Source organism: Reyranella sp. (genome assembly GCF_004297405.1).
In the GTDB taxonomy this organism is placed as follows: domain Bacteria; phylum Pseudomonadota; class Alphaproteobacteria; order Reyranellales; family Reyranellaceae; genus Reyranella.
In genome coordinates, this window is the sequence record NZ_SCVC01000042.1 from 226,248 (window position 1) to 338,475 (window position 112,228).

107 protein-coding genes and 3 tRNA genes (1 of these 110 running past the window's edge) are annotated in these 112,228 nt (G+C 63.8%); 60 read left to right on the top strand and 50 right to left on the bottom strand.

Annotated features, from left to right (window positions below; translation table 11 throughout):
- Positions 1–214, top strand: the end of a protein-coding gene (locus EPO50_RS27245; protein ID WP_296349471.1) for a translocation/assembly module TamB domain-containing protein. The gene continues 4,001 nt to the left of window position 1, outside the view; 214 of the gene's 4,215 nt are visible here — the last part of the coding sequence; its start codon lies off the left edge, out of view; its stop codon occupies positions 212–214.
- Between the two features lie 201 nt (positions 215–415).
- On the top strand, positions 416–754 hold the full coding sequence (locus EPO50_RS27250; RefSeq protein WP_296349473.1) for a hypothetical protein: 339 nt from the start codon (positions 416–418) through the stop codon (positions 752–754).
- On the opposite strand, the gene EPO50_RS27255 is transcribed toward EPO50_RS27250, so the two are convergent.
- The 4 genes from EPO50_RS27255 to EPO50_RS27270 all read right to left on the bottom strand — a co-directional run bounded on the left by EPO50_RS27255 (position 751) and on the right by EPO50_RS27270 (position 5,048).
- Positions 751–1,728, bottom strand: a complete 978-nt coding sequence (locus EPO50_RS27255) for an MBL fold metallo-hydrolase (protein WP_296349475.1) — start codon at positions 1,726–1,728, stop codon at positions 751–753. The two genes, EPO50_RS27250 and EPO50_RS27255, sit on opposite strands and share 4 nt — an antisense overlap.
- A gap of 12 nt (positions 1,729–1,740) precedes the next feature.
- Positions 1,741–1,998, bottom strand: coding sequence for a hypothetical protein (locus EPO50_RS27260; RefSeq protein WP_296349477.1), 258 nt, complete (start codon positions 1,996–1,998; stop codon positions 1,741–1,743).
- A 4-nt stretch (positions 1,999–2,002) separates the two neighbouring features.
- Entirely contained in the window at positions 2,003–4,345 is a 2,343-nt protein-coding gene (locus EPO50_RS27265; protein ID WP_296349478.1) for a xanthine dehydrogenase family protein molybdopterin-binding subunit, read from the bottom strand.
- A 109-nt stretch (positions 4,346–4,454) separates the two neighbouring features.
- Positions 4,455–5,048 carry a hypothetical protein gene (locus tag EPO50_RS27270; protein WP_296349480.1) on the bottom strand — a complete coding sequence of 198 codons (594 nt, stop codon included), beginning with the start codon at positions 5,046–5,048 and terminating at the stop codon, positions 4,455–4,457.
- Positions 5,049–5,130: 82 nt separating this feature from the next.
- Here EPO50_RS27270 and EPO50_RS27275 point away from each other — a divergent pair, with 82 nt between their 5' ends.
- Together EPO50_RS27275 and EPO50_RS27280 are read left to right on the top strand one after the other, a co-directional pair.
- The gene (locus tag EPO50_RS27275; RefSeq protein ID WP_296349481.1) at positions 5,131–6,492 is read left to right on the top strand and encodes a tetratricopeptide repeat protein; all 1,362 of its coding nucleotides are present in this window, start codon (positions 5,131–5,133) and stop codon (positions 6,490–6,492) included.
- Complete coding sequence (locus EPO50_RS27280; protein ID WP_296349484.1) at positions 6,489–7,400, top strand: SAM-dependent methyltransferase; 912 nt, start codon at positions 6,489–6,491, stop codon at positions 7,398–7,400. Before EPO50_RS27275 ends, EPO50_RS27280 begins: the two co-directional genes overlap by 4 nt.
- On the opposite strand, the gene EPO50_RS27285 is transcribed toward EPO50_RS27280, so the two are convergent.
- Entirely contained in the window at positions 7,395–8,318 is a 924-nt protein-coding gene (locus EPO50_RS27285; protein WP_296349486.1) for a LysR substrate-binding domain-containing protein, read from the bottom strand. The genes EPO50_RS27280 and EPO50_RS27285 overlap by 6 nt on opposite strands.
- A gap of 109 nt (positions 8,319–8,427) precedes the next feature.
- On the opposite strand from EPO50_RS27285, the gene EPO50_RS27290 reads away from it, so the two are divergent.
- The 9 genes from EPO50_RS27290 (at position 8,428) to EPO50_RS27330 (ending at position 16,519) form a co-directional block, all read left to right on the top strand.
- Positions 8,428–9,465, top strand: coding sequence for an ABC transporter substrate-binding protein (locus EPO50_RS27290; RefSeq protein ID WP_296349488.1), 1,038 nt, complete (start codon positions 8,428–8,430; stop codon positions 9,463–9,465).
- A gap of 3 nt (positions 9,466–9,468) precedes the next feature.
- Positions 9,469–10,389: an ABC transporter ATP-binding protein gene (locus EPO50_RS27295; RefSeq protein WP_296349489.1), complete on the top strand. Its 921-nt coding sequence runs from the start codon at positions 9,469–9,471 to the stop codon at positions 10,387–10,389.
- Positions 10,386–11,237 carry an ABC transporter permease gene (locus EPO50_RS27300; protein WP_296349491.1) on the top strand — a complete coding sequence of 284 codons (852 nt, stop codon included), beginning with the start codon at positions 10,386–10,388 and terminating at the stop codon, positions 11,235–11,237. The genes EPO50_RS27295 and EPO50_RS27300 overlap by 4 nt, the downstream gene beginning before the upstream one ends.
- Positions 11,234–12,043: an ABC transporter permease gene (locus EPO50_RS27305; RefSeq protein ID WP_296349493.1), complete on the top strand. Its 810-nt coding sequence runs from the start codon at positions 11,234–11,236 to the stop codon at positions 12,041–12,043. Before EPO50_RS27300 ends, EPO50_RS27305 begins: the two co-directional genes overlap by 4 nt.
- Positions 12,033–13,169, top strand: coding sequence for an FAD-binding oxidoreductase (locus EPO50_RS27310; protein ID WP_296349495.1), 1,137 nt, complete (start codon positions 12,033–12,035; stop codon positions 13,167–13,169). The genes EPO50_RS27305 and EPO50_RS27310 overlap by 11 nt, the downstream gene beginning before the upstream one ends.
- Complete coding sequence (locus EPO50_RS27315) at positions 13,150–13,443, top strand: (2Fe-2S)-binding protein (RefSeq protein ID WP_296349497.1); 294 nt, start codon at positions 13,150–13,152, stop codon at positions 13,441–13,443. The genes EPO50_RS27310 and EPO50_RS27315 overlap by 20 nt, the downstream gene beginning before the upstream one ends.
- On the top strand, positions 13,440–14,849 hold the full coding sequence (locus tag EPO50_RS27320; protein WP_296349499.1) for an NAD(P)/FAD-dependent oxidoreductase: 1,410 nt from the start codon (positions 13,440–13,442) through the stop codon (positions 14,847–14,849). Before EPO50_RS27315 ends, EPO50_RS27320 begins: the two co-directional genes overlap by 4 nt.
- Position 14,850: 1 nt before the next feature.
- Positions 14,851–15,963 carry an FAD-binding oxidoreductase gene (locus EPO50_RS27325; protein WP_296349501.1) on the top strand — a complete coding sequence of 371 codons (1,113 nt, stop codon included), beginning with the start codon at positions 14,851–14,853 and terminating at the stop codon, positions 15,961–15,963.
- Between the two features lie 133 nt (positions 15,964–16,096).
- Positions 16,097–16,519, top strand: a complete 423-nt coding sequence (locus EPO50_RS27330; protein WP_296349503.1) for a GFA family protein — start codon at positions 16,097–16,099, stop codon at positions 16,517–16,519.
- Positions 16,520–16,538: 19 nt separating this feature from the next.
- Here EPO50_RS27330 and EPO50_RS27335 read toward each other — a convergent pair whose 3' ends face one another.
- The 3 genes from EPO50_RS27335 to EPO50_RS27345 are packed head-to-tail and all read right to left on the bottom strand — an operon-like array spanning position 16,539 to position 18,248.
- Complete coding sequence (locus tag EPO50_RS27335; RefSeq protein WP_296349505.1) at positions 16,539–17,462, bottom strand: glutathione S-transferase family protein; 924 nt, start codon at positions 17,460–17,462, stop codon at positions 16,539–16,541.
- Positions 17,459–17,797 (bottom strand): hypothetical protein, encoded by a 339-nt coding sequence (locus tag EPO50_RS27340; protein ID WP_296349507.1) that lies wholly within the window; start codon positions 17,795–17,797, stop codon positions 17,459–17,461. Before EPO50_RS27340 ends, EPO50_RS27335 begins: the two co-directional genes overlap by 4 nt.
- A gap of 4 nt (positions 17,798–17,801) precedes the next feature.
- Positions 17,802–18,248: a GNAT family N-acetyltransferase gene (locus tag EPO50_RS27345; RefSeq protein WP_296349509.1), complete on the bottom strand. Its 447-nt coding sequence runs from the start codon at positions 18,246–18,248 to the stop codon at positions 17,802–17,804.
- An 81-nt stretch (positions 18,249–18,329) separates the two neighbouring features.
- Here EPO50_RS27345 and EPO50_RS27350 point away from each other — a divergent pair, with 81 nt between their 5' ends.
- Both EPO50_RS27350 and EPO50_RS27355 read left to right on the top strand, forming a co-directional pair.
- On the top strand, positions 18,330–19,499 hold the full coding sequence (locus EPO50_RS27350; RefSeq protein ID WP_296349511.1) for an alpha-hydroxy acid oxidase: 1,170 nt from the start codon (positions 18,330–18,332) through the stop codon (positions 19,497–19,499).
- Between the two features lie 98 nt (positions 19,500–19,597).
- Positions 19,598–20,362, top strand: coding sequence for a ZIP family metal transporter (locus EPO50_RS27355; protein ID WP_296349679.1), 765 nt, complete (start codon positions 19,598–19,600; stop codon positions 20,360–20,362).
- A 58-nt stretch (positions 20,363–20,420) separates the two neighbouring features.
- On the opposite strand, the gene EPO50_RS27360 is transcribed toward EPO50_RS27355, so the two are convergent.
- Together EPO50_RS27360 and EPO50_RS27365 are read right to left on the bottom strand one after the other, a co-directional pair.
- The gene (locus EPO50_RS27360) at positions 20,421–21,611 is read right to left on the bottom strand and encodes an acetyl-CoA C-acyltransferase (protein ID WP_296349513.1); all 1,191 of its coding nucleotides are present in this window, start codon (positions 21,609–21,611) and stop codon (positions 20,421–20,423) included.
- Between the two features lie 25 nt (positions 21,612–21,636).
- Positions 21,637–23,733: a 3-hydroxyacyl-CoA dehydrogenase NAD-binding domain-containing protein gene (locus EPO50_RS27365; protein ID WP_296349515.1), complete on the bottom strand. Its 2,097-nt coding sequence runs from the start codon at positions 23,731–23,733 to the stop codon at positions 21,637–21,639.
- 177 nt (positions 23,734–23,910) lie between these two features.
- On the opposite strand from EPO50_RS27365, the gene EPO50_RS27370 reads away from it, so the two are divergent.
- Positions 23,911–24,906 carry a tripartite tricarboxylate transporter substrate binding protein gene (locus EPO50_RS27370; protein ID WP_296349517.1) on the top strand — a complete coding sequence of 332 codons (996 nt, stop codon included), beginning with the start codon at positions 23,911–23,913 and terminating at the stop codon, positions 24,904–24,906.
- On the opposite strand, the gene EPO50_RS27375 is transcribed toward EPO50_RS27370, so the two are convergent.
- Complete coding sequence (locus EPO50_RS27375) at positions 24,893–26,284, bottom strand: amidase (RefSeq protein WP_296349519.1); 1,392 nt, start codon at positions 26,282–26,284, stop codon at positions 24,893–24,895. The genes EPO50_RS27370 and EPO50_RS27375 overlap by 14 nt on opposite strands.
- A 96-nt stretch (positions 26,285–26,380) precedes the next feature.
- Here EPO50_RS27375 and EPO50_RS27380 point away from each other — a divergent pair, with 96 nt between their 5' ends.
- Positions 26,381–26,947: a dihydrofolate reductase gene (locus EPO50_RS27380; protein ID WP_296349520.1), complete on the top strand. Its 567-nt coding sequence runs from the start codon at positions 26,381–26,383 to the stop codon at positions 26,945–26,947.
- Here EPO50_RS27380 and EPO50_RS27385 read toward each other — a convergent pair.
- The 3 genes from EPO50_RS27385 to EPO50_RS27395 are packed head-to-tail and all read right to left on the bottom strand — an operon-like array spanning position 26,944 to position 29,323.
- On the bottom strand, positions 26,944–27,681 hold the full coding sequence (locus tag EPO50_RS27385; protein ID WP_296349522.1) for an MBL fold metallo-hydrolase: 738 nt from the start codon (positions 27,679–27,681) through the stop codon (positions 26,944–26,946). The two genes, EPO50_RS27380 and EPO50_RS27385, sit on opposite strands and share 4 nt — an antisense overlap.
- Before the next feature lie 22 nt (positions 27,682–27,703).
- Positions 27,704–28,594: a TauD/TfdA family dioxygenase gene (locus EPO50_RS27390; protein ID WP_296349523.1), complete on the bottom strand. Its 891-nt coding sequence runs from the start codon at positions 28,592–28,594 to the stop codon at positions 27,704–27,706.
- Between the two features lie 12 nt (positions 28,595–28,606).
- The gene (locus EPO50_RS27395) at positions 28,607–29,323 is read right to left on the bottom strand and encodes a YafY family protein (RefSeq protein WP_296349525.1); all 717 of its coding nucleotides are present in this window, start codon (positions 29,321–29,323) and stop codon (positions 28,607–28,609) included.
- A 96-nt stretch (positions 29,324–29,419) separates the two neighbouring features.
- On the opposite strand from EPO50_RS27395, the gene EPO50_RS27400 reads away from it, so the two are divergent.
- The 4 genes from EPO50_RS27400 to EPO50_RS27415 are packed head-to-tail and all read left to right on the top strand — an operon-like array spanning position 29,420 to position 31,717.
- Complete coding sequence (locus EPO50_RS27400; RefSeq protein WP_296349527.1) at positions 29,420–29,836, top strand: RidA family protein; 417 nt, start codon at positions 29,420–29,422, stop codon at positions 29,834–29,836.
- Positions 29,817–30,695, top strand: coding sequence for a DMT family transporter (locus tag EPO50_RS27405; RefSeq protein ID WP_296349528.1), 879 nt, complete (start codon positions 29,817–29,819; stop codon positions 30,693–30,695). The genes EPO50_RS27400 and EPO50_RS27405 overlap by 20 nt, the downstream gene beginning before the upstream one ends.
- 40 nt (positions 30,696–30,735) lie before the next feature.
- Positions 30,736–31,044 (top strand): helix-turn-helix transcriptional regulator, encoded by a 309-nt coding sequence (locus EPO50_RS27410; RefSeq protein ID WP_296349530.1) that lies wholly within the window; start codon positions 30,736–30,738, stop codon positions 31,042–31,044.
- A 16-nt stretch (positions 31,045–31,060) separates the two neighbouring features.
- Entirely contained in the window at positions 31,061–31,717 is a 657-nt protein-coding gene (locus tag EPO50_RS27415) for a cation transporter (RefSeq protein ID WP_296349533.1), read from the top strand.
- Here the strand turns inward: EPO50_RS27415 and EPO50_RS27420 are convergent.
- From EPO50_RS27420 to EPO50_RS27430, 3 genes are read right to left on the bottom strand one after another with little or no spacing between them, the layout of a single operon-like run.
- Positions 31,696–33,327 carry a long-chain-fatty-acid--CoA ligase gene (locus EPO50_RS27420; RefSeq protein ID WP_296349681.1) on the bottom strand — a complete coding sequence of 544 codons (1,632 nt, stop codon included), beginning with the start codon at positions 33,325–33,327 and terminating at the stop codon, positions 31,696–31,698. The genes EPO50_RS27415 and EPO50_RS27420 overlap by 22 nt on opposite strands.
- 13 nt (positions 33,328–33,340) lie before the next feature.
- The gene (locus EPO50_RS27425) at positions 33,341–34,489 is read right to left on the bottom strand and encodes a mandelate racemase/muconate lactonizing enzyme family protein (RefSeq protein ID WP_296349535.1); all 1,149 of its coding nucleotides are present in this window, start codon (positions 34,487–34,489) and stop codon (positions 33,341–33,343) included.
- Positions 34,490–34,519: 30 nt separating this feature from the next.
- Positions 34,520–35,503 (bottom strand): 2-oxoglutarate and iron-dependent oxygenase domain-containing protein, encoded by a 984-nt coding sequence (locus tag EPO50_RS27430; RefSeq protein ID WP_296349537.1) that lies wholly within the window; start codon positions 35,501–35,503, stop codon positions 34,520–34,522.
- An 82-nt stretch (positions 35,504–35,585) separates the two neighbouring features.
- Here EPO50_RS27430 and EPO50_RS27435 point away from each other — a divergent pair, with 82 nt between their 5' ends.
- Positions 35,586–36,029, top strand: a complete 444-nt coding sequence (locus tag EPO50_RS27435) for a DUF1772 domain-containing protein (protein ID WP_296349682.1) — start codon at positions 35,586–35,588, stop codon at positions 36,027–36,029.
- A gap of 22 nt (positions 36,030–36,051) precedes the next feature.
- Here EPO50_RS27435 and EPO50_RS27440 read toward each other — a convergent pair whose 3' ends face one another.
- Entirely contained in the window at positions 36,052–37,683 is a 1,632-nt protein-coding gene (locus EPO50_RS27440) for a 3-(methylthio)propionyl-CoA ligase (protein WP_296349539.1), read from the bottom strand.
- Positions 37,684–37,776: 93 nt separating this feature from the next.
- Between EPO50_RS27440 and EPO50_RS27445 the strand changes: the two genes are divergently transcribed.
- Genes EPO50_RS27445 through EPO50_RS27455 form a run of 3 tightly spaced genes read left to right on the top strand, consistent with a single transcriptional unit; the run spans position 37,777 to position 41,887 of the window.
- Positions 37,777–39,819, top strand: a complete 2,043-nt coding sequence (locus EPO50_RS27445) for a mechanosensitive ion channel domain-containing protein (RefSeq protein ID WP_296349541.1) — start codon at positions 37,777–37,779, stop codon at positions 39,817–39,819.
- 23 nt (positions 39,820–39,842) lie between these two features.
- The gene (locus EPO50_RS27450; protein ID WP_296349542.1) at positions 39,843–40,799 is read left to right on the top strand and encodes an aldo/keto reductase; all 957 of its coding nucleotides are present in this window, start codon (positions 39,843–39,845) and stop codon (positions 40,797–40,799) included.
- A gap of 14 nt (positions 40,800–40,813) precedes the next feature.
- On the top strand, positions 40,814–41,887 hold the full coding sequence (locus EPO50_RS27455; protein WP_296349544.1) for a rhodanese-like domain-containing protein: 1,074 nt from the start codon (positions 40,814–40,816) through the stop codon (positions 41,885–41,887).
- Between the two features lie 10 nt (positions 41,888–41,897).
- On the opposite strand, the gene EPO50_RS27460 is transcribed toward EPO50_RS27455, so the two are convergent.
- From EPO50_RS27460 to EPO50_RS27480, 5 genes are all read right to left on the bottom strand, one after another.
- Complete coding sequence (locus EPO50_RS27460; RefSeq protein ID WP_296349546.1) at positions 41,898–42,767, bottom strand: amidohydrolase; 870 nt, start codon at positions 42,765–42,767, stop codon at positions 41,898–41,900.
- A gap of 28 nt (positions 42,768–42,795) precedes the next feature.
- Positions 42,796–43,392 carry a DedA family protein gene (locus EPO50_RS27465; protein WP_296349548.1) on the bottom strand — a complete coding sequence of 199 codons (597 nt, stop codon included), beginning with the start codon at positions 43,390–43,392 and terminating at the stop codon, positions 42,796–42,798.
- Positions 43,393–43,419: 27 nt separating this feature from the next.
- Positions 43,420–47,877, bottom strand: coding sequence for a M10 family metallopeptidase C-terminal domain-containing protein (locus EPO50_RS27470; RefSeq protein WP_296349550.1), 4,458 nt, complete (start codon positions 47,875–47,877; stop codon positions 43,420–43,422).
- Between the two features lie 121 nt (positions 47,878–47,998).
- Positions 47,999–52,444, bottom strand: a complete 4,446-nt coding sequence (locus tag EPO50_RS27475; protein ID WP_296349553.1) for a M10 family metallopeptidase C-terminal domain-containing protein — start codon at positions 52,442–52,444, stop codon at positions 47,999–48,001.
- A 110-nt stretch (positions 52,445–52,554) separates the two neighbouring features.
- Positions 52,555–53,121, bottom strand: a complete 567-nt coding sequence (locus EPO50_RS27480; RefSeq protein ID WP_296349555.1) for a hypothetical protein — start codon at positions 53,119–53,121, stop codon at positions 52,555–52,557.
- Between the two features lie 179 nt (positions 53,122–53,300).
- On the opposite strand from EPO50_RS27480, the gene EPO50_RS27485 reads away from it, so the two are divergent.
- The 4 genes from EPO50_RS27485 to EPO50_RS27500 all read left to right on the top strand — a co-directional run bounded on the left by EPO50_RS27485 (position 53,301) and on the right by EPO50_RS27500 (position 56,308).
- Positions 53,301–54,071: an SDR family NAD(P)-dependent oxidoreductase gene (locus EPO50_RS27485; protein ID WP_296349557.1), complete on the top strand. Its 771-nt coding sequence runs from the start codon at positions 53,301–53,303 to the stop codon at positions 54,069–54,071.
- 67 nt (positions 54,072–54,138) lie between these two features.
- On the top strand, positions 54,139–55,107 hold the full coding sequence (locus EPO50_RS27490) for a tripartite tricarboxylate transporter substrate binding protein (protein WP_296349559.1): 969 nt from the start codon (positions 54,139–54,141) through the stop codon (positions 55,105–55,107).
- Positions 55,108–55,117: 10 nt separating this feature from the next.
- Positions 55,118–55,471 (top strand): hypothetical protein, encoded by a 354-nt coding sequence (locus EPO50_RS27495; protein ID WP_296349561.1) that lies wholly within the window; start codon positions 55,118–55,120, stop codon positions 55,469–55,471.
- Between the two features lie 12 nt (positions 55,472–55,483).
- Entirely contained in the window at positions 55,484–56,308 is an 825-nt protein-coding gene (locus tag EPO50_RS27500; RefSeq protein WP_296349562.1) for a hypothetical protein, read from the top strand.
- Between the two features lie 7 nt (positions 56,309–56,315).
- Here the strand turns inward: EPO50_RS27500 and EPO50_RS27505 are convergent, their stop codons facing one another.
- Positions 56,316–57,056 (bottom strand): 2OG-Fe dioxygenase family protein, encoded by a 741-nt coding sequence (locus EPO50_RS27505; RefSeq protein WP_296349564.1) that lies wholly within the window; start codon positions 57,054–57,056, stop codon positions 56,316–56,318.
- Positions 57,057–57,127: 71 nt separating this feature from the next.
- Here EPO50_RS27505 and EPO50_RS27510 point away from each other — a divergent pair, with 71 nt between their 5' ends.
- The gene (locus tag EPO50_RS27510; RefSeq protein ID WP_296349566.1) at positions 57,128–58,012 is read left to right on the top strand and encodes an alpha/beta hydrolase; all 885 of its coding nucleotides are present in this window, start codon (positions 57,128–57,130) and stop codon (positions 58,010–58,012) included.
- Here the strand turns inward: EPO50_RS27510 and EPO50_RS27515 are convergent.
- The gene (locus EPO50_RS27515) at positions 58,009–58,767 is read right to left on the bottom strand and encodes a glucose 1-dehydrogenase (protein WP_296349568.1); all 759 of its coding nucleotides are present in this window, start codon (positions 58,765–58,767) and stop codon (positions 58,009–58,011) included. The genes EPO50_RS27510 and EPO50_RS27515 overlap by 4 nt on opposite strands.
- Positions 58,754–59,548 carry an SDR family oxidoreductase gene (locus EPO50_RS27520; protein WP_296349570.1) on the bottom strand — a complete coding sequence of 265 codons (795 nt, stop codon included), beginning with the start codon at positions 59,546–59,548 and terminating at the stop codon, positions 58,754–58,756. Before EPO50_RS27520 ends, EPO50_RS27515 begins: the two co-directional genes overlap by 14 nt.
- Positions 59,549–59,609: 61 nt before the next feature.
- On the opposite strand from EPO50_RS27520, the gene EPO50_RS27525 reads away from it, so the two are divergent.
- Positions 59,610–59,930 carry a hypothetical protein gene (locus EPO50_RS27525; RefSeq protein ID WP_296349572.1) on the top strand — a complete coding sequence of 107 codons (321 nt, stop codon included), beginning with the start codon at positions 59,610–59,612 and terminating at the stop codon, positions 59,928–59,930.
- 75 nt (positions 59,931–60,005) lie between these two features.
- Here the strand turns inward: EPO50_RS27525 and EPO50_RS27530 are convergent, their stop codons facing one another.
- The 7 genes from EPO50_RS27530 to EPO50_RS27560 all read right to left on the bottom strand — a co-directional run bounded on the left by EPO50_RS27530 (position 60,006) and on the right by EPO50_RS27560 (position 68,089).
- A complete protein-coding gene (locus EPO50_RS27530) occupies positions 60,006–61,205 on the bottom strand; it encodes an ABC transporter substrate-binding protein (RefSeq protein WP_296349574.1) in 1,200 nt (399 codons plus the stop codon).
- Between the two features lie 194 nt (positions 61,206–61,399).
- Positions 61,400–62,602: an ABC transporter substrate-binding protein gene (locus EPO50_RS27535; protein WP_296349576.1), complete on the bottom strand. Its 1,203-nt coding sequence runs from the start codon at positions 62,600–62,602 to the stop codon at positions 61,400–61,402.
- A 42-nt stretch (positions 62,603–62,644) separates the two neighbouring features.
- Positions 62,645–64,489: a long-chain fatty acid--CoA ligase gene (locus EPO50_RS27540; RefSeq protein WP_296349578.1), complete on the bottom strand. Its 1,845-nt coding sequence runs from the start codon at positions 64,487–64,489 to the stop codon at positions 62,645–62,647.
- 16 nt (positions 64,490–64,505) lie between these two features.
- Positions 64,506–65,291 (bottom strand): ABC transporter ATP-binding protein, encoded by a 786-nt coding sequence (locus EPO50_RS27545; protein WP_296349581.1) that lies wholly within the window; start codon positions 65,289–65,291, stop codon positions 64,506–64,508.
- 12 nt (positions 65,292–65,303) lie between these two features.
- Positions 65,304–66,062, bottom strand: a complete 759-nt coding sequence (locus tag EPO50_RS27550; RefSeq protein ID WP_296349583.1) for an ABC transporter ATP-binding protein — start codon at positions 66,060–66,062, stop codon at positions 65,304–65,306.
- Positions 66,059–67,210, bottom strand: a complete 1,152-nt coding sequence (locus tag EPO50_RS27555; RefSeq protein ID WP_296349586.1) for a branched-chain amino acid ABC transporter permease — start codon at positions 67,208–67,210, stop codon at positions 66,059–66,061. Before EPO50_RS27555 ends, EPO50_RS27550 begins: the two co-directional genes overlap by 4 nt.
- A 3-nt stretch (positions 67,211–67,213) precedes the next feature.
- Positions 67,214–68,089 carry a branched-chain amino acid ABC transporter permease gene (locus EPO50_RS27560; RefSeq protein ID WP_296349588.1) on the bottom strand — a complete coding sequence of 292 codons (876 nt, stop codon included), beginning with the start codon at positions 68,087–68,089 and terminating at the stop codon, positions 67,214–67,216.
- A gap of 163 nt (positions 68,090–68,252) precedes the next feature.
- Here EPO50_RS27560 and EPO50_RS27565 point away from each other — a divergent pair, with 163 nt between their 5' ends.
- Genes EPO50_RS27565 through EPO50_RS27575 form a run of 3 tightly spaced genes read left to right on the top strand, consistent with a single transcriptional unit; the run spans position 68,253 to position 70,348 of the window.
- Positions 68,253–69,425, top strand: coding sequence for an acyl-CoA dehydrogenase family protein (locus tag EPO50_RS27565; protein ID WP_296349589.1), 1,173 nt, complete (start codon positions 68,253–68,255; stop codon positions 69,423–69,425).
- Positions 69,426–69,890, top strand: a complete 465-nt coding sequence (locus EPO50_RS27570; protein ID WP_296349590.1) for a PaaI family thioesterase — start codon at positions 69,426–69,428, stop codon at positions 69,888–69,890. It abuts the gene before it with no gap.
- A complete protein-coding gene (locus EPO50_RS27575; RefSeq protein WP_296349592.1) occupies positions 69,887–70,348 on the top strand; it encodes a PaaI family thioesterase in 462 nt (153 codons plus the stop codon). Before EPO50_RS27570 ends, EPO50_RS27575 begins: the two co-directional genes overlap by 4 nt.
- Before the next feature lie 3 nt (positions 70,349–70,351).
- Here the strand turns inward: EPO50_RS27575 and EPO50_RS27580 are convergent, their stop codons facing one another.
- Positions 70,352–70,849 (bottom strand): SRPBCC domain-containing protein, encoded by a 498-nt coding sequence (locus tag EPO50_RS27580; RefSeq protein WP_296349594.1) that lies wholly within the window; start codon positions 70,847–70,849, stop codon positions 70,352–70,354.
- A gap of 36 nt (positions 70,850–70,885) precedes the next feature.
- Between EPO50_RS27580 and EPO50_RS27585 the strand changes: the two genes are divergently transcribed.
- The 7 genes from EPO50_RS27585 (at position 70,886) to EPO50_RS27615 (ending at position 80,677) form a co-directional block, all read left to right on the top strand.
- The gene (locus EPO50_RS27585) at positions 70,886–71,614 is read left to right on the top strand and encodes a transglutaminase family protein (RefSeq protein ID WP_296349596.1); all 729 of its coding nucleotides are present in this window, start codon (positions 70,886–70,888) and stop codon (positions 71,612–71,614) included.
- Positions 71,615–71,621: 7 nt separating this feature from the next.
- Positions 71,622–72,836 carry a multidrug effflux MFS transporter gene (locus tag EPO50_RS27590; protein ID WP_296349598.1) on the top strand — a complete coding sequence of 405 codons (1,215 nt, stop codon included), beginning with the start codon at positions 71,622–71,624 and terminating at the stop codon, positions 72,834–72,836.
- A gap of 17 nt (positions 72,837–72,853) precedes the next feature.
- A complete protein-coding gene (locus EPO50_RS27595) occupies positions 72,854–73,771 on the top strand; it encodes an SDR family NAD(P)-dependent oxidoreductase (protein WP_296349599.1) in 918 nt (305 codons plus the stop codon).
- Positions 73,772–74,085: 314 nt separating this feature from the next.
- The gene (locus EPO50_RS27600) at positions 74,086–75,876 is read left to right on the top strand and encodes an adenylate/guanylate cyclase domain-containing protein (protein WP_296349601.1); all 1,791 of its coding nucleotides are present in this window, start codon (positions 74,086–74,088) and stop codon (positions 75,874–75,876) included.
- 186 nt (positions 75,877–76,062) lie between these two features.
- Positions 76,063–77,160, top strand: a complete 1,098-nt coding sequence (locus EPO50_RS27605; protein WP_296349602.1) for a phosphatase PAP2 family protein — start codon at positions 76,063–76,065, stop codon at positions 77,158–77,160.
- 33 nt (positions 77,161–77,193) lie between these two features.
- Positions 77,194–79,428 (top strand): S8 family serine peptidase, encoded by a 2,235-nt coding sequence (locus EPO50_RS27610; RefSeq protein ID WP_296349604.1) that lies wholly within the window; start codon positions 77,194–77,196, stop codon positions 79,426–79,428.
- A 103-nt stretch (positions 79,429–79,531) separates the two neighbouring features.
- Positions 79,532–80,677, top strand: coding sequence for a M20 family metallopeptidase (locus EPO50_RS27615; RefSeq protein WP_296349606.1), 1,146 nt, complete (start codon positions 79,532–79,534; stop codon positions 80,675–80,677).
- Positions 80,678–80,687: 10 nt separating this feature from the next.
- Here the strand turns inward: EPO50_RS27615 and EPO50_RS27620 are convergent, their stop codons facing one another.
- Complete coding sequence (locus EPO50_RS27620; RefSeq protein WP_296349608.1) at positions 80,688–81,302, bottom strand: NAD(P)-dependent oxidoreductase; 615 nt, start codon at positions 81,300–81,302, stop codon at positions 80,688–80,690.
- Positions 81,299–82,198: an alpha/beta hydrolase gene (locus EPO50_RS27625; RefSeq protein ID WP_296349609.1), complete on the bottom strand. Its 900-nt coding sequence runs from the start codon at positions 82,196–82,198 to the stop codon at positions 81,299–81,301. The genes EPO50_RS27620 and EPO50_RS27625 overlap by 4 nt, the downstream gene beginning before the upstream one ends.
- A 29-nt stretch (positions 82,199–82,227) precedes the next feature.
- On the opposite strand from EPO50_RS27625, the gene EPO50_RS27630 reads away from it, so the two are divergent.
- Positions 82,228–83,229, top strand: a complete 1,002-nt coding sequence (locus EPO50_RS27630; protein WP_296349611.1) for a fatty acid desaturase family protein — start codon at positions 82,228–82,230, stop codon at positions 83,227–83,229.
- 70 nt (positions 83,230–83,299) lie between these two features.
- Here EPO50_RS27630 and EPO50_RS27635 read toward each other — a convergent pair whose 3' ends face one another.
- From EPO50_RS27635 to EPO50_RS27645, 3 genes are all read right to left on the bottom strand, one after another.
- Positions 83,300–83,860, bottom strand: coding sequence for a hypothetical protein (locus tag EPO50_RS27635; RefSeq protein ID WP_296349613.1), 561 nt, complete (start codon positions 83,858–83,860; stop codon positions 83,300–83,302).
- Positions 83,861–83,972: 112 nt separating this feature from the next.
- Positions 83,973–85,274: an aspartate aminotransferase family protein gene (locus EPO50_RS27640; RefSeq protein WP_296349614.1), complete on the bottom strand. Its 1,302-nt coding sequence runs from the start codon at positions 85,272–85,274 to the stop codon at positions 83,973–83,975.
- Between the two features lie 10 nt (positions 85,275–85,284).
- Entirely contained in the window at positions 85,285–85,890 is a 606-nt protein-coding gene (locus tag EPO50_RS27645; RefSeq protein ID WP_296349616.1) for a 2-hydroxychromene-2-carboxylate isomerase, read from the bottom strand.
- Positions 85,891–85,952: 62 nt separating this feature from the next.
- Between EPO50_RS27645 and EPO50_RS27650 the strand changes: the two genes are divergently transcribed.
- Positions 85,953–86,690 (top strand): hypothetical protein, encoded by a 738-nt coding sequence (locus EPO50_RS27650; protein WP_296349618.1) that lies wholly within the window; start codon positions 85,953–85,955, stop codon positions 86,688–86,690.
- Between the two features lie 9 nt (positions 86,691–86,699).
- Here EPO50_RS27650 and EPO50_RS27655 read toward each other — a convergent pair whose 3' ends face one another.
- A complete protein-coding gene (locus EPO50_RS27655) occupies positions 86,700–87,374 on the bottom strand; it encodes a nitroreductase family protein (RefSeq protein ID WP_367268066.1) in 675 nt (224 codons plus the stop codon).
- 98 nt (positions 87,375–87,472) lie between these two features.
- Between EPO50_RS27655 and EPO50_RS27660 the strand changes: the two genes are divergently transcribed.
- From EPO50_RS27660 to EPO50_RS27675, 4 genes are all read left to right on the top strand, one after another.
- Complete coding sequence (locus EPO50_RS27660) at positions 87,473–88,435, top strand: SPFH domain-containing protein (protein ID WP_296349620.1); 963 nt, start codon at positions 87,473–87,475, stop codon at positions 88,433–88,435.
- Between the two features lie 3 nt (positions 88,436–88,438).
- The gene (locus EPO50_RS27665; protein ID WP_296349621.1) at positions 88,439–88,882 is read left to right on the top strand and encodes an NfeD family protein; all 444 of its coding nucleotides are present in this window, start codon (positions 88,439–88,441) and stop codon (positions 88,880–88,882) included.
- Positions 88,879–89,841, top strand: coding sequence for a tripartite tricarboxylate transporter substrate binding protein (locus tag EPO50_RS27670; protein WP_296349623.1), 963 nt, complete (start codon positions 88,879–88,881; stop codon positions 89,839–89,841). Before EPO50_RS27665 ends, EPO50_RS27670 begins: the two co-directional genes overlap by 4 nt.
- A gap of 93 nt (positions 89,842–89,934) precedes the next feature.
- Positions 89,935–91,143, top strand: a complete 1,209-nt coding sequence (locus EPO50_RS27675; protein WP_296349625.1) for an MFS transporter — start codon at positions 89,935–89,937, stop codon at positions 91,141–91,143.
- Positions 91,144–91,176: 33 nt separating this feature from the next.
- On the opposite strand, the gene EPO50_RS27680 is transcribed toward EPO50_RS27675, so the two are convergent.
- Positions 91,177–92,253 (bottom strand): PLP-dependent cysteine synthase family protein, encoded by a 1,077-nt coding sequence (locus tag EPO50_RS27680; protein WP_296349686.1) that lies wholly within the window; start codon positions 92,251–92,253, stop codon positions 91,177–91,179.
- Positions 92,254–92,284: 31 nt separating this feature from the next.
- Positions 92,285–93,223: an acetamidase/formamidase family protein gene (locus EPO50_RS27685; RefSeq protein WP_296349627.1), complete on the bottom strand. Its 939-nt coding sequence runs from the start codon at positions 93,221–93,223 to the stop codon at positions 92,285–92,287.
- Between the two features lie 65 nt (positions 93,224–93,288).
- On the opposite strand from EPO50_RS27685, the gene EPO50_RS27690 reads away from it, so the two are divergent.
- Positions 93,289–94,161: a 23S rRNA (adenine(2030)-N(6))-methyltransferase RlmJ gene (locus tag EPO50_RS27690; protein WP_296349629.1), complete on the top strand. Its 873-nt coding sequence runs from the start codon at positions 93,289–93,291 to the stop codon at positions 94,159–94,161.
- Here the strand turns inward: EPO50_RS27690 and EPO50_RS27695 are convergent.
- Together EPO50_RS27695 and EPO50_RS27700 are read right to left on the bottom strand one after the other, a co-directional pair.
- Positions 94,103–95,350: an MFS transporter gene (locus EPO50_RS27695; protein ID WP_296349631.1), complete on the bottom strand. Its 1,248-nt coding sequence runs from the start codon at positions 95,348–95,350 to the stop codon at positions 94,103–94,105. The genes EPO50_RS27690 and EPO50_RS27695 overlap by 59 nt on opposite strands.
- Before the next feature lie 86 nt (positions 95,351–95,436).
- Entirely contained in the window at positions 95,437–96,264 is an 828-nt protein-coding gene (locus EPO50_RS27700; protein WP_296349633.1) for a polyphosphate kinase, read from the bottom strand.
- A 129-nt stretch (positions 96,265–96,393) separates the two neighbouring features.
- Between EPO50_RS27700 and EPO50_RS27705 the strand changes: the two genes are divergently transcribed.
- The 4 genes from EPO50_RS27705 to EPO50_RS27720 are packed head-to-tail and all read left to right on the top strand — an operon-like array spanning position 96,394 to position 100,066.
- Entirely contained in the window at positions 96,394–97,491 is a 1,098-nt protein-coding gene (locus EPO50_RS27705; RefSeq protein ID WP_296349634.1) for an ABC transporter permease, read from the top strand.
- The gene (locus EPO50_RS27710) at positions 97,491–98,285 is read left to right on the top strand and encodes an ABC transporter ATP-binding protein (protein ID WP_296349688.1); all 795 of its coding nucleotides are present in this window, start codon (positions 97,491–97,493) and stop codon (positions 98,283–98,285) included. Before EPO50_RS27705 ends, EPO50_RS27710 begins: the two co-directional genes overlap by 1 nt.
- Before the next feature lie 12 nt (positions 98,286–98,297).
- Positions 98,298–99,332, top strand: coding sequence for an MlaD family protein (locus tag EPO50_RS27715; protein ID WP_296349636.1), 1,035 nt, complete (start codon positions 98,298–98,300; stop codon positions 99,330–99,332).
- Entirely contained in the window at positions 99,329–100,066 is a 738-nt protein-coding gene (locus EPO50_RS27720; RefSeq protein ID WP_296349638.1) for an ABC-type transport auxiliary lipoprotein family protein, read from the top strand. The genes EPO50_RS27715 and EPO50_RS27720 overlap by 4 nt, the downstream gene beginning before the upstream one ends.
- A gap of 9 nt (positions 100,067–100,075) precedes the next feature.
- Here EPO50_RS27720 and EPO50_RS27725 read toward each other — a convergent pair whose 3' ends face one another.
- Both EPO50_RS27725 and EPO50_RS27730 read right to left on the bottom strand, forming a co-directional pair.
- Entirely contained in the window at positions 100,076–101,140 is a 1,065-nt protein-coding gene (locus tag EPO50_RS27725) for a phosphotransferase (protein ID WP_296349640.1), read from the bottom strand.
- Between the two features lie 65 nt (positions 101,141–101,205).
- Positions 101,206–102,765: a fatty acid--CoA ligase gene (locus tag EPO50_RS27730; protein ID WP_296349642.1), complete on the bottom strand. Its 1,560-nt coding sequence runs from the start codon at positions 102,763–102,765 to the stop codon at positions 101,206–101,208.
- A gap of 148 nt (positions 102,766–102,913) precedes the next feature.
- On the opposite strand from EPO50_RS27730, the gene EPO50_RS27735 reads away from it, so the two are divergent.
- Positions 102,914–103,888, top strand: a complete 975-nt coding sequence (locus EPO50_RS27735) for a UDP-glucuronic acid decarboxylase family protein (protein WP_296349644.1) — start codon at positions 102,914–102,916, stop codon at positions 103,886–103,888.
- Positions 103,889–103,912: 24 nt separating this feature from the next.
- Here the strand turns inward: EPO50_RS27735 and EPO50_RS27740 are convergent, their stop codons facing one another.
- Positions 103,913–104,935, bottom strand: a complete 1,023-nt coding sequence (locus EPO50_RS27740) for an NAD-dependent epimerase/dehydratase family protein (protein ID WP_296349646.1) — start codon at positions 104,933–104,935, stop codon at positions 103,913–103,915.
- Between the two features lie 314 nt (positions 104,936–105,249).
- Here EPO50_RS27740 and EPO50_RS27745 point away from each other — a divergent pair, with 314 nt between their 5' ends.
- The 4 genes from EPO50_RS27745 to EPO50_RS27760 are packed head-to-tail and all read left to right on the top strand — an operon-like array spanning position 105,250 to position 110,502.
- The gene (locus EPO50_RS27745) at positions 105,250–106,044 is read left to right on the top strand and encodes a glycosyltransferase family 2 protein (protein ID WP_296349648.1); all 795 of its coding nucleotides are present in this window, start codon (positions 105,250–105,252) and stop codon (positions 106,042–106,044) included.
- Positions 106,041–107,795, top strand: coding sequence for a carbamoyltransferase C-terminal domain-containing protein (locus tag EPO50_RS27750; RefSeq protein WP_296349650.1), 1,755 nt, complete (start codon positions 106,041–106,043; stop codon positions 107,793–107,795). The genes EPO50_RS27745 and EPO50_RS27750 overlap by 4 nt, the downstream gene beginning before the upstream one ends.
- Positions 107,792–108,256, top strand: a complete 465-nt coding sequence (locus EPO50_RS27755; RefSeq protein WP_296349652.1) for a (2Fe-2S)-binding protein — start codon at positions 107,792–107,794, stop codon at positions 108,254–108,256. The genes EPO50_RS27750 and EPO50_RS27755 overlap by 4 nt, the downstream gene beginning before the upstream one ends.
- A complete protein-coding gene (locus EPO50_RS27760; RefSeq protein WP_296349653.1) occupies positions 108,253–110,502 on the top strand; it encodes a molybdopterin cofactor-binding domain-containing protein in 2,250 nt (749 codons plus the stop codon). Before EPO50_RS27755 ends, EPO50_RS27760 begins: the two co-directional genes overlap by 4 nt.
- A 74-nt stretch (positions 110,503–110,576) precedes the next feature.
- Here EPO50_RS27760 and EPO50_RS27765 read toward each other — a convergent pair whose 3' ends face one another.
- The 3 genes from EPO50_RS27765 to rlmB form a co-directional block, all read right to left on the bottom strand.
- Entirely contained in the window at positions 110,577–110,714 is a 138-nt protein-coding gene (locus EPO50_RS27765) for a hypothetical protein (RefSeq protein WP_296349655.1), read from the bottom strand.
- Positions 110,715–110,814: 100 nt separating this feature from the next.
- Positions 110,815–110,889, bottom strand: a tRNA-Thr gene (locus tag EPO50_RS27770).
- A 45-nt stretch (positions 110,890–110,934) separates the two neighbouring features.
- Positions 110,935–111,714, bottom strand: coding sequence for a 23S rRNA (guanosine(2251)-2'-O)-methyltransferase RlmB (gene rlmB, locus EPO50_RS27775; RefSeq protein WP_296349658.1), 780 nt, complete (start codon positions 111,712–111,714; stop codon positions 110,935–110,937).
- Positions 111,715–111,863: 149 nt separating this feature from the next.
- Between rlmB and EPO50_RS27780 the strand changes: the two genes are divergently transcribed.
- The 3 genes from EPO50_RS27780 to EPO50_RS27790 form a co-directional block, all read left to right on the top strand.
- Positions 111,864–111,950 (top strand) — tRNA-Tyr (locus tag EPO50_RS27780).
- Between the two features lie 38 nt (positions 111,951–111,988).
- Positions 111,989–112,062: transfer RNA gene (locus EPO50_RS27785), tRNA-Gly, on the top strand.
- Positions 112,063–112,111: 49 nt separating this feature from the next.
- On the top strand, positions 112,112–112,228 hold a 117-nt coding region (locus EPO50_RS27790; RefSeq protein ID WP_296349690.1), incomplete at its 3' end, for a GTP-binding protein.

A 112,228-nucleotide genomic window follows, 5' to 3' on the forward strand; every position in this document is an offset into this window, starting at 1 on the left:
TGGAGGCGCGGGTGGTTCGGGGGGCTCACCGGTGTCGATCGAAGCCGGCCGCTACGTAGCGCCTGGAGTGTATGTCGGTGCCAAGCAAGGTGCTTCTGGCAATTCCAGTCGCGGCGTCGTGCAGATCGACGTACTGGATAACGTGAAGCTCGAAGGCGATATCGGTGCGGACTCCACGGGGCGCGTCGGCGCCAAGATGGAGTGGGACTACTAGGACAGAGGCCAAAGGTGAAAGACCCGCTTCGGCACGGCCGAGCGGGTCCTAACGATCTTCGCCGGTACATCCGCGACTGAAGAACGCCTTCACTGGGAGACCTAACGCCACTCGATCGAAAGAGTTGCAAAGAGTTACAGGATGAGGTGCGCCCAAATGCGCGCGGAACTTCCGTCGGCGCTCTGCCGTTGACCTGCCGATATGACTGACAGTGCCACCCTCGAAGCAATCAGCCCCTATCTCGTGCTTTGCCAAGCCGACGATGCTGGCCGCCCGATCGTCGAGATGGCACGCACCCTGCACGATCTTATCGTCACGTTCCCGCCCCATGGTCACTACTCGGTGCGTACCGTGGAGGACGAGTGCGGACCGGCCGTCCATTGCGCTTTCGAACGCAAGATCGACGCTGACCGGCTGGCGGCGGCTGTGGGCGCTATCGAGATCGCACGCTACGAAAGCTATCGCAGCGAACGCGCTTTCTTCCTCAACGACGAGACGATGACACGGCTAAAGCGGGCCGTGCAGAAGCAGCAGCGCTAGAACCAGTACCGCTTGCCGACGGCCGAGGGCGCCAGCACGTCGTCGCCGAAGGCCTGGGCCAGCGCCGACATGGCGCGCCAGCCGGTGCAATGGCCGGCCCCAATCTGCGCCAAACCAAATTGCTTCATTGCCGCGACCGTCTCCGGGATGATCTTCTCATTGGTTCCTGACAGGTGCAGGCCGCCCAGCACGGCATGTAACTTCCCGTCGGGAAAGCTCGCCTGCGCATGGGTGAGGACATTCACGATGCCGGCGTGGGAGCAGGCGCTCAGCACAACTAGCCCCTTGCCCTTCACGTTCACGGCGAGCCAACGTTCGTCCATCAGGAGTTCGTCCGGCTCCCAGCCTGTGCCGTCGTCCGTACGCCTTACCTGGCCGGGCAGGCCACGCTCGAACGATGTCACGCGCGGGATCTCGCCGCTGACATGGAACATGTCGTCGAGCAGGCGCTGCGGCCCGGTCGCCGAAACGATCTCCGCTCCCAGCCCTTCGAGCTCGGCGATGCTCGGCACATCGTCCATCAGCCGCACGCCGCCGTCGGGGAGCTTCATGCCACACTGCCGGAACATGCCGGGATGCACATGGAAGGGAACGGTGCGACCGCCATTGCGTCCACGAATACCCTGGAGCGCGAGTTTCATCGCGCCGGCATGATCCCAATGACCGTGCGAGAGCACGATGCCTTCGATGCGGCCGAGATCGACGCCAAGTCGCGTCGTATTGCGCTCGAAGGCATACTCCTCCGGTCCGCTGTCGAACAGCACCGTATGCCGTGTCGAACCACGCTCGACGGTGACGAGACAGGAGAGGCCGTGGACCGCGCAGCACAGGCAGCGGTCGGATGACGCGCGCAAACCGCGGCGGTTGGTGAAGGCGAACTCTCCCTCGACATTGAGTGGCGTCGAGGAGAGTCCATCGGTCGCGTTGTCGACCAGGATGTGGATCTCGACGCGATCGACTTCGACGAGATCCATCTTGGGTGCCGGCTAGAGCATGCCGAAGAGGCGGGCGACCCTCTGCACCCCTTGCCATGCCGGATCGAGAATCGTAAAGGTGCGCACCATCTCGTTGGCGTCGTGCAGCAGGGCGCGGAGCTTCTGCCCATTGGGCTCGTCCTTTTCGGCCTCGCGCTTGGCCTCCTCGAAGAGGGCGCGCAGCTCGCGCATCTCTTCGGTGAAGTCGTCGTCGATGGCTTTCAGTGAATCCGTCAGCGCATTCACCAAGTCTTTCTTCTGCTCGGCCATGGGCCTATGCCGCCTTCCTGGTTCGATTTGCCTCGATTGCCGCCCACAGTGATGCCGCCGTCACCGGCATGTCGACATGCTTGAGGCCGGTATGCGGGTGGATCGCATCGACGATGGCGTTGATCACGGCCGGAGGTGCGCCAATGGCGCCAGCTTCGCCGGCGCCCTTTACGCCCAGCGGATTGGTCGTGCACAGGCTGTTGTGCATGTCGAAGTGCACATGCGGCACCACGTCGGCACGCGGCAGGGCGTAGTCCATGAACGAACCGCTCATGAGCTGCCCGGAGTCGTTGTCATAGACGGTCTTTTCCGTCAGCGCCTGGCCGACGCCCTGGCCGACGCCGCCATGGACCTGGCCTTGCAGCAGCAGCGGATTCAATGCCGTGCCGAAATCGTCCATGATCGAGTAGTTCAGGATCTGTAGCGTGCCGGTATCGGGATCGACCTCGAGCTCGCAGACATGACAACCGTTGGGGAAGGTCGCTGCCGACGGCGTGCGGGTGAAGTCGCCATCGAGGCCGGGCTGTTCGCCGGCCGGGACATGCCTGGGATCCTTGGCGGCCTTGGCGACGTCGAACAGGCTCATCGTGCGGTCGGTGCCGACGATGCGGAAGGTCGCGTCCTTGTATTCGATATCGCCGACAGCGGCTTCCATCGCCGAGGCCGCGACCAGCTTGCCCTTTTCGATGATCTTGTCGCTGACCCCCAGGACCGCCGCGCCCGCCACCGGGATGGAGCGGCTGCCGCCAGTCATGCCTTCCGGCGTGAAGTCCGAATCGCCTTGCACGATGCGGATGCGATCGGCATCGACGCCTAGCCGGGCCGACATGATTTGCGTGAAGGCCGTCTCGTGACCCTGACCATTGGTCTGCACGCCCACGAAGACGGTGATCGTGTCGTCTTCGTTGAACTTGGCGATGGCGCTTTCTGGTGCGCCGCCCGAGCACTTCTCCACATAGGTTGCCATGCCGATGCCACGCCACTTGTCCTTGGCGAGGGAGGCAGCGCGGCGGGCGGAAAAGCCCTTCCAATCGGCCTTCTCCATGCCCTTCAGCATGACATTGTCGAAGTCGCCGGAGTCGTAGGTATCGCCCAACGCCGTGTCCCACGGGATCTGATTGGGCTTCACGAGGTTGCGCTTGCGCAGCTCGTCCGGCGTCAGGCCGGTCTCGCGCGCGATATGGTCGACGAACCGCTCCAGCAGATACGCCGCTTCGGGACGGCCGGCGCCACGATAGGCATCGGTCGGCACCGTGTTGGTCATCACGCCCTTCACGTTCACGTAGATCGTGGGCGTCTGGTAGAGGCCAGCCAGCATGCCGGTCCCGGCCATCGTCGGGATGAAGGCGCCGAAGTGGCTGAGATAGGCACCGAGTGCGGCGTAGGTCGTGACGCGGAAGCCCAGGAACTTGCAGTCCTTGTCGAGGGCCATCTCGGCGATCGAGACATGGTCGCGGCCCTGGACGTCGGACAGGAAGGCCTCCTGGCGATCGGGAATCCACTTCACTGTCCTCTTGAGCTCACGGCTGGCCCAGACGACGAGGGGATACTCGGGATGAACGAAGATCTTCATGCCGAAGCCGCCACCGACGTCGCCGGTGCGCACGCGCAGCTTGGGCTGGCCGATCTTCAGGATCATGTCGGCGACGACGGGCCGGATGACGCTGACGCCCTGCGAGGAGACCCAGAGGGTGGAGCGGTCGTCCTGGGCGTCGTATTCGCAGATGGCGCCGCGCGGCTCCATCGAGTTCACGACCAGCCGGTTATTGACGATCTGCAGCTTCACGACGCGGTCAGCCTTGGCAAAGGCCGTCTCCGTCTTGGCGCGATCGCCCATCTCCCAGTCGAACACCAGGTTGCCCTTGATATGGTCGTGGACCAGCGGTGCGCCGGGCTGGGCGGACTCATAGGTGCCGACCGTGTGAGGGCGGGCTTCGTAGTCGACCTCGATCAGCTCGGAGGCGTCCTTGGCCTGTTCCAGGTTTTCGGCGACGACCAGAGCCACCGGGTCGCCGACATGGCGAACGCGGCCCTGGGCCAGCATCGGGCGGGGGGTATCGGCGCGCGGGGTACCGTCGCGGTTGCTTACGGGCACGAGGCAGGGCAGGTCGCCGTAGCCCGCCTTCTTCACATCTTCACCGGTAAGGACCAGAAGCACGCCGGGGGCTTTGCGGGCGGCGGACGTGTCGATGCTCTTGATGTCGGCGTGGGCGTGCGGCGAGCGCAGCACGTAGGCGCGAGCGGCCGGGGCCGAAAGCTTGGTGTCGTCGGTGTACCGACCGCCGCCGGTCAGAAGCCGGGGATCCTCGACCCGGCGAACCGATTGTCCGATGCCGAACTTTGCCATGAATTCCTCCGTGTTGGCCGGAGGTTAGCAAGGTGCGACGAAGCGTGGCTAGGACTCTTCGCAGGAGAGGAGGGACGCACCCGCAGAGCGGTGCGCCCCTGGCAACATCCTACTTCTTTGGCGAGATCGCGACGATAAGCACCTGGGTGTTGACCGCCGTCACATTGTCACCCGGCTTGACGCGCGGAAGCTGGGCGCGACCCTCGCTGGTCGTGACATTGTAAGTGCGGACTTCGCCGCCATTGGGATTGACGAGCGATATTTTGCCGGCCGCAGGGTCGACCGCAGTCACCCACCAGTTGGCAACGGCCTGATCGGCGACGACTCCTGCCGCACGGTTGTTGCCGGTGACGGCTGCCGTGACATTGACATCGCGATCGCGCGGCGGACGCGCGTTCGGGCCGGACAGCACGAAGGTCAGCCTATCCTCGAAGCCGATCGACACCACATCGCCGGTCCTGGTCGTATCCATCTTCACACCCTCGACCACATTGTGGGTGAGGGAACGGCCGGTTGGACCCGTGAAGGTTATCGTGCGCTTGGCCGGATCGATGGCGGTGATGGTCGCGTCAACCGAATAGGTGGTCACGGTCGAGATGCCGACGATCGGCTGGGTCGGGCTCTGGGCAAAGGCCGTTCCGACAGTTGTCGCCGCTAGAGAGCCGGCGAAAGCTGCTGCAATCAGAAAGCGCTTGGTGATCATGGTACCTCCTCCAATAGTTGCCTGACGCTAACATGAGTGTTGGCGGATTCGCCACTGTGCCCCTGTTACATTGAGATTGATTTTGATCAATCTTCCCGGCGGTATGCACGCCATGACGATGCATGATGGCGAAGGCCACGCCCTGACGGGTGCCACGGCAGAGGCACGGGATCTCTTCGAGCACGCGCTCGAACTCCAGCGCTGCTATCTCGGCGATCCGCTCGAGGCAATCGACAGGACGATCACTGCCGCGCCGGGTTTCGCCATGGCGCACATCACACGCGGCTGGATGAACCTGATCGGCACCGAGCCTCGAGGGTTCGCCAATGCCCGGCAGAGCCATGCCAACGCCGCTCCCTTGGCGAAGACGCCACGCGAACGAGCGCATCTCGAAGCGATGGGCCAGCTCGCCAACTGCGATTTCCATACGGCTGCGGCAACGCTGCAGCGGCTTTCGATCGATCATCCGCGCGACCTGCTGGCTTTGCAGATTGGCCACCATATCGATTTCTTCGTGGGCGATGCCCGGATGATGCGCGATCGCATCGCACGTGCGTTGCCCGAATGGAGCGAAGATCGACCGGGCTACCACCTGTTGCCGGCGATGCACGCTTTCGGGCTGGAGGAATGCGGCGACTACGTCGAGGCGGAGCGCCAAGGTCGTCGCGCCGCTGCTCTGCATCCCGGCGATAGCTGGGCTCAGCATGCGGTGGCGCATGTCATGGAGATGCAGGGTCGCCTAAAGGAAGGGCTCGCCTGGATGCGCGATGATCCCGAGCTGTGGAGCAGGGACAGCCTGCTTGCCATCCACAACTGGTGGCACACTGCGCTCTACCATCTCGACCTCGGCGAAATCGACGAAGTGCTGACGCTCTATGATGGTCCCATCTTCGGCACCAAACCGCCTTTCTCCATGACCTTGGGAGACGCGGGGGCGTTGCTGTGGCGTCTCATGCTGCGTGGCGTCGATCTCGGTGACCGCTGGGATGTCCTGGCCGATCTCTGGACCCAGGTCGAAGGCCGCAGCCTTTATGCTTTCAACGATGCGCATGCCGTGATGGCCTATGTCGGCGCCGGTCGGCGGTCCAAGGCCGTGGAAGTGATCGCGGCTCTCGAGGAAGCGGCGGCTGGCGACAATTCCAACGCCATCTTCAGTAGCCAAGTCGCATTGCCGGTAGCGCGCGCCTTCCTGGCGTTCGGCGATGGCGACTATACGGGTTGCGCGGCACTGCTGCTGCCGGTGATTCCCATTGCTCATCGCTTCGGCGGCAGCCATGCCCAACGGGATGTGCTCGATCTTACTCTGATCGAGGCGGCCTTCCGCGCCGACGACGAGCCGCTCGCCCGTGCCGTGACGGCGGAGCGCAAAGCCGCCAAGCCGCACAGTGTGTTCACCGAAGCGGTGTTCCAACGAGCTCGAGCTGCGGCCGTGGTTCCAGCGTGACGACTGCTTATCTCGCTGCCGACGGTTTCGACACGCAGCTGCGCGAAGAACTCGCCCGGCGTGACGTCGCGATTGTCCGTGAGCACGGTCGGCTTCTGGTCACCGAAGGGCCGGCCGTTCCTGCGGCCTGGGCGGCCAACATTTGGCACGATTGTGTCGAGCTGCCCGTGGCGTCGATCGGCACTGCCGCCAAGTCGTTGCGCGATATCCAGCGCAATTGGGCTATGTATGCGCCACTGCACCATCGTCGTGCCGCCCTGATCCAGGAGCGTCTGCCGCATGTTTCGGCCAAGCCGGTGATCTTTCCGGCTGTCGCGCCGACTGCTCCGCTCGGCAGCTGGACGTTGCTGGCGCCCGACCGGATGCTCGCCGCCGCCCGTTGCAGCTCGCCGTTCGCCAATGGTGAGGTCGACTTAGTCGAGGACAAAGTCGGGCCGCCCAGCCGGGCCTACCTGAAACTATGGGAAGCGTTGGTGCGGTTGCGTCGCTGGCCACAAGCCGGCGAACGCTGTCTCGATCTCGGCGCTTCACCCGGTGGCTGGACCTGGGTGTTGGCCAAACTCGGTGCTGAGGTGGTGGCGATCGACAAGGCACCACTCGATCCACGTGTTGCCGCGATGCCCCGCGTCGAGTGGCGGGGCGAGAGCGCCTTCGCCCTGGAGCCGGCCAGCATCGGTCCGGTCGACTGGCTGTTCTCCGATGTCATCTGCTATCCGGCGCGGTTGCTGCGGCTGGTCGAACGCTGGCGGGCAACTGGGCAGGTGAAGAACTTCGTCTGCACCATCAAATTCCAGGGCGAGACCGATCACGAGACAGCAGAGACCTTTGCTGCGCTGCCGGGCGCCAAGGTCCTGCATCTGCACAACAACAAGCACGAGCTGACGTTTATCCTGACCTCAGCGTCATGACCGCGAGCGCCAGGTTTGGCGGCGCAGGAATTCGACGACGTGCGCGCGGAAGCTGTCGATGAACTCGCGCGCCGGCTGCGATGTACGCTCGGCTTCCGCGTAGAGGACGGTGAACTCGAAGTCGAGGCGTGGCTCGAAGGGACGGACCACGATTCCGCGCGTCGAGTATTCGTGCGCCGTAAACGGCTCACAGAGCGCGACACCGGCGCCCGATGCAACGAATGCGCAGGCAATTTCCGACAGTGGCGTCTCGATTCGCAGCACACGATTCACGTCATGCTCGGCGAAGAGGCGATCGATACGGAAACGCGATATGCCGGAATGGCCAAGGGACACGAAGCTCTCGCCCTCGAAGTCCTTGGGCCGAAGCCGCGCCTTGTTGGCAAGACGATGCCCCTGCGGCAACACCGCGACATAGGGCGCCTTCGGCATTCGTTCGACTCTCACGGCCGTGTGCTCGAACGACGTCTCGGCAAAGCCGAGGTCGCACTGGCCCTGGACGACAGCCGTCAAGACAGCGTGTGACACCAGACCGGACAGCACGAGATCGAGCTTGGGATGCTCGGCAGCGAACTTTCCGGCAAACCGCGGCAGGAAGCCGTTGGCGAGCGCCGGCATCGCCGCGATGCGCAGGAAGCCGGTGCGCCGCGTCCTGATCTCAGTCGCTGTCTTGGCGATGCGTTCCAGACCGACGAAGGAGCGCTCCACTTCGGCATAGAGCGACAGCGCCTCGCTCGTCGGTACCAGCCGGGTGCCGCGGCGCTCGAACAAAGCGAGGCCGACATGATGCTGAAAGTCGCGAATCATGCGGCTGACGGCCGGCTGGCTGACGTTGAGCAGGTTGGCGGCGGCGCCGACGCCGCCAGTCAGCATCAGGGCGCGAAAAGCTTCGATCTGGCGTGGGTTCAGGCCGCGCATTGGCTCAATATAACATTTTGTTATGTAAGCGCCGGAGAAATCGGATTTGACGCCGCAATACCCACGCGCCGAACATTGTCATAGGGGCATCACGAACAAGGAGGGGAAAATGCAACGTTTGACGTGCATTGGCGCGATCCTGGGAGCGACTGTACTTTTCAGCGCCGTACCGGCGCTGGCTCAGCAGAAGACCCTGACCGTCGCGGCTTATGGTGGCGTCTGGGATTCGCATCTCCGCAAGGAAGTGTTTCCGGAGTTCGAGAAGAAGCACGGCGTGAAGGTCGAGTACGTCGCCGGCAACTCGACGGATACGCTGGCCAAGCTTCAGGCCCAGAAGAGCAACCAGGTAATCGACGTCGCCATCATGGACGATGGCGTCATGTATCAGGCGATCCAGCTCGGCTTCTGTTCGCCCATTCAGGGCCTGGACAAGGCGGAGCTCTATCCCGCGGCGCTGTTCAAGGACGATAAGGCCGTCGCCGTCGGCCAGACCGGTACCGGCTTCATGATCAACACCAAGGTCTTCAAGGACAAGGGTTGGGCGATACCGACCTCCTGGAACGACCTCAAGGATCCGAAATTCAAGAAGCAGCTTGTGATCCCGCCGATCAACAACACCTATGGGCTCTACACGCTCATGATGTTCGCGCGCATGAACGGCGGCGGCGAGAAGAGCATCGAGCCGGGCTTCAAGGTGATGAAGGCCGACATCAATCCCAACGTCCTGGTCTACGAACCTTCACCGGGCAAGATGACGGAGCTTTTCCAGTCGGGGCAGGCCAACATCGCCGTCTGGGGCACCGGTCGTGTCCAGGCCTTCGCCAACACCGGCTTCCCGGTCGACTTCATCTATCCCAAGGAGGGCGCGCCGATCCTGCTCGCCTCGGCCTGCGTGGTGACCAAGCCGTCGGTCAACCCGCTGGCGCACGAGATGATCAAGACGCTGGTCTCTGCTCCGGTGCAGACCGGCATGGCCAAGGAAATGGGCAACGGCCCGGTGAACACCAAGGTCGACGTCAATATGTCGGAGCTCAAGATGGCGCCGGTCGGCGACCGCGCAAAGCTGATCATCGCGCCCGATTGGGACGCCATCAACGCGCAGCGCGACGACTGGACTAAGCGGTGGAACCGCGAGGTGGAGCGCTAGCGCTTGGCCTTTCTCGAACTCGAGAACCTCAGCAAGGCCTTCGGCACGCACAAGGCGGTCGACGGCCTGACGCTGGGAGTCGAGAAGGGGGAGTTCGTTTCCCTTCTCGGGCCTTCAGGCTGTGGCAAGACAACGACCTTGCAGATGATTGCGGGCTTCGTCGAGCCGACGTCCGGCGCAATCCGGCTGGGCGGCAAGGACCTGCTCGCGATGAAGCCGGCCAAGCGCGGCCTCGGCATCGTGTTTCAGAGCTACGCGCTCTTCCCGCACATGACGGTAACGGAGAACGTGGCCTTCGGGCTCGAGATGCAAGGCGTCGCCGCCGCGGAGCGCACGACGCGGGTCGCGGAGACGCTGGAACTGGTCGGCCTTGGCGCCTTCACCGCGCGCTTTCCGCGGCAACTTTCGGGCGGCCAGCAGCAGCGCGTGGCGCTTGCCCGGGCGCTGGTGATCCGGCCGCAGATCCTGCTGCTCGATGAGCCGCTGTCCAATCTCGACGCCAAGCTGCGCGAAGGCATGCAGATCGAGCTGCGCCAGATCCAGCGCACGGTCGGCACCACGACCATCCTGGTGACGCACGACCAGGCCGAGGCGATGGCGCTGTCGGATCGGATCGTGGTGATGAACCAGGGCAAGGCCGAGCAGATCGGACCGCCGCACGAGGCCTATGAGAAACCGGCTACCGCTTTCGTCGCCAATTTCCTCGGCAAGACCAATCTGGTGAACGGTGCTTCCGTGCGGCCGGAGCGTATCTCCTTTGCGCCCGCCGGGCTTGCCGGCACGGTGCGTATGCGGATCTTCCAGGGCAACCACTGGCTCTATCAGGTCGACACGGCCTCGGGACTGGTGACGGTCATCCGGCAGAACACGGGCGAGACTATGCCAGGCGAAGGTGCCGCCGTGCATCTGGCGTGGGGATCATGAGGGCGGCGCCCTACCTGATGAGCCTGCCGGCGCTGGTTCTGTTTGCCGGCGTCGTGGTCGTGCCGCTCGCTATGACCGTCCTGCTCTCGTTCCACGACTGGGGCCAGTACAAGGGAATCGAGCCGGTCTTCATCCTGAAGAACTGGCGGGAAGTGCTGGGCGATTCGTACTTCCATGAAATGTTCTGGCGGACCTTCCGCATCGCCTTCTGCGTCACCTTCCTGGCGGCGCTGTTCGGCGCCCCTGAGGCTTACATCCTGAACCGCATGAAGAGCCCGTGGCGCGGCCTTTTCCTGCTGGTGATCCTGGGGCCGCTGTTGATCTCCGTCGTCGCGCGCACCTTGGGTTGGGCCTTGTTGTTTGGCGGCAGCAGCGGGTTGGTGAACAAGGCGCTGATGAACCTGGGTCTCGTCGACGCGCCACTGCCGTTCATGTTCACCGAGACGGGCGTCATCGTGGCGCTGACGCATGTGCTGATGCCCTACATGGTGCTGGCAGTCTGGGCGTCTCTGCAACGGCTCGATCCGCAGGTCGAGAACGCGGCTATTGCTCTGGGTGCGGGTCCCATCACGGTACTGCGCCGCATCGTGCTGCCGCAGGTCATGCCCGGCATCCTCTCCGGCGCCGTGATTGTCTTTGCCCTGGCCGCCAGTGCCTTCGCCACGCCCGCCATCATCGGTGGCCGCCGGCTCAAGGTCGCGTCGACGCTGGCCTACGATGAGTTCCTGAACACACTCAACTGGCCGCTTGGCGCGGCGGTGGCTGTGCTGCTGTTGTTCGCACTGGTCGCCATCGTGTGGGGCGCCAACCGGCTGGTCGAGCGGCGCTATGCGCAGGTGTTCGCATGAGCCGGAACGGTCCTCTGGCGCTCGCCTACCACACGCTGTTCGTCGCCTTCATGCTGGCGCCCATTCTGGTCGTCTGCATCGTGGCGTTCACGCCGGAAGGCTATCTGTCGTTCCCGACCGATCGCTGGTCGCTGCGCTGGTTCTACGCCATCGGCCGTTATCCTGAGTTCATCTCCGCCTTTTGGCGTAGCATCTGGCTGGGGGCTCTCTCCTCGGCCATTGCCGTGACCGTGTCGGTGCCGGCCGCTCTCGCCATTGCCCGCTATCGTTTTCCCGGTCGCGAGGCAATGACGGCGCTCTTCATGTCGCCGCTGATGATCCCGCATGTCGTACTGGGCATCGCCTTTCTGCGCTTCTTTACTGAGATCGGACTGGGCGGCACCTTCACGGGCCTCGTCCTGTCGCACATTGTGATCGTCCTGCCCTTTGCCTTGCGCCTCACTCTCGCGTCGGCGATCGGACTGGACCGCGCCATCGAACACGCGGCAGTGTCGCTTGGCGCCACGGAGTGGGTGGTGCTGAAGCGCATTACCTTGCCCCTGGTCCTGCCGGGTCTCGCCAGTGGCTGGGCGCTCGCCTTCATCAATTCGTTTGACGAAGTGACGATGACGGTGTTCATCGCCGCTCCCGGAACCGAAACTTTGCCTGTACGCATGTTCCTCTACATTCAAGATAATATCGATCCGCTGGTTACGTCGGTGTCGGCCTGCGTGATCGCCATCACCGTCGTCGCGCTGATTCTGCTGGATCGTGCCTACGGGCTGGAACGCCTGCTGGTCGGGCGGGGAGCCACGCATGGCCGCTAACGTAGGAGCCGCTGACTACGATGTCGCCGTCGTCGGTGGCGGCCTGGTCGGCGTTGCCACTGCCTGGGGCCTCGCACGCGAGGGATGCCGGGTCGTCGTACTCGACGAAGGCGACCGCGCGGTGCGGGCAAGCCGCGGCAACTTCGCGTTGGTCTGGGTGCAGAGCAAAGGGCTGGGGCTCGCACCCTATGCCGGCTGGACCATCCGCTCGTCCAACGCCTGGGGCGGCTTCTCCGATCTCCTGAAGCAGGAGACCGGTCTCGACGTCTGCTTCCAGCGGCCGGGCGGCTTCCATTTGGCCTTGTCGGAGAAGGAACTGGAGGCACGCGCCAATATCCTGAAGCGGCTGCACAACCAGCCGGGCATCGTCGACTACAAGACCGAGATCATGGACCATTCGCAGGTGGCCAGGATGCTGCCGGACATCGGTCCCGAAGTGGTCGGCGGCAGCTACTGCCCGCTCGACGGTCATGTGAATTCGCTGCGCCTGTTCCGTACCTTGCATACGGCCATCAATGCGCGCGGCGTGACCTACCTGCCGAGTCATCGGGTGGAGAGCATCGCCAAGGAAGGCGGGGAGTTCCGTCTCACGACGGCGCATGGCGAGATCCGGGCGGGCAAGGTGGCGCTGGCCGCCGGCAATGCCAACATGCGGTTGGCGCCCATGGTCGGACTGGAAGCGCCGATGCGGCCGGAGCGCGGCCAGATCGTCGTCACCGAGCGGCTGCGGCCTTTTCTAAGCTATCCTGTCGTTACCCTGCGCCAGACCGACGAGGGCACGGTGATGATCGGCGACTCCAAGGAAGAGAGCGTCGATCCGGCCGGTCTCACGATCGGCGTCAGCGCGACCGAGGCCGAACGCGCCGTGCGCCAGTTCCCGCTGCTTGCCAATGTGAACGTGGTCCGCACCTGGAGCGCTATTCGCGTCATGACCCAGGACGGCTTCCCGATCTACGACGAGTCCGAGACGCACCCCGGCGCCTTCACCGTCTGCTGCCATTCCGGCGTGACGCTTGCTGCCAACCATGCGCTCAGCATCGCGCCGATGATTGCCCGTGGCGCGCTCGACAAGTCGCTCGTCGCTCCCTTCAGTGTCCGGAGGTTCCATGTTCAAGAGGCTGGCTGACACTGGCACTGCCGTCGCGATTGTGGTCGACGGCAAGCCTGTCGCGGCACGGGCAGGGGACACGGTTGCGGCCGCGCTGCTGGCCGCCGGCATCGACCATTGCCGCACGACGCCGGTCACCGGGGCGCCGCGTGCACCCTATTGCCTGATGGGTGTGTGCTTCGAGTGCCTGGTCACGGTCGATGGCGTCGGCAGCCGCCAGGGCTGCCTGATTCCCGTGCACGACGGCATGAAGGTCGAAACCCAGATCGGCAAGCGGGAGGCCGGCCGATGACCGCTGCTTCCGATCTTGCGCCGTCTTACGACCTCGTCGTGATCGGCGGCGGGCCCGCAGGCCTCGCCGCGGCCTCGCTCGCGGCCCGCGCGGGCGTCTCGACCGTGCTGTTCGACGAGAATCCTGGCGTCGGCGGCCAGATCTATCGCGCCATCACGACGACACCCGTCGCCGATCGTGCGGTCCTGGGCGAGGATTATTGGGCGGGCGCTGAGTTGGCGTCTGAAGCCAAGGCCAGCGGTGCTCTGATCGTGAACGGCGCCACGGTCTGGAGCCTCGATCCGCAGAAGATCGTGGGCGTTTCCATCGCCGGCAAAGCGCGGATGATCGAGGCGAAGCACGTGATCATCGCCACTGGTTCGCAGGAGCGCCCGTTTCCCATTCCCGGCTGGACCTTGCCGGGCGTGATGACCGCAGGCGGCGCGCAGACCGCTCTCAAGGCGCAGGGACTGGTGCCGAGCGGCCGCACGGTCATGGCAGGCACTGGCCCGTTGCTCTGGCTGCTCGCAGCGCAAACCTTGCGCGCGGGCGGACGGATCGATGCCATCCTCGACACCACCCCGTGGCGCAACTGGCTGCAGGCTCTGGTCCATTTGCCCGACTTCGCTTTGTCGCCCTACTTCGCCAAAGGCCTGGCTCTGCTGCGTGAAGTGAAAGCGAAGGTGCCGGTGCATCGCATCGACCGGGTCGGGGCGGTAGGCAAGGAGAAGCTCAGCGAAGTCGTCTTTGCGAGCGGCGGTCGCGAGCGGCGGTTGCCGGCCGATCTGTTGCTGCTGCACCAGGGTGTCGTCCCCAACGTCAACCTCGCCAATGCGGCTGGTGTTGAACATGTCTGGAATGACCGGCAGCTCTGCTTCGTGCCAGTGCTCGATGCCGATTTCGGCAGCTCCGTTCCAGGTATCGCTGTGACCGGCGACGGTGCGGGCATCGCAGGTGGTACGGCGGCAGCCGAGCGTGGCCGTATTGCTGCCATCGCTGCGGTCCGCGCGCTGCGCCCGGAAGCGACGCTACCCGACACCCAGGCAATCCGTCAGAAGCTGCAACGCGAGGAAATGGGACGCGCGTTCCTCGATTGGCTGAACCGCCCTGCCGAATCCTTCCGTCAGCCCGAGGGAGAGACACTCGCATGTCGTTGCGAGGAGGTAACAGCCAAGCAGGTGCGCGACATGGCGCGCATCGGCTGCGAAGGGCCGAACCAGATGAAGGCCTTCCTGCGCTGTGGCATGGGGCCCTGCCAGGGCCGGTTGTGTGGCCTCACCGTCACCGAGCTGATCGCCGCCGAGCGGAAGATGACGCCTGCCGAGGTCGGCTACTACCGGCTGCGCCCGCCGGTGAAGCCGATCACCCTGGCCGAACTCGCTTCGCTGCCGATCAGCGAAGCCGAGCGCAAGGCGGTGGAGCGCTGAGATGGCCCGCACGGCCGACGTCGTCATCATCGGCGGCGGCATCCATGGCTGTTCGACGGCGCTGCACTTAGCGTTACGCGGGCTCAAGCCCATCCTGATCGAGAAGGACTATGCCGGCCGTCATGCTTCGGGCGTGAATGCCGGCGGCGTGCGCCAGCTCGCGCGCGATCTGTTGGAGATTCCGCTATCGATCGCCTCGATGGAGTTGTGGGAGCGGATCGAGGAGCTGGTCGGTGACGATTGCGGCTTTTCAAGTCATGGCACAGTGCTGATCGCGGAAAGCGACGAGGAACTGGCGGGGTTCCGCGAACGCGTCGACGATCTTCACCTGCGAGGCCTTACGCACGAGGAGCTGATCGACCGGGCCGAGCTGAAACGGCTGGTGCCGGCCGTCTCCGACTATTGCCCGGGCGGCGTGGTTTCGCGCCGGGATGGCGCAGCTGATCCCTTCCGCACGACGCAGGCCTTTCGTCGCCGCGCGGTCGAAGAGGGGGCCGAGATCATTGAGGGCGTGACGGTCACAGGGCTCACTCGCGTGGGCAGCAACTGGCGGGTCGAGACCAGCGACGGTGCATTCGAGGCGCCCAAGGTCGTGAATGCAGCAGGCGCTTGGGCCGACCGGATCGCGGCCATGTTGGGCGAGCCGGTGCCGCTCACCGTGGTGGCGCCAATGCTGATGGTGACCAGCGCGCTCGCGCCCTTCATCGAGCCCGTGGTGATTCTGCGCGGGCGCAAGCTCTCCTTCAAGCAACGCGAGAACGGCACCGTGGTGATCGGTGGTGGCCATCTCGCGACACCCTATCGCGATCGCAACGAGACGGTGATCGACTGGAATAAGCTCGCCCTCAGCGCCCGCACGGTGTGGGAGCTGTTTCCGGCGATGCACGAAGCCACGATCGTGCGTGCCTGGGCCGGTATCGAGGCCTATATGCCGGACGGCGTGCCTGTCGTCGGCCGCAGCTCGACGTCGGAAGGTATCTTTCACCAATTTGGCTTTTCGACCCACGGCTTCCAGCTCGGACCGGCCACTGGCGCGGTCATGGCCGAACTGGTGGCGACGGGATCGACCAACACGCCGATCGACGGGCTAGGGATCGAACGCTTCAGGCCGTAGTTCGCAACTGATCGTCTGGCGGTTGTTCACGAGAGCTGAAGCCGAAGCCGGGTGACGGAAGGTCCATCGCAGTTCAGGATGATCGTCGCGGAAGATCGGCGTCGACATCCTGCAACCGAAGGAGGAGGCGATCATGAAGTACCAAGGTAGCTGCTTCTGTGGTGCGGTCGGACTCGAGGTCACGGGCGCACCGGAAGCAATGGGTTATTGCCATTGCCAGTCCTGCCGATCCTGGTCGGGCGGCCCGGTGAATGCCTTTAGCCTCTGGAAGCCTGACGCCGTGCGTGTCGTGTCAGGTGCCGAGCATATCGCGACCTTTACCAAGACCCCGCTCAGCGAACGCAAGTACTGCACGAAGTGCGGTGGCCACCTGATGGCCAACCATCCGCCGCTTGGGCTCGTCGATGTCTTCGCGGCGACAATTCCGACCCTCGCTTTTGCCCCGGCAGTGCACGTCAATTACGCTGAGACGGTGCTGCGAATGAAGGATGGCCTTCCCAAGCTCAAGGACTTCCCTGCCGAGTTTGGCGGCTCGGGCGAGATGGTCGCTGAGTAGGCGCGCTGCCTGGTCGGCGTCAGGAGGCACTGCGCCAGTCGTAGCCCAGCCGCGGGAAATGTACGGTCATCTCACCGACCTCGGGATCGTTCCGTAGCAGGGCGATCTCGTGCGCGTCGATGAACGTCACCTCGCCCTCGACCCAATCCTTGGCATTGTCGGCGGGGCGGACGCGCGCGCCTTGTCCCGGCTGTGGATCGCCTTCCTGTGGCTGCGAGGGGCGCGGTGTCGCCGGCGTAGCCGCGCGCGCTTCGGCCAGTGCCTCGTCAGCGTCGATGTTCGTGCGCTTGCCGTGGCCGATTGCGGCCATGCGGTCGCGCCAAGCCAGCAGGCGTGGGTAGGGCGCAAGCTCCTGGCGGCAATCGATGTGGCGGCCGCGATAGAACCAGACGACATGATAGGTCGCAAAGTCGGCGATGCACGGCGTGTTGCCCAGCAGATAGGGGCGTCCGTCGGCCAGCATGTCGGCGATCCAGCGGATCTGCGGCCGCACGAGATGGAGATTGCGGGTCGCAGCCTTGCGTACCGCCTCGATGGAGGGCACCGGCAGGCCATGCAGCTTGGCGCGATCCTCGTGCAGACCTTCGGGCATATGCTCGGCGTTGATGCCGGACACGTAGAGCGCCGTCGGCCGCATGAACTGCTGCTCGGCCCACCAGGCGATGGCATCGGCGGCGCCTGACGTCTTCGCCGGGAAGAAGCTGGGTTCGGGCACGCGACGCTCGAGTTCCCGGGCGATCAGGCGGGTGTCACACCACACGTCGGCGCCTTCCTGCAGTACGGGCGTGCGGCGGTAACCTCCGGTCAACGGTGTCAGCTTGGGTTTGGGGTTGATCGGCGGGATCTCGACACTGCGCCAGGCCAGGCCCTTGAAGCCCAGCATCAGGCGCGCCTTCTCGGCGAAGTTGGAGAAATCGTAATTGTGCAGGATGAGGCTGGTCATGGATCTGTCCGTTGGCTGGCGGCCGGTGCGATCGGCCTGTACTCGCTACGCTCGCCGTCGAGCCAATTCAGGTCGGTCTTTCCGGCTGTTCGAAGATAGTCTTGTGCTTCGAGAAGCAGCGGATTTTGTAGATCCCGTTCCGTCAGGAGATGCCGCCTGTCCGCAACGTGACGCGCCATGAACGATGCTTCATGGGGTTGGTCGGTGTAGGCGCGGACGAGGAAAGACACATCGCCGTCCGAAAAGGTGAAGATGTCGTACTCGTAGTGATAGTCATGGAAGCCTTGGGCATCAGGCTCCGACGCGTCGACGTGATGGGAGACCTCGACCTTCACCGGTTCAGACGTCCATCACGTAGTAGACCTTCTTCTCGCGCCGCATCCCGAGACGGTCGTAGAAACGCTGCGAACCGGCATTCTCTTCGCCGGTCGTCCACAGGACGCGGGTGTCGCCGCGCTGCTTGGCGAGGCCGCGGATCGCGTCGATGAGCTTCTCTCCGACCCCGGCTGAGCGCGCGTCGCTCGTGACATAGAGCTCTTTCAGGTACAGGCCGTGTGTCAGGTTGGGGCCTGGAAAGTAGGGGTTGAGGATGGCGAAACCGACCAGTCGGCCGCCGTCCTGTTCCGCCACCAGACACAGCGTACCGCCAAGCGGCGATTCGGCCAGGAATGAAGCTCCCTTGGCGCCGGCGCCGTCGGCAACCGGGTTGCCGTAGTGGCGCTCGTGATCCTCCAGAAGGAAGGCGAGCTGGGCCTCGTCGCCGTGCCTTGCGTGCCTGATTTGCATGGCGATTCGTCTAACATCGCTGGCCCGGTCGAGCAAAGACGGTCAAAATCCTGTCATTGAAATTCGAGGACAAGGCACACGATGGACGGCGTGGTGAACATCGAGGATCTGCGCAAGCTCGCCAAAAAGCGGCTGCCTAAGATTGCATACGACTTCATCGAAGGCGGCACCGACGACGAAGTCGGCCTTGTCACCAACGAGCAGGCCTTCCGCAAGGCGCGCATCGTGCCGCGCTATCTGGTCGACGTTTCGGTCCGTGATCAGTCGACGACGCTGTTCGGCCGTACTTACTCGAGCCCGATCGGCATCGCGCCGACAGGTCTTGCCGGCCTGTTTCGCCATGGCGCCGATCTGATGCTGGCGGAAGCCGCGCGCGACGCCAACGTGCCTTTCATCATGTCGGGCTCCAGCACCGGTTCGATCGAGGATCTCGGCAAGCTGGCACCCGACCACGGCTGGTATCAGCTCTATTCCGCCAAGGACCAGGCTGTTTCGGAGGACTTGATCAAGCGTTCCGCCGACGCCGGCCTACGCACCCTGGTCTTCACGGTCGACGTGCCGGAGGGCTCCAACCGCGAGCGCAACACGCGCAACGGCTGGGGCCGGCCGCTGAAGCTAACCTGGAAGACCAAGTTCGAGGCGCTGCTGCATCCTGCCTGGATGATGCAGTGGCTGAAGCACGGCACGCCCTATTTCAACAACTGGGCCAAGTATGCCGGCCCCAATGCCACTGCCGAGAAAGTGGCCGATCTCGTCGCCTACCAGAATCGCGCGCCGATGAGCTGGAAGCATGTCGAGCGCTTTCGTGAGGTGTGGAAGGGCAATTTCGTGCTGAAAGGGATCATGCATCCCGACGATGCGATCCGCGCCCATTCATTGGGGGTCGACGGCATCATGGTATCGAACCATGGCGCGCGTCAGCTCGACCTCGCGCCGTCGCCGCTGGAAGTGCTGCCGGCCATACGCGATGCGGTCGGCGACAAGATGACCGTCATGTTCGATGGCGGCGTGCGCCGCGGTCTCGATGCCATCATCGCCCTCTGCATGGGTGCCAAGTTCGTGTTCGTCGGCCGGCCGACACTGTACGGTGTCACGGCGGGTGGCGTCGCGGGAGCTGCCAAGGCGTTGCAGATATTCCGCCGCGAGGTCGACCTCAGCATGGCCCAGATCGGCGCGACGAGCATTGCCGACCTTGGCCCGCAGTTCTTGATGTGGAAGGATGACGAAGATCTGCGCCGCAATCGGCGCTGATCTTCATTTCAACTCAAGGTCGCGCTCTCTCGCCAGACCGGTAGACGGTTCTGGTGCAGGGAGATGTGATGACTGCGGCTTTTGCGTCTATGTCCCCGGTGTTGGCCGGGGTGCTGGCCAGCCTTCTGGCAGGGCTTGCAACCGCGATCGGCGCTTTGCCCATTCTGGTTGTTCGGAAGCTCTCGGACGGGGCGCAGGATGTCATGCTGGGCTTTGCCGCTGGCGTGATGCTGGCGGCGTCGTTCTTCTCCCTTATCATCCCGGGGCTCGACGTCGCGCAGGCGCAGGGCATGACCAAGCTGGGCGCGGTCAGCCTCGTCATTGGCGGCATCCTTCTTGGGGCGACGAGCCTCTGGCTGGTCCATCGCTATGTGCCGCATGAACATTTCGTCCTGGGTCGCGAAGGGCCGCTGGCGCTGCGGATTCGGCGGATCTGGCTCTTCGTCGTCGCGATCACGCTGCACAATTTTCCCGAGGGGCTAGCGGTCGGCGTCGGCTTCGGCGGTGACGATATCGGCAAGGCTGTCGCGCTCGGGATCGGCATCGGGCTGCAGAACATGCCCGAAGGCCTTGCGGTGGCCGTCGCCCTGCTCACGCTGAACTACAGCAAGGCGCAAGCGTTTCTGGTGGCGCTTCTGACGGGATTGGTCGAGCCGATCGGGGGGCTGCTGGGGGGCGGCGCCGTCACCGTGGCGCAATCGCTGTTGCCCTGGGGGCTGGCCTACGCAGCCGGTGCGATGATCTTCGTCATCAGCGACGAGATCATTCCCGAAACCCATCGCCGCGGTTTCGAAAACCACGGCACGGTAGGTCTGATGATCGGTCTGGTGGTGATGATGTTCCTGGACGTCATGCTGGGCTGATGACGCAGGAAAGGTCGCCTCCCCCAGTCGAAGCCGGGGGAGGCGAAACGTCTTTACCTTACTGCACGACCTCGAACAGGCCGGCCGCGCCCATGCCACCACCGATGCACATGGTGACGACGACGTTCTTGGCCTTGCGGCGACGGCCCTCGAGCAGGGCGTGGCCGACGCAGCGGGCGCCGGTCATGCCGAACGGATGGCCGATTGAGATCGAGCCGCCGTTGACGTTCAGCTTGTCGTTGGGAATGCCGAGCTTATCGCGGCAGTAGAGCACCTGCACGGCGAAGGCTTCGTTCAGCTCCCAGAGGTCGATATCGTCCATCTTGAGGCCGAACCGCTTCAGGAGCTTCGGCACGGCATAGACTGGACCGATGCCCATCTCGTCGGGCTCGCAGCCGGCCACGACCAGGCCCTTGTAGATGCCGAGCGGCGTCAGGCCGCGCTTGGCGGCTTCGGCGTCGCTCATGACGACCGCAGCCGAGGCGCCGTCGGAGAGCTGGCTGGCGTTACCGGCGGTGATCCACTTGTCGGGACCCATGACCGGCTGCAGCTTGGCCAAGCCCTCAATGGTCGTCTCGGGACGGTTACCTTCGTCCTTGGTGAGCTTGGTCTTCTTCTTCGACGTCTCGTTGGTGTTCTTGTCCGTGACGAGCATCTCGGTTTCCATCGCCACGATCTCGTCGTCGAACTTGCCGGCCTGCTGCGCCGCCGCGGTGCGGAGCTGGCTCTGCAGCGAATACTGATCCTGAGCTTCGCGGCTGATGTTGTAGCGGCCGGCCACCGTGTCGGCCGTCTGGATCATCGAGTGATAGATGCCCGGCACATGCTCCTTGACCCAGGGATTGACCAGACGGTTCTTGTTGCCGCCCGGTGGGCCTTGGACCAGCGAGATCGACTCGAGACCGCCGCCGATGACGACGGTGGCCTTGTCGACCAGCACGCGCTGCGCGGCCATCGAAATGGTCTGCAAGCCCGAGGAGCAGAAGCGGTTCACCGTGACGCCCGAGACGCTGACCGGGGCGCCGGCGCGGATCGCCGCGACGCGCGCCACGTTCGAGCCGGTCGTGCCTTCCGGCGCGCCGCAGCCCATGATCACGTCTTCGATTTCGGCCAGGTCGACCTTGGCGCGCTCGGCGGCGTGCTTGATCACATGCGCGCCCATGTCGGCGCCATGGGTGTCGTTGAAGATGCCCCGGAATGCCTTGCCGATCGGCGTGCGGGCAGTCGAGACGATAACGGCATCAGCCATTTTATTTTCCTCCGGTTCGAATTGATCAGACGGTAGAGAACTTCTTGCCTTCCTGCACCAGCTTCTTGAGAAGCGGGGCGGGCTCCCAGAACGGGTCGCCGGAGGCGTCACGATACCTAAGCAGAGCATCGTGAATGGTCTTGAGACCCACGACATTGTCGGCCCACCACATCGGGCCGCCGCGATAGACCGGCCAGCCGTAGCCGTTGACCCAGATCACGTCGATGTCGAGCGCGCGCTGCGCCATGCCTTCTTCCAGGATCTTGGCGCCCTCGTTCACCATCGGGAAGAGAGCACGCTCCATGATTTCCTGATCGGAGATGGCGCGACGGGTGATGCCGAGCTTCTTCGAGGTCTCCTCGATGATCTTCTCGACCTCGGGATCGGGGATCGGCGTGCGGTCCGGCAGGTTGTACTTATAGTAACCCGCGCCGGTCTTCTGGCCGAAGCGGCCGAGCTCGCAGATCGCGTCGGCAACGTAGCCGGTGTAGCGCACGTTGCGCTTTTCCTTCTCCTTCTTGCCCTGGCGGATGCGCCAGCCCACGTCGTTGCCGGCGAGGTCGCTCATCGCGAAGGGGCCCATCGGGAAGCCGAAATCGTAGACCACCTTGTCGATCTGCTGGGGAAGGGCACCTTCCTCCATCATGTAGGCCGACTGCACGCCACGCATGCGCAGCATGCGGTTGCCGACGAAGCCTTCGCAGACACCGACCAGCACGGGGATCTTGCCGATCTTCTTGGAGAAGGACATGACCGTGGCGATGACGTCCTTCTCGGTCGCCTTGCCGCGCACGTTCTCCAGGAGCTTCATGACGTTGGCCGGAGAGAAGAAATGCATGCCGATCACGTCGCCAGGACGTTGCGTGTAGTTGGCGATCTGGTTGACGTCGAGGCCCGAGGTGTTCGTGGCCAGGATGGCGCCGGGCTTGGTGACCTCGTCCAGCTTCTTGAAGACGGTTTCCTTGACCTCCATGGTCTCGAACACCGCTTCGATCACGAGGTCGACGTCCTTGAGGTCGTTGTAGTCGAGGGTCGGCGTGATCAGCGCCATGCGCTTCTCGACATCCTCGGCCTTCATGCCGCCGCGCTTGGCGGTGTTCTCGTAGTTGGTGCGGATCGTCTTGAGACCGCGGTCGAGCGCCTCCTGAGAGGTTTCGAGCAGGGTGACCGGTACGCCGGCATTGGCGAAGTTCATGGCGATGCCGCCACCCATCGTGCCGGCACCGATGATGCCGCCGGTCTTGATCGTGCGCTGCGGCGTGTCGGACGGCACGTCGAGCACCTTGGCCGCTTCGCGCTCGGCGAAGAAGTAATAACGCTGTGCCGCCGATTCCGACGAGGTCAGGAGTTCGACGAACAGTTCGCGCTCACGCTTCATGCCTTCGTCGAACGGCAGTTCGACGGCGGCCCGCACGCACTTGATGATGTTCCACGGCGCCTTGAAGCCTCGCGCCTTGCGGGCGATCGCCTTCTCGGTCTCGGCGAAGAGGTCCGGCGATTCAAGGGTGACGCTGAGGTCGCGGATCCGTCGCCGCGGCGCCTTCTGGGCCAGCAGCACCTCGGTGTGGGCGATCGCGCCCTTCAGCAGGTCGTCACCCTCGACGAGGGCGTCGACGATGCCCTTGTTCTTGGCTTCGGGAGCGGGGATGTGACGGCCCGAGAGGATGGCGTCGAGCGCGTACTTGGCGCCGGTGAGGCGGGGCAGGCGCTGGGTGCCGCCGGCGCCCGGCAGGAGGCCGAGATGGACTTCCGGCAGGCCGAGGCGCGTGCTGGGCAGCGCCACGCGATAGTGAGCGCCCAGCGCCGTCTCGAGGCCGCCGCCCAGTGGCGTGCCGTGCAGAGCGGCCACGACCAGCTTGGGCGAGTTCTCCATGGTGGCGATGACGTCGTTCAGGTTGGCGCCCTTGGGCGGCTTGCCGAACTCGCGGATATCGGCACCGGCAATGAAGGTGCGGCCGCCGCCTATCAGCACGATGGCGTCGACGTTGGGATCCTGGGCGAAGGCGTCGATGCCTTCCTTGATACCGTCACGCACGGCCGCCGCCAGCGCGTTCACCGGCGGATTGTTGATGGTAAGAATACCGATGCGCCCCTCTGTGGAGCGGATGACTGCGTCGGACATGGACGTTCTTCCCTGATAAGTGCCGGTTCGGGGGATGGTCTTAGCAATCCCTGCGTGCCCCGCCCAGCGACTACGTGTTTCGCTTTGCGGAGAAAGGTGCATTTACACAGCCTAGCGGCCAGGAAATGCGGTCGCTATGCATCGCCGCGAAAAAAATACTCTGGAGGACATGAGGCAATGCCGAACTCAACCACGACCCGCCGCGGCTTGCTGCGCACAGGTGCAGCCGTCGGCCTGACGCTTTCGGCCCCGTCCATTGTCCGTGCCCAGGGCACCTGGCCCAGCAAGCAGATTACCATGGTGGTGAACTTTCCGGCTGGCGGCCTGACGGACGGCATCGCACGCGCCTTCAGCCAGCATGTGAGCCAGGCAACGGGGCAGCAGGTCATCATCGACAACAAGCCCGGCGCCAGCGGCAACATCGGCGCGGCGATGGTCGCCCGCGCGCCGGCCGATGGCCACACGTTCCTGCACTCGGTGTCGAGCACGCTGATTCAGAACCGCGTCATGTTCAAGACGCTGGGCTTCGACCCGGACAAGGATTTCACCATCGTTTCGGGCACGCCGTCGGGCGTGTTGCCGGTGGTCGTGCACAAGTCGGTGCCGGTGACGAACCTCAAGGACTTCGTCGGCTATGCCCGGACGAACAAGGTGAACTTCGGCTCTTGGGCGCTCGGCTCCTCGGCGCACATCTTCGCGCAGGCGCTGAACGAGAAGTACGGCCTCAAGATGGAGATCGTGACCTACAAGGGTGAAGCGCCGATGTGGCAGGACATGGGGGCAGGCTCGTTGCAGGCGGCGATGGGCAGCCCGCAGGCAATGAACGCTCTCCTGGTGAAGGGCGACGTGCGCGCCATTGCAGCGCCCTCCAAGGTTCGTGCCGTGCAGCTTCCCGACGTGCCGACCTCGCGCGAGCAGGGCTTCGACGACGATTCCTTCACCGTGTCGGGCTGGCTGGCGCTGGCGGCACCGGCCGCTACGCCCAAGGACATCGTGAAGAAGATGTCCGATCTCTGGTTTGCGGCCGCCGATTCAGAACCCGGCCGCAAGATGATGCAGAGCTTCGGTCTAGTCGAAAAGCCGCTGCAGCATGAAGAGGTGATGGTCGACTACGAACGGCTGAAGTCGACCCTCATCCCGCGCATCGTAGCGCTGGGCCTCAAGCCCGAGTAGCCACGCGCTTCACGTTTTCAGAGAGCCAGCGCGCGAGGCCGGTCATACGGGCGTCCTCGTGCTGCTGGCCCATGAGCTGGACGCCGACAGGCATACCGTCGACGCTCATCAGCGGGACCGTTACGACCGGCGCGAAGAGCATTGAACTCGGCGCGTTGAACACGAAATCGCCGGTCGGCCGCGGCGCCAGCGGCTGGCCCGGTACATCGCCCGACCAGAGTGGCGCCGGTCCGGGGCATGCGAGCGTAATCGCAGCGTCGGCCAGCGACGCCATCAAGGCATGGGTCTGCTGCGCGGTCTGGCGGGCGAGTAGAGCGGCGCGATAATCGTCCGGCGTCATCGCCTCGGCCTTGGCGAGAGTGGCTTTGGCGCGCTCGCTGACACCGGCCGGATTGTTATCGACGATGCCGCGCTGGCCCCAGCGGTTTTCCCAGCTCGTGACGCCGTTGCACACGGAGCGGCCATTGGCGATCGACCGCTCCAACGCCTCGACCAGCGGATGGTCCTTGCGTCGGATCAGGGTCACGCCTGCATCGTGGAGCTGCTTCAACACCGCCTCGAAGCCAGCTTTCGTCGCCGCGTCGACGTCCGGCCATCCCTCGGTTTCGAGCACGATCAGCCGATTGGGCTTCGCTGAAGCCGGCAGAGTCGAGGGGCCCATCAGGCCAACCGCTCCGCGATCGCCGCCGGCGCGTTGCGCGATCTCGATGGCGACCTGCCACATGTCTTCCAGGCTGCCGGCATGAGGACCGTGCGTGCTCTGGCTGGTCGCCTGACGTTCGCCGCGGTTGATGCCGCCCTGCGTCGGCTTCAGCGCGAAGTTCCCGCAATAGGCCGCGGGTCGGATGATCGAGCCGCCGACCTGGGTGCCGATCGCGGCTGGGACCATGTTGGCGCCAACAGCGGCGGCGGAACCGGAAGAAGAGCCGCCGGGCGTGCGGGCTGGGTCGAACGGATTGGTGCTGGCGCCGGGATGCGAACCGCCAAGCTCCGCCGTCACCGCCTTGGCGAGAATCACCGCACCCGCCTGACGCAGCGCCCAGACGGCCGCATTGTCGCGCTTCGGGAAATTTCCTTTGAAAGCGGCGCAACCCATCTCGGTCGGCATGTCTTTGGTTTCAAGCAGGTCCTTGATGGCAAGTGGCATGCCGTCGATCGGCGACAGCGGCTTGCCCTGCTTCCAACGCGCGGTGCTGGCATCGGCCGCCGTGCGGGCGCCGGCTTCGTTGATGGCTGTCAATGCCTTCACCACGGGCTCGCGTGCCGCGATGGTTTCCAGGCATCGTTCGAGAAAGGCGCGCGGCGTGTCGCTGCCGTCGCTGAAGCGTTGCGTCGCGTCGTGAAAGGTAAGTGGCTTGTAATCCTGATACGCGGTCATTGTCTCTTCGTCCTCGGTCGGTAAGGTCAGGATAGACCTTAGCTCTACTTCGGGCGTTTGTTCGCGTTAAACTCCGATCGTTTGAAAGGCGGCTTCATGACGACCAAGCGACCCCGCATCGAAGGATTCGCGATCGTGTCCCGCGAAGGCATGATCGCCGGCTCGGATGCCTCCTTTCCGGAGGGGCTGAAGATCCCGGGCGATCAGAAGTTCTATCAAGACTCGCTCGACCGGGCCTCGGCTGTGGCCAATGGCCGACATTCAGCGGAAGGCGGCCCGAAGGAAGCGGCACGCAAGCGCATCGTGCTGACGCGGCGAGTCGAGCGCATTGTGCCTGATCCCCGCAATGCCAATGCCGTGTTGTGGAATCCGGCGACAGCACCATTCGAAGAAGCGTGGATGAAGCTCGGCGCGCCCGAGGGAACTCTTGCGGTGGTGGGCGGAACCGACGTGTTCGGCCTGTTCCTGAATATTGGCTACGACGTGTTCTATCTCACCCGCGCGCAGGCGAGCGTGCCCCGTGGTCGGCCGGTTTTTCCGGGTGTCGGCCATGGTGTCTTGCCGGACGAGGTGTTGCAGAAACATGGCATGGTGTTGCGCAGCAGCCGCGTGGTCGACGAAGCTACCGAGACCCGCGTCGAGGAGTGGGTCGCCAAAAGCTAGAAGTCGACGACCATGCCGTCGTGAGCCGCTTCGAGGGCGATCTCACCCTGGCGGCCGAGCAGTTCGGCACTCATGTGAGTGACGATGGTGCGCTTCGCGCCGATCTCCGGCAGGTGGCGGCTGAGCGTCGTGTAGTCGATGTGGTACTTCATCACTTTGTCGAAGAAGTAGGCTTCGCAGATGAAGAGATCGGCGTCGCGGCCAGCCGGGATGAGTTCCTCGACCCATTCGGTATCGCCCGAGTAGGTGAGCACCTTGCCCTCGGTCTCGATCCTGAGTGCGTAGGACGGCGCGCCGCTATAGTGCTTCATCAGGTAGGGCGTGACGGCGAGCCCATCGAGCTCGACTCTTTCGTGTAGTTCGAGTTCTCGGATCTCCAAGGCGAACTTGCGCTCGACCTTGGTGGAGCCTGCGAACATCGCCTCCATGACGATCATCAGCCGTTCCCGGAAGCCCGGCGGTCCGGCAAGGACGAGCGGCGCGGTGCGGCGGCTGACGAGCTGCGCGTCGAGCAGGAAGAAGGGTAGGCCGCCGAAATGGTCGCCATGCAGATGGCTCACCAGCACGGTCGAGATGCCGTTGGGATCGACACCCCATTTGCGGATCGCCACCATGGAAGAAGCGCCGCAATCGACTAATACATTGCCCTGTTGAGCGCGTTCGAGATGGAAGCAGGTGTTGAACCGTCCGCCGCTGCCGAAGGCATCGCCCGACCCGAGGAACTGAAGACGCATAAACTACCGACTATGTTCGTTCTTACGGCGCCTGCTCGAGGCTCGACACTTCGTTGGTGAGCGTCGTGCGGCGCATGTCGCGGACTTCCTTGGAATTGAAGCGCCGCGCGCGATGCATGGTGACGCGATTGTCCCATATCACCAGGTCGAACGGCCGCCAGACATGTGCATAGACGAACTGCCGTTGCGTCGCGTGCTCGTTGAGATCGCGCAGGAAGGCACGTGCCTCCGGTACCGGCCAGCCTTCGATCTCGCCGGCATGGCTTGCGAGATAGAGTGAGAGGCGTCCGGTGTTCGGATGGCGTCGCACGAGGCGCTGGCGCACGGGCGCCCATTTCAGCCGCTCGGCCTCGGTGAAGTCGTCGAAGCCCAGCATGCCGCGTGAATAGATCTGGCTGTGTCGGCAGATGAGATCGAGCACCTCGTGCTTCGTCTCTTCATCCAGTGCATCGTAGGCCGCCCGCATGTCGGCGAACTCGGTGTTGCCGCCGGCCGCCGGGATCGTGCGAGCTGAGAGGAGGGAATACTTGGCAGGCACATCCTTGAAGGAGCTGTCGGAATGCCAGAGCAGGTTGCCCAGGCTGAACAGCCGGCGGCGGTCGTCGCGCGCCAACACGTTGCCGTTCACATCAAGGTTGGAGATGTCGTTTAGGTCCATGCTCATGCGCCGCTGTTCCGGCGGCATGATGTCTCCGGTCGCCTGTTCAAGCGGCCCGAGCTGGCGGCTGAAGACGAGCTGTTGCTCGTCGTCGAGACGCTGGTCGTGGAACACCAGCACGCCGAACTGATCCATGCCGGCATGGATGGCCGTCACCTCTTCATCTGAGAGAGGACGGGTGAGGTCGATGCCCGACACCTCGCCGGCGAAGAAGGCGCGGTTCACGGGATCGATGGGGCGAATGTCGATCGTCATGATGGGCCGAGCCTAGCGCGAGTCCGGCGGGACGGCGAGGGAGCCTGGTCGGGTCTTGGGCAGGGCGGACCACTCTGCGAACAGGCGGCCATTGTTCTGGTCGAAATGTTCGTCCAGCACACGGGAGGCCGCGATCCGTTCGACGCGGAAATTGCGGTAGTCGCCGCGCAGCTCACACCAGGCGCCGACCAGCGTGACGTCGACATAGTAGGCCATGGCGATCGGCCAGATCGTGCGGTTGGTGCGCCGGCCCCCTTCATCGGCGTAGGCGATGTAGAGCTTCCGGCTGTCGCGAATGGCGGCGCGGATCTCGGCGAGATCGACGCCTTGTGCTTCGGCCGCCATGCCTGGCGAGATGTAGACCGGCGGGGCAACGACGTGGCTGCGCAGGCGCTCCGGCAGTACGACAGAGACCTTGGCCAGAACGGCTTCCGCCGCTTCCTGCAGCTTGGGATCGCGCAGGCGGTGGACCAGTCGGGCGCCGACCGCGATGGCCTCGACCTCCTCGACGGTGAACATCAGCGGCGGTAAGTCGAAACCCTTGCGCAGGACATAGCCGATGCCGGGCGCGCCTTCGATCGGCACGCGCCGAGCCTGCAAGGTGGCGATGTCGCGATAGACGGTGCGCGGCGTGACTTCGAGGTCGGCCGCCAGCGCCGCCGCTGTCACCGGCCGGCTGGCCGTGCGCAGACGCTGGATGATGTCGAACAGTCGGTCTGAGCGGCGCATTTTCTTCCATTTCTTCAAGAGCTTATCACTACTGACACAACGTTGTCAGGAGGGAGTCAGTAAGTGTCCCTGGCATCCACCAAGGAGAAAGCCGCCATGACCACTCCCACCGCCAGGGTCGAGATCTCGTCGCCCTCTGTGCCTGCGTTGGCGAAGTTTGCCGCGCGCAACAGCGTCCCGGTTTCGCCCGTCGTGCGGGCTGGAGACTGGGTCTATGTCTCGGGCCTGCCGCCGGTGAATCCTGAGACAGGCGCCTACGACATCCTGCCGATCGACCAGCAGACGCGCCGCGTTCTCGAGCACCTGAAAGCCTGTCTCGAAGCGGCAGGCTCCGCGCTCGACCGTGTCGTCAAATGCACGGTTTATTGCTCGAACCCGGCCTATTTCGCGACCGTCAACGCGATCTATGCGGAGTATTTCGTCGATCACAAACCGGCGCGCGTATTTCTCTGCACGGCGGGATGGTTCGGCCCCTTCGACATCGAGATCGATTGTGTCGCGCTCGCCAAGTAGGGATGCGTGGGTCGGCACGCCGCTGCTGTTGGCGTCGGCCATCGCCTACAGCAGCGCCGGCTTCTACACGCGGCTGATCGAGGTCGACGCCTGGACCATGCTGTTCTGGCGCGGGCTGTTCGCCGGTCTGTTCCTCGTCGGCATGGTGGCGGTACGCGAACGTGGTCGGATCGTATCGGCCGTCCGGGCGATCGGCTGCGACGGCCTGCTGATTGCCCTCTGCTCGGCGCTCGCGACCGTGTGCTTCCTCAATGCGCTGAAACTCTCGACCGTGGCCGACGTGATGGTGATCGACGCCACCATCCCCTTCGTGACGGCAGGCTTCGCCTGGCTGATCCTTGGCGAGCGCGAGGATCAGATCACGCTTCTGGCGACGCTCGCGGCGCTGGCCGGTGTAGCAGTGATGGCAGGTCCGGCAATTGCCGGCGGCCGGCTGCTGGGCGACCTGTTCACCTTCGCCATGGTCGTGCTGATGTCGATGGTGCTGGTGCTGATCCGACGCAATCCGAGCGTCAGCATGATCCCGGCTCTCGGCCTCTCGGCCTTTCTCTGCTCGTTGATCGTGCTGCCTTTTGCCCATCCGCTTTCGATCAGCGGTCAGAGCTTCGGTCTGCTGGCGCTGTTCGGCACCAGCCAGTTCGGCCTCGGCTTGCTGCTGCTGGCCTTGGGCACGCCGCTGGTTTCCGCGACGCGCGGCGCCCTGATTGGCACCTTGCAGACACCGCTTGCAGCCCTGTGGGTCTGGCTGGCCTTCAGCGAGGCGCCAGCCATTGCCACGCTGATCGGCGGGGCGATCGTCATGGCCGCCGTGGTGGCAGATGTGGCGCTGCCCCGTCGTCTGATCCCGCACCTGCCTTGACGGGCGGGAGGGGAGAGATTACGTTTGAACAGTTGTTCAAATGTCCAAGGCCAAGAAAACCATTCTGTCCGACGACCACGCGGTAGCGCTGGCCGACCTGTTCCGTTTGCTGGGTGACCCAACGCGGCTGCGGATCGTCGTATCCTGCTTGCGCACGCCACTGGCAGTCTCTGATATCGCTGACCGGCTGGGCCTTTCGGTATCGCTGGTGAGCCATCATCTGCGGTTGCTGAAGGGCGCGCGGCTGGTGCGGGCGGATCGGCAGGGCAAGCAGGTTTACTATGAAGCGGACGACGCCCATGTCCGCCGCATGGTCGAAGATATGGTCAGTCACGTCGCCGAGCATTGAGAGGGGGAGCGGAAGAATGAGCGCCCATTGCTGCGATCATGGTCACGAGCATGCTTCCGCTGCGGCGGCCTCGCCCATCTATCGGCGCATCCTCTGGGTGGCCCTGGCGGTTAACCTCACCATGTTTGTGGTCGAGATCGGTGCCGGCCTCGCTGCCCAATCGGCGTCGTTGCTGGCCGACTCGCTCGACTTCCTGGGTGACGCCGGCAACTACGGGATCAGCCTCTTCGTGCTGGGCATGGCGCTGCATTGGCGGGCCCGCGCTTCGCTGGTGAAGGCCGCCAGCATGGCCGCCTTCGGCGTCTGGGTCGCCGTCACTACGATCAACCATGCGATGGCCGGCACAGTACCCGAAGCGCCGGTGATGGGTGTGGTGGGCGCGCTGGCGCTCGCTGCCAACTTTGGTGTGGCGTTGCTTCTCTATCGCTGGCGTGAGGGCGACAGCAACATGCGGTCGGTCTGGATCTGCACGCGCAACGACGCGATCGGCAATCTCGCGGTGTTGGCCGCCGCGCTGGGTGTGTTCGGATCGGGCAGCGGCTGGCCGGACTATCTCGTTGCCGCGATCATGTCCGGCCTTGCCCTGGTCGGCGCCTTCCAGGTGACGCGCGCGGCCGTAGCCGAGCTGCGTCACGCCCGTGAAAGCGAGCCTCAGGCGGTCGGGAGCTTGTAGCTCTCGAACTGCTTGCGCAGGGCCGTCTTCAGGATCTTGCCGGTGGCGCCATGTGGGATGGCGTCGATGAACTGCACGTCGTCGGGCATCCACCACTTGGCGATCTTGCCGTCGAGGTACTTCAGGATATCGCCCTTGGTGACATCGGCATCGGGACGGCGCACGACGATCATCAGGGGGCGCTCGTCCCACTTGGGATGAGCCACGCCGATCACCGCCGCTTCGGCCACGCCGGGGCAGCCCATGGCGGCATTCTCGAGGTCGATCGAGCTGATCCACTCGCCGCCCGACTTGATCACATCCTTGGACCGGTCGGTGATGACGACCGAGCCGTCGGTCTCGATCTTGCAGACGTCGCCGGTGTGGAACCAATCGTCTTCGACGAACTGGTTCTGGCCATCGCCCTTCATGTAGCCCTTCACGATCCACGGGCCGCGCACGACCATGTTGCCGGAGACGCTTCCGTCCATGGGCAGGTCGTCGCCGGCATCGTCGACGATCTTCATCTCGCAACCGAACACGGGGCGACCCTGCTTGGCAGTGATGGCAAAGCGCTCGGCGTCCGGCAGGTCGCGTTCGCCCTTGTTGAAACGCGTGAGCGTGCCGAGCGGGCTCATCTCGGTCATGCCCCAGCCTTGCGCCACTTCGATTTCGTGCTCCTTCCAGAAGCGTTCGATCATCGCGTAAGGCACGGCCGAGCCGCCGATCAGGGAGCGTTTGACCGACGACATCTTGAGCTTGTTCTGTGCGCAGTAGTCGAGCAGGGCCAGCCACACCGTCGGCACGCCGGCGCTCAGTGTCACCTGCTCCTTGTCGAGCAACTCGTAGATGCTGGCGCCATCCAGCTTGAAGCCAGGGAAGACCAGCTTGGTGCCGCAGAACGGCCCGGCATAGACGAGGCCCCAGGCATTGGCGTGGAACATTGGCACCACCGGCAGGATGGTGGTGTCGGGATCGAGCGCCAGGACCGGGCCGGACGCCATCATCATCGAATGGATCATCGTCGAGCGGTGCGAGTAGAGCACGCCCTTGGGATTGCCCGTCGTGCCCGAGGTGTAGCAGAGCGACGAGGCGGTCTTCTCGTCGAACTCCGGCCACTTGAGCGTGCCCGGCTTGTCTGCGATCAGCTCCTCGTAGCAGAGCAGGTTCGGGATCTTGCTCGACGCCGGCATGTGGGCGCGGTCGGTCATGACCACGACATGCTTTACCGTCTTGAGCTGCTCGAACACGCCTTCCACGACCGGCACGAGGTTCAGGTCGACGAAGATCACTTTGTCTTCGGCATGGTTGGCAATGTAGGCCACATGCTCGGGCGCGAGGCGCGGGTTGATCGTGTGCAGTACCGCTCCGATGCCGGAAATGCCGAAATAGAGCTCGAAGTGGCGGTAAGTATTCCAGGCGATGGTGCCGACCCGGTCGCCGAGCTTGACGCCCAGTCCCTGCAGCGCCTCGGCTACCTGCTTGGCGCGTTTGTGAGCGTCCTTGTAGCCGTAGCGATGGATCGGCCCTTCGACCGTGCGGGTCACGATCTCGACGTCGGGATAGGCAGAAGCGGCGAAGTCAATGATCTGCGAAATCAGCAGCGGACGGTCTTGCATCAATCCCAGCATGGCGTTTCCTCTGTTACGCACGCCGCTCGATATGAAGGCTTCGAAGATTGATGAGCGGCTTTAGATCTGGTTCTAGACCGAGTCCCTGGCCGCCGGGAAGCGACACAGTGCCCTCGCGGGCGGCCATCAAATCGCCCAGCAAGCCCTCGCGCAACGGATTGGGGTTGGCGTCCACTTCCAGGAGGCCGGGGCCGCGAACGGCCGCCAATAGGTGCAAGGAATGCATCAATCCGATAGCGCCACCCAAAAAGTGGGGACAATAGGTCCGGCCGGCCGCCAAGGCCGCGCGAGCCACGGGCAGGCAGCCGGAATGGCCACCCCATTTGGCGGCGTCTGGCTGGATCACGCCGAGCAGGCCGCTATCGATCGCCTCCTGGAAGGGGCCCGCACTGCGCAAATTTTCACCACCGGCCAGTTGGGTTGGCGCGGCTGCGGCGACCTGTGCCCACTCGGTGAGGGGCCGGTCCGCCACCAGCGGTTCCTCGATCCACTGCAGCCCGAACTCGGCGAGCTTCGGCACCGTGGCGCAGGCGGTGCGGAGGTCCCAACCCTGGTTGACGTCGACCATAAGCCGTTCGCCAGCCTTCAGCTCACGCGCCACCGGCCGCAACGTGTCGAGATCGGTTTCGGTGCCGAAACCGACCTTGATCTTGAAGGCGCGATAGCCCGCCGCGCGCATGCGCCCGACAGTGTCGTAGGCGGATCGGCCAGGATTGAGACCCGAGGCGTAGATCGGGAGGGGTGAATCGTCCGTGCCGCCCAGTGCCCGCCATAGCGGCAGACCGCGTTTGCGGGCGCGCAGATCGTGGATTGCGAGATCGAGGCCCGCGGCCGCGGCAGACAGGGCGCCGGCATCGCCGCTCTGCACGCGCAGCACATGCAGGGCGCGATCAATCTCAGCCCACAGGGCAACAGGATCGTCGAGCGATTTGCCCAGCGCCCGCGGCGCCACGATATCGGCGAACAACTGGGCGCGATGCTCGGCGGCTGCGTTGGGGAAATTGCACCAGATCTCGCCCCAGCCGCGCGCGCCGTCGGAATCCTCGACGCGCACGAAGACGGCAACACGCTCCGTCATCGTGCCGAAGGAAGTGCGGACCGGCTCCTTGATGGGGGTGCGAAAGACGTGGGCTTCGACGTGGGCAAGCGTGGCGGTACTCATTCGAGCTTGATGTCCTTCCCGTGGGGACTTTTATTCGGCGGCTTGCTGGCTGGCGTTCAGCACGTCGTAGTTCCGCTTCAGATACCAGGTCATGTAGTCGGAGTACCAGGTGGTCGGGTATTTTGGCGGCTTGTCCGGTCCCACGGTGGTCGGTACCGCGGCAACGGGCCAGTCGATGCCGCTGTCACAGAAGAAGGGCAGGGCGTAGCGCTCGCCGCCACTCTTGTTGACCGCGCGATGCGGCGTCGCCAGGAACAGGTCGTTGGTGTAGCGCTGCAGCATCTGACCACCGTTCACGACATAAGCGTTGTCGATGGCCGGCGCTTCGATCCACTTGCCGCTCTGAGTGCGGATCGACAGACCCGGCACTTCGTTGGGCGCCAGGAGAGTAAGAAAGCTGGTGTCGGTGTGCGGCGCCAGGCCGAACTCGTCGTCCACCGGGCCATCCTGTGGCGGATAATGCGTCATGCGCATGGAGAACATCGGTTCGGCGAAGGCCGTGTCGAACCAGTTGGCCGGCAGGTCGAGGGCACGGGCGTAGAGCCGCACCATCTTCTGCACCAGCCGCTCCATCTCGTTGCAATAGTCGACCACGGTGTCACGGAACCCCGGCAGGTCGGGCCAGCGATTGAGGCCACGGAAGCGCCGTCCCGACAGGACGTCAGGATGATCGGGCGTCATCTCGCGCTTCACGAAGAAGGCTTCGTTGAGGTTGGCCTTGGTTCCGGTTTGCACGGTCGAGGTGCGCAGCGTGTTGCCGCGCATCGGCAGGTAGCCGGTATTGTGCTGGTCGAGCTTCAGCTCGAGCTTCTTCTCGACAGGTTGGGCGTGGAAGCGTTTCACCTCGGCGAACATTCCGGCGATCTTCTCGCGGGCAATGCCGTGGTTCACGATGAAGTAGAAGCCGATCTCGGTCAGGGCAAAGCGCAGCTCTGCCGCCGTGCGATCCATCGCGCCCGCCTCGCCGGCGAGATAGGGGCCGAGGTCGATGACAGGAATCGTCTCCGTCGCCATGGCTTGTTCCTCCTGACGTGACGATAATGCCCGCGAAGTGCCGCGGTCCAGCGGCGCGGACGGTGGAGGAGAAGAAGCTTTGATCCTGGGTATCCTGGCTCTGACCGTAGCGGCGCTTTTCGCTGGCGCCGCTTTCTACGTCAGTTTCGCAGAGCATCCTGCGCGGTCGGGTCTCGACGATCGGGCGCAACTCCAGCAGTGGAAGCCGGCTTATGAGCGCGGCGCACAGATGCAGGCATCGCTCGCGATCATCGGTTTTCTGTTGGGCGTCGGCGCCTGGTGGCAGACACGCGATGAGCTCTGGATCGCCGGCGCCGTCGTGCTGGTGGCCAACTGGCCCTACACGATGCTGATGATCATGCCGGTCAACAACGCGCTCAAGGCGATATCGCTCGACCAGGCGGGAGAAGAGAGCCACACCCTGCTGCAGCGGTGGGGCCGCCTGCACGCGCGGCGCTCCATGCTGGGCATCATCGCGACCTTGCTTTTCCTCTGGGCGACCGTGATGCCTCTCCGCCCCGCATAGCAGGGCGGAGGGCTGGAGAGGGCTAGGCCGTCGGCAGCTTGTAGTCCTTGAAGGTCTCGCGCAGCTTGGTCTTCAGGATCTTGCCCGTCGCGGTATGCGGAATGGCGTCGACGAACTGGATGTCGTCGGGCAGCCACCATTTCGCGACCCTGGAGCTCAGGAACTCGATCAACTCCTTCTTGTCGATCTCGATGCCAGGCTTGCGATGCACGATCAGGAGCGGCCGCTCGTCCCATTTGGGGTGGACGACACCGATCACTGCAGCCTCGGCAACGCCGGGATGCGCCATCGCGGCGTTCTCGAGGTCGATCGAGCTGATCCACTCGCCACCGGACTTGATCACGTCCTTGGAGCGATCGGTGATCTGCATGTAGCCGTCCTCGTCGAGGGTGGCGACGTCACCTGTGGCGAACCAGCCGTCCTTGTCGAGGATCTCGCCGCCTTCACCCTTGAAGTAGCCTGAGGTGATCCAGGGACCGCGGACCAGGAGGTCGCCGAACGCCTTCCCGTCGCGCGGCAGTTCCTTGCCGGCGTCGTCGACGATCTTCATGTCGACACCGAAGGGAGGGCGGCCCTGCTTCAGCCGAACCGTGAGCATGTCCTTGGCCGGCAGCTTGGCGTGCTTGGCTTTGGGATGGTTCACCGAGCCGAGCGGGCTCATCTCGCTCATGCCCCAGGCGTGCAGCACTTCGACGCCGAACTCCTTGTCGAAGGTCTCGATCATCGCCGGCGGCGCGGCCGAACCGCCGATCACCGCGTATTTCAAAGTCGAGAGCTTGAGCTTGTTGGCCTGCATATGGTTCAGCAGGGCCAACCAGACTGTGGGCACGCCGGCCGTGAAGGTGACGCCCTCCTTCTCGAACAGCTCGTAGAGACTCGCCCCGTCGAGGGCGACGCCGGGGAACACCAGCTTGGCGCCGACCAGCGGGCCGGAGTAGGGCAGGCCCCAGGCATTGACGTGGAACATCGGCACGACGGGCAGCACGACCGCGCGTGCCGAAATGCCCAGCGTGTCGGGTAGCGCGCTGCCATAGGCGTGCAGGACCGTCGAGCGATGGTGATAGAGCACGCCCTTGGGGTTGCCGGTCGTCCCCGAAGTGTAGCAAAGCGACGAGGCGGTGCGTTCGTCGAACTCCGGCCACTCGTAGGTGCCGGGTTTGTCGGCGATCAGCTCTTCGTAGACCAGCAGGTTGGGAATGTTGCAGTCCTTCGGGAGGTGGGCGCGGTCGGTCATGGCGACGACATGGCGCACACCCTTCATCTGCGGCAGCAGCTTTTCGACGGCCGGCAGCAGATTGAGGTCGACGAAGAGCAGCTGATCTTCGGCGTGGTTCACGATGTAGACGATCTGCTCGGGGAAGAGGCGCGGATTGATCGTGTGGCAGACGGCGCCCATGCCGGAGATGCCGTAATAGAGCTCGAAATGCCGATAACCGTTCCAGGCGAGCGTCCCGATACGGTCTCCTGGCTTGATGCCGAGCGAAATCAGTGCCTCTGCGACCTTCTTCGCGCGCAGCCGGGCATCGCGATAGGTGTAGCGATGGATCGGGCCTTCGACCGTCCGCGAGACGATTTCCGTGTCGCCGTGATTGAGGGCAGCGTGCTCGATGAGCTGCGAAATCAGCAACGGGCGATCCTGCATCAGGCCGAACATCTGGGCGTTTCTCCTAGTCTCTGAAAGCGTGTCGTCTGGCGGCTTGGCTGTAATTGGCCTAGGCTTCTGCCGTCATCCATTGGGGGAGAAATGATGATGCGGTCAAGATACGGCATGGCGATGGCGACCGGCGCTATTGCGGCCGCGTGGAGTGTTCCGACCGCGGCGCAAGCGGTGACGGGCGGGCAGGGAGCTGCTGCAAATTTCCTGACCCTGCTGACCGAGCGCTTCGAATTCACGTTCGCCCAGCTTCCCGCGCTCGGCGATCATCTGATGGTTTTGCTTCGCGACCTTGATGGTCATGCGGCCATCTGGATGGCTGGCATCGTCGTCGCGGGCCTCCTGGCGGAATTCGTAGCGCGGCTTGCCTTGAGCCGGGCTCGCAGCAAAGCATTCGACCGGCTCGTGGCAAACTCCCCGCTTAGGGCCTTCTTCCGTACCCTGCTGCTCGATGTCCTGGCACTGGTTGCTCTGGCCGTGGCCGGCCGGATCGTTCTGGGTCGCATGGGGGGTGACGCCAACAGCACGGGCCATCAGCTTGGCCAGATGGTCCTGCACGCGCTGGTCTATTGGCGCGGCTTCAATGTCATCTTCCGGGCGTTCCTGCGGCCCGGCGCTCCCGAGGGCCGCATTGCGCCAGTCGAGAGCGACACGGCGCGGCGATTGCTGATCGCCCTCAATCTGGTGGTCCTGTTGCCGCTGATCGCCGGTCTACTGGCGCGAGGCTTGCCGATCACGGGTGCGACCCGCGAGATGACGGGCGCCGCCATCATCCTCTACGTGCCATTCTTCGCGGCAGCCCTAGTCTATGTCGTCTGGCATTGGCGGTTCGACATGGCGGCCTGGCTGACGGCGATGGTTGCGCCGAAGGGTCTCATCCGCAAACTCAAGCTCGACGCCGCCCGCAACTGGTGGATGGCGGGCCTTGCCTTCTACACGTTGATGGGAGTCGCGGCCGTTTACGCCGCGCTGACGGAAAGCAGCACTGCGTCGCGCGGTATGGCGTTGATTGAATCGACGTTGATTGCGCTCCTGTTATTCGAGACTTTGATGCATCGAATCACGCGGCATATCGTTTCTGAACTGCCGATGGCGGGCGATGTGGTGGCGGATTGCGTCCGCCTCTTGGTCCGGCTCTATGTCCTGATCATTATCGCCGAGGCGGTGATGGTGCGGGTGCTGGCTGCGGCGACGCCTGAGGAATGGCTGGTGCACGATCGTGGCGCCAAGCTTGCCGCGGCGAGCGCCGTGGCGATCTACGCGTTCTGGCGGTTCCTGAAGTACCGCATGGACTCCTATATCGCGGCCAATCCCCTGCCATCGGCCGATGTCAGTGGCGACCACGAAGACGAAGTGCGCGTGGCGGCGTCGCGGCTGAGGACGCTGATGCCGCTGGTGCGTGCGATTGCGGGCGTCGCCATTGCAGTGGTCGGTGGCCTGCTGGTCCTGTCGGAGCTCGGCATCAACATCACCCCGTTGATTGCGGCCTTCTCCGTCTTTGGCCTGGCCGTCTCCTTCGGTAGCCAGGCGCTGGTGCGCGATGTCGTGTCCGGCATCTTCTTCCTCGCCGAGGACTCGTTCCGCATCGGCGAGTATGTCGATTGCAGCAAGGTCAAGGGTGTCGTCGAAGGTTTCAGCGTCCGTTCGCTGAAGCTGCGGCATCAGAACGGTCAGCTCCATATCGTGCCGTTCGGTCAGGTGGGGCATATCACCAACTTCAGCCGCGACTGGACGGTGGTGAAGTTCAACATCGCCTTTGCCAACGGCACCGACGTCGAGCTGCTGCGCAAGACGGTGAAGAAGATCGGCCTGGAGATGATGGAGGAGCCTCAGTTCAAGCCGATCCTGATGCAGCCCCTCAAGATGCAGGGCGTCGTCGACATCAAGGACAATTCGTTGATCATCCGCTTCAAGTTCATGGCGCGGCCGAAGAATCCGAGCATGATCCAGCGTATGGCTGTTCGGCGGATGTACGATACGTTCCCAGGCCTCGGTATCAAGTTCGCGACACCGATGTATCCATTCCCCATTCCGGCAACGCCGCCCGTACCGCCGGTCGCTGCAGCGGCACCTGCTTCAGCAGCACCTCCTGCCGCGGCACCTGCTGCCGCAGCGCCTCCCAAGGCAGCGGAATAACAATCGTCTTAGAGGAGTACGATATGCAGAAGCGTAGACTCGGTAAGTCGGACCTCGAATTCGCTCCCATCGCCTTCGGCGGCAATGTCTTCGGCTGGACGGCCGACGAGGCCATCTCGCACAAGCTGCTCGACGCCTTCGTCGATGCCGGCTTTTCCTTCGTCGACACCGCCGACGTCTATTCGCGCTGGGCGGAGGGTCACAAGGGCGGTGAGTCCGAGACTGTCATCGGAAGCTGGCTGCGGAAGGATCCAGCCAAGCGCGACAAGGTGTTGATCGCCACTAAATGCGGCATGGATATGCCGGACGGCAAAGGCCTGTCGCGCGCCCATATCGTGAAATCGGTCGACGCCTCGTTGAAGCGGCTCAACACCGACCGCATCGATCTCTTCCAGTCGCACCAGGACGATAAGGACACGCCGCAGGAAGAGACGCTTTCGACCTATGGCGAGCTGGTCAAGGCGGGCAAGCTCCGGGCCATCGGTGCTTCCAACTTCGAGGCGCCGCGGCTCGCTGAGGCCGCGAAGATCTCGAAGGAAAAGGGGCTTCCGACCTATGTCAGCCTGCAGCCGCACTACAATCTGGTGGAGCGCGGGCTGTTCGAGGGGCCGCTCGAAAACGAGTGCCTCAAGGAAGGGCTGGGCGTGATTCCCTACTGGTCGCTGGCCAGCGGCTTCCTGACCGGCAAGTACCGGTCCGAGGCCGATCTCAGCAAGAGCGTGCGCGGGCCGCGTGGCGTCAAGAAGTACCTGAACGACAAGGGCTTCGCGGTGCTGAAGGCGGTCGACGAGGCGGCCAAGAAGCACAACACCAGCAACACCACGGTGGCGCTGGCCTGGCTGCTGCAGCGTAAGCCGATTACGGCACCGATCGTGAGTGCGACCAACCTTGGCCAGCTCAAGGATCTGCTGGCTGCGCCGTCATTGAAACTCGACGCTGACTCGGTTGCTGCGATCGACAAGGCCAGCGCGCCAACCTGAGGACCAGAGGAACGATGCTCGTCTTCCGCCAGCTCTTCGATCCGACATCGTCGACCTACACTTATCTGCTGGGCTGCAGCAGCACGCGCGAGGCGCTGCTGATCGATCCCGTGTTCGAGCAGGTACGGCGAGATGGCGCTCTGGTCGCGGAGCTGGGGTTGACACTTTCCTGGACGTTGGACACCCACGTCCATGCCGATCACGTTACGGGTGCGTGGCTGCTGAAGCAGCGGCTGGGCAGCCAGATCGCATTGTCGGCCGCCTCGGGGGCGAGCGGGGCCGACCGTCTGCTACAGGATGGCGACCGGATCGAGTTCGGCCGTCGTGCTCTCGAAGTGCGCTCGACACCCGGACACACTTCGGGCTGCGTCACCTATGTGCTCGATGACGAGAGCATGGCGTTCACGGGCGACTGCCTGATGATCCGCGGCTCGGGCCGCACCGACTTCCAGCAGGGCGATCCGCGCGCACTCTATCGCTCGGTGCGCTCGCGCATCTTCGCCCTGCCGGAGAGCTGCCTGCTCTATCCGGCACACGACTATCGTGGCCTCACGGTCAGCAGCGTCGTCGAGGAGAAGAAATTCAATCCTCGGCTGGGCGGCGAGATCGCTGAAAACGACTATGTCGGCTACATGAAGAACCTCGACCTGCCGCACCCCAAGAAGATCGACGAGGCGGTGCCGGCCAACCTGCGTTGCGGCCAGCCCGGCAACGAAACCAAGGCTCCAAGCGAGCCGACTTGGGCGCCGTTGCGCTTCACGTTCGGTGGTTTCTGGGAGGTTGAACCGCCCTGGCTCGAAGAAAACCTCACCAAAGTGCACGTCGTCGATGTGCGCGAGCCTGCAGAGTACACGGGCCCGCTGGGGCATATCCGCGGCGCCACTCTGGTGCCGCTGGGCGAGCTGGCGGCCCGCACCAGGGAATTGCCCAAGGACAAGCCGATCGTCGCGGTCTGCCGAGCCGGAAGCCGCTCGGCCCAGGCGACGACGATCCTGCAGAAGGCGGGCTTTGCCGATATCGCCAATCTGCCCGGTGGCATGCTGCGCTGGCGCGCCGAAGGCCGGAGCGTGGAGGGCGGGGCAAGCTGACGACAGAGCGTCAGAAGCCGTAGAGCTTCGACGGCGTGTCTATGAGGATGGTGCGCCGCACGGCTTCGTCCGGCACCCATTCCTCGAACCATCTGAGCGTTAGCGGATAAGTCTTGACCCGGTCGAGGTCGGTATCGGTATGTGGCCAGTCACTGCCCCACATCAGCCGTGCCGGGCCGAAGGCGTCGAGCAGCATCGGCGTTGCCGCCCGTGCACGCTCCGGGCCGACGCGATAGGCGCCACACATCACGACCCAGACCCGGTCGGTCTTGGCGCTGTCCAGCAAGGTCTTGAAGCCGGGGTCACGCATCGGCCCCAGGGTGCGGTCGAACATGCCGTAGTGAGGGATCACCACCTTGTGGCCGCCATCGAGAAGCACGGGGAGGACTTCCGGTAACCGATGGCTCTCGACATAGAGGTGGATCGGCCAGTCGCGCTTCAGTGCCTCGGCCAGCATCTCGCGATAGGCCGACCATTGCGGCGTCGGCAGGCCGTAGATCGGGAAGCGCAGGCCGCGCACGCCGATCCGCGCCATGGTCTCCCAATCTTCGGCACTGGTCTCGATCGACGGTGACACCCACGGCACGCCACGGAAGCGGCCAGGATCGGCCTTCAACGTCTCGAACAGGTAGGAATTGTCGAAACCCAGGAAGGACGGCTGCAGGATCAGGGCGTGGCCAAAGCCGTTCTTCTCGGCGAGGGCGAGCAGGGTCTGCCACGACGCATCATAGTTCGGCACATAGCGGGCATCGATTGCGGTCTTCAGTCCGCGCACGAAGACATGCGTATGGGCATCCACGGCTACAGGCGCGGCGGCCGTCGCCGGCACAGCTGCTGCAACCAAACCACTAGTGGCAAAAGCACGACGCGTAATCTTCACCGTCCAGTGCTCCTGTCCAATTGCCCGATTAGTCCGCTGGCTTGCGCTCGATCACACGCTCCAGGCGGCGGGTGAGAAACCAGGTGAGGGCAAGGAAAGCCACCAGCATGACGATGCCGAAGATCTGAAGGGTATCGTTCATCGTCTTGTCCGAAACAAAACCGAAGCCGTAGCCGATCGAGACGGCAGCACTCGCCCACAGACCGGCGGCGATGAAGTTCAGGATAAGGAAGCGCGGCCATCCGAGGGTGGAGGCACCATAGGCGAAGCCGGCGACATTGCGGATGATGCGCGGGTAGCGGTGGATCAGGATCATCCAGATATGGTGCCGGTCGGCGAGGCGCGCCGCGCCATCGACGGCGCGTTGCAAGCGCGGGAAGCGGCCGAGCCAACGCGTGCCGAAGCGCCGGCCTACCCAGAAGCGTATGACATCGCCCGAGAAGGTGCCGACCCAGCAGGCCGCCACGGCGTACTCGTAGCTCAGCGCGCCGGCCTGGGCGGCATAACCCGAGAAGAGAGCGAGCAGCAGGCTGTTCGCCATCGAATAGACGGCGAGAAAGCTGTACGCCACATCGCCGTGCTGGCGGATGAGGTCGAGGAAGGAGGCGACGTCACTGGGAAACACCGCCCCTCCCTACAGAAGAGGCGGCGTTTAGACCAGCCAGCCGTGGCCGGCGGCGCTGGTGAAGTCGAGCTGGACGATCAGGTCATTGAAGTCGTAGTCGCCGCCGCCGCGTGTGTCTTCCCAGCCCCATGTGTTGGCGCCGTAGTTGAAGAGATGGGCGGCATTGTCAGTGTTGGCCTGGCCGAAAGCCCAGAAGGTGTCGCCGCTCGAGCTGTTGGTGAGCTGCATGGCGATCAGGTCGCCCGAGTTCACGTTGGTGATCTGGCTCTGGGTGTAGAGGCCGTAGCCCGGCCCGTCGAACGCCGTAGCGCCCTGCTGCGTGGTGTAGAGGCGGGCGACCGCCGCGGCGGCATATCCCATGTCGCCGGGATTGAGGCCGCCGATCTTCCCCGAATAGTCGTCGACTCGATAGAACGAGACGGAGAGGTTGTCTTCGCCGTTCTGGCGGATGCGGACGACGGCGTTCTGGTCGTTGGCGGCGCCGGCCGTCTCGGCCACCGCGACGGCGCGCGCCAGGTGGACATTGCCGCCCGTGGGATAGGTGGTCACCCCCGTCGCCTGGTCCGTTGTGCTGTAGGTCTTGGTCGAGAAATCGACGATGCCGTAGGGGCTGGTGAGCGTGGCCTGTGTGGCCGAGGCGTGGCCCTGTCCGATGGTCGCCGAGATCGACTGGCCGTCCGTGGCATCCACCCAACCGACCCGGCCTTGTGCCTGTTTGTCGAACATCCGCACCAGGTTGGCGTCGAAATCCGCCTGCAGCGACTGTTGCGCGAGCCGCTCGGTCCAGGCGAATTGGCCGGCCATGGGATTGCCGTAGTCGAAGTTCTGTGTGCCAACGGTGAGCCAGACATTGATGCCCGTTGCGATCGTGTTGGCCTGCACCAGCAAGGTCTGATCCACACTGCTCTTCCAGCCACCCGCGCCGTCAGCGACGACGACATTCGGTGACTCCGCATAGTAGGTCTGATGATGTGCGATCTCGGTTAGCGCGCGCGCCAGCAAGGTGCCGTTGGGCGTGCCGAGCCCGCTCGCCAGGTCATAGCCTGGACCAGCCGAATAGCCGTAGCCGGTCGGCGTGATCGCCTGTCCGTCGCTGGTATAGGCGCCACCCATCACGAACGACGAGGTGTTGTTGCCGATCGTCACGTCGTTGAACGAGGCGTGCTTGATCGCCGAGGCGATGTAGAGCAGGTCGGTCATGTAGCCGAGCTGCGGTAGACCCTGATCCTTGAAGATGGCATCGAACTGCGAGGTGAGAGCGGCCCAGAACGGCGCCGAGGCGCTGGTGCCGCCATTGCCGTGCGTGCCCTGCATGTCGCCTGTCGGCACGGTCCAGAAACTGTTGCCGCCAGCATTGGCCGAGACGTCGGGAATGCCGCGGCCCGGCAGATGGCTAGGGTCGCTGGTCGTCGGCAGGAGCCCGTAGGCCGTCTGGTACCAGGGCACTGGCCGGCTGGTATCGACGCCACCCGTGCTGGCATTGTTCGACAGATAGCCCGAACCGCCGGGGGTCGAGATGGTAGTGCCCGTGACGTAGTATTGGTTCCAGACGGTTTCGATGAAGGTCTTGGCACCGGCGAGGCCGCCGACCGGCGAGTGGGTGAGGCCACCCGAGATCAACTGCCAGATCGTCGCCTCGTCACCCGCGACCGCCTTGTCGACGAAGCTCTGCAAGGTCGGATCGAGTGACGCGTGCTCGCCGAGAGTGACCGAGGTACCACCTACCATCAGGCCGTAGGGGCTGGAGCGGCTGGTCGAGGTGTTGGTGAGGCCGTTGCCGAACTTGTAGCTCGAGCCGCCATCGCCGGTGGAATTGATCACCGAGATGTTGCGCAGCGCCGCATCGGTGAAAAGCTGGTCGACGGCGTTGTGGAAGGGCGACCTCGGAGCGACCGACTCGGCAAAGCCGAAGGAAGAGGTGACGACCTGCGGGTTGTTGGTGGTGTCCCACACGGCCGACTGCCAGGCAGTGTAGGCGTTGCTGCCCGCACCGGCTGCCGAGCCCGAGCCGGCGTAGAGCGTGAGCTTGCTGTTCGGCGTCACCGTTGCGGCAATGCCGACATCGAGCGAGCGCTCGCCGCTAGGGCCCGACGAGTAGGCCTGGCCGCCGCCGGCGACGGTATTGACGGTCGCGCCGGTCGGCACGCCCGCGGTCACGCGATACTGGTCGAGCGCAGCCTGGAAGCCCGTGCCATCATTGTCGCCCGGCAGCGCCGTGCCGATACCTGGCTCGACGAGGCCGATCGTGCCCGTCGCCACGTCGGCTTTGAGCGGCATCTTGTAGGCCACCTGGCCAATCTGCTGCGGGTAGCCCTGGCTCGACGAGGACGCACCGTTGCCCGGGCTCTGCCAGCCTTCGGTCAGGGTGACGCCGGTTCCCGTGCCGGCCCCTGCGACCTGGCTGCCGAAATTGTTGGTGTCGAACCACAGACCGGAGACGCCATTGCTCGCGATCGAGGTCGGGAGCGAAAGATTGTCCGTCCAGAACCAGCCGCCGCTGCCATCGGCATTCTGGGCCATCAGTTTGGCCTGCGGGCCGAACAGGGTGGAGAAGCTCTCCTGCGTCACCTGCACCCAGATGGTACGCGACTCGGCCGAGGAGACATAGCCGTTGGAGGCGTCGATCTGGTCGACGGTCTTGATGCCAAGCGCCGTGAGCGCATCGAGGACGTTGTTGTATTGCGTCTGGTCGGCGCCGTAGGTCGACCACAGTTCGCCGCTGTCGCCGAGCTCCTTCAGCTCCTTCTGGCGCTCACCCCAACTCTTTCCCAGAAGCGCCGTCGGATCGTTGGCGCGATTCAGCACCAGCGCGACGTTGAGCGTAACAGGAGCTTCGATGGCAACGCCCGTCGGTTCGTTGCTCGTGTTGCTGCGCCAGCTCGCATAGTCGAGGAAGTTCGAATTGGCGAGCTCGGTATAGGCAGGATGAAAAGAGTAATCGCCGGGATTGATCCACGCGCCATTGGCGATGGTGATGGTCTCGGTGAGCGAGCCATCGGCCGAGATGACCTGCCAGTGCGTGTCGTCGACCTTGGTGAAGGTGGCGCCGTCGGCCGCCGAGCCGTAGCCGAAGAACTGGAAGGTGTCGCCATCGCCGGTGCCGAGACCGGAGTAGTCGGTCACGATGTCGCCATTGGCCTGGCCGGCTGTAAACTGGAAGATGTCGGCGCCCGGGCCGCCCACCAGGATGTCGATGCCGGCGCCGCCATCCAGCACGTCGTTGCCGTCGCCGCCTGCCAGCATGTCGGCGCCAGCGCCGCCCTGCAGCGTGTCGTTACCCGCGACGCCATAGAGCTGGTCGTCGCCGTTGCCGCCCTGGAGGAGATCGTTGCCGTTGTCGCCCAGCAAGGTGTCGTTGCCGTTGCCGCCGATCAGCAGGTCGTTGCCATCGCCGCCGTTCAGGCTGGAGGCGACATTGGAGGCCTTGATCGTGTCGTTGCCGCTGCCGCCGATCGCGGTCTCGACCACGGTCTCGAAGGCGATGCCGATATTGTTCACCTTACCGCCGGCCGAGGAAAAGGTGCCGGGATTGAGGTCGACATAGGCGTCCTGCGTGAAGCCCGAGAGATTCAGCGCATTGTTGGTGCCGTGGCTCCAGATGGTGACGATGGCCGCCGGGTTATTGCCGGTGCCGAAGTCGTAGATGCTCTTGAAGTAGCCGCTGAAGCTCGAGTTGAAGCCGAAGGTCTGGTTGCCGGCGAAGGTGGCGCTGGTCGAGGTGCCGTAGAGCCGCTGGATGGCCAAGATGTCCATCATTTGCGGCGTCAATGGCTGGTAGGCGACGGCATCCGGCGGCACGCCCCAGTTCGTGTACACGGGATAGTCGCCGTAGTAGGTCGTCGCGACATCGTTTGCTGCGATGTAGGACATGATCGACCACAGCTTGGTGTCGTAGACGCCGAACTGTTGCTGATAGCCGTTGACGGCGCCGTTGTAGGGGCCGGAATGGCCCAGACCAAGTATGTGGCCGAGCTCGTGGATCACCGTCGAATACGGGTATCCACCTTCGGTGTTCGAATTGTTGTTCAACGGCCCGTAGCCGCCTTGCGTCGTGTCGATGGTGACGATCGCGCCGCTGGTCGGCGCCTGGACGACCTTGTCGCTGCCGACCGGCAGGTATTCGCTGCTCCCGAACTGAGCATAGGCCCACTTGTTCGGCAGGCGCTGCAGCGTGATGTTGGCCGATGCCGCATCGTCGGCCAACGAGAAGGAAATGTTGGCGATCCCCGCCCATTGGTTAAAGGCGCCGGCCCAGATGTCCTTTTCGGTATTGGACCAGTTGGCCACGGGATCGAACCAGTATTTTACGGTACCGCCTGTCGTGCCCGGCGTCGGGTCGCCCCATTTGATGGCCTGGGCGACCGTCTTGTAGCCCGGCGGAACATTGCCATCGTAGGTATAGAACGAAGTGGCAGCGATCTTGTTGGCGTCATCGACGCCCGAGAGGAAAGTGACCTGAGACTCGTACTGACCAAAATTCGCCATGAACGCAACGCCTCTGCAAACTCCAGGACGGCGCCCCGAAGTTATGCAGAGGGTATGAAGAGGTCAATCGATAGCGGATGACAAACTGCCCGAAATGAGCGGTTTGTCGGCGAGGCCATTCTTAAACCAGCCAGCCGTGACCGCTGGCACTGGTAAAGTCGAGCTGGACGATGAAATCATTGAAGTCGTAGTCGCCGCCCCCGCGCGTGTCTTCCCAGCCCCATGTGTTGGCGCCGTAGTTGAAGAGGTGGGCGGTATTGTCGGTATTGGCCTGGCCGAAGGCGAAGAAGGTGTCGCCACTCGACTGGTTGGTGAGCTGCATGGCGATCATGTCGCCTGAGTTCACGTTGGTGATCTGGGCCTGGGCGTAGAGGCCGTAACCGGGGCCCTGCAGGGCGGTGCCGCCGCCTTGCAGACTATAGGCGCGTCCCACGGCCGCCTCTGCGTAGCCCACATCGCCGGGATTGAGCGTGCCGATCGTGCCACTGAGGTTGTCGACCTTGTAGAAGGAGACGGCGAGACTGTCCTCGCCGTTCTGGCGAACGCGCACGACGGCGTTCTGGTCGCTAGCGGCGCCGACGGTTTCGGCCACCGCGACGGCGCGCGCCAGATGGACGGTGCCGCCGGTGACGTAGCTCGTGACACCTGTCTCTTCGTTCTTGGAGGAGAAGGGCTGGGTCGAGAAGTCGACGATGCCATAGGGGCTGGTGAGGGTAGCCTGTGGGGCCGAGGCCTGGCCCTGTCCGATGGTCGCGGAGACGGCCTGGCCGGTGGTGGCGTCCTGCCAGCCGACCCAGCCCTGGCTCTGCTTGTCGAACATGCGCACCAGGTTGGCATCGAAATCCGACTGCAGCGACTGCTGGGCAAACTGGGCGGTCCAGGCGAACTGACCGGCGACGGGATTACCGAGATCGATGGTCTGGGTGCCGATGGTGAGCTTGGTGTCGATCCCCGAGCCGACGGTATTGGCCTGCACCAGCAGGGTCTGGTTGGCGCCGATGTTCCAACCGCCGGTACCGTTGGTGACGACGAGACCGGGTGAGTCGGCATACGACGTCTGATGATGGGCGATCTCGGTGAGTGCACGCGCCAGAAGGGTGCCGTTGGGCGTACCGAGGCCGCTCACCAGGTCATAGCCGGGGCCAGCCGAATAGCCGTAGCCGGTCGGTGTGATCTGTTGACCGTCGCTGGTGTAGTCGCCACCCAGCACGAAGGAAGAGGTGTTGCTGCCGGTGGTGATGTCGTTGAACGAGGCCGGCTTGATCGCCGAGGCGATGTAGAGCAGGTCGTTCATGTAGCCGAGCTGCGGCAGCCCCTGGTCGGCGAAGATCGTGTTGACCTGCGAGGCGAAGGCGGCCCAAAGCGGCGTCGCCGCGCTGGTACCGTCGTCGTTCTGCAGGCCCGTCATGTCGGCGCCCGGCACCTTGTAGAGCATGTTGCCGCCGGCATTGGCCGAGACGTCGGGCGTGCCGCGGCCCGGCAGCAGGCTCGGGTCGCTCGTCACCGGCACGAGGCCATAGGCGGTCTGGTACCAGGGCGGCGGCTGGCTGGGGTCGACGCCGCCCGAGCCGGTATTGTTGTGGATGTAGCCCGTGCCGCCCGGATTGGCGATGGTGGTGCCATCCACATAATAGCGGTTCCAGACCGTCTCGATCAGGGTAGCGGCACTGCCGCTTGCATCGACAGGCGATGTCTTCAGGCCACCGGCGATCAGAGACCAGATCGTCGCCAGGTCGCCGCCCAAGGCGTTGTTGACGATGCTGCTCAGCGTGGCGTCGTTCTGCGCCGCGCCAACGGTGCTGAGCGAGGTGCCACCGACCATGACCGCGTAAGGGCTGGCCCGGCTGGTACTGACGTTGGTGACGCCGTTGCCGGTCTGGTTGCCCGAGCCGCCGTCGCCGTTGTCGTTGAACACCGAGATGTTGCGCAAGGCGGCATCGACGAAGAGTTCGCGCGAGGCGTTGTAGAAGGGCGAACCCGGTGCGGTCTGCGGCGAGTAGCCGAAGGACGAGGTGATGACCGCCGGATTGTTCGTGGTGTCCCAGAAAGCGGCCTGATAGGCCGTGTAGGCGTTGGTCTGCGGACCGGCGCCCGCGTAGATGACGAGTGGGCTTTGCGGATTGATCGCCGTGACGACACCGACGTCGAGCGAACGTTCGCCGGCCGGATTGAAGGCGGGCGGTGTCACGTTCGGATAGGCCTGGCCCCCTGGCGCCACGAGAGTGACGTTGGCGCTGGTCGTGATGCCCGCGGAAGCGCGATAGGCATCGATGGCAGCTTGGAAGCCTGTGCCGGCATTGTCGCCGGGCAGTGCGGTACCGACTCCCGGCTCGACTAGCCCAATGGCGCCGGTCGCCACGCCGGCCGGCAGCGGGAAGTTGTAGTAGGTGTTCGCGATCTCGCCAGGGAAGGGGCTCGCCTTCGTCGTGGAGGCATTACCCGGGCTCTGCCAACCCTGCTCGAGCGTCACGCTCTGGCTGGCAACGCCGGGATTGGCCAGCACGGGGTGGAATTTGTCGGTGTCGAACCAGAGATTGGAGACACCACTGCCCGTTAGCGAAGTCGGCAACGATAGGCTGCCGCTCCAATACCAGTTCTCGCTGCTGCCGCTGCCCTTGACCATCCACTGGGCCTGCGGGCCGAACAGGGTCGAGAAGTTATCGGCCGTTACCTCCACCCAGATGGTGCGTGATTCGGCCGAGGAGACATAGCCGCTGCCGGACGCGACGTTGATGCCGAGTTTTCCGAGCTCGGTCAGCGCATTGTTGTACTGGGTCTGGTCGGCCCCGTAGGTCGACCACAGCGTGCCGTTGTCGTTGAGCGTCTTCAGTTCCTTCTGGCGATCCGCCCAGCTCATATTCAGCAGCGCGGTGGGATCGTTGGCGCGATCGAGCACCAGCGCGACATTCATCTTGATGCCGGCTGCCAGCGTGCCGCCACTCGGCCCGTCGCTGTTGTTGGAGCGCCAGCTGCCGAAATCCATGTAGGACGAGTTGGCGAGCGGATTGTAGGCCGGGTGGAACGAGACGGTGGCGGGATCGATCGTGGCGCCGTTGGCGATGGTGATCGTGTCCTCGATCAAGCCGTCGGCCGAGGTCACTTTCCAGTGCGTGTCGTCTACCTTGGTGAAAGACGCGCCGTCGGCCGCCGAGCCGTAGCCGAAGAACTGGAAGGTGTCGCCCTGGCTGGCGGAGAAGTCGGCCACGATGTCGCCGTTGGCCTGGCCAGCGACGAACTGGAAAATGTCGGCGCCGGGGCCACCGACCAGCGTGTCGATGCCAGCGCCGCCATCCAGCACGTCGTCGCCGTCGCCGCCTGCCAGCATGTCGGCGCCGGCGCCACCCTGCAGCGTGTCGTTGCCCGCGACGCCATAGAGCTGGTCGTCACCATTGCCGCCCTGAAGGAGATCGTTGCCGTTGTCGCCCAGCAGCGTGTCGTTGCCGTTGCCGCCGATCAGCGTGTCGTTGCCATCGCCGCCGTTCAGGCTGGAGGCGACGTTGGACGCCTTGATCGTGTCGTTGCCGCCGCCGCCGATCGCGGTCTCGACCACGGTCTCGAAGGCGATGCCGATATTGTTCACCTTGCCGCCGGCCGAGGAGAAGGTGCCGGGATTGAGGTCGACGTAGGCGTCCTGCGTGAAGCCCGAGAGGTTCAGCGCGTTGTTTGTGCCGTGGCTCCAGATGGTGATGATGGCAGCCGGATTGTTGCCGGTGCCGAAATCGTAGATGCTCTTGAAGTAGCCGTTGAAGCTCGAATTGAAACCGAAGGTCTGGTTGCCGCCAAAGGTGCCGTTGGTCGACACACCGTACAGCCGCTGGATGGCCAGAATGTCCATCATCTGCGGCGTCAATGGCTGGTATTGAGAGCCGTCGGCGGTCTTGCCCCAGCTCGCATACACCGGATAGTCGCCATAGTACGTCGTCCCGGTGTCGCCCGGGTTGATGTACGACATGATCGACCACAGGGAGGTGTCGTAGACGCCAAACTGCTGCTGTCGTGCGTTGACTTCGCCGTTATAGGGGCCGGAATGGCCGAGGCCGATTATGTGGCCGAGTTCGTGGATGACCGTCGAATAGGGATAGCCGCCGACGGCATTGGAATTGCCATCGAGAGGGCCGTAGCCGTTCCAGGTCGTGTCGATGGTGACGATCGCGCCGCTGTCCGGCGCCTTGACGATCGTGTTGCTGCCAACGGGAACGTTCGCGTCAGTATTGAAGTTTGCGTACGCCTGCTTGTTGGCGAGCCGCTGGATGGTGACATTGGCGGCGGCTGCATCGTCGGCCAGCGCGAAGGAGATGTTGGCAATTCCCGACCATTGGGCAAACGCGCCCTCCCAAATGGTCTTCTCGGTATTGTTCCAGTTTGCCGCCGCGTCGAACCAGTATTTGACCGTACCGCCGCCGGTTCCCGGCGTCGTATCTCCCCACTTGATTGCGTTCGATGTCGGACCGTAGGTCGGCGGAACGTTGCCAGTGTAGGTATAATATGAGGTGCTGGCGGCTCTGTTGGCGTCGTTGACGCCCGAGAGGAAAGTGACCTCAGACTCGTACTGCCCGAAATTCGGCATGGATTCAGAACTCACAAGGTCTACGCAGGGCGCGGCAAGATATCAGCCGGCGTGCAATGGGCAAACCGATAAGGAACGCCGCGGCCTGCAGAAGCCTCTCTCGCGAGTCTTCAGCGGAATGCTGAATTGAGCTCCGCAAAGCGACGCTGTTGGTCGCTGAAGATCACCATGAAGAGTTCGCGGAACAGCTGCTCGATTCTCGGATCGGTTGGACCCGTCGCTGGCGTCCAAGCCGTGGTGAAGGACATCGCCTGGGCGTTCCGGCAATAGATCGCATAGACGTAGAACAGGCCCGGCCGGCCTTGGCGGAAACGAGGTGGCGTACCGGCGCAGACCGGATCGGCATTCAGGTCGTTGGCCGGGTCGAAGATCAGCACCAGCCTGTAGTCTGGGCTGGGCGGCGGCAGGGGGCGGTCGTAGGTGAAGGTGAGCGCCGGCCGCGGTTTGGCCGCCTGCATGGCCGGCAACAGGTCCTTTGCCACTACCGCTGGATTGACGCCGGGAAAGGCGTCGCCGGCCAGGATGACCGGGAAGTTCTTGCCATCGGTCGCGGCGAAGAAGTCGCGATAGTCGTACTGCGGGGCGTAGTAGTTGCCGCCGATCGAGGCGGCGAACACGACCGCCGGCAGGGCAATCGCGGCGGACAATGTCGCGACAATACGATGAATAAGACGCATCGAACCCTCCTGCAGGAGACCAAGCTAGCCTTCGGGAATCGACAAGGGCAATTCACGCTTCCTTGACGAGCGGGGCTGTTCCGCGAGCCGGCTTGGAGCCAAGGCAAAGGGCAGTTCCGGCGCACCTCGCGCCCGATAATTTGCTAGCTTCCTCCCTTCATTGGATTGGAGGAATTTTCATGGCATCGCCGCTTTTCGACCTAACCGGCAAGGTCGCCGTCATCACCGGCTCGAGCAAGGGCATCGGCAAGTCGATAGCCCTGCATCTTGCGCTGCAGGGCGCCAAAGTCGTGGTGTCGAGCCGCAAGGCGCCAGCCTGCGAGGAGGCGGCCGCCGAGATCAAGAAGGCGGGTGGCCACGCCACCGTCATTCCCTGCAACATCTCCGACAAGGATCAGTGCATCAACCTGATCGCCCAGACCAAGAAGCAGCTCGGACCGGTCGACATCCTGGTCTGCAATGCGGCATCGAATCCCTATTACGGGCCGACCGAGAAGATGCCGGACGATGCCTTCATGAAGATCATGCAGAACAACATCCTGTCCAACATCTGGCTGATTACCAACTGCATCCCGGATATGCGGGCCAAGAAGGACGGCTCGATCATCATCGTCTCGTCGATCGGCGGTGTGCGCGGCACGCCGGTGATCGGCGCCTACGGCATCTCCAAGGCCGCCGACATGCAGCTTGCGCGTAACTTGGCGACCGAACTTGGCCCTGACAACATTCGTATCAACACCATCGCTCCCGGCCTGGTGAGGACCGACTTCGCCAAAGCGCTGTGGGACAATCCCGAATATCTCGACAAGCGCCTGCAGAGCGCCCCGCTGCGCCGGATCGGCGAGCCGGACGATATCGGCGGTATTGCCGTCATGCTGGCCGGAAAGGCCGGCGCCTTCATTACCGGCCAGACCATCATTGCCGATGCGGGCGTGACGATCGGAAGCTAGCATCCACCCAGGACCTCCTCCTCCCGCGCCATTGCGGGAGGAGGAGGCTTCAGGGAGGAAGCAACAAATGAAACGCTGCACAGGCGTTCTGCTCGCCGTTTTGGGGATGCTCATAGGGGCTCCCGTCTGGGCCCAGACCTATCCAACCAAGCCGGTGCGCATCGTGGCGCCGTTCCCACCCGGTGGCGTCGCCGACGTGCTGGCACGCGCCCTCGCTCCGGAGCTGCAGGCAGCCCTTGGTCAGCAGGTGATCGTCGACAACAAGCCGGGGGCGGGCGGCAACATCGGTGCGGAGATCGTGGCCAAGGCGGAGCCCGACGGCCATACGCTGCTGCTGGCATCGGCCGGCATCCTGACCATCAACGAGTTCCTCTATGGCAAGATGCCATTCGATCCGGCCATGGCCTTCTCGCCCATCACGGTGGTGGGCGATATGCCCAACATCGTGGTCGTCCATCCGCGCGCCGGCGTCTCGACGCTCAAGGAGCTGATCGACAAGGCCAAGGCACAGCCGGGCAAGCTCGACTTCGGCTCCGCCGGGAATGGTACGACGACGCACCTCGCCATCGTGCTGCTGGAGCAGGCGGCCAAGATCAAGCTGGCGCATGTGCCCTATAAGGGAGCGGCGCCTGCCGTGCAGGATCTGGTCGCTGGCCAGATCGACGGATTGGTCGATAATCCGCCGCTGGTGCTGCCTCACATCAAGAGCGGCGCGCTCAAGGCGCTGGCTTGGGCCGCACCCCAGCGCATGGCGATCCTGCCTGACGTGCCGACGGCGACGGAAGCCGGCCTGCCGGGCTTCGAGGCTTCGTCGTGGTTCGCCCTGGTCGCGCCTGCCGGCACGCCCAAGGAAATCGTCGCCAAGCTGAATGCCGAGGCAGCGAAGATCCTGAAGGATCCCAAGATGGCCGAGCAGTTCGCCCAACGTGGCGTCCGGCTGGTCGGCAACTCCACCGCGGAGTTTACTGCTTTCATCCCCAAGGAGCGGGCGCGCTGGGGGGAGATCGTGAAAGCCTCGGGCGTAAAGCTGGAGTAGGTGCCGCTCGATGAGCCTCTATCAGGTCCAGAAATTGATCTATCAGCTCAACCGCGATCCGCGCACGCGTGAGCGCTATGCCGCGGAGCGTGACGCAGTCCTGGCCGAGTACGAACTCTCGGCCGAAGAGACGGGCGCGCTCACCAAGCCCGATATCGGCTTGCTCTATGTGCTGGGAGTCAATGGCCAGCTCCTCATGCACTTTGCGGCCCTCCACAAGATCGAGTGGACCGACTATCTCGACCGGATGCGGCATGGACTTCAGGAGCACGGCCAGGTTCGTGAGGGCGTCTATGCTGCGACCGGCTACGAAGGCGTCGAGGCGCATGACGCCCGGCTGAAACGCGACAGAGAGAACAGGTAACGGGAGAAACCGATGCCCTTGGTCTATTGCGGCGCCTGCAGCCACGCCCCGGGCATCACCGCCCGCGCCGAACGGGCCGACACCCAGACGCGGCAGGCGCTCGAAAGTGCCTTCCGGCGCATGGGCGACGATATCCGCGCGACGCGGCCCGATGCACTGGTGGTGATCGCGGCCGAGCATTTCGCCAACTTCTTCATGAACAACATGCCGGCCTTCGCAATGGGCATGGCCGATTCCTACGAAGGGCCCATCGAGGACGAGGCGTTCCTCCGCATCGAGCGCACGACGGTGCCGGGCAACAAGGCCCTGTCGCGCAAGCTGATCGAGAAGGTGATGCAGACGGTCGACGTCGCCTATGCCGAGGAATGGAAGTTCGACCACGGCATCTCCGTGCCGCTGCATTTCCTGACGCCGAACTACGATCTCCCGATCATTCCGGCCAATATCAACTGCCAGGGCCCACCGTTGACGCCGCTGGCCCGCGCCTGGGCCTTCGGCGAAGCGCTGCGCCAGGCGGCTGATTCCGTTCCGGAGCGCATTGCGTTGATCGGCACCGGCGGTATCTCGCATTGGCCCGCGACGCCCGATTCCGGGAAGATCAACGAGAAGTGGGACCGGGAATTCCTCGCCCGCTGGGCCGCCAACGACCGCGAGGCGATGCTTTCCTATAGTGACGCCGAAACCTATCGCGATGCCGGCCAGGGTGGCTTCGAGATCAGGACCTTCATCGCTGCCGCTGCAGCAGCCAAGGGCGCCAAGGGGAAGATCGAGTTTTGTGAGCCGGTGCCGATCTTCGCCGTGAGTTGCACGATCGCCCGGATGACGATCGCCGCCTGAGCCTGGGTCAGCCCTTCTTCTTGAAGGTCACGACCAGTACGTCGCGATAGGCGGGTAGAGCGGGGTTCTCCGGCTCGACCGGCGTTACGCCGTGATAGCAGCGGGCGTCGTCGACCAGCGCGGCATCGAGCGGATCCGTCAAGGTGAAGCTGCCGAGTGCGCGTTTGTCGAGATCGTGCACCGTTGTCGTGCCGCTCGCGATATTGCGGCGGGCGATCAGCAGCACCAGCACATAGTCCACGCCGTCGCGATGCATGCCTTCGGGCGTGGGCTTGCCCTGTTCGCCCTGTCTGGCCTCGATACGGAACTGATGGCCCTCGACGTGCCATTCCGCGGTTTCCGGCGCGAGCCGGCCGAACAGCGCCCGGCAGTATTCGAGGATGGTACGCATCGACGCGCCTTCGCCGATCTCGTCGGTGATCGGCTTGAACCAGCGCTCGATGCCGCCGTTCAGCGTGTTGTAGTTGACGCCCTGATAGTGGGGCTGATGGGGGCCGCGCACGATCGTCCCCTGGCGGCCAGCACGCCAGACGCCGAAGCGGCGCTTCCGGTAGCGACCACCGTCACCCATGTAGGTATCGACGTCGAGATCGTTCCAGCTCTCGGCGAAAGCCGGCCAGTCGGCCAGGGCGCCGAAGCGCGCGAAGGCATTGCGCATGTCTGAGGCTTCGACGAAGGCATAACCTGCCCGCGCGATGGCGGTGCGGATGCCCGTGGCGTTCTGTAGGCCGGTGCCGATTTCGCTCATGTCGCGAAGCCTATCATTCCGTCACGGGACTGCCATATGATCTAAACTCTGGGCCGACCCGGAGAAAAACGATGCCTTATGCGACGACCGACGACGGAGTGAAGCTCTATTTCGAGGAGGTCGGAGCTGGCACGCCCATCGTGTTCGTCCACGAGTTCGCGGCCGATCACCGGTCCTGGGAAGCGCAGATGCGCCACTTCGGCCAGCGCTATCGCTGCATCACCTACAGCGCTCGTGGATATCCTCCCTCCGACGTGCCGGAGAAGGCGACGAGCTACAGTCAGAACCGCGCCACGGACGACATCCTGGCGATCCTCGATCATCTCAGGATCGAGAAAGCGCACGTCGTCGGCCTCTCCATGGGAGGCTTCGCTACCCTGCACTTCGGCTTTCGCCATCCGACACGCGCGCTTTCCCTTGTCGTGGCTGGAGTGGGTTACGGCGCCGAGAAGGACCAGCAATCCCGCTTCAAGGCCGAAGTCCAGGTGGTGGCGAAGTCATTGCTGGAAGAGGGGGTGGCGGCCTTTGCCGAAAAATACGCTTACGGCCCGACCCGCGTGCAATTCGAGAACAAGGATCCGCGTGGCTTCGCCGAGTTCAAACAGGCGCTGGCGGCGCATTCGGCACTAGGCTCCGCGAACACCCAGATCGGCTGCCAGGGGGAAAGGCCTTCTCTCTATGATCTTGTGGCCGAGATGCGCGCCATGACGGTGCCGACCCTGGTGCTGACCGGGGACGAAGACTGGCCCTGCCTCGCCCCTGCACTGTTGATGAAGCGTGAGATCCCGTCGGCCGCGCTGGTAGTGATGCCGAACTGCGGCCACACGATTAATCTTGAGGACCCCGATCAGTTCAACCGGATCGTCGGCGACTTCATCGTGCAGGTCGACGCCGGCCGCTGGCCCAAGCGCGATCCGCGCGCGGTGAGCGCGTCGATCACGGGAATGAAAAGCTAGGCCGTCAGGCCGCCGTCGCAGACGAACTCCGAGCCCGTCGAGAAGGTCGATTCGTCCGACAGCAGGAACAGGATCATGCTGGCGACCTCGTCGGCGCGACCGAGCCGGCCGAGCGGATGCATGTCCTCCAGAGACTGCCGGCCGCTCATGTTGCCGTCGCTCTGCTCCAGCCGCGGCGCGATCATCGGCGTATCGATGTAGCCCGGATGCACCGAGTTGCAGCGGATGTTGTATTTCATCTGCGCGCAGTGCAGCGCCACGTTCTTGGTGAGGGTGCGGACTGCACCCTTGCTGGCGCAATAGGCCATGGCATAGGCCGCGCCTCGCAGGCCGAGCACTGACGAGACGTTCACGATCGAGCCGCCGCCCGCTTCCTTCATCGCGGGGATGGCGGTCTTGCAACCGAGGAACGTACCCAGCGAGTTGATGTCGTTGACGCGGCGATACTCTTCGAGCGTGCAATCCTCGATCGAGTTGCGTACGCCGACACCGGCTGCGTTCAGGAGACCGTGCAGGGCGCCAAACTTCTCGGCCGTTTCGGCGACGGCAGCTTGCCAGCTCGCTTCTTGGACGACATCGAGCGCCACGAAGTGCGCCGCAGCGCCCAGCTCGGCGGCGAGAGCACGGCCCTTGGCCTCGTCACGGTCCGCCAGCACCGCTTTGCCTCCCTCGCGCACGACCTGGCGCGCGGTTTCCGCACCGATGCCCGATGCGCCGCCGCTCAATAGAACGACCTTGTTCTCAAGACGGGGCAAAGAGAGACCTCCTGAGCAGACCGGCGGTCAGGCCGCCATCGGCCGTGAATTCCGCGCCGGTGACGAAGCGCGAGCGATCCGACGCCAGCCACAGGACCAGCTCGCCGAGGTCTTCAGGTTCGGCCATGTGGCCGATCGGGTGGCGTGAACCGATGAAAGCCTTGCCCTGTTCGTGGCCAACGGCCTGCCACAGCGGATTGAAGATCGCAGTATCGACGCCGCCCGGATGCACCGAGTTGCAGCGGATGTCGTACTTCTGCTCCGCGCAGTAGAGCGCGACGCTCTTGCTGAGCAGCCGCACCGCGCCCTTGCTCGCCGTGTAGGCGGTCGGGCCGGCACCGCCGACGAGGCCTGCCACCGAAGAGATATTGACGATCGAGCCCTTGGACTGAGGCTTGTCCGCACCGGTCTGCTTCATGCCCTGAATGGCGTACTTGCAGCCGAGGAATACGCCCTCTGAATTGATGGCCTGGACGTGCTGCCAGTTCTCGACGGTCGTGGTCTCGGGCGTACCCGAGCCACCTGAGATGCCGGCGTTGTTGACGACGATGTCGAGCCGGCCCTCGCCCTTCAGCACGTCTGCCAGCAGGGCCTGCCAGGAGGCTTCCGATGCGACATCATGAGTGACGAAACGGCCGGCTTCCCGGTCGCGGGAGCCTTCCTGGAGATCGGCGATGATCACGGTCGCGCCTGCGTCAGCGAGGAGGGCGGCCGACGCCGTGCCGATCCCCGAGGCGCCCCCGGTCACGATCGCGACTTGGCCTGAAAGTTCATTGCTCATCTAGGCGGAACCATAGCGAACCACAGGCAAGTGCAGTAGCGTATCGATGAGGGAGGATCGCATGGCGAAGCTCGTTGGCAGTGTAGGTTTGATGACGATGTCGCTGTTGGCCGTTGGGTGCACGCAGACCGCAGGGGGACCACCACCCGGCATGACCGTCGCGCAGGGGCAAGCCTACTGCACGAAGCTCACCACCGTTTACAGTGAATATGTTGCCGGCGTCAGCACGGCCATGGGCGGTGTCGGGGCCGGCGGTGGGCAGCCCGATATCGATGCTCGTGTGGCGATCGCCCAATGCCAGGACGGTAATACGGCGGCCGGTATCCCGGTGCTGCAACGCGAGCTGCGCAACAACAAGGTCGACGTTCCGCCCCCAAGTTGATCAGGGTAACGAGCAAAGAAAAAGCCCGGACGGTTTCCCGCCCGGGCTTCTTTGTTTCTATCGGACCTGCAGCGCCTAGAAGGACAGGCCGTCCTTCACCAGAACCCAGCGGCCGTTCTTGACCTCCTGCACCTGGGTAATCGTGGTGGCCAGGTGGTTGGTCTTGGAGAACTTGGTGATCGGCGAGTTGAAGATGTCCTTGAACTCCTTGCCGGACTCCAGCGCCTCGAGGAACTTCTGTCCCGTCAGATCCTTGCCGGCGAGCTGGACATAGAACGCGAAGGTCATGATCGCGTTGTAGCCGATGACCGCCTGTGTATTGGGCTCGGAATTGAACATCTTGAAGTAGGCCTCGGCCCACTCCTTGACCGGGCCCTTGGCCGTATCGCGATAGGGGATCTCGAAACCCGCGGCCGAGTAGAGGCCTTCGACCAGCTCCTTGCCGAGAGCGGGAATTTCGAGAACGTTGACGGGTGTGGCGCCAAGCCAGATCGGGTTGAAGCCGATTTTCTTGGCCTCGGCCATCAGGCCGATCGTCTCGCGGATCACCGTGCCCAGCACGACGAGGTCGCAGCCGTCGGACTTCATCTTGGCGGCCTGGGCGGCAAAGTCGGAAGCACCGCGCTTGTAGGTCGTGACCGACACGGGCTTCATCTTCATGGCTTCGAGCTGCTGGGTGAAGCCGTCATAGACGTTCTTACCGTACTCGTCGTCCTGGTACATGATGCAGGCCGACTTGGGCTTCTTCCAGTCGACCATGTACTTCAGAGCGGCCCGCGTGCTTTCGACATAGGGCAGCAGGTTGTTGAACTTCAGCCGCTCCTGCGCCTTCGACGGATCGAACTTGTAGGTGAACTCCGCGGCCGTCAGCGGGAAGAGCTGCGGCACGCCAGCCTCGAACAAGATGTCCTGCGCGGCCAGCACCGTCGGCGAACCCATCGGGCCGATCATGGCGAAGACCTTGTCCTTCTCCACCATCTTCTGGCTGGCGAGCACGGCCTTCTTCGGATCGTAGCCCGAATCCTCGGCGATCAGGCGAATCTTGCGGCCGTTGATTCCGCCCTTGGCATTGACCTCCTCGACGGCAAGTTTCATGCCGTTGAGTACCGGCACGCCCCACACCTTGATGGGACCGCTGAGGTCCTGGTGAGTGCCGATCACGATCTCGGACGCCGTCACACCTTGGTTGGTGACTTTGGTCTGGGCGAACGCCGGTAGCATCGCCAGCGTTGCCGCCGCACCGACCAAGGGCGCGACGAATGACTTGATGTGCATTGCGCATTTCCTCCACTGCGGCGCCAATCTTGTACCGGCGGGTGGCGCCTACCCGACGTCGTCGCTTCTGCGACTTGGCCGAATTAAAGCAGTTTCGCAGAGATTGTGCACGGCGAAACGCGAGATTCCGGGCAGCAAAAAGGGCCCGGACGGCAACCCGCCCGGACCCTCTTGATCGCCTGCGAGGGCGAAGATCAGTTCGTGAGGTCGCGCTTCAGCACAACCCAGCGGCCATCCTTGATCTGCTGGAGCAGGAACACCGTCGCCGACAGATGCTGCGTCGGCGAGAACTTCACCGGCGGCGAGCCGAACATGTCCTGGAAGACATCCCCGGACTCCATCGCCGCCAGGAATTTCTGGCCGGTCAGGTCCTTGCCCGCGAGCTTGGCGTAATGGGCGAAGGTCATGATGTCGTTGTAGCCCAGCGCCGACTGAGTGTTGGGCTCCATATTGTAGGTCTTGAAGTAGGTCTCGGCCCACTCCTTGGCCTTGCCCTTGGCGGTGTCGCGATAGGGGATCTCCATGCCGCCGACGGCGTAGAAACCCTCCGTCAGCTCCTTGCCGAGCGCCGGCACCTCGACGACGTTGGTCGCCGTGCTGCCGAAGTAGACGGGGCTGAAGCCGAGCTTCTTGCCCTCGGCCATGACGCCCACGGTCTCGCGCACCACGGTGCCGAGCACGACGAAGTCGCAACCGTCGGACTTGAGCTTGGCGACCTGCGAGCTGAAGTCGGAAGCGCCGCGCTTGTAGCTGGTGGTCGCCGCCGCGGTCAGCTTGGTGTCGGCCAATGCCTGCGTGAAGCCGTCGAGCACATTCTTGCCGAACTCGTCATCCTGATAGAGGACGCAGGGCTTCTTCAGGCCCTTCTCCTGGATCAGATGGCGGGCTCCGGCGCGCACGCTATCGGTGTACGGCGGCACGTTGTTGAACTTGAGCCGCTCTTGCGGGTTCTTCGGGTCCATCTTGTAGGTGAACTCGGCCGACGTGACCGGGAAGAGCTGCGGCACGCCAGCCTCCAGCAGGATGTCCTGCGCGGCCAGCACCGTTGGCGAGCCGAGCGGCCCGACCATGGCGAATATCTTGTCCTTCTCGACGAGCTTCTGGCTCGCCAGCACCGCACGCTTGGGATCATAGCCGACGTCCTCGACGATCAGCTTGAGCTTGCGGCCGTTGATGCCGCCGGCGGCATTGATCTCCTCGACGGCGAGCTTCATGCCGTTGGTGACCGGCACACCCCACGATTTGATCGGACCGGAGAGGTCCTGATGGGTGCCAAGCACGATCTCGGTCGGGGTGATGCCCTGGCTGGTGACCTTTGTCTGCTGGGCCGCCGCAGGCAGGGCGGCCAATCCGAACACGCCGCCTAACAGGGCGGCTTTTAAGCCAAACGAACACATGACTACGCTTCCTCCACTACTCCCACGGAACTCAAAACACTCCTACGCCGCCTGAGGGCGGTACATCGCATCGATCTCGTTCTTGTACTTCTTGTTCACGAAGCTGCGCTTCAGCTTCATGGTCGGCGTCAGCTCTTCGTCTTCGGGCGTGAGCTGCTGCTCGATCAGGAAGAAGCGCTTGATGGTTTCGACACGGGCGAGGTTCGAGTTGACCCGCTCGATCTCCGACCAGATCAGATCCTGCACTTCCTTAGAGCGACACAAACTCGCGTAGTTCGTGAACGGCACGTCCAGGTCCTGCGCATACTTTTCGACCGTCTCGCGCTCGATCATGACGAGGCAGGTGAGATACGCCCGCTTGTCGCCAATCACGACGGCGTCGCTGATATAGGGTGAGAACTTGAGCTGGTTCTCGATCTCGGAAGGCGTGACGTTCTTGCCGCCGGCCGTGATGATGATGTCCTTCATCCGGTCGGTGATCTTGATGTAGCCCTCATTGTCGATGGAGCCGACATCGCCGGTGTGCAGCCACCCGTCCTTGTCGACGGTCTCTTTCGTCTTTTCCAGCTGGTTGAGGTAACCCATGAAGACGAAATCGCCTTTGATCAGGATCTCTCCCTGCGGCGAGATTTTCACCTCGCCATAGGGCACCGACTTGCCGACCGTGCCGAGCTTGACCGCATTGGCCGGCATCGCCGTCGCCAGTCCGCAGTTCTCGGTCTGGCCGTAGACCTCGTACATGTCGAGGCCCATCGCCAGATACCAGCGGATCAGTTCGGGCGAGATCGGCGCCGCGCCGGTGAACAGCCAGCGGCAGCGATCCAGGCCGATCATCTTGCGCATGTTCTTCAGCACCAGCCAGTAGGCGGCCTCGAACTTGAGCTTTTGAATCGCCGACGGTTCGCGCCGTTCGAGACGGGCATCGGCGACGGCATACCCTGCGTTGATTGCCTTCTTGTAAGCCCACTGTTGCAGCGGCGTGGCGTCCTTCAGGGCGATCATCATGCCGGCGTAGAACTTCTCCCACACACGCGGCACGGCGCCGAACAAGGTCGGCTGCACTTCGCGGATATTGTCCGGCACCGTCTCGGGGCTTTCGGCGAAGTTGCTGCAGACGCCGGTGGCGATCGAGTAGTAGCTGCCGGCGACGCGCTCGGCGACGTGGCACATCGGCAGGAACGCCAGTCGTTCGTCACCTTCGTACCAGGACAGCGACAGCTCGGGATGCATGCAGTTCTGCATCGTAAAGACGATGTTGTGATGGCTGTGCATCGCGCCCTTGGGCGGGCCGGTCGTGCCTGAAGTGTACACCAGGACCGCCAGATCGTCGGGCTTACGCGAGGCGACCAGTTCGTCGAACAACCCTTCCTTGCCCTGAGCGTAGTTGCGGCCGATCGCCATGAACTCGTCGAGCGAGACCACCATGGGATCGTTGAAAGCGGTGAGGCCTTCCATGTCGAAGATGACGATCTTCTTCAGCGTCGGGCAGCGCTCTCGCACCTCCAGCGCTTTGTCGAGCTGTTCGTCGTCCTCGACGAAGAGCACCGAGGTCTTGGAATCGTTGATCAGATACTCGACCTGCTTGGCCGAATCGGTGGGGTAGATACCCGACGAGACGCCGCCGGCGCAGAGGATGCCGAAGTCGGCGTAGTTCCATTCCGGCACTGTGTTGGCCAGGACAGAAGCGACATCGCCTGGGCGGAAGCCGGACGAATGCAGGGCATAGGTGACGGCACGGGAGCGCTCCAGCCACTGGTTCCACGAGATCGCGTTCCAGATGCCGAGCAGTTTCTCGCGCATCGCGGGCTTGTCGCCACGCGTCTTGCATGACAGCACAAAGCTCTTGGGCAGAGTTTCTGCAACAGTCAGGGTCGCTCTCTGGGCCATGCCTTTGCCTCCCCGGTCAGCGCCAGTTCTTCTTGCGCTTCCAGCGGCGTTCGCCGCGGGCGCTTTCTTCCTTGGCGCCTAGATAGAATTCCTGAATGTCCTTGCTGCTCATCAGCCGCTCGCAGGTGTCGTCCATCACCACGCGGCCGACTTCGAGCACATAACCATAGTGCGCTGTTTCAAGTGCCATCTTGGCGTTCTGCTCGACCAGCAGGATCGACACGCCTTGCTCGGCGTTGACGCGCTTGATGATGCTGAAGATTTCCTTCACCAGCAGGGGCGACAGGCCGAGCGACGGTTCGTCGAGCAGCAGGAGCTTCGGCCGGTTCATCAGCGCACGGCTGATGGCGAGCATCTGCTGCTCGCCGCCTGACAGGGAACCGGCGGGCTGGTCGATACGCTCCTTGAGGCGCGGGAAGTAGCCGAAGACGCGTTCCAGATCCTGGGCGACGCCGTCCTTGTCGGTGCGCAGGAAGGCACCCATCGCGAGGTTCTCGCGGATCGACAGGAACGGGAAGACCTCGCGGCCTTCCGGCACGTGGCTGAGGCCAAGCCGCACGATCTTGTCGGCATCCATACGCTGGATTGGCTTGCCCTCGAACTCGATCGTGCCCTTCTGCGGGTCGAGCACACCGGAGATGGTCTTGAGGATCGTCGTCTTGCCGGCGCCGTTGGCACCGAGCACGGTGATGATCTTGCCGCGTGGCACGGCGATGCTCACGCCACGGATCGCCATGATCGGGCCGTAGTAGCTCTCGATGTTAGAGACCTTGAGGATGTCGTCGCTGGCGTCGGGGGGCATCGGGAACTCCGCTCAGGCGCCGAGATAGGCTGCGATCACGTCGGGGTGCGCCTGCACTTCGGCGGGTGTGCCGGTCGCCAGCACCTTGCCGTAGTTGAGCGCAAGTACCCGGTCGGAGACGCGGTTCACCAGGGACATGTCGTGCTCGACCATGAGCACGGTGATCCCGAGTTCGGTCCGGATATCGCGGATCCAGAACGACATGTCGTCGGTCTCCTCGACGTTGAGACCGGACGACGGCTCGTCGAGCAGGATCAGCTTGGGCTCCGAGCAAAGTGCGCGGGCGACCTCGATCACCTTCCGCACGCCGTAGGGGAGGCCGGCGATCAGCTTTTCGCGATAGGCTTGGAGATCTAGAAATTCGATGACTTCCTCGACCTTGTGGCGATGTTCCTTCTCGGCGCGCCGCACGGAGGGGAGGAAGAGCATATCCTGCCAGAGCTGCGTCGTGGCGTGGCAGTGCCGGCCGACCAACAGGTTGGCAAGCATCGTCGCGTTTTCGAACAGTTCGATGTTCTGGAACGTGCGCGCAATGCCGAGCTTGGCGATCTGATGCGGCGGCACCTCGGTGATGTCGCTGCCCTCGAAGAAGAGCTTGCCCGACGTCGGGTTATAGAGCCGCGAGATCAGGTTGAAGATCGAGGTCTTGCCGGCGCCGTTAGGGCCGATGATGGTGAAGATCTCGCCCTTGGCGACGCTGAAGCTCACGCTGTCGACCGCCTTGAGGCCACCGAACTGCAGCGAGATGCTGTCTACCGTGAAGAAGCTCATCGATTGCGCTCCGACTTCACGTAGGTCTTCTGTCGCTTGAAGGTCGCCTTCTTGTAGAGCGGGAAGAGCTGGAAGAAGAGCTTCACCTTGAGCCAGCGCCCGTAGAGCCCGTAGGGCTCGAACAGGATGAACATCATGATGATGAGGCCGTAGATCGCACCCTTGAGGCCGGCCGCCGAGCCGATCGACGACATGGTGTCGCGCAGCTTGGCGGCGGCGTCCGAGGCCATGCCGAACGAGGAAGCGACGCTCGCGGCCAGAACCGGCACGTCATCCTTCAGTGCCGTCAGGAAAGGATCGACCATGACGATGAAGATCGCGCCGAACACCGCGCCGTGCACACCGAAGGCGCCACCGATGATGATCACCATGATGAACTCGATCGAGAGCAGCAGGGTGAACATCTCGGGCGAGATGAAGGTCATCTTGTGGGCGAAGAGGACGCCCGCCAGGCCGGTGATCGCCGCGCTGATCGCGAACGACTTCACCTTGTAGGCCGCGAGATCGATGCCCATCGACTTGCCGGCGGTCTCGGAATCGCGGATGGCGACGAAGGCGCGACCGGTCGGCGAGCGCAAAAGATTCAGCGCCAGGACGATAGAGCCGACCAGGGTGAGCAGGCAGAGGAAGTAGAAGGCCTCTCCGTCACGAGGCAACGGCATGCCGACAATGTCGAGCGTCCTGACCCGCATGCCCTCGTTGCCATGGGTCACCGACTCCCAGCGCGCCAGAATTTCCTCGACGATGAAGGCGAAGGCGATGGTGGCGATGACAAGGTAGATGCCCGTCAATCGCAGCGCCGGGAACCCGACCATGGCGCCGACGATGCCGGTGAGGATAGCGGCGGCGGGAAAGTAGACGATGAACGGCACGCCGAGCTTCTGCAGATAGGCCGCCGTGTAGGCGCCGATCGCGAGGAAGGCCGCGTGGCCCAGCGATGCCTGGCCAGTGAATCCCGTCAGGATCATCAACGCGACGCCCACGATCGCATAGATGAACACGAAGACGACCTGGCTCTGCAGGTAGCTGCCGACCAGGAAGGGCAGGGCGATCAATGCGGCGAGCAGGATGCCGTAGGACCACCAATAGCCGCCGTGCTTCAGGATGCGGATGTCCTGGTCGTAGTCGGTCTTGAAGATGAAACGCATGGCTCAGACCTTCTTGCGCATGCTGGGCCCGAACAGACCCTGCGGCCGGACCAGCAGCACGACCAGGAGCACGATGTAGGGCGCAACGTCCTTCCAGCCCTGGGGCAGGTAGAAGCCGGCCAACGTCTCGATGACGCCGATGATCAACCCGCCGACCAGCGCGCCGGGGATCGAGCCGAACCCTCCGAGCACCGCCGCCGGGAAGGCCTTGAGGCCGAGTGCCAGGCCGACGTTGGAATGGATGAAGGTGATGGGTGCCAGCAGCACGCCGGCAGTCGCGGCGACCGCGGCACTGATCGCCCAGATCAGCGAGACCACACGCTTCACCGGAATGCCCATGTAGTAGGCAGCCAGCATGTTCTCGGAGGTGGCACGCATGGCGGTGCCCATGCGGGTGTAGTTGAAGAAGGCGTAGAGGACCGCGCAGAGGATCACGGTGGCGACGATCACCGAGAGCTTGTCATGGGCCAGGACGAGATCGCCGATCTTGAGAACGCCGGCCGAGAAGGGCGTTTCGATCTTGAGATCGTCGGTGCCCCAGATCATGCCGGCGATGGAGCGCAGGAAGTAACCGAGCCCGATTGTCGCCATGACGATGGAGAACTGCGGATAGCCCAGGATCGGCCGCACCAGGATGCGCTCGGTCGCCATGCCGAATACGGCCATGCCGCAGACGGCGAACAGGAAGCCTAGCCAATAGTCGAGGCCGAGCAGACCGATGAATGTGAAAACGAAGAACCCGCCCATCATCATCAGGTCGCCCTGGGCGAAGTTCACGACCTCGGTCGCCTTGTAGATGAGCACGAAGCCCAGGGCGATCAGGCCATAGACGCAGCCGAGCGCAATTCCGCTCACCAACTGCTGAATGAAATCGAGCATTCTCCTACCCTGTACTACGGCCCACCGACCTCGCTTTTGTTGGTTGCGGCTCTAGATTTCGCGAGGCGCGGCAATAAGACTTGCGGTGCATTCGGGAGTCAATGGATTTTCATCCCGGGTGCGCTACTGTCGATCGATCACACGTTGGATCGCGGAGATTTCCATGTCGCTCGCTGAGCAGGTGCGTCCGTCAGGCGGGCCGCCGTCGCCGTTCTATACCGAGGAACACGAGGCATTCCGGAACACTGTCCGACGCTTCGTCGAGCGCGAAATCATGCCTCACGTTGACCAGTGGGATGAGGCCGAGGAGTTTCCACGCGAACTCTATCGCAAGGCTTCTGCTGCAGGGTTGCTGCAGCTTGGTTTTCCCGAGGCCTATGGCGGCGTACCCACCGATCCGTTCTTCGGCATCATCAAGGCCGAGGAGATGGCGCGCCACGGCAGCGGCGGACTGAACGCCAGCCTCAACAGTCATACGATCGGCTCGCCGCCGATTGCCGCGCTGGGGCCGGAATGGATGAAGCGCAAGGTGCTGCCCGAGGTGCTGGCCGGCGAAAAGATCAGCGCGCTGGCCATCACTGAGCCGAGCGGCGGTTCCGATGTCGCCAATCTCAAGACTACGGCGCGGCGCGAGGGCGACCACTATGTCGTCAACGGCAGCAAGATGTTCATCACCTCCGGCATGCGGGCCGACTACTACACGGTCGCCGTGCGCACCGGCGGTCCTGGAGCTGGCGGCGTGTCGCTGCTGCTGATCGAGCGCGACCGCGAGGGCTTTCAGCGGACCAAGCTCAAGAAGATGGGCTGGTGGGCGTCGGACACCGCCCAGCTCTTCTTCGACCATGTGAAGGTTCCGGTCGAGAACCTGATCGGCGAGGAGAATCGCGGCTTCATCGGCATCATGCTGAACTTCAACTCGGAGCGTCTCGGCATGTCGGCCGGCGCCTGCGGCTTTGCCAAGGTCTGTCTCGACGAAGCCATCGCCTATGCCCGTGAGCGTCACACTTTCGGCAAGCCGCTGATTGCCAACCAGGTGGTGCGTCACCGGCTGGTCGACATGGCGATGCGGATCAATGCCGTGAAGTCGACCCTCGAACTCCTGGCGTGGCGCGTGGGGCAGGGCGAGAAGCCCGTTGCCGAGATCTGCATGCTAAAGAATCTCGCGACCTCGACCATGGAATTCTGCGCCAACGAAGCCATGCAGGTCTTCGGCGGCGCGGGCTACCTGCGCGGCTCCAAAGTCGAGCGCATCTATCGCGAGACCAAGGTGATGTCGATCGGCGGTGGTTCGGTCGAGATCATGAAGGATCTCGCCGCGCGCCAGATGGGCCTCTAAATGGAAAAGAACGATCGCATCGCGCTCTTCCAGCAATGGTTCTCCGACGCGATTCCGCACAACAAGGCGCTGGGGTTGAAGGTGATCGGCGTGCGCCAGGGCTTCGCATCGATGGAACTGAGTTGGCGTGAGGAGCTCGTCGGCAATCCCGAGACCGGCGTGCTGGCGGGTGGTCCGCTGACGGCGATGCTCGATGGCTGCTGCGGCATGGCCGTAGCCACCATGCTGAAGAAGCCCGAACCCTTTGCTACGCTCGATCTGCGTATCGACTATGTGCGGCCAGCCGAGCCGGGCAAGCCAGTGATCGCCGAAGCCGAATGCTATCGCATCACGCGCTCGGTTGCCTTCACGCGCGCCGTCGCCCACCATGGTGACGCCAAGGATCCGATCGCGGCGGCGGCCGGCACGTTCATGCTGGGCACCAAAGGCAAAGCGACGCGGCCGGCTATGGCGGGCAAGAAATGAGCAGTCTCCTCGAACGACTTGCAGAAGCCCGCAAGGCCGGTGACGTCAGCCGCCTGGCGGAGGCGATCCCCTACGCACGCTGGATGCGAATCGCGCCAGAGAACGGCACCGGCGAGCTGCTGACCCGCATGCGCTTTCACGACGAGCTGATCGGCAACACCTTCCTGCCGGCCATCCATGGCGGCACGCTGGGCGCCATGCTCGAGATGGCCGCGATCTTCCATCTCCTGTGGGAGACGGAGACCGAGACGGTGCCGAAGATCGTCAACATCACCGTGGACTATCTGCGCTCGGCACGGCCGGTCGATGTCATCGCCTGTGCGAAGGTGACCAAGCAGGGCCGCCGCATGGTGAACGTCTTCGCCGAAGCCTGGCAGGACGATCGCTCCAAGCCCGTCGCCACGGCCAATGCGCACTTCCTGGTGAAGTCCGACGCCGACGCGCCGCCCTCGCTCTAGGCGTCAGCCCAGAGGATTGGCGAGGTCGACGTTGTAACGCTTGGCGTTGGCTTTCATGTAGATGTCACGCCCCTCGACCGGCCCGCCGCGAACGGCGGCCGTTACCATGTCGAGGTAGGTGTGCCAGCCCACGGCGTTCAGACGCGCGAACTGCTCCAGCACCGGCAGATGCTCGAGTGTCAGCACGGTACCATCGCCGACGGCGGTGAGGGTGAACGTCACATAAGACTCGGGATAGGGAGAAACCGCGTCGCCGGGGTTGAAGACATTCCAGGTGTAGGCGAGCCGTTCCGCAGGTCGCCACTGGGTCACCACCCCCTTGATGTGACCGCCCATCAGCTCGACGGTGCCGCCGGCGCGAGGCTCGATATGACCGACGCCATACCAGCCGGGCAGGCTGCTGGTATCGGCGAGCACGGCCCAGGTCCGCTCCGGTGGTCCTGACTGCACGCGGTCGAAGCGTACCATCTGCGCATGGGTGAATTGCGCATCGTCACTCATGGACTTTCCCATCTCTTGCATTAAACAACCCAGCGTATGGACTACGATTCCCTCAAGACCACCCAGGACGACGTCGTTCGCGACGGCGCCGGCTTCGAGGCTTATCGCCAGCCGGGTGACCTGATCGATTCAGGACACCCCGAGATCGTAGCGTACGCAAGACGAGTTGCGGGTACAGGCGGTGACAAAGAAAGGGCACAGCGTCTCTACTACGCTGTCCGCGACGATCTGCGGTACGACCCCTACAACACGCCGATGAAGCGCGACGCCTATCGCGCCAGCACGACGCTTGTGTCCGGGCATGGTTACTGCGTGAACAAGGCCGGTGTGATGGCGGCAGTTTGCCGGGCAGCCGGGATTGCGGCACGGGTCGGTTATGCCGATGTGCGCAATCACATGACGACCAAGCGGCTGGCCGACCTGATGGGCAGCGACGTCTTCTACTATCACGGCTACACCGATGTCTGGCTCGACGGGCGTTGGGTCAAGGCGACGCCGGCCTTCAATCGCGAGCTGACCGAGAAGTTCGGCCTGAAGCCGCTCGATTGGGATGCCGTGGGTGATTCGATCTATCATCCGTTCGACCTCAGTGGTCGGCGGCACATGGAGTATCTCGCCTACCGCGGGGTGTTCGCCGACATTCCGTTCGATGAGATCCGCGGCGCCTTCCGCCACTACTATCCGCGCATGACGCGGGCGCAGGAGGAGATGCCGCTCGGGGGTGATTTCGGCGCCGAAGGTGCTGCGGAAGCCAAGCCCAAGTGACGCTGTCGTGACATTGAAGCCGCGGTCGGCCGCATATATCGCGCTGCTGGTGGCGCTGGGCAGCTTCGGCCCGCTCACCATGAGCATCTACACACCGGTCATGCCGTCGGTTGGCCACGACCTCGTGGCGACCCCCGACAGTGTGAAGCTCACGCTGACGACTTACATGATCGGCTTCGCGGTGGGACAGCTCTTCTATGGGCCGCTGAGCGATCGCTATGGCCGGCGGCCGGTTTTGCTGGGCGGTCTGTTCTTCTTCACGCTCACCACCTTTGCCTGTTCCTTCGCGCCGTCCATCGGCGGGCTGATAGGTCTGCGCATCCTGCAGGGCTTAGGTGCGGCTTCGGGATCGGTGCTCGGCCGAGCGCTGACGCGCGATGCCTACAGCTTCAAGGAAATGCCGCTGGTTATGAGCTGGATCTCGCTCGGACAGAACATCGCGCCATCGCTGGCGCCGACCATCGGTGGGTTCCTCGGCGAATGGGCAAGCTGGCGGGCGACGTTCTGGTTCGTCGGCGGCTTCGGCGTCATCCTCTTCATGGTCGTGCTGGCGGGTCTCGGTGAGACCAACAAGTACCGCAGTGAGCGTATCGACCTCAGCAGCCTGTTGCGCGGCTCGGGCGAGATGCTGCGCGACCGCCGCTTCCTCGGGCATATCCTGCCACTAGGCTTCGCCTTCGCCATGAACTTCGGCATGTTGGCCGGCGTTCCCTTCATCCTGCAGGAGAGTCTCGGGTTCAGTCCGCGTGAGTTCGGTCTGATCGTGCTGCTCTCGGTCGGCGGCTTCACTGCCGGCACCTTCGTGAACAACCGGCTGATGGGGCGCGTGGCCCCGACGACGATCATTCAGTTCTCCGGCTGGTTTCACGTGGCGGCACTCATCGGCATGGCCGCCCTTTCGCTATCCGAAGTCGTAACCTGGTGGGCGATCGTCGGGCCGCACATGGTATTGAGCTTCGGTACCGGCATGATCGTGGCCAATGCCAATGCAGGCGCCGTCGGCATGTTTCCCAAGCTCGCCGGCACGGCCTCGTCGCTGGCCGGCCTGGCGCAAATGGGTATGGGCGCCATGGGCACCATCACGGTGGCCATCCTGACGATCGTCGGCAGCCGCTACGTGGCCATGCCGCTGGTGATCGGCCTCGCGCCTTTCGCTATCGCGACGCTCTGGAGTGCGCAGCTGTTGCGCGGTGCGCCGCGTCCCCCGAAACTGGAATCATAGAAGAGGAGAAGAAGACAATGGCGAACATGCTGAAGGACAAGGTCGTGCTGGTCACCGGCGCGGGCGGTGGCATCGGCCGTGAGATGGCGCTACTGGCGGCCAAGGAAGGCGCCAAGGTGGTGGTCAACGATCTCGGCGGCTCGGTCGACGGCGAGGGCAGCGGCAACGTCAGCCCGGCGCAGAAGGTCTGCGACGAGATCAAAGCCTTCGGTGGTCAGGCCGTTCCGAATGGCGACAGCGTTGCCGATCCGGCCGGCGCGGAGCGCATGATCAAGGCCGGCGTCGAGAACTTCGGCCGCATCGACGGCGTCATCAACAATGCGGGCATCCTGCGCGACCGCATCTTCCATCGCATGAGCCACATGGACTGGAAGATGGTGATCGACGTGCATCTGAACGGCTCGTTCAACACCAGCCGCGCCGCCGCCAACTACTTCAAGGAGCAGAAGTCGGGCGCCTTCGTGCATTTCACCTCGACGTCGGGCCTCGTGGGCAACTTCGGTCAGGCCAATTACTCGGCGGCCAAGATGGGCATCATCGGCCTGTCGCGCTCGATCGCACTCGACATGGCGGCTTTCAATGTCCGCTCGAACTGCATCTCGCCGTTCGCCTGGACGCGCATGATCGGCACCATCCCCGCCGACACCGAGGCGCAGAAGGTGCGGCTCGAGCGGTCCAAGCGGATGACGCCGGCCAAGATCGCTCCGATGGCGGTGTTCCTGCTCTCCGATGCGGCCGAGGGCATTTCCTCGCAGATCTTCGGTGTGCGCATGAACGAGATCATGCTGTTCAATGCCAACCGTCCGGTCCGCTCCGTGCACAACTCCGAGGGCTGGACCCTCGAAGCGATTGCCGAGCACGCGGTGCCGTCGATGAAGCCCTTCTTCACCGACCTCAAGCGCTCGCCGGAATACTTCACCTGGGACCCGATCTGAGGGATCTGACGCCCTGGCCTCGAGAAAGCGATAGGTAGCTTTCTCGAGGCATTTGCTCCGTGTCCGGATGTGCCGACGAACGGCTCGAAACGGCACGGAGCTTCGGTGACAACGGCGCCTCGGCCGATCTGCTCTCGAAGCAGGCAAATCAAAGTTTTTCACGGCATTGCGAACGCAGTCTGGTCGACCGCTGCACCGGTCGACCGGCATCCGGCGCGCGAGTAGTGCCTGTTGTGGCTTTCACACCCATCAAAAGCTGCTATCGTTCCCAGGGAACTCCGTGTTGGCCTGATCGGTCGACCGAGGGGGTAACGATGACAGGACCCGACCTGGGAACGGTTCCTGCACGCCACCATATGGCTTGGGCCACGCGTGCGGTGCTTCTCGTCGATGTCGTGGAGTCTGTCCGGCTCATCGAACAGGATGAAGTCGGCGCCATTTCGCGTTGGCTCGCTCTCGTCGAGGATGTGAGGGCTGACATTTTGCCATCGCATAACGGACGGCTCGTGAAGAGCCTCGGCGATGGAATGCTCCTTGACTTCAGCGAAGTCAGATCCGCTGTTTCTGCGGCCCTTGCAATTCAGGACGCCAGTGAACGACGGAACGCCAGCCTGCCCGCCGAGCAAAAGATCATGCTTCGGATGGGTCTGGAAGTCAGCGATGTAATCGTCGAAGCCAACGATGTTCTCGGTCGCGGCGTGAACCTAGCGGCACGGCTTATGAGCCTTGCCGGGCCTGGTGAGATCGTGATCTCACAGCATGTGCGAGATGGCCTGACGCCCAGCCTGGACGCGGACGTCGAGGATCTTGGCGATTGCTTCGTCCGCCACCTCACACAACCGATAAGGGCTTATCGGATAGGTCCGCCGGGCCGACATCCGATGATCAGACAGGGGGCGTTACTCGACGAGTTGGCGCCATCGATTGCAGTCATACCCCTAGCATCCCGCAACATTGCACATGACCACGGAGTGCTCGGTGAAGTGCTTGCGGAAGAAATCATCCGAGGACTTTCCCATTCTTCGAGCCTGAATCTCGTCTCACGTCTGTCTACAACGGCGTTCCGCGGCCGCGATGTTCCCATGGGCGAGGTCGGCGTGCGCTTGAACGCTGACTACGTTCTGTCCGGTGCCTACGGTAACGGCGACAAACGCCTGAAGCTCGACGTGAATCTCTCAGAAACGAAATCGGGGCGGATCCTCTGGGCCGAGAGCCTTGAGGATGACGCCTTTGCCATACTCAGCGGAGAGCAAGAGTTGATCGGCCGTCTTATCACCGCGGTAAACGCCGCAGTGACGACCCGGGAACTTCAGAGAACGCGGTCGCAGCCGTTGCCGACACTCAAAGCCTACACACTTCTCATGAGCGCAGTCAGCCTGATGTATCGGTTGTCGCTGCCTGATTTCGAGGAGGCGCGTCGGCTGCTCCAGGAGCTGGTCGACCGCGGGATTCGCCATCCGATACCGCTAGCATGGCTTGCCAATTGGCACGTCTTGAGGGTCCAGCAGGGGTGGTCGCAGGATGCACGGCAAGACACCTACCTGGCATTGGAGGCTACCAAGCGTGCTCTGGACATCGATCCTGATTGTTCGCTTGCCCTTGCAATCAACGGGTTCGCGAACGTCAATCTGCTCAAGAAATTTGACGTTGCATACGAATCCTATGAGAGCGCCCTGGAGATCAACCCGAGCAATTCGCTCGCATGGCTACTGAAGGGTACCCTCCATGCTTTCAGAAGCGAGGGGCAGCAGGCGGTCGATCACACCGAGCGTGCACTCAAGCTCTCGCCGCTCGATCCGCATCGGTGGTTCTACGACTCGCTCGCGACGACAGCTTGCCTCGCCAATCAGCAATATGAACGAGGGTTCGAACTGGCGCAGCGCTCGCTGAGGGCGAATCGCAAGCATACGTCCAGCTGGCGCGTCATGACGATCGCGCAGTGGCAGCTCGGTAGGTTCGACGATGCGCGCAAGTCCGTACAGGAACTCATGAAGCTTCAGCCAACGCTGACGGTCAGCGGGTGGCTAAGGAGCTCTCCGGCCGCCGACTATCCGATTGGACGGGCGGCTGCAGAGGTGTTGCGTCAAGCGGGAGTGCCAGAGTGACAGATTGAACTCATTGACCTGAAGGGGGCAGCCATGTCTGTGGAATCATTCCTGGGCGGTTTGGGAGGACTTGGCGGTTTGGGCGGCCTTGGTGGGCTCGGAGGACTAGGAGGCCTCGGCGGGCTTGGGGGACTCGGAGGCCTAGGGGGACTCGGAGGTCTTGGAGGACTGGGCGGCCTTGGGCTCATGAACTCGGGGCCGGTGGCCGAGGCGCTGATCTACAGCCGCGACGGCATTGCGGGAACATGGGCGCCCTTGCCATCACCGGTGATCGCCCAGCACGCCCTCGACGATCCGAATAACCTTCAGCGTTGGGAACCTTGGGTCAGGGCGAGCATCGTCGACTTCGAGCTTCTTTCTAATCTTCACTTCTTCCCCGACACGACTGTGGCCGGAAAGATGAAGTTGAAGCATCTCGATGTAGCGACTCCCTCCTTCCAAGATCTGGTCACAATGACGCGGCCGACGGATGCGATATTCGAAAGCCAAATGAGCTTTGTGAACAGCTACGCTGATCTTCGAGCAGACCGCGCGGCAGAAATCATGACGCAGTTGGGCGGCGCCGTCGCCTTCATGACTTCAATTGCATTCCTTTCCCCATCGCGCACACCTTTCACCTACGAGCTGATTGCAGCTGCGGTACGTCTCGCGAACTTTACCGAGATGCGATTCAAGCATGCGCTGGCGGCTCGCCGTCCCCATGAATATTCGCCACAGATTCAGCCGATGATCCTGACGCCGGGCCACAGCAGCTTCCCGAGCGGCCATGCCACCGAAACCTTCATAACAGCGGTTGTATTGTTGAAGCTGTTGAGCGCAGCAGCCGCGGCCGCTGCAGCCGCGGCAACTCCGTTTATTCTTCCATACGCCGATCTGAAGTGGGGTGCGCAATTCATGCGCTTGGCTTCTCGCGTCGCGATAAACCGCACCATCGCCGGGGTGCACTTTCCGGTCGACACTGCCGCTGGTGCGCTGCTCGGTCTGACACTTGGCGAGTACTTTGTGCATCGCTGCAAAAACGACGCCGCATATGAAGCATACGCGTTCGATGGAACGAAGTTCCCCGATGGGACGACCGCGGTTACGTTGCCGCCCGGTGACGGCGATTTCTATTGGCTCGAATTCTATGACGTGGCGACCGCGAAGCAGGTAATTCCGACCGCGGCAGGCACCGCGGCGACCGCTTATGTGACCTTGCTCGGAGGAACTCAACCATTGGCGGTCAGCGCCACTCAAACGATTTTGGGTTGGCTCTGGGGTAAGGCGTTGGCTGAGTGGACTTGAATCGTTCGGCAATCATCAGTTGCGAGGTCTTCCATGACGGACAAACCAAGCGCCGATCGCCGCCAGCGTGAATTCAGCCAAAGCGATCTCGACGGGATAGATCCATACTTCTTCTGGGTTCTGCGGGCTGGCCGGCCTTACTTCTTCCTTCCGGGACGGCAGCGGCAGGGACAGGAGCTTCTCCCTGTTTTCCTCCGCCTGAAAGATGGGGTCACGCCCCGTGACTTTGCCGAGGGCGAGCACATCAAGGATAGAGAAAAGCGCGCCGATTGGCGGGCGGCGGTTCAGGTGCCGTCTCTGTTCACCGACTCCAGCGTTGGCGCCGAGGATGCAAAGTACATCACGGCGATGGTCCGCTCGGACTACATTCTCAAGAGCTTTATGCCGGGCCCAGCCTTCGATCCTGGTACCTCGAGCGCCACAGTGGCCGCGAGTCCCCGCTGGGACCCGCAATTATGGGCGGATGTCCGGGACGCTGTCGTAAGCATGAGTCCCGGGCGTCCATTGGATTCGACTTCGTTGCCTCCTTCGGAACACGTGGCCGATAAAAAGAAGAAGCGCGAGGAGAAGACGCAGGCGGCCGGAGCCGCACCGGCTGGGACCGTCGTGATGGGAATCATCGACGACGGAATTGCTTTCGCTAATGAGCGATTTTGCAGATTTGTCGGCGGTAACGTCGAATCGCGTGTCGCCTATTGGTGGCTGCAGGACGGTCCGTCCGTTCCGCCTTATCCGGTCTTTCTTCCCCCTCCAAACCCCGTTTTAGACCCGGTTCCTCATGGCTGCGAACTGGATAGGGGACAGATCAATGCGCTGCTGGCCAGATGTACCAAGGCTGGCCAGGTTGACGAGGACCTGCTCTATCGTCAGGCCAGGCTGATCAACTTCAAGACGGATGGCCACCAATCCGCGGCGTGGCGGATCTCGCACGGCACGCACGTCATGGACATTGCAAGCGGCTCGGATCCATCCCTTGCCCGTAGCGACCGGCCAATCATAGCTGTGCAGCTTCCGATAAGGGTGACAGCCGACACGTCCGGAGGGTCGCTCTTCCCGTACATCTGGAATGCCATTTGGTACATCGTGGAAAGGGCGGCGGCGATTCCGGGCGCTACGCGTTCACCGGTGGTGATAAACCTCAGCTACGGGCGTCTCGAGGGGCCGCATGACGGGACGGCGGATATCGAACTTGCGATCGATTTGGCGATCGCGGTCTGCAAGGCGCGCCGCATTTCCCTGCGCGTCGTTCTGCCCGCCGGCAACAGTCACCTGTCACGCACTCATGCCCAGATCAATTTTGCCAGCGCGACTTCCGTCCAAACGCTCCGTTGGCGCATCCTCCCGGATGACAAGACGCCGAGCTTTGCCGAGATCTGGTTGCCCAAACGGCGACCTGGGGTTGCCGGTAACCGGATCGAGGTGACCATGACGGCGCCGACAGGCGAATACCACACTATCACCGAGACGAGCGGACCTGTCGCGTGGACCGGGACAGGTGGCTCGACCTATGCCGAGGCTTGGTACTACTCGTCGCTCCTGACGAATCGCAGAATGTTTCGATTTTCGCTGTTGCCGACAACGGCCCTCGATACCGCCACGCCACTTGCGCCGGCGGGCGTATGGGTGATCGACCTCAAGAACGTAGCGCTGACGCCCAGTGAGACCGTTCACGCTTGGGTACAGCGGGACGATTCGCTCTATGGCTTCCCACTGCGCGGCCGCCAGTCCTTCTTCGAGGACTTCAACTACAAGCGATATGACGATGCGGGGCGAGATATCGAGATCGACGACGCGGCCAGCGTGGTCAAACGCGAAAGTACGATCAATGCGATCGCGACCAGCTCGACGTTGATCGATGATGCTCCGATCGTGGCAGGCGGTTACCTTCGAAAAGAGTTGGTAGCTGCGAAGTATTCGTCCGCTGGAGCTCAGGCGCTGCCACCGCCACCGCGTTCGCCCGATGCCATGGCGCCAAGCGAGGATTCGCGGGTGCATCACGGTATCCTGGCGGCCGGATCGCATAGCGGCTCGGTGGTCGCCATGGGGGGGACCAGCGTCGCAGCGCCACGAATCGCCCGGTTCGTGGCCGGCAAGCTTGCCTCGGGTGCAGCGGGCAATCGTCTGGCGGTCAGGAATCAAGCCACTGCGGACGAGGGCGTGCTCCTTCCACCTCCCGCCAATCCAGCTCCGCCGCCTGGCGGACGTGGAGGTGCGGGCAGAATGAACCTCGGCCCGGTCGTGGCCTTGAAGAGGTATGAGCTTCCCTGACTGCACGCATCTCGGTGGAAGTATGGCCCGGCGCTCCTGATTGTGCGATTTTCCGGGTGAGTGATGTCTGAATGAAAAGCGAGTACCGATGGCCGCCGAGAGGATGAAGAATGAACCCAAGATCGATGCCGACGAGGTGCTCGGCGGTATCGTGGAATGGGTGAGCATCGAAAGCCCGAGCCACGACGCCAAGTCGGTCAACAAGGTCGTCGATCATGTCGAAGGCCAGTTCCGTGACCTCGGGCTGAAGCTCGAGCGTATCCCGGGGCGTGACGGGTTCGGCGACATCCTCGAGGCGAAGACCCCGGCAGAATGGAGCCAGGGCGAGGGCAAGGGCATCCTGATCCTCGCCCATCTCGATACGGTGCATCCCATCGGCATGATCGAGAAGGAGCTGAAGGTGCGTCGCGAAGGCGACAGCATCTTTGGTCCCGGCATCTACGACATGAAGGCGGGCGGCTACATCGCCTACTACGCGCTGCGCCACCTGATCCGCCAGGGCAAGCGGACCAAACTGCCTGTCACCTTTCTGTTCATTCCCGAGGAAGAGGTTGGAAGCCCAACTTCGCGGGCGCGCATCGAAGAGGCCGCGAAGGGCCACAAATACGCGCTGGTCATGGAGCCGGGCCGCGACGGCGACAAGGTCGTGACGTCGCGCAAGGGCGTCGGCCGCTTCACTTTGTCGGTGAAGGGCCGGGCTGCCCATTCCGGTGTCCGCCATCAGGACGGTCGCAGCGCCATCCTCGAAATGGCGCGGCAGATCGAGCGCATCGAGGGCAAGACCGACTATGCCCGTGGCATCACCTGCAACGTCGGCCTGATCCGCGGCGGCTCCGGCGTGAACGTGACGCCAGCAGAATGCGTGGCCGACGTCGACCTGCGCGTCCCCAGCCAGCAGCTCGCCGAGGAGATGACCCACTGGTTCCTGAACCTGGAACCGATCGGCAAGGACGTCACACTCACGGTCGAAGGTGGCATGAACCGGCCGCCCTACCAGAAGGACGCCGGCATCTCGGCGCTGTTCGAGAAGGCCCAGGCGATCTATCGCGAGATTGGCAAGGAACTGCACGACGTGCCGCTGACCGGCGGCGGCAGCGACGGCAACTTCACGGCGGCACTCGGCATCCCGACCCTCGATGGGCTGGGCGCCGACGGCAAGGGCGCACACGCCATCGACGAGCAGATCTACTACTCGTCGCTGGTACCGCGGACCTATCTCTGCACGCGGCTTCTGGAAACGCTGGAGTAGGGGCCGCCGTTCAATAGGCTGCTGTGAAGCGCTGGCGAGAGTGCTTGGGCTTCTCGACTTCGTCGACGATCGCAATGGCGAAGTCTTCGAAGCTGATCTGGCTCTGGCCCTCGTCGTCTTCGAGCAGGTGATCCTCGCCGAGCCGGAATTCACCAGTGCGTTCGCCGGGGCGAATCGAGGCGGGGGGCGAGATCGCCGTCCAATCGAGGTCGGTCACCTTGCGGAGTTCTGCGAGCGCCAGGGACGCGGGCTTGGAGGTCGGCGGCTGCACTCCCCTGTCGGCCATATGGTCGAGATGTGTACGGCCGTCGGATCGGATCAAGCTGCCGGCGCCGACCACGAACAGCGCACGCTTCACGCCGGAACGACGCACGGCGTCGAGTACATCCCGGATGTTGGCTTCGTTCCACTTGACCGAAGCGACGACGACGGCGTGGCCGGCGAGAACGGCGGCGAGGTTTGTGACGTCTGTCGTGCTCGCCTGCCTTACGGTCATGCCGGCGCGCGGCTTCATCTTGGAGGCGTCGCGCGTGAGCGCGGTGACGGCATGGCCGCGTGACAGCGCTTCGGTAAGGATGCGGCTGCCGACATTCCCGGTGGCGCCAATCAGTGCAATGTCGGTCATATCTGGGTCGCCTTCATGAGATCTCGGAGTGCCGCCACCGTTTCGGCTGGCGCTTCTTGTGGAACATTGTGGCCGATCCCGGGGAGGATCCGCCGCTCGTAGGGGCCGGTAAAGTGACCGGCTTGGCGGTCGATCTCCGGTGCGGGGCCGACGCCATCGTGGCCGCCGTGCAGGTTGATGGTCGGCACCGAGATTTTCGGCTGCACAGCGAGCCTGGCCTCGATCGGCACCAGCGCAGGATCACCCTTCGCATAGGCGTAGCGGTGACGGTACGACTGAATCACGACGTCCACAAAGTCGGGATTGTCGAAGGAGAGGGCTGACCGCTCGAAGGTCGCATCGTCAAATTTCCATTCCGGTGACCAAAGCTTCCAGAGGAGCTTGCAGATATCGCGACGGTTCTGGGTGAGACCGGCGCGTCCACGCTCCGTGTGGAAGTAGTACTGATACCAGAAACGATGCTCCGCGGCTGCCGATGCCGGCTCGTTCGATGTGGCGATGTTTTGGATGTTGTAGCCCGTGCAGCTTATCAGGCCGCGTACGCGCTCGGGCCACAGGGCGGCGACGATGCAGGCGGCTCGTCCACCCCAATCGTAGCCGGCCAAAGCTGCACGCTGGATGTCGAGCGCATCCATCATCTGGTGTAGATCGTGGCCGAGTGCTGCCTGCTCGCCAGAGCGTGGCGTGGCGGGTGAGAGAAAGCGCGTGGGACCATAGCCGCGCAGATAAGGCACCAGGACACGATGGCCGTCGGCCGCCAGCGCCGGCGCCACCTGGTCGAAGCAACGAACGTCGTACGGGAATCCGTGCAGCAAGATGACAGCCGCGCCATTGGCGGGGCCGTGCTCCTCGTAGGCGAGTTCGAGAACGTCCGTTCGTACCGTCTTGCTCTGCATGCCTGGACGATAGCGGTTCGGAGGCAGCGTTGACAGGTGTTACGACCACGCGCAGCCTCGATGTGATGAGCGCGGCAAGTGATCTCCTGAGCCTGGAAGAGAAGCGGCGGCTCGGCGCCAAGTCGAACCTCACCGGTGCGCTGCTCGTGTTGCACGCCTGGGTTTTGATCCTGGGCAGCATGGCGATTTTCGCCTGGTGGCCCAATCCGTTCACTTTCCTGCTCGGCGCGATGGTGGTCGGCGGCCGGCAGCTCGGGCTTGCGATCCTGATGCATGATGCTGCGCACGGGTTGCTCTTTGCCGACCGGCGTCTCAACGATTGGGTGGGAAGCTGGTTCTGCGCCTATCCGGTGTTTACGAGCCTGACGCTCTATCGGCCCTATCATCTGCAGCACCATCGCTTCACGCAGCAGGCGGGTGACCCCGACCTCGGCCTTTCGGCGCCGTTTCCGATCAGTCGCACCAGCCTGCGCCGAAAGATCGTGCGCGACCTTACAGGGCAGACGGCCTATTTGCGTCGCGGTGACCAGATCCGCCGCGCCTTGGGGCCGGCCGATGCGCCAGTGGCCGTCCGGCTCGGACGGTTCTGGCAGCGGGAGAAAGGTTCTCTGCTCGTGAACGCCGCGATGCTGATCGCCTGCAGTGCAGCGGGCTATTGGTGGCTCTACCCTGTGCTGTGGCTGCTGCCACTCGCCACCTGGTACCAGTTCATCAGCCGCATCCGGAACATCGCCGAGCACGCAGTCGTTCCCGACAACGACGATCCGCTGCGCAACACCCGCACCACCTACGCCAATCCGCTGGTCCGGCTCCTGATGGCGCCCTACTGGGTGAACTACCACCTGGAGCATCACCTGTTCATGTTCGTGCCCTGCTGGCGTCTTCCGGAAGCGCACCGCCTCCTGCTGGCTGGCGGTCGTCGTCACGCCATGGAGATCAAGCCGGGCTATCTCGCCGTCTTGAAGGCCGCGACGTCTGCGCCCATCGACGCAACGCGCGGCGGTCGAAGCGGCACTGCCCAGCACATCTGAGGAAGATCATCCCGTCCAAAAGAAAAGGCGGTCTGTTGAGACCGCCTTTGTCTTGCTTGTCTGGTGCCGGTTACTGGGCCGGGCAGGGCCAGATGTTCATGTCGGGGCCGACATCGTACGGCGGCGGGACCTGGGCAAGGCTCGTTACCTTGGCGTCCAGCGCCCAGTCGAAGGCGCGCTTGCCACGAGAGCAGAATTCCTTGTCGACCTGGGCGCGCTGGGCAGTCCGGTTGGCGATTTCGGTCACCAGGGTATCGACGTTGAGGCGCTTGCGGGCGGCGATCTGGGAGAGCGCGCGGGCGTTGGTCGCAAATTCAGCGCGGAACTTACCGACGAAGTCGGCATAGGTGCGCTCGTAGGCACGTTTGCCGCCGCCGCTCTGGCACTGGAGGGTTATGACCTGCAACTCCTGCTGCACCATGCGGGACCGGACGTGGGTGATGTCGGCTTCGCTATAGCAGATTGCGCGGATCTGGCCGGCAGGCGGTGGCGGAGGCGAGGGGGCCTGGTAGTCCGGGGCCGCGGCCTTGGTCGGCGCTGCTGCCGTACTACCACCCTGTCCGAGCGTGCAGGCGCCCAGTGCAAGGGTACATGCCGAGAGAATCGCTACCTGCGTCAGCACCTTGATCATCCGCACACTCCCAACACATGGCCCGGAAACCGCCAGCGGGTACAACAGATAGACGCTCGTTTCAAACGCAAATACTGCGTATGGAGCGAGAAGGCCGGGAAATCTGCCAATTTCACTGTAAAGCTTTGGTGATCGCCCGATCGAAGATCTCCAGCCCGAGGTCGATTTCGGCTTCGGTGGCGGTAAGGGGTGGGGCGATGCGGAAGATGCCGAAGCCGCCGCGGACCACGCTGGTCATCATTCCCAGGTCCAGGCAGGCGCGCGCTACCTGCTGGGCGAGTTCGGGGTCGGGCGTCCGCGATCGCCGATCCTTCACCAGGTCGAGGCCGAGGAGCAGACCACGGCCGCGGACGTCACCGATGCAGTCGTAGCGCTGCTGCAAAGCTTGCAGACCGTCCTTCAGGCGGCGGCCGAGGGTTGCCGCGCGCTCCGTGAAGCGGTCACGCAGGATCACCTCGATGACCTTGAGCCCGACCGCCGCCGGCAGGGGATCAGAGGCGTGGGTTGTATAGAAGAGGTAACCACGCTCCGCGGCGATGTCCTCGATCTCCGGTGTCGTCAGCATGGCGGCGAGCGGCAGGCCGGCTCCCAGGGTCTTGGATAGGGTCAGATACTGGGGCACCACGCCGTCATGCTCGCAGGCGAAGAGATGGCCGGTACGGCCGAGGCCGGTCTGCGCCTCGTCGAAGATGAGCTGCATGTCGCGCTCCCGGCATTTCTCGGCCAGCGCCGCCATCCAGCCCTCAGGCGGTTCGAGCACGCCGCCCGAGCTCAGGATCGGTTCGACGATACAGGCAGCCAGTGAGCCGCTTGACTGGCGGTCGACCAGGTCGAAGCCGAAGTCCAGTTCGCCCTTCCAATCGTAGACGCCACGCTCGTCAATGAAGCGCGAGCGATAGGTGTCAGGTGACGGCAGGACCAGTGATCCTGGCTGGGGTGGACCGTAGCCCTTACGGCTGGAGGAGTAGGTGGCCGACGCGGCGCCTCCCGTGACGCCGTGCCAGGAGCGGCTCATGGCGACGATCTCGTGGCGGCCGGTCACGAGCTTCGCCATGCGTAGCGCTGCCTCGTTCGACTCGCCGCCGGTCGACACCAGCAGCACGCGGTCGAGTTTGCCCGGCGAGATCTTGGCGATCAGCGCCGCCAGGTCGACGACCGGGCGAGATAGGACGGTCGAGTAGAGATGGTCGAGCTCGCCGATGTAGTGCCGGGTCACGGCGACGATCTCGGCGTGGCTGTGGCCCAGGATCGCACTCATCTGGCCGGAGGTGAAATCGAGGATCTTTCGTCCGTCGGCGTCGGTGAAGTAGTTGCCTTCGGCACGTTCCGCGATCAGCGGTGAGAAGGCGCCGCCATAGCGTACGAGATGGGCGCGCGCCTTCGCCCAGAATTGCGGATCGTCGTTGGCACTCATTTTGCCTCCGTCAGGTTGCGTCCAACGCTGCCTTGATCAGCGGCATGCGGTCGTTGCCGAAGAACATCTGGTCGCCCACGAAGATGGTCGGGCTGCCGAAGCCGCCACGCGCGATCAGCTCGTCGGTATTGGCGCGCAGGCGGGCCTTGCAGGAGTCGGTCTCTATGCCCGCGAAGAAACGTTGACGCTCCAGTCCTGCCCGCGTCGCGATGTCGGCGAGCACGGCCTCCTGCGCGATGTCGAGGTCGTTGCCCCAATAGGCTTCGAAGGCTGCGGTCGCATAAGGGACCAGCTTGCCTTCATCGAGGGCAACGAAGGCACCGCGCATGCACTTCACGCTGTTGACCGGAAAGACCTTGGGCGGAAAGACGATGTCGAGGCCGTAGAGCTTCGCCCAGGCATCGAGATCCTGCAGCATGTAGGCCTGCTTGCGCGGATTGGGCTTGGCGCGGCTATCGTAGACCGTCTGGTTGACGGCGTTGAACACACCGCCGACCAGGATCGGCTTCCATACAATTTCTGCAGCTGCTTCCGCAGCGAGAGGTTGGATCGCGTGGAAGGCGAGATAGGTCCACGGGCTGGAGCAATCGAAGTAGAAGTCGAGCTGCCGCGCCATTTCGTCCCTCCGCTTCCGGTTCGCCTTGTCGTTGCCACAACCGACACGTATCTTGCAAATCCATGACGGTAATGGCTGAGAAGCCCAAAAAAATTTCTCCCAAGAAGATAGCTATCGTCGTGCATCAGGAGCATTCGCGGCCCGGTCGGGTCGGCGCCCTCCTCGAGAAGCGCGGCTACGAGCTTCACCGCCTCTGCCCAAATCTCGGCTGCGAGCTGCCTGAAGACCTGTCGGACTATGCCGGCGTGGTGATTTTTGGCGGCCCGATGTCGGCCAACGACTGCGGTACGCTCGCCGGCATCAAGTGCGAACTCGACTGGATCCCGCGCGTGATCGAGGCCGGCGTTCCCTATCTCGGCCTCTGCCTCGGCGCCCAGTTGCTGACGCGGGCTGCGGGCGGCCGCGTAGGACCGCATCCCAAGGGTCTCGTCGAGATCGGCTATGTCGATATCGAACCGACGGAAGCCGGCCGCACCTGGTTCAAGGCGCCGATGAAGGTCTACCAGTGGCACCGCGAAGGCATGACCATCCCGGATTGCTGTGAGCTGTTGGCCACCAACGATCGCTATCCCGTTCAGGGCTTCCGCTGCGGTCCCAACGCATTCGGCTTCCAATTCCATCCCGAGGTGACGCTCGAGATGAAGGACATCTGGACGCTCAAGGCGTCGGAGCGGCTCAAGATGCCGGGCGCGCAGCAGCGTGGCGTTCACCTCTCCATGCACCCGCTCTACGATCCGCCCCTTGATCGCTGGATCGACGGTTTCCTCGATCGCTGGCTGGCGACCGACACGCGCCACTAGTGAGCGCGCCTAAACCCACGAGCTGATTTCTTCCAGCTTCTTTCTCAGCCCGCCATGATGGGGCACCCGGCACTTCGCCTTGGGATAGCCGACCACCAGTAGGATCGTCGGCTTCTCCCAGGCCGGCCGTGCGCAGATCTCGTTCAGGAAACCCATCGGACTTGGCGTGTGCGTGAGCGTCGCCAGTCCAGCATCGTGCAGGGCGGCGATCAGGAAGCCTGTGGCGATGCCGACCGACTCCGGCACGTAGTAGTGCTTCACGGTGCGGCCGTCGGGTCGCGTGCCGGACTTCTGTGCGAAGATCGCGATCAGCAACGGCGCCTCTTCGAGGAATGGCTTGTCTGCATCCGTGCCGAGCGGAGCCAGCGCTTCGAGCCACTCCTTGGGGGCTCGTCCACTATAGAAGGCCTGCTCCTCTGCTTCGGCGGCAATGCGGATGCGTTTCTTGGCAGCCGGACTCTCGATGACAGCGAAGTGCCACGGCTGCAGGTTCGCCCCCGACGGTGCGGTGCCAGCGGCGAGGAGACATGTCTCGATGACATCGCGCGGCACAGGACGGCTGTCGAAGTCGCGCACCGTGCGCCGGCGGCGCAGTTCGGCGTGAAAAGACTGCGCCCGTTCCGTCATTTGCGCGGGCGGATAGCTGCGATAGCTGGTCAGCGGTTCCCAGATGGGCTCAAGCACGAAGAAACCTCCTGCGGCGATCGCCGGACTCTAGCCTCAGCGTTGGCCCTACGCATCCGCTTGGGCTAGGGTCTTGATGAAGTCGGGGAGGCTTGAATATGTCTGGTGCGCTGATTTTCGTTCTGGCGCTGGTCGTCGTGGCGCTCGTCCTTGTGTTTGCGGGCGTCAAGACCGTGTCACAGGGCACGAATTGGACGATCGAGCGGTTCGGCAAGTACACGCGCACGCTTTCGCCCGGCCTGCATCTCATCGTGCCTTTCATCGATACCGTCGGGCGCAAGATGAACATGCAGGAGAATGTCCTGGATATCCCGGCGCAGAAGGTCATCACCAAGGACAACGCCACCGTGCAGGTCGATGCGGTGGCCTTCTATCAGGTGATCGACGCGGCGCGGGCCGCCTACGAGGTGCAGAACCTCCATCTCGCCATCACCAACCTGGCGCTGACCAACATCCGCTCGGTCATGGGCAACATGGCGCTCGACGAGGTTCTGTCCAAGCGCAACGAGATCAACAACACCCTGCTGGCGGTGATCGACCAGGCGACCGGTCCATGGGGTGTCAAGGTCCTGCGCATCGAACTCAAGGACATCGCGCCGCCCGAGGATCTGGTCGCGTCGATGGGCCGGCAGATGAAGGCCGAGCGCGAGAAGCGCGCCACCATCCTCGAAGCCGAGGGCGTGCGCGAATCGAGCATCCAGCGCGCCGAAGGCGAGAAGCAGTCGGCGATCCTGACAGCCGAGGGCCGGCGCGAAGCCGCTTACCGCGACGCCGAGGCGCGTGAGCGTCTGGCCGAGGCCGAAGCCAAGGCGACGTCCGTGGTGGCACAGGCGATCGCCGGTAACGGCGTGCAGGCGACCAACTACTTCCTCGGCACCAAGTATGTCGAGGCACTGTCCCGCATGGGTTCGAGCAATAACTCGAAGGTCTTTTTCCTTCCCGTGGAGGCTGCCGGCGTCATGGCGTCGATCGCGGGCATCGGTGAGTTGGCCAAGGAGGCCCAGTCGCGCGCGGCCGACGCTGTGCCGCGCTCGCGTGGATCGGTTCCGAACGCAGGGTAAGCCATGAGCTTCAAGATCATCTTCTGGTATTGGTGGGCGCTCGCGGCCGTGCTGCTCGTCTTCGAGATGATGCTGCCCGGCGTGGTGTTCCTTTTCCTGGCGTTCGGTGCAGCAGCGGCGGGCTTCGTCCTCCTGATCGCCTCCGACCTTTCGCTCGAATTTCAGCTCCTCATCTTTGCCGTCGTCTCCGTACTTTCGGCCGTGGGCCTGCGGCGGACTTTGCGGCGCCTGCAGCACATCGATGGACCGCCCAACACCCTGAACGCGCGCGGCGACGCCATGATCGGCCGCACGTTCGTGCTCGATGCCCCGATCCTCAATGGCCGCGGCCGGGTCAACTTGGGAGACGGAAGCTGGAACGTCTCCGGACCTGACATGGTCAAGGGCGCCAAGGTGCGTGTGAAAGCCGTGAACGGCACCGAACTTTCGGTGGAGCCGGCGCCGTGAAGCGCAGAGGCCTCCTGGCATCGGCTGTTCTGCTGGCGCCACTGGCTGTCAAAGCGCAGACAACCTATCCGACCAAGCCCGTGCGATTGATGGTCGGCGCCAATGCCGGCGGCGGCACGGATATCGTGGCGCGCATGCTCGCGGACAAATTCGCCGAGCAGCTCAAGGGTACATTCCTGGTCGAGAACAAGCCCGGTGCTTCCAACACCATCGCCGCCGATCTCACGGCCAAGGCGCCGGCCGACGGCCATACGCTGCTCGTGGCCACCAACACCGGGCAGGCGATTGCGCCGCATCTTCTCAAGCTCTCCTTCGATCCGATCAAGGACCTGACGCCGATCGGCCTCGTGGTGAGCGTGCCCAATGTGCTGGTGGTCGGAGCATCGGTGCCGGTCAATTCTGTGCAGGAGCTCATTGCGCAGATGAAGGCGAAGCCGGGCGAGTTCAAGTATGGCTCTTCAGGCGTCGGCAGCACGCAGCATATCGCGGGCGAGGCCTTCGATATGGCAGCGGGCGTAAAGGGCGTACATGTGCCCTACAAAGGCAGTGCCCAGGCCCATCTCGATATCATCGCCGGCAACGTCCAGATGATGTTCGACACGACCTCTTCGGCGATGGGCCAGATCAAGGCCGGAAAGTTCAAGGCATTGGCGGTGACCTCCGACCGTCGCAGCAGCGAACTGCCCGATGTGCCGACCTTGATCGAAGCCGGCCTGCCAGGTTTCGACATGGCGACCTGGTACGCCGTCTACGTGACGGCAGGATCCCCGCCCGACGTGGTGGCGCGGCTTCAAGCAGAGCTTGCCCGTGCGGTGGCTTTGTCTGACGTTCAAGCGAAGCTTCGCGGTCTCGGCGGCGAGCCGGGGAACATGAGCGTCGAACAGTTCGCCCGCTTCAACGCCCAGGAATACGAGCGCTTCGGGCGCCTCATTCGCGACGCCAACATCAAGCCGGATTGACCACTCCGGATCGGGGCATTTTCATCTCTTGCCAACGATCACTAAAATACTTAACTTATTGGTTAAGTATTAGGGAATTCGAAAGGATCGGCCATGGAACGGTCTTACGGCTGGGTCATCGTCGGCGCCGGAGCGCTGATGGGATGCGTCGCCATCGGCGCCATGTTCTCGCTCGCGGTCTTCCTGCAACCCATGTCGGATGCCACCGGCTGGTCGCGCACCGGCATTTCAAGCGCCATGACGCTCGACTTCCTGACAATGGGTGTCGCTGCCTTCGGCTGGGGTATCCTCACCGACCGCTTCGGCCCGCGTATCGTCGTACTGGCAGGGGCCATTCTGCTGGGTCTGGGGCTCGCATTGGCCAGCCGCGCCACCAGCTTGCTCGAATTCCAGATCATCTACGGCGTGGTGGTTGGCATTGCGGCCGGCGCCGTCTTTGCGCCGATGATTGCGACCGTCACGGGGTGGTTCGAAGAGCGCCGCAGTCTTGCTGTCTCTCTCGTCTCGGCCGGCATGGGCGTGGCGCCCATGACGATCTCGCCGTTCGCGAGCTGGCTGATCGAATCCTACGACTGGCGTACGGCACTGCTCGTGATCGCCGTTATGGCCTGGGTGTTGCTGATACCGGCGGCACTTCTGGTCCGCCGGCCGCCGCCCGCGAGCAGTATCGTCGCCGGATTGCCGGCCGAGGGAGGGGAGGGGATGACGGTGGCGCAGGCGCTGCGCTCCCCGCAGTTCATCGTCCTCGCCGTGACGTTCTTCTTCTGCTGCGCCGCCCATTCAGGCCCGATCTTCCATACGGTGAGCTATGCGCTGACCTGCGGGCTGTCGGCGATGACGGCGGTTACGATCTACAGCGTCGAAGGTCTGGCAGGATTGGGCGGGCGCATTTTGTTTGGCCTGCTTGGCGACAAGTTCGGCGCCAGGCGCATCGTCGTGCTGGGCCTCATGGTCCAGGCCTTGGGCGCGGGAAGCTACTACTTCACCCGCGAGATCGGAGAGTTCTACGCCGTGGCGATCCTTTTCGGCATGGCGTACGGCGGTGTGATGCCGCTCTATGCGGTGATCGCCCGCGAATACTTCCCGATGCGCATCATGGGCACCGTGTTCGGCGCGGCTGCGATGATCTCGAGCCTGGGCATGGCCCTTGGCCCCGCCGTCGGCGGCTGGATCTTCGATACGTTCAACGGTTACGGCTTCCTCTACGTCGCTTCCTTCGGCATGGGGCTCGCGGCCGTCGCCATGGCGCTCGCTTTCCCGCCGCTGCCGGTGCGGCGTCAGCAGGCGGTGCAGACCGCATAATTCGGCGCGGCCAGCGATAGTCGGGAAGGACGGCTAGAGGAGCGACTCGCCGCTCTGGAGGAAGGCCTCCAGTGCCGTCTCGCTGGCGCCGAGATCGAAACCTTGGGCAGCGATCCAGTCGTCGTTGTAATAGGTATGTCCGTAACGCTCGCCACTGTCGCAGATCAGCGAGACCAGCGAACCTTTCAGTCCGTCGGCGCGCATGCGCGAGGCAAGCAGGCACAGCGCGAAGAAATTCGTTCCGGTCGAGCCGCCGACCTTGCGGCCGAGTTGCCGCGACAGCACGCGCATCGCTGCCAAGGACGTGACGTCAGGTATCTGCAACATGCGGTCGATGACGTTGGGCACGAACGATGGCTCGACCCGCGGCCGGCCGATGCCCTCGATGCGTGAAGCCCTCTCGCTGACTGCCTGCGGGTTGCCCTTGGCAAAGGCTTCGAAGAAGGCCGAATACTCGGGGTCGGCGACACAGAGGCGCGTCGCGAAGCGCTTGTAGCGGATGTAGCGGCCGAGCGTAGCCGAGGTGCCGCCAGTACCGGCGCTCATGACGATCCAGGTCGGCACTGGATAGCGTTCGCGATTCATCTGCTCGAAGATCGATTCGGCGATGTTGTTGTTGCCCCGCCAATCGGTGGCGCGCTCGGCGTAGGTGAATTGGTCCATGTAAACGCCGCCGAGCTGGCCGGCGAGCTCCTCGGCAGCGGCGTAGATGCCCTTGCCGTCGGCCACCAGGTGACATTTGCCGTGCTGGCGCTCGATCTCCTGGATCTTCTCCGCCGACGTGGCAGCCGACATCACGGCATGGAAGGGGAGGCTGAGCAGGCGCGCGAAGTATGCCTCCGAGATCGCCGTCGATCCGGACGAGGCCTCGACGATCGGTGTGTCGTGCCGGATGCGGCCATTGCAGATGCCGAACAGGAAGAGCGAGCGCGCCAGCCGGTGCTTGAGACTGCCAGTTGGGTGGGTCGACTCGTCCTTCAGATAGAGGTCGATCCCGTCGAGCGCCGGGATATCAAGCCGCAGCAGGTGGGTGTCGGCCGAGCGCCGCTGGTCGTTCTGGATGATCTCCAGGGCGTGGCGCGCCCACTCGGCATCGTCATGGCGCGCCACCGCCTCGTTGAGCAGATACGGGCCGGTCACGTCATCCGCCGATCAGCTTCTTCTCGATCATGCAGTGGATGCCCTTGTTGCCGTCCACAGTCTGGGTGACATGCAGGTCGGCCTGCAGGCTGCAGAGCATGTAGGCGTCCTCGGGCTTCAGGCCGGTCTTGGCCGTGATCAGCCGGATCATGTCGCGCAGCGCTTCCTTGGCCGCATCGTCGAGATCCTGGTCGAAGCCGTGCGTGATCCAGTGCGTGGCCGTCTCGGCGCGCGGATTGGTGAGCTTCATGTCCTTGCGCACGGTGAAGCGGAAGGTGCCCGACAGCGACGTCTCGAGCGCCGTGAGATTGACCTCGCCATCGCCCTGGACGCCGTGACCGTCACCGGTCGAGAACAAGCCGCCCTCGGCGAAGACGGGGAAGTAAACCGTCGTGCCGACCCGGAAGTGCTTGTTGTCGATGTTGCCGCCGAAGGCGCGTGGCTCGACCGAGCTGCACTGGCCCCATTCCGGCGGTGGGGCAACGCCCATGATGCCGAAGAAGGGCTTGAGCTCGATCTCGGTGCCCCACGGCATCGTGCAGACGCCACGGTTGGAATCGATCGGAATGTGCGTCAGGCGGTAGAAGGGGAAATCTTCCGGCAGGGTGCCCATCAGCGGCCGCTGGACGTTCCAGCCCCAGTTGGTGCGGAACTTGATGTCGAGCACTTCGACGGCCAGTACGTCGCCGCGCTCGGCGCCCTCGACGTGGACCGGGCCGGTCAGGATGTGGCGGCCGATATGGGGCTTCAGCTTGGCCAGGATCTCACGATGCTCGGGCAGCACATTGTAGGGCTCGCCAGGCAGGATCTCGGCAGCGCCGGAAACGCAGTGGATGGAGGCGATATCGCCCGATTTCACGCGCAGCTGCGGCTCAAGCTGGCTGTCGAAATAGCCCCAATGGCAGGTCTCGGGCGAAGAATGCAGTTCATGCGTGGCCATTTGGTCCCCCTCAATCGTGCAGCCGTTGAAGCACAATCCAGACCTCGGATGCTATAGGCAGGCGCATGAACTACCGCCACGGCTATCACGCCGGCAATTTCGCCGACCTCTTGAAGCATACCGCCCTCTGCGAATTGCTGCGGCTGCTGACGGCCAAGGACAAGAAGCTTTTCGTGCTCGACACGCATGCCGGCGCCGGCGGCTACGATCTTGCAGCCGACAAGGCGCGGCGTACCGGCGAGGCCGAGGCGGGCATCGGGCGGCTGATGGCCGAGAGCAGGGCTGGCGGCGTGCCGGCCGCAGTTGCGCGCTACCTCGCAGCCGTCCAAGCCTACGATCGCAAGTTTGGTGCTCCATCGGGAACGCTGCGCCGCTATCCCGGCTCACCGCGCCTGATCCGGGCCGCACTGCGTCCGGGCGATCGTTTCATTGCCTGCGAGCGTCATCCTGACGAGGCACTGGCGCTGAAGCGGGAATTTGCCGGCGACCGTGCGGTCGAGGTGCGACAGGCCGATGGCTATCACGCGCTGAAGGCCCTGCTGCCGCCGGTCGAACGTCGTGCCCTCGTGTTGATCGATCCGCCTTTCGAGGCGACCAACGAGTTCGAGACGTTGCTGCGTGCCGTTCGGCAGGGCCTGCGGCGGTTTGCGACCGGTTGTTACGCGGTCTGGTATCCGATCAAGGACGAGGAGGTCACGGCAGCCTTCGTCGACGCCTTGAAGGACTTGAAGCTGCTGGTGATGGAGCTGCGCTTGGGAGCCGGCGTGGAGCCCGGCAAGCTCGCCGCCTGCGGCCTCGCGGTCATCAATCCGCCATGGCGCTTCGAGGAGGCAATGCGCGAAGCCTTGCCGTGGATCGCGGGCCGGCTCGGCCCCGACGTCACGGCGACTTGCCACGCTCCGCTAGCCAGCGCGCAGGCTCCTGCATCAGGAGCGTGATGACGAAGGAGACGGCGCAGAGCGCGGCGCCTGCCAGGATGGCGCCGGCATAGCTGCCGAAGAAGTCGTAGGCATAGCCGGCAGCGGGTGAGCCCAGGAGCGCGCCGACCCCGACGCCGCTGTAGAGCGCACCGATCACCGAGCCGAGCGCCCGACCGCCGAAGTAATCGGCGGCGAGCGAGGGGGCGATGGCGACAAAGCCGCCATAGAACGCGCCGAACAGCAGGGCGAAGATGATCAGGGCGACAGAGCTGGTCGACTGCGACCAGACCACCATCATCAGTCCGGCGCCGACATACATGGCAGCGAAGGAGCGCCGGCGGCCGAGCAGGTTGGTAAGGCTCGAAAACATGAAGCGACCGACGGTGCTGCCAACCCCCAGCAGAACGATCAGCAAGACGCCGAAACCCTCACCCAATCCCATGTCGGTGGCATAGGGTGCCAGATGGACAAAGGGGACGAACAGGCCGAACGACATCAGCAGCGCACCGATGTAGATCGTCCAGAAGGGGCGGGTGCGTGCCGCTTCGCGCAGGGTAAGGCCGAGCGGGATTGCAGGCGGAGCGCCCTTGGGGACGGGTGGGTCGCCATCGGGCGCAAGGCCATAATGCTCGGGTGAGCGGCGGACCAGCATGCCAGACACGATCGCTCCGACCGCGGTGAGGGCGGCGAGAACGAGGTAGGTCTTGCGCCAGCCGACCGCTGCGATCAGCTCGTGAGCGAGAGGCGCGCCGATCAAGGTGCCGACACCGATGCCGGCCACGGCGAGCCCGATCGCCGTGCCACGCTTGCGCACGAACCAGCGCTGCACGGCCGCTACGCTCGGCACGTAGGACAAACCCACGCCCACGCCGACCCCGATGCCGTAGCCGAGATAGACCTGCCACAGGCTGGTGGCGCCCGCGGCGACGACCAGCCCAACCGCAATCAGCAGCAGACCGCCGAACACGACGGGGCGTGGACCGACGCGATCGGCAATCAGACCCGCCGGCAGGCCAAGGGTGAAGTAGAGAAAGGCGCAGATCGAGAAGACCAGCGAGGTCTCGCCGCGGCGGGCGGCGAACTCGGTTTCCAGGGCGCCGAAGAAGGCAGCAAAGGAGTAGGCGACGGCAAATCCCGTCAGCATGCAGAGGAAGGCGCCGGTGACCACCCACCAGCCGACGAAGACGCGGGTTTGGCCGACGGACATCAACGAACTCCACTCTTACTCAGGAGTAACATACTAGCCGGCAGGGGGCGGCTCATGCTTCGTCCGCGACCGAAGGGTAGCAGCCGCTACTTCTTCTTGTCTCCCTTGTCTTCGTCGGCTTTCCTGAGCTTCCAGCCCCAGGCCTTGTAAGCTGCGTCGGCGAGTTTGGGATCGAGCTGGTGTTCAGTGAGTTCGACGCCGCGGCCGAGCTCTTCGGCCATGATGCCGAGGCCCATCAGCCTTGCATGCTTCTTGTTGTCGGAGGCGATGACGTGCCAGGGCGCGTTCTTGGTATCCGTCTTCTCGAGCATGTCGTCGTAGGCTTCGAGATATTCTTTACGCTTGGCGATGTTCCGGAAATCCTCGAGGCCGACCTTGTGCCTTTTGTAGGGCCTGGTCAGGCGATCGATCATGCGGCGCTTCTGCTCTTCCTCGCTGACATGGACCAGGAGCTTCACGATCCGCACGCCATCGTCGGTAAGCTGCCGCTCGAACTCGTTGATTTCGTTGTAGGCGCGTTTCCAGGCGTCCTTGCTGCAAAACCCCTCGATGCGCTCCACGAGGACGCGGCCGTACCAGGTGCGATCGAAAATCGCCCAGTCGCCACGCACCGGCAGTCGATCCCAGAAGCGCCAGAGATAGTGGCGGCCCTGCTCCTCGGCAGTTGGCGCGCCGATCCGCCAGACATGAACCGACTTGGGCTCGAGCCCCGCGACCGCACGCTCGATCAAACCGCCCTTGCCGGCCGCGTCCCAGCCGTCGATGCCGATGAGGACACGGCCACCCGTCCGCAGATAATGAATCTGGAGGTCGAGAAGCTGATCTTGCAGTTTTTTGAGCTGATGTTCGTATTTTTCATCATCGATCGGACCGTCGATCATCTCGATCTTGTCCAGCCGCGGCCATTTGCCCATCAATTCCTCCACTGCCGGATGGTGCCAGTGCGTTGGGGGCAAGGCAACGTGCAGAAAGATTGACAGCAAGAACGGCTGCGACGACTAATCTCCGCGATGGCCGAAGCCGAACCGACAATCCGTTGCACAATGCAGTCAGGCAAGCCCGTCGTAGAAGTCGGCGGGACCTGGACGATTTTTAGTGTCCGCGGCATCCGTCAGAAGGCGGAGAAAGCACTGCAGGCAGCCGGCGCCGGCAAGGCCGAGCCGCGTAGCGTCGACGCCCGCTCCGTCGAGCAGCTCGACACTGCGGGCGCCCTCGAGATTCTGGCGCTTGTCGGCGGCGGGCCCAACGCCGAGGTCATGACGAAGGACCAGGCGCAGGCCGACCTCTTCGACGTCGTGCGCAAGAACATGTGTGTCGCTCCACCCGAGCACCGCGTGAACTGGTTTGCGCATTGGTTGGAGGAGATCGGTCGCAACGCCCTGGGCTTTTATGCACAGGCCGTAAATCTCTGCGCTTTCTTCGGCGAGATCCTGGTGGTTTTTGTCGAGGCCTGTCTGCAGCCCAAGCGGTTCCGCATCAATGCCGTGATCCGCCAGATGTACGAAGTCTGGATCCGCGCGCTGGTGATCGTTGGGATCCTCTGTTTCCTGATCGGCGTCGTCATCGCCTATCAGGGTGTCCAGCAGCTCAAGCAGTTCGGCGCGGAGACATTTACCGTCGAGGCCGTGGCGATCGGCATGTTCCGGGAGCTGGGCGTGCTCCTGACGGCCATCATCGTGGCCGGCCGGTCGGGGAGCGCCTTCACCGCCCAGATCGGCACCATGCAGGTGAATCAGGAAGTCGACGCCATGCGCACGATCGGCCTGAATCCGGTCGAATGGCTGGTCCTGCCGCGCATCATGGCGCTGGTCTTCGCGATGCCGTTGCTTGCTTTCTGGGGCAATATGACGGGCCTTTTGGGCGGTGCGGTGGCCTGTACCGTCTATCTCGACTTCACTTTCGTGCAGTTCTTCGATCGTCTGCGCGACACGGTCGGCATCTGGCATTTCTATACCGGCATGATCAAGGCGCCGGTATTCGGCATCGTGATCGCTACGATCGGTTGCTTCGAGGGCCTGCAGGTGAAGGGCAGTGCTGAGAGCGTCGGTCAGCTCACGACCAAGTCGGTCGTCGAGGCGATCTTCTGCGTCATCGTGCTCGACGCCATATTTTCAATCATCTTCCTGCTCGCGGGCGTATGATGGCTGACGGCGGACAGCTCGTTGATCATCAGAACGGGCGGGGGGTCGCGCTGAGGCTGCGCGGCATCCGCACGCAGTTCGGCGACAACATCATCCACGACAATCTCGATTTTGACGTATTCAAAGGCGAGATTGTCGGCCTGGTGGGTGGTTCGGGTACCGGCAAGTCGGTCTTGCTGCGGACCATCGTCGGCCTGAACGAGGCACGCAAGGGCACGATCGAAATGCTGGGCGTCGATGCCAGCACGTTGCACGGCAAGGCCAAGCGACATCTGCTGGCGCGCACCGGCGTGCAGTTCCAGGACGGTGCCCTGTTTTCCTCGCTGAACGTCACCGAGAACATCATCGTGCCCATCCGCGAGCATGCCGAGCTCGAGGAGCCGACCATGCGCGAGATCGCGGCGCTCAAGGTGGCGCTGGTCGGCCTGCCGGCCGATACCGGTGAAAAGAAGCCTTCCGAACTCTCCGGCGGCATGCGCAAGCGGGCGAGCCTCGCCCGCGCCCTGGCCCTCGATCCGGAACTCCTGTTCCTGGACGAACCGACGGCCGGTCTCGATCCAATTGGCGCCGCGCACTACGACGAACTCGTGAAGGGGCTTTGCCACAGCCTCGGTCTCACGGTTCTGATGGTGACCCACGACCTGGACAGCCTGAACGCCATCTGCGACCGCATCGCGGTCCTCCTCGACAAGCGCGTCGTGGTAGGTACCATGGAAGAAATGCTCGCGTACGATCATCCCTGGGTACGGGAATATTTCCACGGGCCGCGTGGCCGGGCCTCGAGGCAGGAGTAGAAGCAGCTTCCGATGGAAAGAAGATCGCCCTATGTGTTGATCGGCGCCGCCATGCTGCTGTTTATTGCGGCAGTGGCAGGCTTCGTGGTCTGGAAACTGCGTGCCGGTGACCGCACAGCCTACGCATACTACGTGATCCTGTTCTCTGGCGACGTGCAGGGGTTGACCAACGATTCGCCGGTCTTCTACCGCGGCCTCCGGGTCGGCCGTGTGAGCAATATCCAGCTTACGTCGCGCATGGATATCCAGCGCTCGACGGGCCGCGAGCGGGTATCGGAGAAGATCGAGGTGACTGTCGCGGTCGAGTGGTCGATCGATATCCGCGATCGTTCCTACGCGGTTTTCGAAAAGCCGTTCATCGCCGGCTCGCCCTACATCCAGATTGCCGGCCGCCTCGAATCGGACCAGATCAAGCCGAAGAAGAGGCAGGGCGATAAGCCCTATCCGGAAATTCGCGAGGGTGCGTCCTTCCTGCAAGCAACATCGACCTCGGCCCAGGAACTCCTGACCAAAGCGAGCGTCACGGTCGACCGGCTGAACGATCTGCTAAGCCCTGACAATGTCGGCGCCGTCACCGAGACCCTGCGCAATCTGCAGACCACGACCGCCGCCTTCGCCAAGTCCGACACGGCTATCCAGTCGACCTTGGCCGAGCTGCCGGGCACCGTCGCCGACTTCCGCAAGACCTTCGCCAAGATCAATCAGCTTTCCGACTCGCTCGGTCTCATCGCGATGGAAATCGGCCCGCAAGATGCGGAAACGCGCAAGGCGCTGGCGGGCAAGGACCCCGGCGAGCTGCGCAAGACCCTGAGCGAGGCGCGACACGCACTCGCCAATATCGATGCCGCCGCTGGTCAGCTCAACAAGCTGGTGGGTGACAGCAAGGGCCCGATCAAGAGCTTCACCGAAACCGGCCTGACCGAGGTCTCGCTGGCCATCCGCGAACTGCGTCAGCTCACCGCCAACCTGAACGTCATCGCCACCCGGCTGGAACGTGATCCGGCCGCCTTCGTGTTCAGCGGCAAGCAAGGATATACGCCGAAATGATGTTTCGTTGGGCCGTCTGCGCGGCGGCCGCCGCCGTCCTTTCGGGATGCCAATTCGTCAGCGCGGTGGATTCTGCGGCCGAGCCGACCGACCTCTACACGGTTTCGCCCAAGAGCACCTTCGACCCTGGCCTGCCGGACGTATTCTGGCAGCTCGCCGTCGAAGCTCCGGTGGCCGCCGCGAATCTCAATACCGGCCGCATCGCCATCGCGATGACGCCGACCTCGACGGATTACTACGCCAAGGTAGCGTGGACCGACCGGGCGCCGCTGATGGTGCAGACGCGGATCGTCGATTCCTTCGAGAACACCCGCAAGATCGTCGCCGTCGCTCGCGAATCGATCGCGCTGCGCGCCAACTACGTGCTGCAGCCCGACCTGCGCAATTTCGAGGCGATGTACTATTATGGCCAGCCACCGATCGTGAAGGTGCGCATCATCGCCAAACTGGTGCGGATGCCGGATCGGCAGATCATCGGCGTTGCGTCTTTCGAGCGCTGCGTGCGCGCCCGCGGCGACAAGGTGCCGTTGGTGGTCAATGCATTCGATCAAGCCCTGGGCAGCGTGATCAAGCGCCTCGTGTCATGGACGCTCAGCACGCCGCCGCCGCGGCCGCCGAGCGACTCCGCGCCCTACGACATTGGCCGCTATCGCAACCCGCAAAACGCAGTGGTTGATAGCGAGAACTGCCCTGTCGGTAACGACGCTTCGAAGGTGCCATACACCGACGAATAGGCGCGCCGCTCAGGCGCGCTTCTTCACCAGCGACCACGCAAGGTCGGCCATCGCGCGGGCGCGATTGCCGTACTTGGTGGCGTTCTCGGATGAGGCATTGCCGTCGAGACCGCGCTTGTAGACGCCCTGCACGATGGAGGCGAGGCGGAACAGCGAGAAAGCGAGATAGAAGTCCCAGGACGGTACTTCCTTGCGCCTGGTGCGGCGGGCGTAAGCCGCGAGATATTCCTGCTCCGTGGGAATGCCGAAGGTCTTGAGGTCCATGCCGGCATAGCCGCCCGAGGCACCGAAGCCCTCGCCAAAATGATACATCATGCAGTTGTAACCGAGATCGGCCAGCGGATGGCCGAGAGTCGAGAGTTCCCAGTCGAGCACGGCGATGACTCGCGGCTCAGTCGGATGCACGATGGTGTTACCCAGACGATAGTCGCCATGGTTGATGCGCGTCTCGTCGCCCGGCGGGATGTTTTCCGGCAGCCACTTCTTCAGGGCTTCCATCGTTTCGATGTCTTCGGTGCGCGCGAGATCGTACTGGCTCGACCAACGAGCGACCTGACGCTGGATATATTGGCCCTCGCGGCCGAATTCGCCGAGACCGACAGCGCGGTAGTCGACATTGTGCAGGCGCGCCAACACGTCGTTCATTGAATCGAAGATCTTGCCGCGATCGGCCGGCGAGATGCCCGGCATCTTCGGATCCGCCAGCACGCGGCCCGGCAGGAACTGCATGATGTAGAAGGCCGTGCCGATCACCGAATCGTCCTGGCCGAGCGCGTAGGGCTTGGGCACGGGGACGTCGGTGTGGTCGGCCAGGGCCTTGATGACGCGATACTCGCGGTCGACCTGATGGGCCGACGGCAGGAGCTTGCCCGGCGGCTTCTTGCGCAGCACGTACATGCGGCCGCCATCGTCGGTGACGTGAAAGGTGGGGTTGCTCTGGCCGCCTTCGAACTGCAGGACGCTGATCGGGCCGCGATAGCCCTCGACATTAGCCTTCATGTAATCGGCAAGGCGGCCCTGGTCGAAGACGTGGGCCGGGCGAACGGGGGTGAGGTTATCAGGCAGGTCGGACATGGGATCGTTCTAGGACCGTGTTGATCGGTTTTCGAGGAGCGTTTGTGCGACAAACCGCATGGCGGTCAGTTCACCTGGCGCTGCTTGTCGCCCCAGTAAGGCTTGCGCAACTCGCGCTTCAAAATCTTGCCAGTGGGGTTGCGAGGCAACGCATCGATGAAGTCGACTGACTTCGGCAGCTTGTAGCCTGCGATGCGCTCGCGCGCCCAGCCAATCAGTTCGCCGGCCGAGATGTCGGCGTCGTTCTTCTTCACGACGACGGCCTTGACGGCTTCGCCCCAGCGTTCATCGGGCACGCCGATCACGGCGACATCGGCGACGGCCGGATGGCCGAACAGTGCGCTTTCGACCTCGGCGGGATAGATATTCTCGCCACCCGAGACGATCATGTCCTTCACGCGATCGTAGATGTAGAGATAGCCCTTGTTGTCGAGATAGCCGGCATCGCCGGTGATGAACCAGTCACCCTGGATCGCCCGCTTGGTGGCGTCCGGCAGCCGCCAATAGCCGTGCATGACTTGCGGCGAACGCACGGCAATCTCTCCGACCTTGCCGGGCGGCAGTTCCTTGCCAGCATCGTCGACGATGCGCAACTCAACACCGAACTGGGCATAGCCGCAGGACAAGAGCTTCTTGGCGTCGGACGGATCATGATCCTCCGGCGGCAGCAGCGTGATCGCGCCGGTCGTTTCGGTGAGGCCGTAGACCTGCTGGAAGCCGCAGCCGAAGATCGCCATGGCCTGCTTCAGCAGGTCGGCGGGGATCGGTGCTGCCCCGTAGACGATCAGGCGCAAGCTCGAGAGGTCGGTCTCACGGATCTGCGGCGCCTGCACGAGGAACAGGATCATCGCCGGAACAAGCAGCATCACTTCGATGCGCTCGCGCTCGATGGTCGCCAGCACGTTGGTCGGCACGAACTCGCGCATGACATGGTTCGTGGCGCCAGCGAAGAGTCCGGCGATGCCCCAGCCGGAGCCACCGATATGGAACATCGGCAGGCAGACGATGGTTGCGACGCCAGGTGCCATCAGCCAGCTCTTGCTCCAGTGTTCGAACATGAAGGCGAAGTTGGCGTTGGTGAGTTCCGCCCCCTTCGGCAGGCCGGTCGTGCCGCTGGTGTAAAACTGGACGGCAGTATCGGCCGCTCGGGCGGGCAGGCGAGGGTCGGTCTCGGGGTGGTGATCACGCCATTCGACGAAGGATTGCCAGCCACCGTGGCGCGAATCGAGACTGACGATCTTGCGGACGGTCTTGAACTCGTCGCGGATCTTCTCGACGACCGGGAAATACTCTTCGCCGACGAACAGGATTTCGGCTTCGGCATCGTTGATGATGTGCAGCACTTCTGGAGCTGCCAGCCGCCAGTTAACCGAGACCATGACGGCGTTGGCCTTGGCGATGCCGAACAGAAGCTCGAAATAGAGGTCGCTGCTCTTGTCGAGATGGGCGACGCGGGTGCCGGGCTTGATGCCCTCTGCGATCAGGCCGCTGGCAATCCGACTCGAGGCCTTGTCGAGGGCGCCGTAGGTCGTGGTTCGACCTTCAAAGACCAGGGCCGCGACATCCGGGCGTTGGGCCGCGTGGACCCGCGCGATATCGGCCAGACCCACCATCTCAATACTCATAGGACGCTTCCTCTATCGTCTTGTCCGCAGCTTTTGGCCCGCCTCCAGGGGGAGGCCAAGCGAGAGCATCCTTCGGTGATTTGAGAGTGAATTCAAGAGCTTGATCGCCTACTGTCGGCCGCGACTTTCAGCCAGAACCAGGGGCAACATGGGCAAGCGGATATTGGTCACCGGCGGCGCGGGCTTCCTCGGCTCGCATCTCTGCGAGCGCCTGCTGGAGGCCGGCCACGACGTGCTCTGCGTCGACAACTATTTCACCGGCACCAAGGCTAACGTCGCGACCTGCCTCGACAATCCGCGCTTCGAGCTGATGCGCCACGACGTGACCTTCCCGCTCTATGTCGAGGTCGACGAGATTTACAACCTCGCCTGCCCGGCCTCACCGATCCACTACCAGCACGATCCGGTGCAGACGACCAAGACCAGCGTGCATGGCGCCATCAACATGCTCGGCCTGGCCAAGCGGGTGCGCGCCAAGATCTTCCAGGCCTCGACCAGCGAAGTTTACGGCGATCCGACGGTTCATCCCCAGGTCGAGAGCTATCGCGGTAACGTCAATCCGCTGGGACCGCGCGCCTGCTACGACGAGGGTAAGCGCTGCGCAGAGACGCTGTTCTTCGATTACCACCGCCAGCACAAGCTGCGCATCAAGGTGGCGCGCATTTTCAACACCTACGGTCCGCGCATGCATCCCAACGACGGACGCGTGGTGTCGAACTTCATCGTCCAGGCGCTGAAGGGCGAGGACATCACGATCTACGGCGATGGCATGCAGACCCGGGCCTTCTGCTACGTCGACGACCTGCTCGACGGTTGGCAACGCCTGATGGATCACACGCCCGACGATTTCACGGGGCCGGTCAACATCGGCAATCCGGTGGAGATGCCGATCCGCCATCTCGCCGAGAAGATCATCAAGTTGGTCAACGGCAAGTCAAAGCTCGTCCAGTCCCAGCCATTGCCGGTCGACGATCCCCTGCAGCGCTGCCCGGATATCTCGCTGGCGCGCGAGACGCTCAAATGGGAACCGAAGGTGCCCTTGGATGAGGGCCTAGCGAAGACGATCGCCTATTTCGACAATTTGCTGAAGAGCAACAAAAGCATCAGCCGCGTCGGCCGGTGAGACCGACGCGGCTGCTCTGCCATCTTACTGAGCGGCGACGGCGCGCGGCAGCGCGTTGACGACCGAGGCCTTGCCCGAGGTCATCTCGTCGTAGATCCACTTGTAGGTCTTCTCCATGCCGTCCTCGAGACGGATGGACGGCGCCCAGTTCATCGTCTGCTTGATCAGCGTGTTGTCGCTGTTGCGACCACGCACGCCCTTCGGCGCGTCGAGCTTGTAGCTGCGCTTCAGCTTGATGCCGGCGAACTTCTCGACGATGTCGACCAGGCGGTTGATGCTGACCAGCTCGTCGCTGCCGATGTTCAGCGGCTCGATGATGTCGCTTTCCGCGAGCTTGATCGTGCCCTCGGTGCAGTCGTCGATGTACATGAACGAACGGGTCTGCTCGCCGTCACCCCAGATCTCGATCTCGTGCTTGCCCGAGAGCTTCGCCTCGATGACCTTGCGGCACATCGCGGCCGGCGCCTTCTCACGGCCACCGTCATAAGTGCCTTCCGGGCCGTAGACATTGTGGTAGCGGGCGACGCGGGTCGCCATGCCGTAGTCTTCGCGATAGTGGCGGGCCATGCGCTCGCTGAAGAGCTTCTCCCAGCCGTAGCCGTCTTCCGGCAGGGCGGGGTAGGCGTCCTCTTCCTTGAGCGCCGTGACGTTGGCGTCGGTCTGCTTGTCGCCGTTGTAGACGCAAGCCGACGAGGAATAGAAGAAGCGCGGCACGCCAGCTTCCTTGGCGGCAACCAGCATGTGGGTGCTGACCAGCACTGACAGCATGCACTCGGCCTTGTGCGTCTCGATGAAGCCCATGCCACCCATGTCGGCGGCAAGGTTGTAGATCATCTTGGCGTCCTTGGCGGCCTTGCGGCAGGGCTCGAGCAGGGCGAGATCGCCCACCTGGTTCTCGACACCCGGCGTCTTCTGGTACCACTCGTTGAGAGGCTTCACGTCCACGGCGCGGATCTTGGTGTGGCCGCGCTGCTGCAGCACGCGCACCAGATGGCCACCGATGAAGCCACCGGCGCCGGTGACGACGACGAGATCATTCTTGGACATTAACAGCACCCTATGGATCGAAGCGGGAGTTTAACCGGACTCTCAAAGACTTGCGTGAATTTGGCCACGCCTCAGTCGAGGACGCGAGACGGCCATGGGGGATAGCCGTACGGAGGGTTCGTTTGCTCGCCTGCATCCCTGTCGTCAAGCGGTCGCCGCGCCGCACGCATTGTGCATCATTTGGTTCGGTGCCGTCCGGAGAGCCCGCGACCTGCCGGGCCGGACCATCTTGCAAGGGCGGTGAAAAAGATGGTTCAGGGTAAAAAATGATCTATACCAGCCACATAGCCGCTTTATCCGACTGATCGGGCGTCGTGCTGGTCGATATCACCCCTATCATCCTGACCTATAACGAGGCGGCGAACATCGGCCGCTCGCTGGAACGCCTGACCTGGGCTCACGAAGTGGTCATCGTCGACAGCGGGTCGACGGACGAGACGCTGGCGATTGCCGCCCGCTTTCCCAACGCCCGGGTCGTTCACCGGCCCTTCGACAGCCATGCCCAGCAATGGCGCTTCGCCGTCGAGGAAACCGGCGTCACGACCGACTGGGTTCTGCGGCTCGATGCAGACTACATGCTTGAACCCGCGTTGCGCGACGAACTGGCTCCTCTGAAGGCCGACGCCGACATCGCCGCCTACGAAATCGCCTTCACCTACTGCATCGAGGGTCGGCCGCTGCGGGGCTCGCTCTATCCCGCACTGCCGGTCCTGTTCCGCCGGGGCCGTGCTTCCTTCGTGCAGGATGGCCACACCGAGAAGCTCCGGATCGACGGGCAGGTGAGGCGGCTGCGCAATCGTCTCCTGCACGACGATCGCAAGAGCTTGGAACGCTGGCTGCAGTCGCAAGCCCGCTACCAGGCTTATGAGGCGGAGAAACTGTCGACGCGGCCCTGGGCCGAACTCGGGTGGGCCGACCGGCTGCGCTGCACGCGTGTACTGGGCCCGCCCGCTGTCGCCCTGCATTGCCTGTTCGGCAAGGGGCTGATCTTCGACGGCAAGGCGGGCCTCCTCTATACAGCCCAGCGCATTACCGCCGATTTGATCCTGTCCATGCACCTGCTGCGCCGCGACCTCGACCGCCTCGTCCCGGGAAAGACCTCGCGATGACCTTCATCCTGGGGCTGAATGCGTATCACGCCGATGCCGCTGCCTGCCTGGTAAAGGACGGCGAGCTGGTCGCTGCCGTCGAGGAGGAGCGGTTCCGGCGCATCAAGCACTGGGGCGGGTTCCCGAGCGAGTCGATCCGCTACTGCCTTGCCGAAGCGGGCATCTCGTTGGGCGATGTCGATCATGTGGCGATCAACAGCGACAACCGGGCGAACAGGTGGCGCAAGGTCGCCTTTGCACTGAGGTCGGGTATCAGCCCGTCTTATATGCTGGACCGTCTGCGTAATCGCCGCCAGCGTGCAAGCATTGCAGGCAATCTCAAGGAGCATCTGCCGGAGCAGGAGTTCCGGGGGACGACGCACGCGGTCGAGCACCATCTCTGCCATCTCGCCTCGGCCTTCCTGGTCTCGCCTTACGACAAGGCCGTAGCCGTGTCGGTCGACGGGTTCGGCGATTTCTCCTCGGCGGCCTGGGGCCTGGGCGAGGGTGGGAAGCTCGCGGTCGACGGGCGGGTCTACTTTCCCCATTCGCTGGGTGTCTTCTACGAGGCGATGACGCAGTTCATCGGCTTCCCGCACTATGGCGACGAGTACAAGGTGATGGGCCTCGCGCCCTATGGCCAGCCGACCTACGTCGAGCAGATGAAGGAGATCGTGCGTCTGCGGAACGACGGCACCTTCGCCCTCGACCTGCGCTTCTTCCGGCACGCCTCGGGCCGCGGCGCGAACTATCAGGTGAAGGACGGCATTCCCTCGGGCGGCCGTCTCTGGACCGACCGGCTGGCCGAGCTGCTGGGCCCGGCGCGCGACCCCAAGGCACCGCTGGAAGACCGCCACCGCGACATCGCGCGCTCCGCCCAGGTCACCTACGAAAACGCCTTCTTCAACCTGCTGAATGCCCTGCACGCGCGCTACGGTGCCGATGCGGTCGTGCTGGCGGGCGGCTGCGCCTACAACTCGGTCGCCAACGGCAAGGTGCTGGAACGCACGTCGTTCAAGAAGCTCTATGTCCAGTCGGCCGGCGGCGACGCCGGTGGTGCCATCGGCGCGGCCTTCGCGACCTGGCACAAGACCGGCGGGGCCGATGCCAAGCGTCATTTCGTGATGGATCACGCCTATTGGGGGCCCTCGGCGACGCCGGAGCAGATCGCGGCCGCCATCGCCCAGCGCCGCGCCGACTTCGACGCGGCCGGCTGCAGCATCGAGCGCATCGCCGACGAGGCGACGCTCTGCCGCCACACGGCGCAGGCGATCTCGGAAGGCAAGGTGATCGGCTGGTTTCAGGGGCGGCTGGAGTGGGGCCCGCGGGCGCTGGGCAACCGCTCGATCCTTGGCGATCCGCGGCGCGCCGACATGAAGGACATCCTCAACCTCAAGATCAAGCGGCGCGAATCCTTCCGTCCCTTCGCCCCGTCGATTCTGCGCGAGGCCGTGCCGGACTGGTTCGAGACCGACGACGACGTGCCCTTCATGATGCAGGTCTTCCGCATCCGGAAGGAGAAGCGCAAGGAGATCCCGGCCGTCACCCATGTCGACGGCACAGGCCGCCTGCAGACCGTCACCTGGTCGGGCAATCCGCGTTATGCCCGGCTGATCTCGGCCTTCCGCGAGATCACCGGCGTGCCCATCGTGCTCAACACCAGCTTCAACGAGAACGAGCCGGTCGTGTGCAAGCCCGAGGAGGCGATCGACTGTTTCCTGCGGACAAAGATGGACGTTCTCGTACTGGGTGATACGCTCATCCGGCGATGATCTCGCTCACCGTCAACGGTCAGGTTCACGAGATCGACGTCGAGCCTGACAAGCCGCTGCTCTGGGTCCTGCGCGAGGATCTGAACATCGTCGGCCCGAAATTCGGCTGCGGTGTCGCCGCGTGCGGTGCCTGCACGGTGCATGTCGAGCGCACTGCCGTCCGGTCCTGTTCCTTTCCCGTGAGCGACGCCGTGGGCAAGACGGTGGTGACCGTTGAGGGCCTGTCACAGGGCGGCCAGCTCCACGCCGTGCAGCGCGCCTGGATCGAGAACCAGGTCCCTCAGTGCGGCTACTGCCAGCCCGGCTTCATCATGGCGGCGGCAGCTTTGCTCCAGGAAAATCCCAAGCCAACCGACAGCGACATCGACGATGTTCTGAGCAACATCTGCCGCTGCGGCACCTACAGCGCCATCCGCCGCGCCGTGCATCGCGCGGCGGCAATCCTGGGTGGCGCGTCGTGAAGAAGCTCGGCCGGCGCCTGGCGATCGTCGGCGGGTTCGCAGGCGCCGGATTGCTGGGCGTCGGCTTCTGGTTCGCCCGCGAGCGTGACCGGCTGGGCAATCGCCGGCTGCTCAACCTGAAATCGGACGAAGTCGGCCTCAATGGCTGGGTGAAGATCGGGCGCGACGACAGCGTCACGGTCGCCGTGCCGCGCGCCGAGATGGGGCAGGGCGTGCAGACCGCGCTCGCCATGCTCGTCGCCGAGGAACTCGACGCACGCTGGGATCAGATCAAGGTCGAGGAGCCGCCGGAGAGCGCGGTCTACCGCAACGTCGACATCCTGATCGACGGTCTGCCGTTCTCGCCAGAGGAGGCCGGCACTGTCGTCGAGACCGCGCACTGGGTCGCCGGCAAGCTGGGGGGCGTGCTGGGCGTGAACGCGACCGGCGGCTCGACATCGGTGCGCGACGCCTGGCGGCCGATGCGAACCGCGGGTGCGGTGGCGCGCGACCTGCTGCTCCGCGCAGCCAGCCGCAAGGCCGGGCTGCCTGTGGCCGAACTCACCGTCGTCGACGGCGAGGTCCGCAAGCTCGACGGCACGAAGGTCGCCACCTTCGGTGAACTGGTCGATTCCGTGGGAGACCTTGCCGAGCGCCCGCCGCCACCGCTCAAGAAGCCCGCGGACTTCAAGCTGATCGGCAAGCCGCTACCGCGCGTCGACACACTGGCCAAGGTCACGGGCGCGGCCACGTTCGGCATCGATGTGCGTCTGCCAGGCCTGCTCTACGCCGCGGTCCGCAACGCCCCGACCTTCGGTGGCGAAGCGCTTTCGTTCACGCTCAAGCAGGAGAAGCTGCCCAAGGGGATCGAGAAGGTGGTGATCGTGCCGGGCGGGATCGCGGCCATCGGCACGAGCTGGTGGACGGCCAACCGCTTCCTGGACGACGGCGTCGAGGTGAAGTGGCAGGCGGGACCCGAGCCAACGCTGGAGTCGGCCGGCCTCTGGAAGCGCTACGGGGAGCTGCTGGAAAGCGGCAAGCCGGCCCTGACCCGTACGCTCGGCACCGAGACGAAGCCGGGTCAGGTACAGGTGCTGACGGCGACTTATCGGGCGCCCTACCTCGCCCATACGGCCATGGAGCCGATGAATTGCACGGCAAAGGCCGGTCCACAGGGCGTCGAAGTCTGGATGCCCAACCAGTCGCCGACTTTGATGCGGATGGTGGCGGCCAAGGTCGCTGGTGTGCCGCAGGACCAGGTGAGTGTGCACACGACCTTCCTGGGCGGTGGGTTCGGCCGGCGGGCCGAGGTTGACCTGGTGCGTCAGGCGGTGACCTGCGCGCTGGCGCTGTCGGAGCGGCCGGTCCAGCTCCTGTGGTCGCGCGAGGAGGACGTCCGGCACGATTTCTACCGGCCGATGGCGCTAGCCCGTTGGCGCGCCGATCTCGAAACGGCAGGCGGCGCGCAAAAACTGGTGGGCGTCGCCAAGCGGCAGGTAGCGCAGTCCCCGGCCGATCAGTTCCCGGCGCGCACGATTGGCCTGCCGGTGCAGGGGCAGCCCGAAGGCAACGCCGTCGAGAACCCACCCTACGCCTTTCCCTTCTACCGGCTCGACGCCATCGTGGCCGACGGTTCGGTGCCAGTCGGCTTCTGGCGTTCGGTCGGCCATTCGCACACGGCCTTCTTCGACGAGAGCTTCGTCGACGAGCTGGCCGCTGCCCTGAAGAAGGACCCGTACGATTTCCGCCGCGAGCTGCTGGCCGACAAGCCGCGGCATCTGAAGGTGCTGGAGACGGCGGCGCGGGAAGCGGGGTGGGGCATGCCTCTGCCTCAAGGCTCGGGCCGTGGCATTGCCCTTCGGGCTTCGTTCGGCTCGATCGTGGCGCAGGTCGCCGAGGTCTCCGTGCCGGACGGCAAGACCTTGGAGGTCAAGCGCGTCACCTGTGCAATCGATTGCGGACCGGTGGTCAATCCCGCGATCGTGAGGGCGCAAATGGAGAGCGGCATCATCTACGGCCTGTCCGCCGCGCTCTACGGCGAGATCACCCTGGCCAACGGCGCGGTCGAGCAGTCGAACTTCCCCGACTACGACGCCGTCCGGCTGGCCGAGGCGCCCGCGATGACGGTGCATCTGGTCGATAGCGGCTCCCAGATCATCGGCGGCGTGGGCGAACCTGGCACCCCGCCCATCGCTCCTGCCGTCGCCAACGCCATCTTTACGGCGACAGGGAGGCGTCTACGCGACCTACCGCTGAGGTTGGCTTAGGGTGGTTCAAGCACGATAATTAAAGGATTTAGTCATCGTCTAGATAATGTCAAACGACGATTGGGCCGCCCAGCTCAGCGTGAAAGCAGCCAGAAGCTGCCGCCACCAACGATGGCGATGAGTGCCAGAAGGCCAAACAGGCGAAGGGTGCCTGTCATCAGGTTTGTGCCCAGCACTTTGCTGATCCATTCGTCTTGGCGGTCCAGGTCCAACATCGCCTCCTCAGTGACCGGGAACAGGAGCCCGGCGCAGGGGCCAATATCGAAAGGTTGGCGCCGAGGCTCCACCAAAATTACTGAACGGGGCTGAGAATGGTGCCGGGTGAGGGGATCGAACCCCCGACCTTCGGTTTACAAAACCGCTGCACTACCGCTGTGCTAACCCGGCCCGCCTGGAGCGGCCGCACCATAATCGAACGCGGCCGAAGGTGCATCAGACTGACTGTCGCTGCCGTGCCCATTCGTAGGCGGCGACCGCCGCGGCGTTGGAGACGTTGAGCGCGGCCAGGGCAGCGCTGGTCGGAATGGTGATGAGGCGGTCGCACTTTTCGGTGGTCAGGCGGCGCAGCCCTTCGCCCTCGGCGCCGAGGACGATGCAGGCGCGGCCGCGCAGGTCGAGGGTGCCGATCGGAGCCTCGCCACGTTCGTCGAGGCCGTAACGCCAGAAGCCCGCCTCCTTGAGCTGGTCGAGCGTGCGGGCGAGGTTCACCGCCCGCACCAGCGGCACGACTTCGAGCGCACCGGAGGCTGCTTTTGCCAGCACGCCGGTATCGGCGGGGGCATGGCGGTCGGTCACGACCACGCCGGCGGCGCCAAAGGCGGCGGCCGAGCGCAGGATGGCGCCGACATTGTGCGGGTCGGTCACCTGGTCGAGCGCCAGGACGAGGGCATCATCGCTACAGCGCGCCAGCAGGTCTTCCAGCATCGGCTCTTCGAGCGGCGCCACAAGGGCAGCGATGCCCTGATGGACGGCGCCGGCCGGCAGGCGTTGCGCCAGGTCTTCGCGGGGGACGATGGCGACGTCGGTCTTGCCGATCTCGGCCTTCAACCGGTCGGCCATCTCGCGGGTAGCGAAGAGCCGTTCGATCCGGCGATCGGGGTTCGCAAGGGCTGCCACGACGGCGTGGCGGCCGTAGAGCCATACCGATTGATGGCCTCCGCGCGGTTGCCGGTTGGCGGGCTGTCGATGGGGGCGGTGCGGGCGTTGACGCATGCCGAAGCTTGTATGGTGCGGCGGGCATGCGGGCAAATACTGGTGATCCCTGGGAAATGGGCCTTGACGTAACCCATTGGATTTGCGAGCAACGCGCGCCCGTGAAAGCGGGTTGAACGGGCTAAACTCGCGCTGCGTACCGCAGGTTCGGAGGGGTGGCCGAGCGGTCAATGGCAGCAGACTGTAAATCTGCCGACTTCGCGTCTACGAAGGTTCGAATCCTTCCCCCTCCACCAACGGACACAGCGTGGGTTTTGGCTCGGTTCAAGAGATTGCGGGTGTAGCTCAATGGTAGAGCAGAAGCCTTCCAAGCTTACGACGAGGGTTCGATTCCCTTCACCCGCTCCAGAGTTTGCTAAGGCCGGTCGGTCGAGAGAATGACGAGGGTCGTGACACCATGACGAAGGCGAAGTTTGAGCGGAACAAGCCGCACTGCAACATTGGAACGATCGGTCACGTTGACCACGGGAAGACGTCGCTGACGGCGGCGATCACGAAGATCCTGGCGAAGACG

Bases quoted from the DNA above. Each gene is read 5' to 3' on its own strand.
- EPO50_RS27250 (WP_296349473.1), top strand. From the start codon at position 416: ATGACTGACAGTGCCACCCTCGAAGCAATCAGCCCCTATCTCGTGCTT.
- EPO50_RS27255 (WP_296349475.1), bottom strand. From the start codon at position 1,728: ATGGATCTCGTCGAAGTCGATCGCGTCGAGATCCACATCCTGGTCGAC.
- EPO50_RS27260 (WP_296349477.1), bottom strand. From the start codon at position 1,998: ATGGCCGAGCAGAAGAAAGACTTGGTGAATGCGCTGACGGATTCACTG.
- EPO50_RS27265 (WP_296349478.1), bottom strand. From the start codon at position 4,345: ATGGCAAAGTTCGGCATCGGACAATCGGTTCGCCGGGTCGAGGATCCC.
- EPO50_RS27270 (WP_296349480.1), bottom strand. From the start codon at position 5,048: ATGATCACCAAGCGCTTTCTGATTGCAGCAGCTTTCGCCGGCTCTCTA.
- EPO50_RS27285 (WP_296349486.1), bottom strand. From the start codon at position 8,318: ATGCGCGGCCTGAACCCACGCCAGATCGAAGCTTTTCGCGCCCTGATG.
- EPO50_RS27290 (WP_296349488.1), top strand. From the start codon at position 8,428: ATGCAACGTTTGACGTGCATTGGCGCGATCCTGGGAGCGACTGTACTT.
- EPO50_RS27300 (WP_296349491.1), top strand. From the start codon at position 10,386: ATGAGGGCGGCGCCCTACCTGATGAGCCTGCCGGCGCTGGTTCTGTTT.
- EPO50_RS27305 (WP_296349493.1), top strand. From the start codon at position 11,234: ATGAGCCGGAACGGTCCTCTGGCGCTCGCCTACCACACGCTGTTCGTC.
- EPO50_RS27310 (WP_296349495.1), top strand. From the start codon at position 12,033: ATGGCCGCTAACGTAGGAGCCGCTGACTACGATGTCGCCGTCGTCGGT.
- EPO50_RS27315 (WP_296349497.1), top strand. From the start codon at position 13,150: ATGTTCAAGAGGCTGGCTGACACTGGCACTGCCGTCGCGATTGTGGTC.
- EPO50_RS27320 (WP_296349499.1), top strand. From the start codon at position 13,440: ATGACCGCTGCTTCCGATCTTGCGCCGTCTTACGACCTCGTCGTGATC.
- EPO50_RS27325 (WP_296349501.1), top strand. From the start codon at position 14,851: ATGGCCCGCACGGCCGACGTCGTCATCATCGGCGGCGGCATCCATGGC.
- EPO50_RS27330 (WP_296349503.1), top strand. From the start codon at position 16,097: ATGAAGTACCAAGGTAGCTGCTTCTGTGGTGCGGTCGGACTCGAGGTC.
- EPO50_RS27335 (WP_296349505.1), bottom strand. From the start codon at position 17,462: ATGACCAGCCTCATCCTGCACAATTACGATTTCTCCAACTTCGCCGAG.
- EPO50_RS27345 (WP_296349509.1), bottom strand. From the start codon at position 18,248: ATGCAAATCAGGCACGCAAGGCACGGCGACGAGGCCCAGCTCGCCTTC.
- EPO50_RS27350 (WP_296349511.1), top strand. From the start codon at position 18,330: ATGGACGGCGTGGTGAACATCGAGGATCTGCGCAAGCTCGCCAAAAAG.
- EPO50_RS27360 (WP_296349513.1), bottom strand. From the start codon at position 21,611: ATGGCTGATGCCGTTATCGTCTCGACTGCCCGCACGCCGATCGGCAAG.
- EPO50_RS27365 (WP_296349515.1), bottom strand. From the start codon at position 23,733: ATGTCCGACGCAGTCATCCGCTCCACAGAGGGGCGCATCGGTATTCTT.
- EPO50_RS27370 (WP_296349517.1), top strand. From the start codon at position 23,911: ATGCCGAACTCAACCACGACCCGCCGCGGCTTGCTGCGCACAGGTGCA.
- EPO50_RS27375 (WP_296349519.1), bottom strand. From the start codon at position 26,284: ATGACCGCGTATCAGGATTACAAGCCACTTACCTTTCACGACGCGACG.
- EPO50_RS27380 (WP_296349520.1), top strand. From the start codon at position 26,381: ATGACGACCAAGCGACCCCGCATCGAAGGATTCGCGATCGTGTCCCGC.
- EPO50_RS27385 (WP_296349522.1), bottom strand. From the start codon at position 27,681: ATGCGTCTTCAGTTCCTCGGGTCGGGCGATGCCTTCGGCAGCGGCGGA.
- EPO50_RS27390 (WP_296349523.1), bottom strand. From the start codon at position 28,594: ATGACGATCGACATTCGCCCCATCGATCCCGTGAACCGCGCCTTCTTC.
- EPO50_RS27395 (WP_296349525.1), bottom strand. From the start codon at position 29,323: ATGCGCCGCTCAGACCGACTGTTCGACATCATCCAGCGTCTGCGCACG.
- EPO50_RS27400 (WP_296349527.1), top strand. From the start codon at position 29,420: ATGACCACTCCCACCGCCAGGGTCGAGATCTCGTCGCCCTCTGTGCCT.
- EPO50_RS27410 (WP_296349530.1), top strand. From the start codon at position 30,736: ATGTCCAAGGCCAAGAAAACCATTCTGTCCGACGACCACGCGGTAGCG.
- EPO50_RS27415 (WP_296349533.1), top strand. From the start codon at position 31,061: ATGAGCGCCCATTGCTGCGATCATGGTCACGAGCATGCTTCCGCTGCG.
- EPO50_RS27420 (WP_296349681.1), bottom strand. From the start codon at position 33,327: ATGCTGGGATTGATGCAAGACCGTCCGCTGCTGATTTCGCAGATCATT.
- EPO50_RS27425 (WP_296349535.1), bottom strand. From the start codon at position 34,489: ATGAGTACCGCCACGCTTGCCCACGTCGAAGCCCACGTCTTTCGCACC.
- EPO50_RS27430 (WP_296349537.1), bottom strand. From the start codon at position 35,503: ATGGCGACGGAGACGATTCCTGTCATCGACCTCGGCCCCTATCTCGCC.
- EPO50_RS27440 (WP_296349539.1), bottom strand. From the start codon at position 37,683: ATGTTCGGCCTGATGCAGGATCGCCCGTTGCTGATTTCGCAGCTCATC.
- EPO50_RS27445 (WP_296349541.1), top strand. From the start codon at position 37,777: ATGATGCGGTCAAGATACGGCATGGCGATGGCGACCGGCGCTATTGCG.
- EPO50_RS27450 (WP_296349542.1), top strand. From the start codon at position 39,843: ATGCAGAAGCGTAGACTCGGTAAGTCGGACCTCGAATTCGCTCCCATC.
- EPO50_RS27455 (WP_296349544.1), top strand. From the start codon at position 40,814: ATGCTCGTCTTCCGCCAGCTCTTCGATCCGACATCGTCGACCTACACT.
- EPO50_RS27470 (WP_296349550.1), bottom strand. From the start codon at position 47,877: ATGGCGAATTTTGGTCAGTACGAGTCTCAGGTCACTTTCCTCTCGGGC.
- EPO50_RS27475 (WP_296349553.1), bottom strand. From the start codon at position 52,444: ATGCCGAATTTCGGGCAGTACGAGTCTGAGGTCACTTTCCTCTCGGGC.
- EPO50_RS27480 (WP_296349555.1), bottom strand. From the start codon at position 53,121: ATGCGTCTTATTCATCGTATTGTCGCGACATTGTCCGCCGCGATTGCC.
- EPO50_RS27485 (WP_296349557.1), top strand. From the start codon at position 53,301: ATGGCATCGCCGCTTTTCGACCTAACCGGCAAGGTCGCCGTCATCACC.
- EPO50_RS27490 (WP_296349559.1), top strand. From the start codon at position 54,139: ATGAAACGCTGCACAGGCGTTCTGCTCGCCGTTTTGGGGATGCTCATA.
- EPO50_RS27495 (WP_296349561.1), top strand. From the start codon at position 55,118: ATGAGCCTCTATCAGGTCCAGAAATTGATCTATCAGCTCAACCGCGAT.
- EPO50_RS27500 (WP_296349562.1), top strand. From the start codon at position 55,484: ATGCCCTTGGTCTATTGCGGCGCCTGCAGCCACGCCCCGGGCATCACC.
- EPO50_RS27505 (WP_296349564.1), bottom strand. From the start codon at position 57,056: ATGAGCGAAATCGGCACCGGCCTACAGAACGCCACGGGCATCCGCACC.
- EPO50_RS27510 (WP_296349566.1), top strand. From the start codon at position 57,128: ATGCCTTATGCGACGACCGACGACGGAGTGAAGCTCTATTTCGAGGAG.
- EPO50_RS27520 (WP_296349570.1), bottom strand. From the start codon at position 59,548: ATGAGCAATGAACTTTCAGGCCAAGTCGCGATCGTGACCGGGGGCGCC.
- EPO50_RS27525 (WP_296349572.1), top strand. From the start codon at position 59,610: ATGGCGAAGCTCGTTGGCAGTGTAGGTTTGATGACGATGTCGCTGTTG.
- EPO50_RS27530 (WP_296349574.1), bottom strand. From the start codon at position 61,205: ATGCACATCAAGTCATTCGTCGCGCCCTTGGTCGGTGCGGCGGCAACG.
- EPO50_RS27535 (WP_296349576.1), bottom strand. From the start codon at position 62,602: ATGTGTTCGTTTGGCTTAAAAGCCGCCCTGTTAGGCGGCGTGTTCGGA.
- EPO50_RS27540 (WP_296349578.1), bottom strand. From the start codon at position 64,489: ATGGCCCAGAGAGCGACCCTGACTGTTGCAGAAACTCTGCCCAAGAGC.
- EPO50_RS27545 (WP_296349581.1), bottom strand. From the start codon at position 65,291: ATGCCCCCCGACGCCAGCGACGACATCCTCAAGGTCTCTAACATCGAG.
- EPO50_RS27550 (WP_296349583.1), bottom strand. From the start codon at position 66,062: ATGAGCTTCTTCACGGTAGACAGCATCTCGCTGCAGTTCGGTGGCCTC.
- EPO50_RS27555 (WP_296349586.1), bottom strand. From the start codon at position 67,210: ATGCGTTTCATCTTCAAGACCGACTACGACCAGGACATCCGCATCCTG.
- EPO50_RS27560 (WP_296349588.1), bottom strand. From the start codon at position 68,089: ATGCTCGATTTCATTCAGCAGTTGGTGAGCGGAATTGCGCTCGGCTGC.
- EPO50_RS27565 (WP_296349589.1), top strand. From the start codon at position 68,253: ATGTCGCTCGCTGAGCAGGTGCGTCCGTCAGGCGGGCCGCCGTCGCCG.
- EPO50_RS27570 (WP_296349590.1), top strand. From the start codon at position 69,426: ATGGAAAAGAACGATCGCATCGCGCTCTTCCAGCAATGGTTCTCCGAC.
- EPO50_RS27575 (WP_296349592.1), top strand. From the start codon at position 69,887: ATGAGCAGTCTCCTCGAACGACTTGCAGAAGCCCGCAAGGCCGGTGAC.
- EPO50_RS27580 (WP_296349594.1), bottom strand. From the start codon at position 70,849: ATGAGTGACGATGCGCAATTCACCCATGCGCAGATGGTACGCTTCGAC.
- EPO50_RS27585 (WP_296349596.1), top strand. From the start codon at position 70,886: ATGGACTACGATTCCCTCAAGACCACCCAGGACGACGTCGTTCGCGAC.
- EPO50_RS27595 (WP_296349599.1), top strand. From the start codon at position 72,854: ATGGCGAACATGCTGAAGGACAAGGTCGTGCTGGTCACCGGCGCGGGC.
- EPO50_RS27600 (WP_296349601.1), top strand. From the start codon at position 74,086: ATGACAGGACCCGACCTGGGAACGGTTCCTGCACGCCACCATATGGCT.
- EPO50_RS27605 (WP_296349602.1), top strand. From the start codon at position 76,063: ATGAACTCGGGGCCGGTGGCCGAGGCGCTGATCTACAGCCGCGACGGC.
- EPO50_RS27610 (WP_296349604.1), top strand. From the start codon at position 77,194: ATGACGGACAAACCAAGCGCCGATCGCCGCCAGCGTGAATTCAGCCAA.
- EPO50_RS27615 (WP_296349606.1), top strand. From the start codon at position 79,532: ATGAAGAATGAACCCAAGATCGATGCCGACGAGGTGCTCGGCGGTATC.
- EPO50_RS27620 (WP_296349608.1), bottom strand. From the start codon at position 81,302: ATGACCGACATTGCACTGATTGGCGCCACCGGGAATGTCGGCAGCCGC.
- EPO50_RS27625 (WP_296349609.1), bottom strand. From the start codon at position 82,198: ATGCAGAGCAAGACGGTACGAACGGACGTTCTCGAACTCGCCTACGAG.
- EPO50_RS27635 (WP_296349613.1), bottom strand. From the start codon at position 83,860: ATGATCAAGGTGCTGACGCAGGTAGCGATTCTCTCGGCATGTACCCTT.
- EPO50_RS27640 (WP_296349614.1), bottom strand. From the start codon at position 85,274: ATGAGTGCCAACGACGATCCGCAATTCTGGGCGAAGGCGCGCGCCCAT.
- EPO50_RS27645 (WP_296349616.1), bottom strand. From the start codon at position 85,890: ATGGCGCGGCAGCTCGACTTCTACTTCGATTGCTCCAGCCCGTGGACC.
- EPO50_RS27650 (WP_296349618.1), top strand. From the start codon at position 85,953: ATGACGGTAATGGCTGAGAAGCCCAAAAAAATTTCTCCCAAGAAGATA.
- EPO50_RS27660 (WP_296349620.1), top strand. From the start codon at position 87,473: ATGTCTGGTGCGCTGATTTTCGTTCTGGCGCTGGTCGTCGTGGCGCTC.
- EPO50_RS27665 (WP_296349621.1), top strand. From the start codon at position 88,439: ATGAGCTTCAAGATCATCTTCTGGTATTGGTGGGCGCTCGCGGCCGTG.
- EPO50_RS27675 (WP_296349625.1), top strand. From the start codon at position 89,935: ATGGAACGGTCTTACGGCTGGGTCATCGTCGGCGCCGGAGCGCTGATG.
- EPO50_RS27685 (WP_296349627.1), bottom strand. From the start codon at position 93,223: ATGGCCACGCATGAACTGCATTCTTCGCCCGAGACCTGCCATTGGGGC.
- EPO50_RS27690 (WP_296349629.1), top strand. From the start codon at position 93,289: ATGAACTACCGCCACGGCTATCACGCCGGCAATTTCGCCGACCTCTTG.
- EPO50_RS27695 (WP_296349631.1), bottom strand. From the start codon at position 95,350: ATGTCCGTCGGCCAAACCCGCGTCTTCGTCGGCTGGTGGGTGGTCACC.
- EPO50_RS27700 (WP_296349633.1), bottom strand. From the start codon at position 96,264: ATGGGCAAATGGCCGCGGCTGGACAAGATCGAGATGATCGACGGTCCG.
- EPO50_RS27705 (WP_296349634.1), top strand. From the start codon at position 96,394: ATGCAGTCAGGCAAGCCCGTCGTAGAAGTCGGCGGGACCTGGACGATT.
- EPO50_RS27710 (WP_296349688.1), top strand. From the start codon at position 97,491: ATGGCTGACGGCGGACAGCTCGTTGATCATCAGAACGGGCGGGGGGTC.
- EPO50_RS27715 (WP_296349636.1), top strand. From the start codon at position 98,298: ATGGAAAGAAGATCGCCCTATGTGTTGATCGGCGCCGCCATGCTGCTG.
- EPO50_RS27720 (WP_296349638.1), top strand. From the start codon at position 99,329: ATGATGTTTCGTTGGGCCGTCTGCGCGGCGGCCGCCGCCGTCCTTTCG.
- EPO50_RS27725 (WP_296349640.1), bottom strand. From the start codon at position 101,140: ATGTCCGACCTGCCTGATAACCTCACCCCCGTTCGCCCGGCCCACGTC.
- EPO50_RS27730 (WP_296349642.1), bottom strand. From the start codon at position 102,765: ATGAGTATTGAGATGGTGGGTCTGGCCGATATCGCGCGGGTCCACGCG.
- EPO50_RS27735 (WP_296349644.1), top strand. From the start codon at position 102,914: ATGGGCAAGCGGATATTGGTCACCGGCGGCGCGGGCTTCCTCGGCTCG.
- EPO50_RS27740 (WP_296349646.1), bottom strand. From the start codon at position 104,935: ATGTCCAAGAATGATCTCGTCGTCGTCACCGGCGCCGGTGGCTTCATC.
- EPO50_RS27750 (WP_296349650.1), top strand. From the start codon at position 106,041: ATGACCTTCATCCTGGGGCTGAATGCGTATCACGCCGATGCCGCTGCC.
- EPO50_RS27755 (WP_296349652.1), top strand. From the start codon at position 107,792: ATGATCTCGCTCACCGTCAACGGTCAGGTTCACGAGATCGACGTCGAG.
- rlmB (WP_296349658.1), bottom strand. From the start codon at position 111,714: ATGCGTCAACGCCCGCACCGCCCCCATCGACAGCCCGCCAACCGGCAA.